Source organism: Limosilactobacillus sp. C0001E2 (genome assembly GCF_056590915.1).
The window spans coordinates 1-115,343 of the sequence record NZ_JBWPXC010000005.1; the positions used below are offsets into that span (position 1 = coordinate 1).

A 115,343-nucleotide genomic window follows, 5' to 3' on the forward strand; every position below is an offset into this window, starting at 1 on the left:
AGTGCTGTTTGTGGGTACGAAGCCTTGTGTTGTTTTTTCCAGTTTAAGACTTTCAGCTTAAAATCGCCATCATAATCCGGTGAACCAATCCCAGATAAATACATCTGAACTGCTTTCAGTTTAATTTCTAAACTAAACTTAGTCATAGTAAAACCCCCATAGTTGGAACTCCTTGTCCAACTATGGGGGTTCACTTCACTTAGCATTTTTTTAATGATCTCTTAGTCTCATTAAGCCACTCAATTTGGCCCTTTGTTCGTGAAATTGCCCGGGTCAAAATCAGGTAGTGACCATAGTGATTCTTTATTGCCAGTTGGTTTGGAAAGACTTCTTTTTCGCGTTGTGTCAGATACTTCAATTCTTTATTTAACAATTCTAATTGACGATTTATTAACTCCGGTATTCGCTGATCACCCATATCCTTAATGAAGAATAATTTTAACGAAAAAAGGTCTTCATGAACTGGTAATTCAGTGACTAATTGGTTTAACCACTCGTCTAAAACTGTTTTACCAGCTGATGTTATTTCATAATATTTTTCTTTGGCATTTTCTTGACTAGTTGAAACTGTGATCCATTCATCATCCACCATGCGCTTTAATTCAGGGTAGATTTGGCTATGTGACGCACGCCAAAAGTCACCAATCTCAGTGCTAAATTCAGCAGTTATCTTTCGTCCTGTTATTCTAGGCTCACTATTAATGATTCCTAAAATAATAAAAGGAAGAACTCGTTTTTTTGGCATTATTAGTCCTCCAAACATTAATTCTTCCTTTATTATACTTAATTATTTATTAATTCGCCGATAATCTTCATCAAAGTAGCGTCCCTTACGAATATCATCAGTAATCCCTTCGTAAGGCGCCTCGGAAATTACATCCTCATTGTTTTGACCCGCATCACCCATGTAGGTAATATGAGCAAATTCAGGAACAACCATCTTAGGATAAGTATCATACTTTTCCCGTGCTTCGTGCATTCGGTCGATATGTTCATTTTGGAACGTTACTGTAATTTCAGGATGTTGCTTTACCCATGCTGGAAAGAAAATCGTCCCGTTTAATTTCTTTTCATTTGGGACAAAGTCTAGTGCAACGTCTGTTCCCGTTGGTTCAGTCCACGCAACCTTGTAAATTCCTTCAGTCAACATTACGATATTCGCCTCTTGGTCTTTAACCCAGCGACCCGCAACCATTCCACCATGAATTCGGTAGTCAACAGTATGGTCATTTTTGGCATACCATTCATATTCCCAGCCATTATCATAAGTGTAGATAAAGTGGGTTCCTAAAAAGTCATCAAGTGTTTTAAATTTCTTTTCTGCCATTACAATCATCCTTTCATCTTTTATCGATGGTTCTATTTTATGTCGTTATCGACATAAAGTCAATAAAAATCGGCTACTAACTGAAATCTTTCCAAATCAGTAGCCATCTTCTTATTATTTAAAATTTAAGTTATCCACCCATGCATCAATTTGTCCAGCATTATTTAACACCGCTCCTTGATTAACATGTGTATCATAATTATTTTCTTTGACCGTTCGTTCAATAAAGTTCTGTGAACGATCATAATTGGTACCACCAGAAGTAGCAAACATTGCCAAATTCTTACCATTTAAGTCTAACTTATCAACTAAATCAGCAATCATCCGTGGCGGGATCGCCCACCAGATTGGGTGACCAATCACGATATTATCATAAGCCGTGATATCAGGAAGATCATCTTTAACAGCAACTCGACTATTGTGCTGGTGCTGTTCGATTGATGTCCGGCTAGTCGAATCATGCCAATCTAAATCAGCCGCTGTATATGGCTGAGCAGCATGAATTTCTACAATATCTGCGTTCAGTTTTTGAGCAACTTTTTTTGCAATTTCCTTGGTCGTATTGATCGCAGAATAATATAAAACCAGTGTCTTTGCCATTTGATTCACTCCTTTAAAAATTAATCTAACCTAATTTTATCATTAGATTCGGTTCAAAAATTCAACGATCTTTTGACTGACATCAACTTGCGTCTGTCCACCATAAATGCCATGACCGGCTTTAACCGTTACCAACTCACAATTAGGATAGAGTTTTGCCGCTCTTTTTGCATAACTAATCGGAACAATTCGGTCTAATGAGCCATGGATTAGTAAGACTGGTGTTTGATCATTTTTAATTTTTTGAAATGGATCAATTGATACTGCGTCAGTTAGATATTGATGTCCTAAAGTCATCCCCATCAATTGGAAAGTTGGTGCAGAACCATATTGTTTCAAAAGTTCTTTCGCACTATCCTGAATCAGGAATGCCGGATAAAGTAGTACTAACCCAGCAATGTCATTCCGTTGGGCCGAAACCATTGCGGCAACATAGCCACCCTGGCTTTCACCACCAATAATTATTTTTTGTTGAGGATTTTTGCCATAAAAGTGGTCAATAACATCATTTAATTCGGCGATTTCGGTCTTAACAGTCATTTCTTTCATTGAGCCACCACTTAAACTAAAGTCTGACCCACCAATAAAATCAAAGGTAAATACATTGTAATTATTATTGCTTAAGTCGACACCATAGTTACTTAATAAACTGGCACTGCTCCCTAATCCGTGACATAAAATCACCAACGGATTATTGTTCTCTGCTGAATAAAAGGTTCCGACCACTTCACCATTGCGAGTTGGAATTGCTAAAGTTGTAGTCATAATAATATGCCTCCTTCACTACTTAGTCTAAACATCAAGCCATCACCATGTAAAATACCTATTATTACTAATCATTGATACTTAAAATGAATAAAAATGATATGAATTAAGCCAACCACCTGACGTTGGTAGTCGGCCTTTTTATTATCGGTGAATAGTCAAAATATCATCTAAATCCATTCGGTTTGATTTAATTGTGTTAACCAACGCACTATCATCAGAATAGCCTAGGCCAATGCCGATAATAATCTCTTCATCGTCAGCAATATTTAGTTCTTTACGTAACATCTCTGGATAATTAATGAATTGGTAAGCTGTCATTGAAGCCAGTCCCTGGTTAGTTGCTGCTAGCACAATGCTATTACCAAATGAGCCTAAATCATATAGTGACCAGAGTGAATACCCCTTAGGCAATGTTAAATACAAGATTGCTTGAGCATTATAGAGCTTAGCGGACGCAGGACCCATTTCTTTACCTGCGGCACCAAGATCATTCGTCCACTCAGCCATGTTTGCCTGCGCCTGAGTTGGCCAATCTTTTCGTGACATCATCGGTAAATCAGGATTCCCCTTAGCACCGCTATTATCAAACTTTTCTTGTTGTGCGCGAACCTTTTCTAGAGAATCTCCCACTGCTAAATGGACATGATAAGGTTGGGAGTTAACCCACGAAGGTGCTAACTGCGCTTCTTGTAAAACTTTCTTAATTGTCTCAAGCGCTATATTTTGATCAGTAAATTGACGGGTTGATCTGCGATTTTTAATTACTTGTGCAAAATCCATTGCTAATTGCCTCCTAGTAATTACGTTCAATTAACATTGTGCTTGGCCAACAACCTGCTTGTCTGCGGTCTTCACTTCGAATATCAGCAATGTCTTGATCGCTTAGCTCAAAATCAAAAATATCTAAATTAGCTTTCAAGTGTTCTGGATTAGTAGACTTTGGAATTGCCAGGATATTTTCTTGCACATAGAAGCGGAGCATTACTTGTGCAGGTGACTTACCATACTGATGTCCAATTCGCACTAATGTTGGATTACTCAAAATATGTCCAGTTCCTTCACCAAGTGGTGCCCATGATTCATGAAGAATGCCATGTTCTTGCAAGTATTCGTGCATCCCCCATTGTTGCCAAAGGAGGTGAGTTTCAATCTGATCAACCGCCGGAACAACTTCACTATTGTCAATAATCTCTTGTACTTGCTGATGGTTGAAGTTACTCAAACCGATTGCCCGCAATTTTCCTTCATGATATGCGTCTTCAAGGGCCCGGTAAGTGTCAAGGTCATTACCATTTGGCCAGTGAATAATCATCAAGTCAAAGTAATCAAGGCCTGCTGCTTTGAGTGAAGTATCAATTCCCGCTTTAGTACTACGATAGCCACTCGTCTGGGTCTTGGAGGTAACAAAGATCTCTTCACGATTGATACCACTATTTCGAACAGCTGCACCAACTTCACGCTCATTGCCATAGTTTTGTGCGGTATCAATTAAGCGGTAACCAACTTTTAATGCTTGTGCAACTTCCTGCTCTGTTACGCGTGGTGAAGTAAGGTAAGTTCCATAGCCAATTGCTGGAATCTTAACATCGTTGTTTAAAGTATAGTATTTCATTTTTCTTCCCTCCATCTTTACTTATTGATAATTAACTTCCCAAACATTCCGTTCTTGCGCTAACTCAACAAACTTTTCTGCAATTAAATCTGGTGCAAAATGAGTATCTGGCTTAATCACTCCACCAACAGTGATAGTACCTGCAAATATTCCACTATTTTTCAAAGTAGTATTTAATAGTTGAAACATATTACGCAAACCTGCCTTGGCAGCACTGAGTCCCATAAACCCTGGGAATGGCGTAACTCCAGCAATCCCACCAGTAAATAGTGCAAAACCTTTTGTCGCTACTAGGTTATCGTGTAAAGCTACTACTGTTTGATAAGCACCAGCAACATCCGCTTGAAAATGCTTTTCTAAATCGTCACGGGTGAAATTATCATTATCCGGCGCCGTAATCCCAACATTGTAAATAAAACCAGAAATTTCTTCTTGCTGAATAGTAGTTAAAACACGTGCATAGTCTGCTTCATCAGTTACATCCGCCGTATACGTTTGGATGTCTACTCCAGTATTATTAGTTACTTCGGTGGCAATTTTCTCAAGATTTTTCTTTTGCCGTGCAATCAGAATTAAGTCATTTCCTTTTTGCGCAAACTTAGTAGCAAGGCTTTTACCTAATCCACTACCAACACCGATAATAACAACTTTTTTTCTCATAATAATCACCTCTAAATACTAAGTTTTTTCAAGGCCTCTAGGTCATCGCTTTCAATTTAAAAGTCTATTTGTTGGTTTTCAACCATATGATCAGCATTAGTTGTTTGCCGCCAAACTACCAATCCCTGTTGAACAACATACCGCATACACAATTGGTTAACTGACACCTGATATTTTCTAGCAAGTTGTTCCACTATTGGTGCCCGTAACAGTAAGCCATGCATTACCGGAGAATATGCTTCAACCGTTATATTATGTTCTTTGCAAAAGTTTAATAATGAAGATGGTGTATCACCGATTCTTACAACATACTGATCAATCATTGGTATTTCATCGATCGAATTCGGTAATTTCTGTAATGCATTTTGATTGAAATCATCAACCCCAATTGCTCGAGCTTGCCCCTTTTGTGAAACTTGAATCATTTTCTGCCATGCTTCGACATTTTTACCTGCTGACCCCAGATCTCTCATTAACAAAGCATCCACATATGATGTTCCAAGACTATTCAAAAGTCTGTCAATTGCTTCCTTGATTCCATAATGTTCAACCACTTCTCTACTAAGTTTACTGGTTATGAATACTTGCTCACGATCTAAACCAGCCATATGCAACGCTGAATTAACTCCTGAAAATCCTGTAAAAGACTGATCTACATCAACATGTCGATACCCGATTTGAAATGCTGTTACGATTGATTGCCTAACAACTTCAGGATCTTCAAGAAATGCAGTTCCAATTGCTAACTGTGGCATCAAACAGCCATTCCGTAGTTTAATATTTAATGTCATTTTTAATCACCAAAATCCAGCAATTGATTTAAGCTTTGTTCTAGATGTTCTGGATTATCTGAAATTCCAGCATCAATGCATAGCCCCTTCCGATATTTAGCATCAGCTGGCAGTAATGACTTAAAGTCAACTTCATAGTTGTAATCGGTATTCACACATGTCCAATAAGCGTAGACATCCTTCCCAGCTAAGTTGGCAGAAGTTAAGAAGGTCATAATCGGGTCCGCCATTGTCCAACCCCAAACTGGCCCACCGATGATTATCCGCCGATAGCCAGCTAAATCAGGCAACGATCCTTTAAGCTGTGGTGCCTTGCTAATATCTGGTAGTGGCTGCCCGTGCTTGGGGATAGAACCAACGCCACGCCACTTTCGCACAATGTCCCAACATGGATACATGGCTTTCGGGTAGTCAAAATCTGGTTCCAACTTTACTACATCAGCGCCAGTTTTCTGTCGAACCCGATCTGCAATTACTTCATTCAAACCAGTTAAAGAATAATAAATTAGTACTGTGTCTGCCATTATTTAACCTCCTCATCAACTTGTTTATTTTATTATAGGAGGCAGTGACAATTGACAGAAGATAGTGTTTAGTTAAGCCAGCTTTAACTTTAAGTTAATCCTAATTAGCTTGTTGGTTTAAATACTCCTGGCCGACTAAGCTGATAAATTCCTTTACTTGCGAATTGGCATGGCTTGACGATAAAATTCCGTAACTAATTGAATAGTCCCAATCCATCGGGATGCTAATCATTGAGGGATGAACATCATGCCACTGTTCGAGGGCTTCCATTAAATAATTATGGTGAACACAATAATTAAACGTATCAATATCATAAAAATAATCAGTGTTAACAATGGTAATGTCTGGATGGTGTTGGACAATTTCATCCCTTAATTCATCAATTTTAGGTGATAAACCTGGCCGAATTAATAAAATTTTTTGCCCTGCTAGATCCGCCCAGGTTAATTTTTCCTTACTTGCGAGCTTGTTTTGCCGTGAAACCATAATATTGCAGTGTTGATCGCCGAGATTAAAGAAATCAAACTCATTATCCATTAAATAATTAGCATTTGTTGGGCCTACCAGTAAGTCAACCGTCTTACCAAGTTGATTGGTAATCCGCCGTAATGAGGCCGCATCATCATTAAAAGGGATAATTTGCAGTTGGTAATCTTTTTGTTGCTTCCCCATCCGCTCCCAGACGTCCATTAATGGCCGCGCTGACCGCAACATTGATGTCGCAATCCGAATGGTTGTCTGACCTTTCTCAGCGATCGCTTGAGCAGCACTAATTGCCTCTCGCGAATCACGAATAATCTGTTGAGCTGACTCATATAATGCTTTCCCTGCTGGGGTTAGTCTAATTCCCCGCGGTGAACGATTAAAAATTTTGAACCCTAATTCACTTTCAAAATTATTCATCTGTTTCATGACAGAAACTGCCGACATGAAGAGACTACTAGCTGCTTTAGAAAAGCTTCCTTCACGAACAACCGCAATAAACGTATCTAACACTTGATCATACATTTTCAAACCACCTTTAACTAATTGTTAACTCTCAAATCTATTATATAATATTAAAGATAACATCACTAAAGGGAGTGTCTTCTAATGTCAATCCTCATTTCTACAGTAATTATTCTTTTGGCAGTGATTCTAAGTATTGTAGCCAGTCGCTGGATATTTACTAAGATTTCTGTCAACTATGTTTATATCTTAATGGGAATGATCGTTGCTGTGATCCCGTTTCTTAACCAAAGCATCGTTAGATTTAATGCTGACTTTTTTATGGGAATTATCGTTGCCCCCTTACTATTCTTTGAGGGGCAGAATACACGAATGAATTTGGTGTTACGCAACATTAAAACTATCCTTAGCTTAACAGTGATGATGGTCCTTTTAACTACTATCCTTGTCGGTTTCTCAACGTCCGTGATTTTAGGAGTAAGCTTACCACTCGCTTTCATTTTAGCGGCAATTAGTACCCCAACCGATGCAACAGCTACTGAGTCAGTTACTAATGGTTTAATCATGCCTGACCAACAAAGTACCAATTTAAAGCTCGAATCTCTTTTTAATGATGCTTCTGGAATTGTCCTTCTAAATATGGCAATCCTGTGGTACGTTAACGGGACGATTAAATATGGTGCGACTCTTGGTAATTTTGTCTATTCAGCAGTGGGTGGTGTCATCACTGGAGTCGTAATTGCAGGAATCCTTGTATCAATCAGGCAAGCAATGCTTCATTCCAAAGTTAACTTTATCGGTAATACTTACAATACTGGGATCCCATTAAAATTAATCTACCTTTTAACTCCCTACTTAATTTATTATCTTGCAGAAACGATTGAAGTCTCTGGAATTATTGCAGTAGTCTTTGCTGGCTTGGTTCATAATGCCGAAAGTCAACGAAGTGAATTGAGTAATCCAAGGCTGGCCTATGATACCGCTCATTTAACAACCTTACTCAATAGCGCCTTAAACGGAATTGTTTTTGTAACGTTGGGAATCATGGTTGTTCGTGTAATTAAACAACAAGTAATCGGTGTTCATGATTCTTATAATTGGCTTGTCATTGGGATAGTTCTCTACTTGGGTAACTTACTTGTTAGGTATCTTTATGTTCGAGTCGTCAACCATCAGAATAATAAAAATGCCTGGTTATTTTCACTGGGTGGTATCCATGGGGCAGTAACGTTTGCATTAGCGGTTACTGTTGCTGAAACAGCTGTTAAGGCACAAGATTTTCGGACAATTGTTCTAGCTGAAAGTACCTTAATCCTTCTCAGTATGATCATCCCTACAATTCTTTTTCGCTTTTTGCTACCAGCCAAACATACGGATAATAAACGCCAACAAAAAATTGCTAATATGCGGCAAGGAATGGTCAACAATGCAATTAACGTAATTCACCATAGTAAAAGCCCTGCAGAAATTAAAGCAGCAGTGATTTTCGATCTCCGTAGTCAAAACGGTAATATTAAAATGAAAGAATTTTGGCAAGCGTGGACCGCCGTTATTCGACATAGTGAACTATCTGACGACCGAAAGAAAATAATTCTGCGTACCTACCGAACTGCTTTTGAAGCTGAACGAGCCTACTTAAAGGCCAATTACAATAATGTTAAGTTAACGGAAAATGATTTTAACCTTCTCTATCAGGAAACGATGAATGCAGAACTAGTAATTCTTGATCAATACACCAACTAAAAAAGTCGAGCAGACATGAATCTTAAATGATTCACCGCTCGACTTTTTAATTACCTGTTCCCTTTGTTATCGATGTTAAGTTGCCATTATCATCTCGTTTTAAGTGAGTAGTATACTTTGGATTTTGAATAGTTGATTTCTGTTGAAAAAGCCACTTCTGAATTTGTCTTCCTAATTTATCAACCATGACAAAAGAGTCATCAATTTGTTGCTTTGTTATTCCGTCTATGTGGACTCCTGCATTAATTACTAAATTACCAAATGCATTATCTTCGAGAGTCTTGGCTAACCGTTCGGCTAATAAAATATCTTGATGCTTGCGACCATCATGTGAGCTGAAGTGAATACTATTTTCCTGACCCAGTTGGTAATCAAATGTTACAATGCCACCCACATGGGGAATCTCACCACCAGTTACATTAACTAACAAATCGCGATTTAATAAGATACACTCGGCAAATAGCGTAAAACTAGTAGTAACTTGAAAAGTCTTTCTCATTGATCTTCACCATCCCACCGATTAGCAAAATTAGTTTCAATTTCTAAACTATCTAAGACTTTCATTGATTGGTGATCAATTATATCTTGTATCGATTGTGGATGGTTATAGAAAGCAGGCATTGGCGGAATAATATGAACACCTAAACGAGCTAATTTAGTCAAATTTTCAAGATGAATCACTGATAATGGTGTCTCACGAGGAACAATAATTAATTTTCGTTGTTCCTTAAGTGCCACACTCGCACTACGCATAATAAGATCTTCATCAAATCCAATTGCAATTCCAGCTACTGTCTTCATACTAGCTGGAACAATCACCATCTCATCAGTACGAAACGAACCACTTGATATTTTGGCCCCTAAATTATGGTTACTATAATAATGATCCGCCATTTTTTTAACTTCATTAAGAGAATAATTGGTTTCCAGTTCAATATTTTTCTTAGCCCACTCACTTATTATTAAGTGCGTCTCTATTCCATCAATTGCCTGCAATTTTTTCAAAAGATCGATTCCATAAATTGAGCCAGATGCGCCAGAAATTGCAATTATAATTCTCTTCATAAAACCCATCTCCAATCTACTTCAAATATTTCTGCCAATCAGCTATTTTCTTAAATTTAGCGCGCTGAAATTGATCTTTCATATCATAAGGAACAGTCCCATCAATTACTGTTTTACTAGACATTCCTTTAAAGCGAATCGTCGGATCGTATTGTGGCTGTTCACTTGGGTCTAATGGATGATTACGCATTCCAGGCAAAACTAGAATATCTTGATCCCCCTGAAAACGGGTGTTCATTGTCCAAACAACATCGTTCATATCAAAAATATCAACATCATCATCTACCAACCAAACCGTTTTTAATTCTTTAAAGGCTGAAAATGCTAATAGTGCAGCTTGTCGTTGGATTCCCTCATCAACTTCACTCGACTTGTGAATTTGCATAATGGACATGAGCTTCCCACCGCCTGCTGGAGGATTATAAACATTTACTACCTTATTGGGAATTGCTCGGTCAACCAAATCAAGGATTGAAGCCTCAGTTGGAATTCCAGCCATTGAAACATGTTCTTCAGATGGGCCGATGACTGACTGCATTATTGGATTATCTTTTCGATGAGTTACCGCCGTAATTTTAACAAGGTTAACTGCCGGGTTTGCTAGACCAGCATATCCGGGAAATTCCGGCATGGCAAAACCAGTATGAGTATTAAGATCCTCTTGAATAGTTTGGTTAGGCATAATGTATCCTTCAAGAACATACTCACTCCTGGCGATTGCTTGTTCATTAACAGTTAATGCACTAACCACATCAACTGGTTCCTGACGAATAGAGCCAGCAATGTCCAATTCATTGTAACCAAGAGGCGTTGTCGGTGGCTCAAAAGTTGCACCAATTAAAATTGCCGGATCTAATCCAATATTAATAGTAATTGGCATTGGCTTATTATGTTGACTATATTCTGCAAAAAATCGTCCAAGGTGGCGTCCACCAGGCATAATATACATTCCCAGCGTATCGCGGCCCTCGATACACATCCGATGAATAGTCACATCAGTCATTTGCTTATTCATACTACTGCCCTTTACTAAACCACATGTAATATACGGACCAGCATCATATTCTGTATTTGTTGGTGCTGGAATTAACTTTCGTAAATCAAAATCACTTTCAGATGCAAGGTGTACAACTTCCTGGACTGGTGATTGTTCCTTGTTAACGACTACAGGATGAATTGGTGAATTCACTGCATCCTTTAAAAAGCGTCCAAGAGTTCGATAATCATGATGAAGGATTCGCCCTACTCGCTTACGAGATGCCATTAATCCAGTTAATACACGGGTATTAGGAAAACCTTTCAAATTATTAAACATCATTGCTGGCCCTTCTTTTGTTGGCCGTTGAACCGTTCCTCCCGCACCAATGTACCGATAGACACCCGATAGTTCTGCATCTGGATCAATTTCTATATTTGTTTCATGATAGTCAGCAGCCTTATCTTTTATTTCACTTATAACTCTTCTTAAATCCCATTTATTTGTTTGTTGATTCATAATAAAAACACTTCCTTACTTCGAGTGATTGTGCTCTATTGTAAAGAAGTGTTTTTTCATCAACAATTCAAAATTAACGACTACTTATTCACTTTTGGAATTAATCAATTTTTCTAAGTCTCGCCAGAAATCAACAAGCTGTGTTTTTTTATTATCTTTTTGCCGTATAAAGTAAAGAGATGAAGTTAATGTCGGAGTAATAGGAATAAACTTCACTCCAGAATATTTTTCACCTGGATCCATTAAAATTGAGATTCCTTGATGATGCTTTACCATCTCAACAATTGATGTAATTCGTTCACTAGTAAAGATAATGTTAGGATTAAAGTTTGCATGGGTACATAAATCCAATACTGGTTGATATAACTGTGAACTCTTATCGAGCATAATAAATGGGCGATTACTTACTTCTTCAAGATTAACCTTTTCCTTTTGTATAAGCGGATCATCATCTGCAACACATAATTTGAATTGCGCTTTTCTAGTTAATAATGAGGTAAATTGCTCATGATCTTCATTTTTCTCCAAGCAACGATAAAAAACTATGTCCACTTTTTGATCTTCAAGCATGGTTAAAATTTTATTACTTTCTACTTCAAGTATTTAAGGTTAACTTGAGGATGTTGGTCCATATATTCGGTTATTTTTTTGAATAATGGCGAAGATGAGAATGTGGGAATAACAGCCATTTTTATTAACGATTTATTATGCTGACGATAGCGTTCCAAAGTTAGCCATAGTTTCTCTTCCTGGACCAACATTCCTTTTACATTATCTAAAATTGCCTTTCCGGTTTCTGACAACTTTACATGTCTATTATCACGAATAAATAACGTTGTATCTAATTCTTGTTCTAATGACTTTATTTGTTTCGAAATACTGCTCTGGGTTGTATATAAATTTTCTGCCGTTTCCGAAAAACTCAATGTATCAGCTAAATCGAGAAATGTGCGGAGTTTGTTTGTTTCCATAATTTATTTACTCCCCTCTTTTTATTCCATAACGGAATGATAAACCATTATTTCGGAATTGTACAACAAAATAAGTGTGATTAAAATGACAACAACTCAATTTAATTCTTTTATCAAAAATTTGAAATGAGGCGATGTTGTGAAACTTACTCAATTTCCAATTAAATTTTTAACCAGGTACGGCTGATAATTTTGTTTCTAATGAGGTAATTGCTAGTGACTCAACAACTGGGATAGTTATTAGGAGGTAATTATAATGGCAGAACAAACATGGATGATTACAGGTACATCAAGTGGCTTTGGTAAGGCTTTAGCTACTAAACTGGCACAAGATAAAAATGTACAATTAATTGCTACGGCTCGAAAAATGAGTGATTTGAATTATTTAGATCAGTATGACCATGGCCAAATTAAAAAGATCATTGTAGACCTTTCTAAACCAAATGACATTAAAGAAGCAGCTCATGAAGCATTAGCATTCATCCCAGTAATTAATGTCTTAGTAAATAATGCCGGACTAGGCTACTTTGCAACAGTAGAAGAGAGTAGCATGGAAGACGTTCGTTATATATTTGAAGTAAATGTTTTTGGCCTGGCAGAAATGACAAGAGCACTTTTACCTCAATTTCGTAAACAATGTGGCGGAACCATCGTTAATATTTCTTCAGCTTTAGCGCTAACCACTTTACCTACAATGGGTTTTTATTCTGCAACAAAATATGCTGTTGAAGGATTAGGAGATACCCTAAGGAAAGAATTAGCACCATTAGAAATTAATGTTTTAAATGTTGAGCCAAGTGGGGCTCGAACTAATTGGTCAGGTGCTTCTTCAAAAAAGATAGTTCCGCAAATTGACAATTATTCTTCACTTAAAGAAATGGTAAACACAACTGATGAAGGAGTGCAAAATTCACCTGGTGATCCGCAATTGATTGCCCAAGCGATTATTGATGCGGTTAATAGCAACCAAGTACCCCATCATTTGCCATTAGGAGAATTTGCCTATAATGGTGGATTAGATAATCTTAATTCGCTAACTAATGAGATTAAAGCTAACCGTGACATCTCACTTTCCACCGACAATCAAAATTAAAATAACTCCACCAACTAAAAAAGTCGAGCAGACATGAATCTTAAATGATTCACCGCTCGACTTTTTAATTACAGTAATTCAGTAAAGACAACCCCAACAATTAAGACAAATAATCCAATAATCTGAACACGTTCTGCTGGGCGTTTTGGCCACCGAGCAATCCAAAGGTATCAACCAATAAGCTAATTGCAATTTGACCAAGAATCCCCAAGGTAATTGCAGAGCCATTACCGATTTGAGGTACTAGTAAGGCAGCTAAATAGATTGAAAAGCCACCAATAATACCACTTAAGAAGCCCCACCATGGAGTATGATTTTTCCTAATTAATGCTAAACGGGTAATATTTCCGCGAACTGTAACAAAGCCTAGTAAAAGAATTGTTGAAATAAGGAAAGTTAAGAATGCCGCGTGGATTGGTGAATGAAGTACCTTGCCAACATGCCCGTTAATCGCAATTTCTGAAGCATAAATCATCCCAGAAATAATTCCACCAATTTCCCAGAAAAGTTTACTACCGCTCCGCTTGGTCGTAGTAGTTTGGTGGCGTAATGATGGGACAACAACAATTAAGATAATCCCTAACAATACAAGAACTGCCCCGATAATCTTCATCGCTGTCAATGGGATTACCTGTGTACCAAACCAGCCAAGAGAATCAATTAAAATTCCAAAAATAATTTGACCAACCATTGGCAAAACGATTGCTAATACACTACCTAATTCGCCAAACATGAAAATATTAGCGGTTAAACAAATCGTAGCTAGAACACCACCAAGATAGCCCCACCATGGTAACTGACCTAGCTCACTAAAACTAATAAATGGTGAACCAGTAAATAAACCAAAAATAATTAAGAATAAAGTTCCAACTAAGAACGAAATTCCCGAAGCAAGGAATGGCTCATTAACATCTTGTCTTAATCGTGAGTTAACACTAGTTTGGACTGGTACCAAGCCACCTGCAATTAGTCCTAATGCAATTAAAAATACCATTTTTTATCATCTTCCTTTATTTGATTTCAGGTCCGCTAATAATAAAATTCAAAATCAATAGTAAAAGTGCAATTCCAATTACTTGATGAATCATATTAGCCACTTCCTTTGTGATAATTTCTGATTATTATCTTAAAGGTACTGCCAACATTTCAGAAGATGGTAAAAAGCTAAAGTAGTTTTAATTATAGGTTAATACTAAATAAAAAAAGCAGGCACTGCCGCCCGCTCATTCCTAGTTAATCATTTGTATGAACATCGTACTTACTCAGCATTTCTTCAACACCCGGTGCATCTGGATCATGTTGACCCTTGCCCTTATCAAGAGCACGCATTTGGTCCATTTCAGCAGAGTTCAATTCGAAGTCAAAGATGTCTTTGTTACTCTTAATCCGCGCTTCATGAACTGACTTAGGAAAGACAATTACACCTTCTTGATGTTCAAAGCGTAGGATAATTTGTCCAGCATCCTTACCGTACTTTTCTGCCATCTTAGTAATCACCGGTTCCTTAAATAAATCAGCATTACCTTGGCCAAGCGGTGCCCACGCTTCAAGTGCCACCCCATTTTCAGCCATGATCTTCCGGAGTTCCTTTTGTTGGAAGTATGGGTTGAACTCAACTTGGTTAACTGCTGGCATCACATCAAAGTCAGGAACAAACTTATTCCAAATCTTTGGAGTCATGTTAGAAACACCAATTGAACGAATCTTTCCTGCCTTTTGGGCTTCTTCCATTGCCTTCCAGGCTTCATCAACCTTGCCGTATGGTTGGTGGATTAAGTAAAGATCAACATAGTCTAAACCAAGCTTCTTCAATGAAAGATCAATTGCCTTCTTAGCGTCTTCATAAGCATAGTCCTGTAACCAAAGCTTTGAAGTTACCCAAACTTGGTCACGAGGAATTCCGCTATCCTTAATCGCCTTACCAACTTCTTGTTCGTTGAAGTAAGCAACCGCAGTATCGATATGCCGGTAACCAGCAGCTAGTGCATCCTTAACTGCTTTATAAGTTGAACCATCTGCTGGAATTTGGAAAGTTCCGAAACCAAATGAAGGAATTTCATTACCGTCGTTGAGTTTAAATGTTGGAATATTAGCCATCATCAATTACCTCCTAATTATTTTTCACTATCTTTTACTTGTTGCAAACTGGAGCCAAAAATTTGTTCAATTGTGACCGGATCACGATGGTCAAAGAACTGACTTTCGTTTTTATCCAAACTTGCCATCCTATTCATATCATCATCAGTCAATTCAAAGTCAAAAACATCGATATTTTCTGCCATCCGTTTTTGGTGAACGGACTTTGGAATAACCGTAATCCCGCGTTGGAGTAACCAGCGAAGAATGACTTGACCATTGCTCTTACCGTATTTAGCAGCAATTTCCGCAATCGTTTCATTCTTGAAAATATCATGCTTACCTTCCGCAAATGGTGCCCAGGCTTCCACCCGAACATCTTGGCTTTGGGCAAACTTCACTTCAGCATCTTGTTGGTACCACGGGTTAACTTCAATTTGGTTTAAAGCTGGTTTGACTGGCATCGTAAGCATTAAATCTTGAAGTTGATCAGCGTAAAAGTTAGAAACACCAATCGCGCGAATCTTACCTTCCTTTTGCGCTTCTTCTAATGCTCGCCAGGCACCCATCGTATCACCGTATGGTTGGTGAAGTAGGTACAAGTCCATGTAGTCAAGGCCTAGCTTTTGCAGTGAAGTATCAATTCCCTTTTTAGCGCGTTCGTAATTAAAATCAGAGACCCAGAGCTTTGAAGTAACAAAGATGTCGTCACGGTTAACAGAACTATTCTTGATTGCCTTGCCGACCGCTTCTTCATTTTGGTATGCGGCTGCCGTATCAATCAAGCGGTAACCAGTGTCAATTGCTTCAGTAACAGCCTTTTCTGCTTCATTAAGATCTGGTACTTGGAAAACACCAAAACCTAGCGTTGGCATTTCGACACCATTATTGAGTTTTACTGTTGGAATATTATTTGACATTGAATGAACTTCCTTTCGCTTTGTGATTGTCTATATCATAACCGCATTCTTCTTCATTGAAAATTACTTTAGCCCTATGCTAGTATACAGGTAACGTATGCTAGAAGTGAGGAACCATTATGATTGATAATTACTTACTAAAAGAATTAGTCACCTTTGCCGAAACCAAGGTCCTCGCCAAAACGGCACAAAAATTGATGGTCACTCAACCAACCGTTACCCGGGGGATGCAAAAGCTTGAAGATGAATTAGGGGTTAAATTGTTTGATCGTCAACCGAATAAGATTTCATTGACTAAGGCGGGAGAGCTAGCTGCTAAAAAGGCCCAGCTAGTCCTAGATACCAATCGACAATTTGTCAACGAAATTCGCAATTTTGCCCAAAGTCAACATGTCATCAAAATTGCTAGTGTTGCTCCGGGACCGCAAATTGTAATTGACGATAACAAACCTCAATTAGAAACTAATATTGACTTAGATCAGAAACTCTTTAATAGCAATAAAATTGAACCAGCACTACAAAGTCACCAGTATTCACTTATTATCACTAATCGGGAAATCCAAACTGACCTGATCGAATCCCGCTATCTTGGTCAGGAACATCTCTTTGTCAACCTTGACCAATTCATGTACCTAGCTAACCAGCAACAGGTTACCTTCAAGGAACTAGCTGGGCTAAGTTTTGTCGTCTTAAATGAAATTGGCCCATGGAAACAGGTCATTCAAGATAACATCCCCAACGCCAAGTTTCTCTACCAAGCTGAGTATGATTCGATGCGGGAACTGACAAAATATACAAACTTTCCCTTTTTCACCACGAACATCACCGATAACGATAACACTACCTATGATACAAGCGACAGTGTCAGAATCCCCATTACTGATGATGCTGCCACGATGACCTTCTATGCGGCATACTTAAAAAGCCAGCAGAAGACAATTACTCCACTGGCTAAAAAGTTAGTTGAGATTTGGCCTAAATAGTAAATTAGGCTAGATCACTAACTTAACAAAGTTAGCCTCCCATATCAGGACAATATTGAAACTCGTTATGTGTTGAAATACTTATCTAATCTTATTCAAGGTTACGTTTTTCACTAAAAATAATATGTTGTTCACGATCACTGATCAGCCATTGATTATCTTGCTTTACTAATTGGTCAACGTAACGAATATAGCTGACATTTAATACTTTTTGACCATCTTCTTCATTCATAATCGAAGCCTGACAATAGTGGGTATCGACTGCTTCTGTATCGCTTTTAAGTTCAACCACCTGCTGCCCATTCATGTGATATGAAGAAAGTGCACCAGCCATTGCAGCACCAAACTTTTGTTGCATTTCATCACGACTGTTGATTTCCATCATTTTTTGGTCACCATTGTAAATAGTGATGTGTAAATCTGGGATAAAAAGGTTTGTTTGTGCTGAAACATCAATCTCTAAGTTAGCAAAACGGTCAATCACTTCTTTAATTGCTATTTTATTTTCCAATTCTGTTAAACTCATTCTATTTTCCTCCTTTTAGCTTAGTGTTCCTGTGGCCGGTTAATACCAAAACTTTCTCGATTACCAAACTCGGGGTTCTTTACCATCTTAATTACTAAATCAGCAATTGCATACCGTGAGACATCATGGCCACCAAACGGTTCACCCTTTTTCGTCAATTCATAATCTGCCGGTCCGTTATCTAACCAACCGGGACGAATAATCGTATAGTCTAAATCGCTATCTTCAATCGTATCAGCTGCCTTTCGGTATGGCCGTAAAATTAGATTATGATATGGATTTGGTGATTCGCCCAACCAGGAAGGAATTTCTTGGTAGATTCCCATGGTTGTGATAAAGGCCAATCGTTTAACACCGACCTGGTCCATCACTTTTACCAAATGTTTAGCAAAAGAATTCATCCTTCCTGAAAGTGCAGCAAAAACAAAATCAATCCCATCTAAGGCCGTAGCTAATTCTTGATCATTGGTTACATCTAAATTAATTGCTGTTTCTCGCGATACATCGCTGAGAATTGTGGGACTGATGTGCCGAGCAGCTAATACTAACTCAGCATCTGTATTTTTAAGTAATTCCGTTGAAACAACGCGACCGATTGAATCAGTTGCACCGATTATTAATACTTTCATTAGTTTCACTCTCCTTTTAATTTACTATCATCATTATCAAATATTGTCCTCATCTAAAAAATGGGCAATGTTTCTCACTTAATGACATAAGTAACGGTTTGCGATAAATCGTTGCTTATTTTTTACCTAGGCTGCTTAATTACCTGTGGACGACGCCAGTTAAGGACTAGCGCTAGAATGACTAGAATTAAACCAATTATCATAATCACGTGAATGCCATTAAACAAGATGGTTGTTAGCTGTGGAAGTAATTCTTGCGGCACGTTTTTTGCCGTACTAGCATCTGATAACTGATTAACCATCCGGTTCGTAATTGGTGCTTTAATTTGGCTAGCAGTTGTTAGACTTAGAACTGCACCAAAAATCGCTGACATAAAAGTCTGACCAAGAGTTCTTACTAGTAATCCCCAAGTTGTCGAGATACTAATTAAGTTTTCTTCCACGCCGTCTTGAATTGATACTTGCATTGGCGTGAACGATAACCCAACCCCTAAGCCTTCAAAACCACCACTGACAATTAACCACCAGTATGGCGCATTCTTAGTTGCCAATACTAGGGTGAATGCTGAGATTAAAACACTGGTGCTACCAACCATGATGATGCGTCGGTACGGGATGTTAATCATTAGATGAGCTGTCCACCGGGTGCCGATTAGCAACAGAATTGATGAAGCAATTTGGGTCAGTCCACCCCAAGTTGCGTTAGTGCCTAGCAAACCTTGGGCCCACATTGGCGCATAAATACTGTAACCAATAAAGAAACCATTTAATAAGAACATGATGATGTTTTGTGATTGGATTGACCAGTTTTTTAGTAGGTTAGTTGGGATCATTGCACTCATCCCTTTACGTTTTTCAATTTGGTAAAAGAGAACTGCACAAGCAAGACCAATGACTAATAAGATAACCGTTCTCAATAAGCTTGCAGCAAGTGCATCACTGGCAAAAAGCAAAATTGTTAAAGTAATAATTAACATTAGGGCACCGTGATAATCAAATGAAGTTAATGCCTTTTCAAAATCTTCATGGTAAGAATTCTGCAACATCAAAATTGTTAGAATCCCGATTGGTAAATTAATCAGCAATACCCAATGCCAAGAAAAAGCATCAACTAACCAACCACCAATTAGTGGTCCAACAACCGTCGAAAGCGTATATGATGCTGTAACCCAACCAAGCGCTCGCGCACGTTGAGCAGGATTAGGATAAATATGGGCATAAATAACAAACGGTATCGAAATCATTCCTCCGGCACCAATTCCCATAAATGCCCGCGCAATAATTAGCATCACCATGCTCGTCGAAAGCCCGCCAACAAAGGAACTAATAATAAAGATGAACATTGCAATCTGAAAAGTTCGCTTATTACCAATAATTTCTCCTAAGCGTCCCCACAGAATAGTAGTCACAGCAGTGCCAAGTAAAAAGATTGAACTAATCCAGCCAATCAGGCGAATTCCATTTAGAGAACTAGTAATAGCTGGTAACGCGGTATTAACTATTGTCGCATCCAATCCACCCATGAAATTTGCTAGTAGTAACGCAATTGTCGAAACTATAAGTTGTCGTTTTGTCATCTTCGCCCTCCTCAATACATTGATGCTTCAGACCTAGTAATTAGCCACTGATCATTTCTTTTCTGTAGTTCAACCCGTGACTGAAGTTGCCAGACATTCCGAAAACCATAAATTCGCGCATCCAATTCATTACGCATAATTACCAGTGCTCTATCTCCTTCAACACTTGCCTGAAAAAGGATCTCGTTACTATCGTAATAATGCATCCGGCCACGTTTGATTTGTTCAAGCCATTCATCACGGCTCTGCACTTTTCCAGTAATATGAACAAACTGCGCATCCGGAGCAATCACCTGTCTGAGCAGTTCTTGGTCATCATTGATCATTCCTTGAACCTGTTGGCGAACTACTTTAGCAACCTGCTGTTCTGCATTTAGTTGTTTCACCTTCATAATGTTCCCTCCCTTAAGATGTTGTTTATATTATTAGGGAGAATCAAAACTAAAAAAATGGGCAATCTTTTTCGTTCAGTAACTTATGCCACACTTTGAAAAAAAGAGTAGCAAAAAACCGCCAAGAAGCTAAACATTCTTGACGGCTAATTTTAATTAAGTTGGAGGTAAGCATTAACGCCACCTTCCATTAAGGCAACTGCTTCATTAATGACATCTTCAAGCGGCTCTTTTTTACCATTCTTAACCCACTGAATATAAACTTGTAGTCCAGTATTTTGAATAAAATTAAACAATATGCGTTTTTGCCAGTCATTCAAGCGGGTTAAAGGCTGGCGAGGTTCCCCAGGTCTTATTCATCACCTGGTTAATCATCTGCTGACGAATTCCAGCATATGCTGAATCAGCAGAGCTAATTGTAATCCGTTCATATGCCCTATCCTGAGCCGCCGAATAAGTGAAAAACGCCCGCACACTTTTAGCAAGATCACGCGGATACTGGAAATTTTCAATCTGCTGGAGGTATTCCTGAGAATAATGGGCCTGGATTTCAGCTAAAAGATCATCCAGCGTCGGATAATATCGGTAAAACGTCTTTTTATTGATCATGGCAAGTTTAGCTAACTCGGTAACTGTGATTTTTTCGTAGTCCTTCTCCACAATCAATTCTTCAAATGCTTCATAAATTGATTTAATGGTTCGCTGCACGCGTAAATCTTCATATCCTGAAATCTTCATCGACCTTACACCTCGTAACTACATATTTATCTCCGCCGCATCCGTAATATCGGATACGGATTCCCCTGATCATCAATTGGTGACCGGGAAACAACTTTAAACCCCATATGTTCATAAAAGCCTCAAGCAGCCGGATTTTGTTCATTCACCGCTAATTCATTAACATGATACTTATCAACTCCTAAGCTAAGTAATTTGGTTCCAATCCCATGACCACGTTCGCTATTGTCAATAAACAGCATTTCAAGTTTATTTCCGTTAATGCCCATCAGTCCCTTAATTTGATTATCCTGAATGGCAACTAGTAGATGTTCAACTTCACGAAAAGCTTGGGGAACATATTGTTTAATCGTTTGAATTCCCTCTTTAGTTAGAAAATAGTGAGTTGCAGTAACGGCACTTTCCCAAACGTTAACTAACTGGTCCATTTCTTGATCGGTGATGGTGGATAGTCCTTTGATTTGCATCAACTGTCTCCCTACAGAATTGTTTTGATAAATTTAGATTATCTTACCACAGCTAAAAAGCCAGCAGAACGCCTATGCTCCACTGGCTTTATGATTATCCATTAATTACTTCTTTAACAGCTTTAGGAAATGGTGTTAAAGCGGTTGATGAACCATCTTAATATGCGGTGTTGATTTGTAGATAAATGGTTCTCCATCGCTAACAAAATCAGCCCGTTCATAAAAGCCCTGCACTTGTTTCTGTGCCTCGATCTCAATTAATTTACCAGGAAAATTTTCCCGAATAACTTCCATAATTTTAGTAAGAAGCTGGCCACCGACACCTTGACCACGTACCTTATTACTAGTAACTACCCGACCAAAAGTAACGGTCTGCGCATCAATCAAAAATACTCGAGCATAGGCAACAATTTATCCATCTTGATCCTGCTTAAAAATATGGATCGCCTGTTGATCCCGGTTATCTGGATCCTGATAGATTCGTTTTTGATCGACCACAAAAACTTTGGCTCGCAATACCATGATTTGATAAAGTTCAGAAACCGTTAATTTGTTAAATGTTTTTGACGTCCACATCATTATTCATATCCTTTCTTAAAATACAGCTCCCACTTTGCCATCAACAAAGTAGGAGCAATTTTTATAAAACAAGACAAATATTTTATTTCCATTATTCTAACACGATAACTTTTCCCAAACCATGCTAGCTTTCTAAACATTCAATAACCCGACCGACCCATTAGAAGTATACTTAAACGTTTTATGTGCAACTGCAGTTAAATCTAGATATTGTTTCATCTCCGCCGATAAGAAATGGTTATACATTGGGTTAATAAAAACATACTTATCGTCATTGATAAGCTCAGATATTTTATGGCACGAATTAGCCAAATTACCTACCGTTTTCTGATTGTAAGCGATATAATATCATCGCAAATAATTTAGATAGCGAGGTTTCATAATGGCTACCCAGAATAAGCAAAATTCAAAACAACTTTTCCGGCAACAACCACATTATGGTTTACGGAAACTATCAATTGGTGTTGCTTCGGTCCTCCTAAGTACTTCCTTTTATTTAGGAGTAACCGCTCATGCTGCCACTTCTGATAATGGACTAACGAACCCGGTTACAAAAAAATCTCAATCAGAATCACCTTCTGACGCAAACGCCAGTTCAGTGGTTCTTTCTGACCCGACACCTGATGACTCATCAACTCCAACCCAAAAGGTCGTTAGTAAGCAAATTGTATTTAAATACAATAATCCAGATACCGGGAAAACCGATACAGTAGCAACTCAACAAGTCAACAGTCACTCTGGTGAAATCAAGATGGTGACTGACACAGGCGCAGATGAGTCGATCAAGTTGGCCATCCCGACGAATTGGGAATTAAGTGGCGAATATAATGGACGTTTTGCCGATCAGTTAAACTTTTCAAATAACGATCCCCTCGAAGTTTTCCTGAAGCACCAGACTAAAGACACACTGCTGAGTTCAACCAAAAATTTGACGATTACCGTTAATGGTTTACCTGACCATTACCAAAATAGCGTTTATAATTGGGACTTTTCTAACAATCAACAATCACTGGTTGGTAGTGGTCACCAATTAGTGTTGCCAATTGAAATAGAAGTTACGAAATCGATTGACCTAGTTACTAACGAAATTTATTATAGCTCACCTGCATACATTATCGACGGTTATAAACTTCTTTATAGTGCTGGATCACCCGGACTAACAGGACTTCCGGTGGAAATTCCGTGGGGATATGTGGCAACCATCAGCACTTCCTCCAGCGATGTTACCCATAATTATTCTGATGCAGGATTATTTGCGATTAAAGGAACTCTAGTTACACTCGTAAACGTTGGTCAATATGACTTTTTAGACTATCAATTCGATTCTCAAAAATTAACTGATTATGCGAAAGCGATGAATAGTTTTCTTAACGGGGGCCTTGATAATGAGCCTAAATCAAACGTTATTTTTATTGGCTTACAAGGTTACCAAGATGGTAACTCGGTAAACCCGCTTGATCAGTTTGTTGATGAAAATCTGACCATTAACGTTAAACCGATTGAATTAACTAAAGATTACTACTTTGTTGATCAAGATGGAAAACCAGTCGGTAATAGCACACCACAATCATTTAAAGGAACAATGGATTCAACGGTTACCGTACACCCTAAGCTTCCTGCTGGCTGGGAATTAGTGGATCCAGCACAAGCTAATTTGGATTATTCATTTAGTTTTCCATATGAATTGTCTAATAAAAAAGATGATTCCACTGGACTCAAACTTCATAAGACGGTTTTAAATTCTGAGCCGCTTTTGATTCAAATTCGTCACAAGATTACGCAAAGCACTGAGGTGGCAACAATAACGCGGCCGATTACTGTTCATTCGCCAAATGGAACAATCATTGATGCAACCCAAACTCTGACCCTCTCTCGACCAGTCAATATTGACGAAGTTATTAATAAGCCGACTTCCAAAGGATCTTGGTCCACAGGTAGTTTTACTCAATATGATGCTCCGGTTATTCCTGGCTACACTGCAACTCGGAATGCTCCTGCAACTAGTGTCAATATTAATAGTAATTTCAATCCGATTGAAATTTCATACTTACCTAATACGCAGGCCGGGAAAATTTCTTACATTGATAACGGTCAGGAAGTTGGATCAACACCCCTCTTCGGTAAAACAGATGAACTTGTTTCAATTAATCCTGTGATTCCAGATGGTTACACCATTCTTCCTGGCCAAACTATACCAACCAGTATTCAAGCGACTGCTTCTGGTATCCCGACAGTGGTGATCCAGGTTCAACACCCTACTCCTGCTGCAACCGACCACTTAGCAGCAGATTCTAAAGTGCCGGAAACCACATCAGTTGTTATTAACCCAACGACTTCAAATGCCACTCAACCTACTATGCAAAACGATAAAAATGCCGTTGCTACTAAGTTAACAACGGCACCATCAAATCGTCATCAATCGCAATTACCTCAAACCGGTACGAATGATCATCAGGTTGTCATTGGTCTTGCACTTGCTGGTTTAGCTAGTGTTCTCGGCCTAACTGGTATCCTGAGAAGAAAAGATAATTAGCAACAATATGTAACTAAACAAATTAACAGAGTTAGATCAAACTTTTGCTTGATTCTAACTCTGTTTTAATTTTTGTGGTAAAAATGTGGTAAAAAATAGTGAAATGAATAAAACGGGGTTTATGCGCATATTGCATAACCCCCATTTTATCAACGTTTACTTATCGTCAACTTCTTCATCCGTCTTCAAAACGGCCATGAAGGCCTCTTGTGGAATATCCACTTTACCTACAGCCTTCATCCGCTTTTTACCACGTTTTTGCTTGTCCAATAGCTTGGCGCGCCGATCCGGATCACCAGTGTGAATCCGTGCGGTAACATCCTTCCGATAGGCTTTAATGTTTGTCCGCGCAATAATCTTAGAACCAATGGCAGCCTGAATTGGAATTTCAAAGTTTTGTCGCGGAATGATATTCTTTAGTTTGGATGCAATCTCTCGACCACGTTCCGCTGCAAAATCACGGTGTGTAATGAAGCTCAGCGCATCCACCTTGTCGCCATTCAAAAGAATATCGATCTTTACCAAATCAGAAACGCGATAATCATCAATCTCATAATCAAGTGAGGCGTAACCACGAGTGCTAGATTTGAGCTTATCAAAGAAATCAAAGATAATTTCTGCTAACGGAATATGGTAGATCACATTTACTCGAGTATCACTCAAGTATTCCATCGTATCAAACTGCCCCCGCTTACGTTGACACAATTCCATTACCGCACCAACATAATCATTTGGTACCATGATAGATGCCTTCACAAATGGTTCTTTAATATCCTTGATTTCCGTTACATCCGGCATGTCCGCTGGATTTTCAACTTCCTTCATTGAACCATCATGCATATCGACATGATAAGTTACCGATGGCGCCGTAGTAATCAGATCAAGATCAAATTCCCGTTCCAAACGTTCTTGAATGACATCCATGTGCAATAAACCAAGGAAGCCGCACCGGAATCCAAACCCTAACGCTTGTGAAGATTCGGGTTCAAAAGTTAAGGCGGCATCGTTCAATTGTAGTTTTTCAAGTGCATCACGCAAATCGTTAAACTTCGCATTGTCAGTTGGGTATAAACCGGCGTAAACCATTGGCGTCATTTGCCGATAACCGGATAACGGTTTCTCGGTTGGATTCGTAGCACTCGTTACCGTATCACCAACTCGCGTATCCTTGATGTCCTTGATGGCCGCAGTAATGTAGCCAACATCACCAGCCATTAAAACATCTCGTTCCAGTGGTTTAGGCGAGTTAATCCCGACTTCAGCCACTTCGTATTCAGTACCACTATTCATTAAACGAATGCGGTCACCCTTCTTGACCGTTCCTTCAAATACCCGAACACTGAGAACAACCCCACGGTAATCATCATACTTAGAATCAAAAATCAAGGCCTTCAGTGGAGCTGTTAAATCTCCTGTCGGTGCAGGAACATCTTTAACAATCTTTTCGAGTACTTCGTCAACACCAAGCCCCGTCTTAGCACTAATGTCAACAGCATCATCTGTATCTAAACCGATCTCGTCTTCTATTTGTTGTTTGGTGCCTGCGGCATCCGCTGATGGTAGATCAATCTTATTAATGACCGGCAAAATTGCTAAGTCGTTATCAAGAGCCAGGTAAACATTCGCCAACGTTTGCGCTTCGACCCCTTGGGTTGCATCAACAACCAAAACCGCACCTTCACAAGCCGCTAATGAACGCGAAACTTCGTATGAAAAGTCCACGTGACCAGGAGTATCAATTAAATGGAAAATATAGTCCTGACCATCCTTAGCATGGTAGGTTAACGCCACAGCGTTCAGCTTGATCGTAATCCCCCGTTCGCGTTCAAGTGGCATATCGTCCAGAATTTGGTTCTTCATTTCCCGCTTAGAAATTGAATCCGTCATTTCCAAAATGCGGTCAGCTAACGTTGATTTCCCATGATCAATGTGGGCAACAATGGAGAAATTTCGAATTCGCTTTTGCCGTTCCTTCATTTCATCTAAGTTCATTTTGTCACTACTCGCTTTCTACATGCATACTATCAATAATTATAGCAAAAATCCCGTTGAACACAAAGAAGACCCGGGTTTCACCACTCGGGTCTTCTTAATCAGAATTCACTATTTTTCATCAAAGGCATCTTTAAGTTTATCAAAGAAACCATTCTTTACACCTTTCACATCTTCACCAGAAGCAGCAGCAAAAGCCATCATTGCTTCTCGTTGACGCTTATTCAGGTTCTTCGGCGTCTTAACGTGAATCCGGACGTGTTCATCACCATTACCTTTACCGTTCAGGTGCGGAACCCCCTGACCTCGTAATCTGAAGTTGGTTTCAGATTGCGTCCCAGCTGGGATCTTCAGATCAACATTACCATGAACCGTCTTCACTTTAATCTTGTCACCCAAGGCAGCTTGGGAGAACGAAATATCGCGGTCAACAAAGATGTTTGAACCATCACGTTTGAATTCTCGACTCGGCGTGACCCGGAAAACAATGTATAAGTCACCATATGGTCCACCGTTAGTTCCCGCTTCACCTTGACCTTGCAAGCGCATTTGTTGACCATCATCAACCCCTGCAGGAACCTTAACTTTCAATGCATGCCGTTCAGCAACGTGACCAGTTCCATGACACTTTGTACATTGATCTTCCGGCTTGATTTCCTTGCCTGTACCGTGACAAACTGGACAAGTTTCTTGGGATTGCATCATTCCCATCATGGTTTGCCGTTGCCGAAGAATGTATCCCCGACCCTGACACTCATGACAGGTGACTGGTGACTTGCCAGGCTTAGCTCCGGAACCATGACAAACGTCACATTGAGCCTCACGATGATACTTAATTTCGGTTTCCTTACCATTAATTGCGTCCATAAATTCAAGGGTCATGGTATATTGTAAATCGCGTCCTTGCTGAGGTGCAGTTGGGTCACGCCGTGCACGACCACCACCGAAAATGTCACCAAAGATATCACTAAAGTCGCCAAAGCCTTGTGCACCGCCGAATCCCTGGCCGCCAAAGCCACCAAAACCTTGACCACCAGCAGCATTGGGCCCAGCAGATCCAAATTGATCATATTGTGCCCGCTTTTGCGGATCCGTCAATACTTCGTGGGCTTCATTGATCTTCTTGAACTTTTCTTCAGCTCCCGGTGCATGGTTAACGTCCGGGTGGTACTTTGCAGCTAATTTACGGTATGCACGATTGATCTCTTGTTCCGAGGCGTCTTTTTTTACCCCTAAAATATCGTAATAACTTTCTTCAGCCATCAATCTTCCCTCATTCTTTAATAATTGTGGTTAGTATACCATAAGTAAAAGCCAAAGTCCGGTCACCCGGCCTTTGGCTTTTTCATGGCCGACAATTACTTCTTGTCGTCAGGATCAACTTCTTGGAAGTCGCCATCAACGGTGTTGCCATCGTTGCCCTTCTTATCGTCATTATTTGAAGCACCGCTAGTTGGGTTACCTTGTGCACCACCGTTTTGTTGTTGTGCTTGTTGGTAAAGCTTAACGGTTAAGTCTTGAACGATCTTATTCAAATCATCCTTCTTGGACTTCATTTCTTCAATGTTGTTATCGTCCTTTGCCTTTTGCAAAGCAGACCTAGCATCTTCAGCCTTCTTGATTTCGTCTTCAGAAACCTTACCCTTAAGTTCCTTCAGCGTCTTATCAGTTTGGAAGAGCAATTGATCAGTTTCATTCCGTACATCGGCTTCTTCCTTCTTCTTCTTATCGGCATCTGCATGCTCTTCGGCATCCTTCTTCATCCGTTCGATTTCTTCATCTGAAAGACCTGAACTGGACTTGATCGTAATTTTTTGCTTCTTGTGGGTTCCTTGATCTTCAGCAGAAACATTTACAATCCCGTTCTTATCAATATCAAAGGTAACCTTGATTTGAGGAACCCCACGTGGTGCAGGCGGAATGTCCGTTAGTTGGAAGTTACCAAGCGTCTTGTTATCGGCGGCCATTGGACGTTCACCTTGGAGTACGTGAATATCAACAGCTGGTTGGTTATCTGCTGCGGTTGAGAAGACTTGACTCTTGGAAGTTGGAATCGTCGTGTTCCGATCAATCAACTTCGTGAAGACGCCACCCATGGTTTCAATCCCTAAGGAAAGTGGGGTAACATCCAAAAGAACAACGTCCTTAACGTCACCAGTTAAAACCCCACCTTGAATAGCGGCACCCAAAGCAACGGCTTCGTCAGGGTTAATTGAGTGGTTTGGTTCCTTACCAGTTAATTCCTTAACCATTTCTTGGACAGCAGGAATCCGGGTGGAACCACCGTTTAAGATAACTTGGTCAATATCACTAAATGATAATCCAGCATCTTTCAAGGCATTCATAACTGGTTGCTTAGTCTTTTCAACTAAGTCATTAGTTAATTGATTGAATTGTGCTCGGGTCAGAGTCTTTTCCAAGTGCAGTGGACCATTTTCACCAGAAGTGATGAATGGTAAGCTAATTTGGGCTTCTTGAACACCAGAAAGATCCTTCTTAGCCTTTTCGGCAGCATCCTTCAATCGTTGGAGTGCCATCTTGTCTTGTGAAAGGTCAATTCCATGTTCTTGTTTGAAACCATCGATTAACCAGTCCATGATCTTTTGGTCAAAGTCGTCACCACCAAGGTGAGTATCACCATTTGTGGAGAGAACTTGGAAGACCCCATCACCTAATTCAAGAATGGAAACATCGAAGGTCCCACCACCAAGGTCATAAACCAGAATCTTTTCATCCTTGTCTTCTTTGTCTAGACCATAAGCTAATGATGAAGCAGTTGGTTCGTTAATAATCCGCTTAACATCTAAACCAGCAATCTTACCAGCATCCTTCGTAGCTTGCCGTTGGGCGTCATTGAAGTAAGCTGGAACAGTGATGACCGCCTTATCAACTGTATCACCAATATAGTCTTCAGCGTACTTCTTCAAATATTGAAGAATCATTGCTGAAATTTCTTGTGGAGTATACTTTTTACCTTCAATATCAACTGTGTAGTCCTTTTCACCCATGTGGCTCTTAATTGACTTCACAGTATTTGGATTTGTAATTGCTTGTCGCTTAGCCACTTCTCCGACTTGGGTTTCACCATTCTTAAATGAAACAACTGATGGAGTAGTCCGGCCACCTTCAGGGTTAGTAATAATCTTTGGTTGATTACCTTCCATAACGGCAACCGCGGAGTTGGTAGTCCCTAAGTCGATACCAATAATCTTGTTACTTGCCATAATTATCCCTCTTTTTTATTAACTAATTTCCATTATTGAGCTACAACAACCATTGCTGGGCGTAAAACCCGGTCCTTCAGAACATAACCAGCCTGGAGAACTTGAACAACGGTGTCAGCTTTTTGATCACCACTTGCTGCGACCGTTTGGACCGCCTGCTGAGTGTTCGGATCAAACTGCTTTCCTAATGCATCAACTTCTTTGATGTCATGATCAGCTAACGCTTTCTCTAAATGATCATGGACCATTTGGATACCCTTCTTCAACTGCTGACCATTTTCATCAGAAACGTCAATGGCTAATGCTCGCTTTAAGTTGTCGAGCACTGGTAAAATACTGGTTGCCAAATCTTGTCCATCGTATTTTGCCATTTGACTTCGTTCTTTTTCAAAACGTTTGGTCATATTCTGGATTTCAGCTTCAGCCCGTAAAAATTGATTGTCCTTTTCTTCAAGCTGGTTTTTAAGATCAGCAACCTGTTTCTTTAATTCATCAGTAGCTGAAGGAGTTTGATTCTTTTTTACTGATGAAGCTTTTTGAGTTTGCTCAGCAGTCTTTTTTTCTTTCGCTGAACTACGTTCGTTTGCCTTTTCTTGCTTGGCCATTTAATCCCTCCTAAGAACCATAATAATGATGATAATAGTTAAGCAACCGCTTAGCTAGTTCCTTTCGAAATGCATCCACGATTCCAATCGTTCGTGAATATGGCATGGCGGTTGGCCCCAATACAGCAATCATTCCTTCACCGTATTGATCAACATTATACTTAGCAGTAATTAACGAGTAGTTATTTAAAACATCACTATTCGCAATCTCATTACCAATTTTGACAGTAATCCCAGATCCCTCACTATCCGAATCAATAATGCGTGAAATCCGGTCATTTGTGTCTAACAGTTCATACAATGCCTTCATTTCACTAGGGCTTTGCTTACCAGCAATTCCCATTAAATTAAGTCGACCACCAACAAAGAAGCGTTCACGTTCCGCCTGGGAAATAATGTTGTCGAAAATATCCAAAAAGCCTTCCGGACTTTCTAAATAGTGATGAACCTGAATCGGCAAGTCAGTCTGCAGTCGTCGAACAACTTCAACTAAAGTCTTGCCGGTCAGTTGATCATTAATCATCCGGACAACTGCCTCTAGTGCATCGGTATCCATATCCCGTGGAATACGGAAAGTTTGGTTTTCAACGTCACCAGTATCTGTGATCAAGATTCCCATAACCTTTTGATTACCTAATGGCACCAAACGAAACCCACTCAAACGGGCATCCTTTGGTTCCGGCTTAATTGTAAATGCAGTTAATGAAGTCAACTGTGATAAAATATCAGCAGAGTGCGAAATGATCTCGTCAAGTTTGGCAAAGTTCGTACCTAGCGAATTCTGAATAACTACTAAATCGTTATCAGAAACACTATCTGGATCAAGTAAATGGTCGACATAATATCGATAGCCCTTTTTTGAAGGAATCCGGCCCGAAGAAGAATGTTCTTTCGTAACCATTCCCTCATGCTCCAAATAAGCCATTTCATTACGAATCGTTGCTGAACTGACTTTCATTGGTAATTGACCAACGAGCACTTTGGAGCCTACAGGCTGCCCAGTGTCCGTATACTGTCGAACAATTGCTTTTAAGATTGCTTCTTGACGCTGTGTTAGCATTTTGATCACTTCCTTTTAGCACTCTTCATGGCTGAGTGCTAGACACACTTTATAATATACCAACCATCTTTCTAAAAGTCAAGAATAGTCAAACATTTTCTAGGAGAAGTAAAGTCAGAACGTCATAACTATATTCAACCAAAAAATACCCATGAAGCAATGGTATTAATTCAAAAATTATTTAATGAGTATCGTCACGCCCCATTAACCGATGTTTTGCTAAACTACCACAATGATTTTGTCCACCGGTTACGATCCGATATTCACGATGCCGCAGTTCGAGAAGGTGACCGTGAACAACTCCATAGCTTAGAGCAAATGATTCACGCGATGGAAACCTGGACAAGAATTCGGCTTAGCAACCAACCCTTTAATGGTAAAATGAAAAACTTTCACCTGGTTGTCAGTCAACATCCGCACTTTAAACGCCGCGTTCACAAAATTAATGGTTCAAGCAGTCACCGTGCTAGCCGCCATTAATTTTCAAATTCGTACAGGGAGAATACCATGACAACTATTTTTATCGTTGAAGATCATCAGCCACTAATCCAACAAATTAAAAACGCATTGCAGAGATGGCAATACCAAGTAAACACTGTTCATAATTGGCAAAACGTCGCCAATGAAATTCATGACACTAAACCGGATCTAATTCTTTTTGATATAACTTTGCCAACTTTTGATGGTTATTACTGGATTCACGAAGTCCGTAAACAAACCAACGCTCCAATCATTGTCATTTCAGCAGGAGATATCGACCAAAATATTATGCATTCGATTGCAACGGGTGCCGATGACTACATTATGAAGCCCTTTTCAATGGCAGTCTTATTAGCAAAAATTCAAGCGCAATTACGCCGATTCAAAGACAATAATGCTCTTAGTGAAAACTTAACTTGGGAAGAAAACCAATTTAATCCACTTACTAATGTGTTAAGTAATCCGTCAGGACAGATTAAATTATCACCTACCGAGGGAGCCATGATGACAGTTCTTATTAACCATCTAGGGCAGACAGTTAGTAAAGATCAATTACTGGAGTGGCTGTGGCAAGGCGGTAAATTCTTAAATCAAAATACATTAAGCGTCAATATCAGCCGTCTTCGAGCCAAGTTAACAACCATTGATCTGGCAGATACATTACGAACTGATCGCGGCCTCGGCTATCGTTTGGTGAAAGTCAATGAAAAATAACTATTTCATTAGGCAAATTCTGCCAACCGTAATTGTTTATCTCATCGTAATCAGCTTAGCCTTTCTATTAAGTTTGCTATACCACCTCAGATTCAGCTTAGCAATTGATTTGGTACGATTTTCTTGTCCGTTCTTAATCATTTATCTAATCAGTAGTTTTACTTATACTCGACACCGAGTACAGCTTCTCCAACAAAACCAACCGTTTTCGCCGAAAACACCAGTTGAATATCAACTAACGGTTAACTACCAAACACTAAACAAGGCAACTCAACTTCAAATCCATCAATTACGTCATGATGAGCAAGAACAATTAGACCATCTTGAACTCTACGCCCATGAAATGAAAAATTCGCTTGCAGCCTTGCAATCACAAGCAGAAGATCACAATCAACTAGATCGTGCTTTTGTTTTGTCGACAGTCCATGAAACAAACTATTACTTAGATTTAATCTTAAATGAAGATCGCCTATCAATGGGAAACAACGATTTTAAATTTGAATGGATTAATTTATTTAAGTTGGTTAATGAGACCTTGAAACAGAACGCTAGTATCTTTATCAACCACCAATTGACCCCAGAAACTCGCAACCTAGAAAACGTCCAAGTGTTAACTGACCGGAAATGGTTACGTTTCTGTCTCAGACAGCTCTTTTCAAACGCCATCAAATACTCCACTCCTGGTCAAAAAATTGAAATTGTGTGGCAAAAAAATGCCATTCTGATTAAAGATTTTGGATCAGGTATTGCCAAACATGATCTACCAAGGATCTATGAAAATGGTTTTACCGGAGAAAACGGTCATCGAACTAGTCACTCGACCGGCATGGGACTCTATCTAGTCAAAGAAGTTACCAAAAAATTAAATTTTTCAGTTCAAATTGCCTCCCAACCGGATCAGGGAACCACCGCACAACTCATTTTTTCTCCCAATTACATTAATGTCTACCATCATTAAAAAGACATCTTGATTAAAGCATTTTTACTTTAATCAAGATGCCTTTTTCTTACAAAACTGTAAGGTTGATTAATAGACTGTAAGTATTAATTATACAACTTTCTTTCTATAATTAAGATAATCAAATGAATGAAAGGACCATCGTTATGACACTCTTACAACTCCATCATGTTCAACGAACTTATCAACCAAATTCATCCCATCCGGTTCAGGCACTCAAAGATATTAGCTTTGACGTTCAGCTAGGTGAGTATATCGCAATTATGGGAGAATCTGGAGCGGGGAAAAGTACTTTACTTAATATTATTGCTACTCTAGAAAAGGCCTCTAGCGGTGAAGTAATTTTAAATCAGCAAAACCTAAGTCAGTTAACGGCTGATGAAGCCGCACATTTTCGCAGAGAGCACCTTGGCTTTATCTTCCAACATTTTAATTTATTAGACAGTTTATCTAATCGCGATAATATATACCTTCCCTTGGTATTAGCATCCCAGCCATTAAAACTAATGCAAGAACGAATCGTTCCGTTAATTCAATCATTACATATTAAGGAAATTATCGATCGTTATCCAAATGATATTTCCGGTGGTCAGCAACAACGAATTGCCATTGCAAGAGCATTAATTACTCACCCTAATCTGATTTTAGCTGATGAGCCTACTGGCGCACTTGACTCGAATACTAGTCAGGAAATTTTAGCATTATTTGATCATATCAATAAAAAAGGACAAACCATTCTCATGGTCACGCATAGTGCCGCTGCAGCAAGTCATGCTAAACGAACTATTTTTATTAAGGACGGACGGATCTACCACGAACTTTACCGTGGTAGTGATTCTTATTCTGCCTATCAACAAAAAATTAGTAATACCATGATGGTCATGACAAATGGTGGTGAATAAACATGTTGTTTATAAAATTAATTAATTCCAGCATGAAGCGTAATCGGCAAATCTACGCACCATATCTAACGGCCTCCAGTATACTCGTATCCATTAACTATATCTTTTTAGCTATTGCTGCCAACAATAGTTTAAAACATCTAAACACTGGTGCGGCCACCACCGCACTACTAAAACTAGGAGCCGAATTTATTCTTTTTGTCACGATCGCATTTTTAATCTACGTTAATCGATTCTTATGGCAGCAACGGCATCAAGAAATGGGACTCTACAGTATGCTCGGCATGACAAAGAGTAATCTGCAACGATTAATCATAATTGAAAAAGGTTACTTATTGGCAGGTAGTTTATTAACTGGCCTCATCATTGGTATCATTTTTGAAAAACTAGCCTTTCTGAGTTTGAGTTACCTACTGCAAATTGACCATCTTACACAGCCCTGGGTAGTACCAAGTGCCATCTGGCAAACAATGCTTATTTTTTGTGGTTATTTCGCCATTTTAGTACTAATTGACTTAATCAAAGTTAAGCACTTCACACCAACAAAATTGTGGCAAGAAACCACTGATCTAAGCAAACACCAAGGCCGAATGTTTGAAATCGGTGGTATGATTGGCTTTTTATGCTTGGGTTATGCTTATTATTTAACCGTCACAATCAAGCCCAAAATTTCCGCAATTTCAACTTTCATGCTCGCTGTACTGTTTTTAGTAATTGGTTCTTATCTCGTCTTTATTGCTGGCAGTATAATCCTCCTCCGTTGCTTACAAAATCGACGGCATTTTTACTATCAACCACGTCACTTTATTGCAATTTCAGGGATGTTACAACGTATGAAGCAAAATGGTGCTAGTTTGGCAACCATTTGTCTCCTATGTTCATCAATACTAGTAATTCTTTTTACCTCAGTGACGCTCTACGCTGGCATTAGTAGTACGGTCAAATCATATGCTCCTCGAGATATCGTGATGACTACCACCCAACCACTCAATCACCAACAGCAATTAATCATCAAGAAAACTGCTCAACATCACCACGCGGAAATAAAAAAACCATTATCATTTCAAATGACAATCCCGCAATACGGCTATTGGAAAAATCGCCACTTTTACAGTCAGGGAAACATTGATCGCATGACTTCACAAACCACAAGTTCTGTAATTTTCATTAATACCAAAACTTATAACAAAATCACGGGACAGCACATTCTGCTCAATAATCGCCAAGCCTTGACCTATGCTTCAGCAACCAAGCATCAAGGAAAAATTAAGCTGTATGGACAATCATATCAAGCTGAACGATTAAAGTCTTTCTCATCATACTTCAATCCAGACCGTTCAATTTATTTACCAACATTTATTGTGGTTAACAAGCTTCCCACAAAATTACCAAAAACCACTGTAACTAGTTTTAATTATGAAATCGCTAAATCAAAAAAGGACCATCTAAAATTTGAAACAGCATTACAAAACCAACTCAACTTGCAAAATAGTAATTTCACTGGACAACAGACCATCAAATCGTTAATCACGAGTCTCTATGGCGGCTTAGTATTTATTGGAATTCTAATTAGTCTTGCTTTAGCAATTACCACCACCGTTGTAATCTATTTCAAACAAATTTCTGAAGGCTATGCTGATCATGACCGCTTCAGAACAATGCAACAAGTGGGGTTAACCGAACACGAAACTGTGAAAAGTATTCATAGTCAAGTGTTAATGGTTTTCTTATTGCCTGTCATTGGTGCCCTAATCAATTTTGCTTTTGCAATTCCGGCTATTCACCAAATTATGATCCAATTAAATTTCTATAATTCTTCCTTGATGGTGGTTATTGGTATCATGATTTCCGTTATTCTACTAAGCTTTTATTTAATTATATATGGGTTAACAACTCGGGTCTATCGATCTATTGTTGGACAATAACTCTTCAAAAAAGGGTCGTGAGCAAATGCTCACGACCCTTAATAATATTAATGTGAATGCCGATTCTTTAAAGCCTTTTCGGCTTCTTCATAATCATCAAAATGATGTTTAGTTTTACCAATAATTTGGTAATCTTCATGTCCTTTCCCCGCAATGATAATGGCATCACCAGGCTTAGCATGGTTCACTGCATACTGAATAGCTTCACGACGGTTAAAAATAACCGTTGCTTGGTCAGAATCAATCCCAGCTAACATATCATCCATAATCTTGTGCGGATCTTCAGTTCGTGGATTATCCTCAGTCAGGATGGCATGAGTACTATTATCAACCGCAATTTTTGCCATCTGTGGACGCTTCTGTGCATCTCGGTCACCACCGCAACCGACAATACAATACGTATCCTGTTCCGCAAAATCATTGAGTGTTTCTAAGACATTCAATAAACCATCAGGAGTATGGGCATAATCGACAATTACACTCACCCCAGTATCCGATGGCACTAATTGGAATCGACCTTTAACACCCTTAACACGACTTAATGAATCAACAATTTCGTCAACACTTGCGCCAGCTGCATAAGCAGCACCTACAGCTGCCAAACTATTATAAACATTGAATTCACCAATTAAATGAGTCTTAACATGTTTGACTTCATCAAAAACATGTAAATCAAATTCGGTCCCATGAATTGTAATCTTAATACGATCAGCATAGATATCCGCTTGATGTTTGATTCCGTACGTCAAAATATTGCTTGTTGTGTAATCAATAAATTCTCGACCCACTGGATCATCAATATTCATCACTGCAGTTTTACCAGTAAACGTGTTGCCCATTTGAGCAAATAACAAGCTCTTAGCTAACTTGTATTGACTCATCGTCTTATGGTATGCCAAGTGATCTTCTGTAAAGTTAGTGAACACACAGATATCGTAATTAATTCCCCAGACACGCCCCTGAACTAATGCAATTGACGAAACCTCCATTGAAACAGTTTTAACATTAGCATCACGCATTTCTGCCAGAGTTTTCTGGTTTGTCAAAACATCAGGAGTCGTATTGGTCGTTGGATAGACTTGATCGTTGACCTTGCGATACAGGGTCCCAATTAATCCAGTCCCTTCACCTAAGTCATGAAAGACTTCTTCAATTAAATGTGTCACCGTGGTCTTACCATTAGTCCCGGTTACCCCAATCATATTCATTGATTGACTCGGTGATCCATAAAATTTGTCCGCTAAAAAGGCCATTGCCCGATGCGTATCCTTAACGTAAACCACCGGAACAGTTGTCTCAACCGGCTCTTGAGCAATGATCATTTGGGCACCTTTGGCAATTGCCTGCGGAATAAATTGATGACCGTCAACATTGGCCCCGACAATGGCAATAAACACGGCCCCCGGAACAACTTGACGCGTATCTTGGGTTACCGTGGTAACCTTAAAGTCAGTAAATTCACTTTGAGATAATCGTTTATATTTAATTGCTTGAATTAAATCACTTGCTAACACAGCTGCTCTTCCTTCCTCAATGGGTTATTTAATTAATCTAGAGCTGCCAATAATTGTACAACCCTGTTCTGTAACTCGGTAGGTCGACCGAACACGGAATGGAATCTCCGCGTTCATTGCAATTTTGACTGCTCGTGGATGAACAACCTTCGCCCCATTTTCCGCCATTCGGACCATTTCAGTGTACGTCAAAAAGGGAATTACCTGTGCACTGGGATCTTGCTTGGGATCTTTGTTCATTACCCCATTAACATCCGTAAAAATATCAACAAAACAAGCATTCAAGGCTGCCCCAATGGCCGTTGCTGATGTGTCTGAACCACCACGGCCTAACGTGGTAACATGCCCATCGGTCGTGACTCCTTGAAAACCAGCCACAATTACAACATCCACCGTTTGAAAAGCCGTGAGAATGGCCGTTGGATCAACATGATCAACTCGCGCGCTTTGGTAATCATAATTGGTTATGACCCCTGCTTGCGCTCCGGTCAAACCAACAACCTTCATTTTTCTTTGACGAGCTTGATTAACCATAACCGACATTGAGATCAATTCACCAGTTGCCATTAGCTGGTCCAACTCTTGGGCGGTTAGTTGGGTTTGATGATTTTGACTAACTAAATTCAATAGCGAATCAGTCGCATATGGATCACCCTTACGACCCATTGCCGAAACAACCATCACAACTTGATATCCTTGATCAACAGCAGCCTGAACATGGTCCAGTGCTAAATCTCGCACAGAATGGTTTTGCACAGAGGTTCCACCAAACTTTTGCACAATAATTTTTCCCATTTTCCGTCCTCAATTTAATCCATTCAAATTAGAATGGAAACTTAAAACTAGAATCTGCATTGACAATGTATTGTTGATACCAGGTCATAAACGTCAAAATCGTCCAAATCTTCCGTGAATTATCACGAACTCCCTTGCGGTGATCTTCCAATAATTGTAAGAAGTATTGCTTATTAAAGAACTTGTCCGTTGGCGAATCAATAATTGTTTGACGTGCCCAATCATACATCTCATCCTTTAACCAGAACCGAATTGGCACTGGGAAGCCCAGCTTCTTCCGGTGGAGCACGTGACCAGGAATAACATCTTCCACTGCTTTACGCAAGATCTGCTTAGTGGTTCCATCCTTGATCCGTAAATGACTTGGAATTTGTGAAGCCACCGCAAAGACTTCTTTATCTAGAAATGGCGTCCGTAATTCAAGACTATGCGCCAAGGAAGTTCGATCGGCATTCCGAAGCAAATCACCATTTAACCAGGCATGAATATCAATGAATTGCATCTTTGTAATTGGATCATACTGTTGAGCTTCTGCATACCAAGGCGCCATTGTCTTTGCATATGAATGCTCATCATTATAATCTTTAAAGAAGCGCTTCTTTTCTGCTTCATTGAAGATAAAGGCGTTTCCAACATACCGTTTTTCTAATGGAACGGTTCCCCGCATCAAGAAGGATTTACCCTTCATTCCTTCTGGCATTAGTTTACTAATTGCGTGTAGCGCCCCATTCAGTGGCTTAGTGTACTTGAATGGGCGTAGTGAAATCGGTTCGTGGTAAATAGTATAACCACCAAATAATTCGTCAGCTCCTTCACCAGTCAACGCCACTTTAACTTGTTCCCGAGCAGTCTTAGTTAGGAAAAACTGTGGAACTGCTGCCGGGTCAGCCAGTGGATCGTCCATTGCCCACACAAAGTATGGAAAAGCCTTCATAAATTCTTGCGGTGTAATCACATGGCTATAATTTTCTACCCCAAGAACATCCGCGGTCTCTTGTGCAACGTCTAATTCACTGTACCCTTCACGTTGGAAACCAACTGAGAAGGTCTTTAAATTATCATTAAACTGCTTCGCAATCGAAACCACAATGGTGGAATCAATACCACCAGATAAGAAAGCCCCAACTGGTACATCTGAACGCATGTGGATCTTAACGGAATCAAAAAGAACATCCCGGACTTCCTTAGCATACTCTTCTTCTGTTTTTTCAACTGGATGAAAAGTCGTGTCATAGTATCGTTGCAACTTCAATGGTTGACCGACCTTTTTGATTAACGACATCCCAGGTAGTAACGCTTTAATATTTTTGGATAACGTTTCAGGTTCTGGAACGTATTGAAACGTCATGTAATCCTGTAATGCGTCATGATTGAATTCTTGTTCACGCAAAACCGGATACAGAGCTTTTTCTTCTGAACCATAGAACAATTGGTCACCAACTTCTGCATAGTAGAATGGCTTAATACCAAATTGGTCACGTGCCGCAAACATCGTTTTTTCTTGACTATCCCAGATTACAAATGCAAACATTCCGCGGAAATGTTTTGGCGCATCCACACCCCACTTATCATAGCCGGCGAGGATCACCTCAGAATCAGAATCGCTATTGAAAGTGTAACCATCCGCTTTTAGTTGGTTACGTAATTCAATATAGTTATAAATTTCACCATTGAACGTTAACATGTACCGTTCATTATCATAGGGCATCGGTTGGTGACCAGCCGCAGTTAGATCAATGATACTCAACCGCCGAAAACCCATTGTAATATTATCGTCCTGGAAATAACCAGCATCATCCGGTCCCCGGTGAATAATCATATTATTCATTGTATGAACAGCATCGTTCATTCGTGCCGCAGAAGCGAGCTTTTTATCAGATAATGCACCTGCAAAACCACACACAGGAAATCCACTCCTTAATCTCTTTTTCTCGTTAGTATTAATTTTCGTTTTTTAGACCAGTCTTAATAGTAGCAAAAACCGTGTAAAAATCAATCATTCAGTTTGGATCTTACAATTTATTTTAATGGTTGCTGATTTAAAATTCGGCAACTTGCCACCTGATCTTTTTTCAGTTGTTCAACTAGATCATCAACACTAGCAAACTTAACTTCGTCTCGTAAGTGTTGTACCCATTGTACTTGGACATGCTCACCATAAATATGGCGTTGAAAATCAAAGATGTTGACTTCAATTGTCTTATTCGTTTGTTTACCAAAAGTAACATTATAGCCCACACTAGCCATCCCGTTAAACCATTGGTTTTGCACTTTTAAGCGGACCGCATAGACACCAACTGCGGGAGTTCGTTCATTTTCCGGCCATTGAACATTGGCAGTCGGAAAACCAATCGTCCGTCCCCGGGCAAATCCATGAACAATGATTCCAGAAGTCGTATATTGATATCCAAGTAATTGATTAGCATTGGTCACCGCTCCCCGATCAATTAACTGACGAATTGCTGTTGAGCTGACCTTAGTCTCATCGTTGTCATTAGTTAACTTGCTAACCGTCTTAATAGCAAAGCGGCCTTGAGCATACTCTGGTAACTTAGCCATATTTGCAATCTCTTTGGGGCCGTATGTATGATCGAAACCAGCAACGACCGTGCTTGGTTGAAACTTCATAATTACTTCATCAACAAACGTTTGGGGAGCTAATTCACCAACCGTTGATGTGAAATCCATGACATAGGCAACATCAACCCCAAATTCTGCCAATAAATGTAACTTTCTATTTAATGGCGTCAGGTACCGAACTGGCTGGTCCAGCTGTTTAAAGACGATTGCTGGTAATTTATCATAAGTTAAGACCGCTAATGGTTGATTCTGTTGTTCAGCGATTCTCTTTGCCATCGCAAGAACTTGTTGATGACCACGATGAACACCATCGAAGAACCCCATGGCTAAAACTACCGGTCCCTGCACAATCTTCGCTTCATCTACTGGATACTTCAACCGAATCTCTTTCATGTCGTCACCTACTTCACTGAAATCATGGTTGCCGGTTTATAATTGACGCCCACTTTTTGATAAACTGCTTTTGCTTGCCCATCGTACAGCAAAACAATTTCCCTTTCAGAATGGTGTAAGTCTTGTGCCTTCAGCCAACCACCATTTTGTACTAACCGCCACTGTTGCGCGGTTAACGTAATCTGTGGGTAAGCCTGGAGGACAAAACGCGGAGGATAAATGTAATTTTCAATTGTATTGTTATTCACTTCATCTTCCACGTCCGCTAAACTCAACGTTTGATCTAATTCAAAGCCGCCACTTTGTAACCGGGTTAACGAGGCCATCGTCCCTGGGTATCCCAACTGTTTTGCCAAATCAACCGCTAAAGTTCTCACATATGTCCCCTTTGAACAGTGTACCTCAAAACGAATTCGTTGTTGTTGCTGCTCTGAATCATAATTGGACGCCAATAGCTTAAATTCTTTAATGGTGATGATTCGCTGTGGACGCTCAACCGTTTTATCAGCTCGGGCATATTCATAGAGTCGTTTGCCATTAACCTTCACTGCAGAATACATGGGTGGCGTCTGCGTAATTTCACCAGTCAAATGCCGCATTGCATCCTTAATCCGTTGATCATCGATTGGCTTCAACACGGCTTGGCGGTCAACAACTTCACCATCTAAATCTTCAGTTGTGGTAGCTTGACCGATCAACACTTCTCCAGCATAAACTTTCCCTGAAGCCATCAAGTACGGCACTAATTTTGTTGCTGTACCAATACAAATCGGTAGAACCCCACTCACATTTGGATCAAGAGTACCAGAATGACCGATCTTTTTAGTATGCAAAAGTTGGCGAAGACGCCGAATGCAATCAAAGCTGGTCATTCCACGTTCTTTATAAAGTGGTAGTACGCCATTCATCGCTATTTCTCCCTTCTGCAAATCATAAAAAAGCTCCAAAGCCCGGCGAGCCGAACTCTGGTGCCTTATTTAAATTATAGTTGATCTTCTCGATGTAGTTTCCTTAGCAATTCATCAATCCGGTTTCCATAAGCAATCGATGGATCCCGTTCAAATTTAATTGCTGGAGTTTTAAAAATATTGAGCCGTGCACCCAGTTCCTTACGGATTAAACCAGTTGCCTTATCCAATCCTGCTTGCGCTTTTTCACCATCAGAGGCTTTATCAGATAAAAGACTGTAGTAAATGGTTGCTTGTTGCAAGTCACCAGTAACATCCACTCCGGTTACCGTAATGTCTTGTACGCGAGGATCACGAACTCGTTTCAGAAGAATATCATCCACTTCTCGTTGAATTTCTTGAGCTAATCGTTCTGGTCGATAACGTTTATTCGGCATTGTGCGCCTCCTTACTTAACAGGAATTTCCTTCATTTGGTAAGCTTCAATGACATCGTTTTCTTTAATGTCATTGTAGTTTTGAATCGTCAAGCCACATTCAAAACCAGCCTTAACTTCCTTAGCATCGTCTTTAAACCGCTTCAGACTACCTAATTCACCATCATAAATAACAACACCGTCACGAATCAAGCGTACTTTAGAATCTCGGGTAATTTTTCCAGTGGTGACCATTCCACCAGCAATTGTCCCGACCTTGGAAGCCTTGTAGATCTGCTTAACTTCCACTTCACCAATAGTTTCTTCCTTGTATTCTGGTTCAAGCATCCCCTTCATGGCGTCCTCAACTTCTTCGATCGCCTTGTAGATAACTTGGTGTAGTCGAATATCAATGTTATTTGAATCGGCCATAGATTTAGCTAGTGGCGTTGGCCGAACATTAAAGCCAATGATAACCGCGTTTGAAGCTTCGGCTAACGTGACATCTGATTCACTAATGGCACCAACAGCCTTGTGAATAATATCTACTCGAACTCCATCAACATCAATCTTTTGCAAGCTCTGTGCCAAGGCCTCAACTGATCCTTGAACGTCAGCTTTGATGATAATTGGTAAGGTCTTCATTTGACCCTTCTTCATCGTATCAAAGAGATTATCTAGAGTAACGTGTGAAGTCCGTGCTCGTTCTTCTTCTTGAGCCCGCTTAGCCCGTTCTTCACCGGCTGACCGCGCAGTCTTTTCGTCTTCAAAGACAACGAACCGATCACCGGCTTGTGGAACATCATTTAATCCGGTAATTTCAACTGGCGTTGATGGTGTTGCTTTCTTAATCTTACGTCCATTTTCGTTATTCATGGTCCGAACTCGACCGAAGGTGTTTCCAACAACGATTGGATCTCCAACGTGCATCGTCCCTTGTTGAACCAGCAAAGTAGCAACTGGGCCTCGACCTTGATCTAACCGAGCTTCAACTACAGAACCTGCAGCACGTTGCTCAGGGTTAGCCTTTAGTTCCATCATTTCTGCTTGCAAAAGAATCATATCCAGCAATTCATCAATATTCTTATCGAACTTCGCAGAAATCTTAACAAAGATGGTGTCACCACCCCAGTCTTCTGGAACCAGACCATACTCTGTTAATTGTTCCGTAACGTGATCTGGGTTGGCACCTGGCTTATCGATCTTATTAACCGCGACAATAATTGGCGTCTTAGCTGCCTTCGCGTGATTAATTGCTTCGATCGTTTGAGGCATTACACCATCATCAGCCGCAACTACAAGGACAGTAATATCAGTAATGTTAGCACCACGAGCCCGCATTTCGGAGAAGGCCGCGTGACCTGGGGTGTCCAAGAAAGTAATTAATTGATCATTGTAACGAACTTGGTAAGCCCCAATCGCCTGAGTAATTCCTCCTGCTTCATGCGCAGTAACGTGCGAATGACGAATCTTATCCAGCAACGTGGTCTTACCATGGTCAACGTGTCCCATTACTGTGACAACTGGTGGCCGCGGAACCATGTGTTCTTGATTCTTTTGTTCATCATCAAAGAACTTATCCAAGTCGGCAATATCTTCTTGAATCTTTTCCTTAGCTTCAATTCCGTAGTCAGCCGCTAAGATTTCAATTGTATCCTTATCAAGAGATTGGTTTTGGTTAACCATTACCCCAAGCATGAATAACTTCTTAACAATTTCTGCTGCAGAACGGTGCAGAATCTTTGCTAAGTCTTGCGCATTCATTCCTTCAGTGTATTCTAAGACATCAGGCAATGGACGATCTTTCCGTTGAGTTGGTTGCTTTGGCGCAACATTCTTCATCCGTTGATTATTACGGTTCTTCTTATTACGCTTCTTATTCTTTTTACCATTACCAAACCAATGGGCACGGTTCTGGTTGTTTCCGCCACGTTGATTATTATCATGACGATTATTCCGTTGTTGTTGATTATTCTTCTTAACAGAATGTTGATTGGTATTCGCGGTTGGCTGCTGACCTTGCGCATGCTTCTTGTTTGAATCACCATGATGATCATTGTTAGCTACCTTTGGTCGCTGTTGCGACTTTTGCTTAGGTTGACTATCCTTCTTTTGTGGAGCATGGTTCTGGGTAACATCACGATGTTGCTTTACCGCACTACCATTCGATTTTTTCGCTTTTTGGTTGTTACCACCCTTAGCAGCTTGCCGCAATTTGGCAGCTTGATCGGGCGTAACGGAGGACATGTGACTCTTAATGCTCATTCCTTGATCGTTAGCAAGCTTTACTAACTGTTTACTTGGCATCTTGAGCTCTTTAGCTAATTCATAAATTCGTTCTTTGGCCATATGCTCACTCTCCTTCGTTTATTTGCTTGGTTAATTGTTGGAATTTCTTGGCGAATCCGCTGTTATTGATTGCCACAACTGAACGGGCTTGACCGATTGCCTGACTAATTTCCTGTCGACTAAAGACATCACAGGATGGAATCTTATAGAAAGTACACTTATCGGTAAACTTTTTCTTTGTACTAACCCCTGCATCACTAGCAATAAAAACAAACTGCGCTGTCTGATGACGAATTTGATTTAATACTAATCCTTCTCCAGTGGTCAGTTGGCTAGCCCGGCGGACTAATCCTAATAACTGTAAAATTTGGTGCTTAATCATTGCCAAATAACTTTTGCCGCGCTTGAGCATGATCAGCATATTTGATTAATTCATCATAGAATTCATCATCAAGAGTCACATTAAAGGCCTTATCAAAGGTTCGCTCTTTTTTGGCTTGTTCAGCAATTTTCACATCAACTGCAACATATGCACCACGACCCGGCTTCTTACCAGTTGGGTCTAGTGACACTTCATTTTCTTTATTGCGAACTACACGAATTAACTGTCGTTTAGGCATCATTTTGCCAGTCACAATATCTTTACGCATCGGTATTTTTCTCTTTTTCATTTTTTCACCCCGTTGCCTATTATTCGTCAGTCTCTAAAGAACTGTCTTCATCAAAGTCATCAGTATCAACTTCAGAAAGTGGCTTGATATCAATCTTATAACCAGTTAATTGAGCTGCCAGTCGAACATTTTGACCCCGTTTACCAATAGCTAATGATAATTGGTTATCTGGCACTATAACATTACACCCCCGGTGAACCCGTGGTTCACTTTCCTCACCATCAACTTTTGGTTGGTTTTCTTCAATTTCACCATTATTTTCATCAAAGATAACAGCCTTAACTTCGGCTGGGTTAAGTGCATTACGAATAAAGTCTTCTGGCTCTTCCTCGAACTTAACAATATCGATATTTTCACCGCCAAGTTGGTTCACAATTGTCTGTACTCGAGCCCCTCGTGGGCCAACACAGGTACCAACAGCGTCAACATTACTATCTCGAGAGAAAACTGCAACTTTAGCCCGATCCCCAGCTTCACGGACAATTCCCTTAATTTCAACAATTCCTTGACTGATTTCAGGAACTTCCTTTTCGAATAAACGCTTAAGTAAGTCGGGAGCGGTCCGGCTAACAAAGACCTGTGGTCCTTTGGTATCTTTTAATACCCGTGTAACGTAAACTTGAACATGGTCATGAGTACGGTAATGCTCATTTGGCATTTGGTCATGTTTATTCATGGCCGCTTCAACCCCACCAGTTAAATTAATGTAAATAAACCGGCTATCTTCACGCGCAACTTCACCATTAACCAGGTCATCCTTTAATTTATTGTACTTTTCGTACACGATTCGGCGTTCTTCTTCACGTAATTGTTGAAGAACCACACTTTTTGCAGTTTGAGCAGCAATCCGTCCAAAGTCATTTGGGGTAACTTCTTCTTTAAAGTCATCGCCAATTTCATATCCATGACTCACGTGCATTGCGTCACGTAAACTAATTTGTTCAATTGGGTTGGTAACCTCATCGACAACCTTTTTGGTTGCAAAAACTTTGAAATCACCAGTCTGTTCATCAATTTTTACTTCAACGTTAGCATTATTATCATCATAATTCTTTTGGTAAGCATTCGCTAAAGCATCCGTTAAAGCATTGACAATTACGTCTTTTTTGATGCCTTTTTCCCTTTCCAAGACATCCATTGCCCCTAACAATTCAGCTTTTTGTTTTTTTGTGCTCATAATTTATTTTGGCTCCTTTTTAAATTTTCACAGCTAAGCGAGCTTTTGCAACTAATTTTCGTGGAATCGTCAATGTTTTATGCCGAGTTTTATCAAGATAATCGATCGTTAATTCATCTGTCGTAACGGTCTTTAAATCACCTTCATAAACTTTTTTTCCTTCTAGAGCTTGATACAAAGAAAGGTGAACATATTCACCAATTGCCCGTTGATAGTCTTCTTCCTTCTTTAAAGGACGTTCTGCTCCTGGTGAGGAAACTTCCAGAAAGTAAGCTTGGGGAATCGGATCAGGGTCACAATTGTCCAGTGCTTCACTCAATTGATCACTAACGTTAACACAATCTTCCAATGTGATTCCGCCAGTTTTATCAATATAAACGCGTAAGTACCAACTATGGCCTTCCTTCACAAATTCAGTATCAAAAAGATAAAAATCATATTGATCCAAGATGGGTTGAACCAACTCATTAACGGTTTTAATTACATCCTTTGTACTCAAATTGTCACCTCCAATTAATTGCAATAAAAAGAGCGAGCATTGCTGCTCACCCCTTTCCGAAGTCATTTACCGTTATTAATAATAACATTAACCACGATAAAACACAAATTTTATAATTGATCAAATAAACTAAGTTGGTTTTGGTCAGGCAGGCCTTCGAGAACGTTATTAGCATCCATAAACTCAATAATGGTTTGAGAAACCTTCCCCCGTTCAGCCAGATCCTCCTTAGATAAGAATGGCTTTTCCTCCCGGGCAGCCACGATCTGTTTTGCAACGTTCATTCCTAATCCTGGAATAGCACGGAATGGTGCAATTAATGTCTTACCATCTATCAACCAGTTTGAAGCGTCTGACCGATCTAAATCAACCATCTTAAACTTGTATCCCCGTTCCAACATTTCATTGGCTAATTCAAGAATGGTCAACAAGCTCTTTTCCTTTGCCGAGGCATCATTACCCTTATCAGTAATTTCTTTCATTGCGGCTTTAACTGCGTTCTTACCACGCGACATCGCTACAACATCAAAATCATCTGCACGAACAGAGAAGAATGCACAATAATAAGTTAATGGGAAATAAACCTTGAAGTAGGCAATTCGCAACGCCATTAAAACATAGGCAGCAGCGTGGGCCCGCGGAAACATGTACTTAATTTTTAAACATGAGTCAATATACCACTGTGGAACATTGGCCTCGTGCATTTTAGCCTGCCACTCATCAGGAATTCCACGACCGTGTCGAACAGATTCCATCACCTGGAAAGAAGTTTCTGAATCCAGGCCGTAGTGAATTAAGTCAGTCATAATGTTATCACGACACCCAATCACGTTTGCAATCGTTGCAACACCATCCTTAATTAATTCTTGAGCATTATCCAACCACACTCCAGTTCCGTGTGACAACCCAGAAATTTGGAGTAATTGTGAATAGTTCTTCGGATGGGTATCTTCCAGCATTCCGCGGACGAATCGAGTTCCGAACTCTGGCAGCCCTAAAGTTCCCGTTTTAGAATTAATCTGTTCTTCAGTCACCCCTAAGGCCTTCGGACTAGAAAAGAGACTCATCACACCAGGGTCATCCATCGGAATAGTTTGCGGATTGATTCCGGATAAATCTTGCAAAGCACGAATCATTGTCGGGTCATCGTGGCCCAGAATATCCATTTTTAGAATATTGTCGTGAATCGAATGGAAATCAAAGTGGGTAGTTTCCCAAGCCGCATTTTGATCATCCGCCGGATACTGGACTGGAGTAAAATCATAAATATCCATATCATCTGGAATAATAATGATCCCGGCTGGGTGCTGACCAGTCGTTCGCTTCACACCAGTAGCCCCTTTAGCAAGTCGGTCTTCTTCAGCACCTCGAAATTCCTGGTCAGTATCTCGTTCGTAAGCTTTGACGTATCCATACGCCGTCTTATCGGCGACGGTACCTATTGTTCCGGCACGGAACACATTTTTCTCACCGAATAAAACCTTCATGTAATTATGGGCGATTGGTTGATAGTCACCTGAGAAGTTCAAATCAATATCAGGAACCTTATTTCCCTTGAACCCTAAGAAGGTTTGGAAAGGAATATCATGACCATCTTTGATCATTAACGTCCCGCACTTGGGACACTTCTTATCCGGCAAATCATAACCAGAACTGTACTCACCTTTGGTATAGAAGTGATTATATTGGCAATGTGGGCAACGGTAATGCGGAGGCAGAGGATTAACTTCAGTGATCCCTGAAAGAGTTGCCACCACACTGGAACCAACTGATCCCCGGGAACCAACTAAGTACCCATCCTTATTGGACTTGGCTACTAATCGTTGGGCAATTAGATAAATTACCGAGAACCCATTTTTGACAATACTATCAAGTTCCAATTTTACTCGATCGTAAACTAACTTAGGTAACGGATCGCCATACCACTTTTTAGCGGTAGCCCATGTCCGATCTTGGATTTCCTGTTCAGCCCCCTTCATGTGCGGAGTATACAGCTTATCCTCAACTGGGCTGATTTCTTGGTCGACTTCATCCGCAATTTTGTGCGTATTTTCAACCACAATTTGGTGGGCCAAGTCGGACCCCAGAAAATCAAATTCTTGTAACATTTCGTCTGTTGTTCTGAAATGTACATCCGGTCGTTTAGTTTTATTTAACGGATTGGCACCACCTTGCGAGTTAATCAAAATCTTGCGGTAAATTGCGTCCTCTGGATTAAGGTAATGGGCATCACCAGTCGCCACAACCGTTTTCCCTAATTCACCACCAAGCTTGATCATATTTTTTATGATTGATTCTAGATGCTGTTCACTTGAAATTACTTTTTGTTCTAATAATGGTGCATAATTTGGTTTCGGCTGAACTTCAAGATAGTCATAAAAAGCTGCTTTCTGCTTTGCTTCTGCGTATCCCTTCTGCATCATTGCTGTAAAAACTTCCCCATTCGAACAAGCAGACCCGATTAACAGGCCCTCGCGATACCGTGCCAATACACTTCGGGGAATCCGAGGAACCCGATAATAGTATTTAACGTTTGCTAACGAAACCAGTTTATACATATTTTTTAAACCAGCTTGGTTTTTAGCTAATAACGTCACATGGAATGGTCGCGCATGCCGATAAGCGCCATTGTCAGTCATATGTTTATTTAAATCGTCAACGTAAACCACTTGATACCGTTTTTCTGCATCTTTTAAAAAGATATGTAGCAAGTGTCCAGTAGCTTCAGCATCATAGTTTGCCCGGTGGTGATGTTCCAGTGATACTTTAAATTTCTTGCTTAACGTATTCAACCGATAACCACGTAAATCAGGATAAAGAAATCTGGCTAGTGGCAAGGTATCAATTACTGGCTGCGTAATTTCTGGAAGATGGTAGCGTCGATAACCGGTATTCATGAAGCCCATATCAAAGGAAACATTATGTCCGGCAATAATACTACCTGCACAGAAATCTTGGAACATCTTAAAGACTTCTTCTTCTGATTTTGATCCCTGAACCATATCATCAGTGATGCTGGTCAATTCAGTGGTCTGTTCGGATAACGGAAATCCGGGATCGATAAACTCATCGAAACGGTCTAACACTTTACCATCTTTCATTTTGGTTGCCGATAATTCAATAACTTTATCATAAATGGCAGATAATCCCGTTGTTTCAACGTCGAAAATAACGTAAGTACTATTTAGTAAATGCTCATGATTTTCGTTATAGACTAATGGAATGCCATCATCAACGACATTCGCCTCCAGCCCATAAATCATTTTAATATTATATTTCTGATGTTTACCGTCATAGGCAGCTTTATAGGCCTCCGGGAACCCTTGTACACCTGCATGATCAGTAATCGCAATTGCTGGTTGGCCCCATTTGATGGCCTGTTTAACATAGTCACTAATGGAATTGGTTGCATCCATTGTCGACATATTAGTGTGTAAATGTAATTCAATCCGCTTCTCATTTTCAGGAGCATTGTCTTGACGAACGGGGTGCGATACCACATTAATATCATACGCATTCATGGTCAGGTCCCGCATAAAGCTATCTTCCTGGACTGAACCACGAACTTTTACCCATTGACCTTCACTAATTGCTCCAAATTGTGCTTCATCTTTTTTATCGCGGGAAAACTTCTTAACAGCAAATGAAGAGGTATAATCCGTAATTTCTAAGATCATCAACTGACGGCCAGAGCGCAATTCCTTAACCTCTTTGGAGAAGACGTAACCTTCGACAATCACGTTTCGTTCCTCTTCGGTAATTTCGACCATTTGGGTGACATCAGCCTGTGGATTAATCTCTTTACCAATCCGAGCTGGTCCATCTACTTTCAAACTACTTGCTTCCTGTTTTTGTCGGTTTGCCTGATCTGATTTGATTTTTGCCAGTGCCTTTTTAACCAATGCTGCATCTGCTGCCTGCTGTTTTTCTTTTAACTCTTTAACCGTTGCAGCTGAAGCTGTTTGATCAACCACTGCATGGATCCTAAACGGAGCAAAACCTGCCTGCTGATAGGCCTGTTCGATCTTACCAAGAAACTTGTTAGCAACAAAATCTTTAACTTGGTCATTTTCCAAGGCTAATTCAATTCTGCCATTATGCTCTTCAGGCATTGTTTGTTCCGCAATTTCAAAGCCCATTCCCCGGTCACCAACTTCTTGTTGAGCCAGAAAGCGCCAATAATCACCAATTAATTTGGCATCATTGGTTTTGTCAGCTGTTTGAATTACTAACTGAACCCGGGCATTAGCCAGGCTTTGAAAACTCATCTGCAAACTGTGTAATAATCCGCGGTAGGTATCTGCCGGAACAACATGAGGAAGTTGTAAATGAATTTCCCACACACGTGATTTTTGATGAACAATCACCGTTTTAACCTGTCCATCAGTTAATGAATCATCCTGGTAGTTAATTTGCTCAAGTAATTTCTGAAATTTTTCTTGTGCGTTTAAGGCCACTGAATTTCCTCCTCAAAATTAAAAAATGTGGTTAATTTTGATTATTCATCTTAACCACATTTAAAATCTACTTATTCGAATAATTACTCTTGGTGATCACCGTTTAATTGTTTTAACAGAATTTGAACCGTATTAGCGACTTCTGCGATCTTCACTTCAACCGTTTCGCCAGTCTTCCGGATCTTGATTTCAACAATTCCTTCACTCGCCTTTTTACCGACCGTAACCCGTAATGGAATTCCAATCAAGTCTGAGTCCGCAAATTTTACACCAGCTCGTTCTTTTCGATCATCTACTAAGACTTCGAGACCTGCCTTTTCAAGTTGTTCACTAATCTCATTAGCCATTTTCATTTGATCAGCTTTTTTAGCGTTGACTGGAATTACGTGAACATCAAACGGCGCAATACTGTCTGGCCATACCAAACCATACTCATCAGCATTTTGCTCAGCCACCGCTGAAAGCAAACGAGTAACTCCGATCCCATAACATCCCATAATCATATCAACAAGCCGACCATTTTGGTCTAAGACCTGTGCACCTAGTTTTTCTGAATAACCAGTTCCAAGTTTGAAAATATGACCAATCTCAATTCCGTTAGTAAATTTGATTGGGTTACCATCTGGAGCGATTTCCCCTTCTTGAACAGATCGGAAGTCGCCAAATTGATCAACTCGGAAATCACGGTCAATATTCGCATTAACATAGTGATACCCATCATCGTTGGCCCCGCACGCCATGTTAACTAAAACTTTAACGTAGTTGTCAGCTAAAATTTTCACTTCTTCACCAACACCAACTGGTCCTAATGAACCTGGATGAGCACCAAGGTACTTTTGTGCCTGTTGCTCAGTTGCCAACGTCAACTCTTCACAATCAACTGCGTTTGTAACTTTCGTTTCATTAACTTCATCGTTACCACGCATTAAAACCATAACTGGTTGATACTCGTCTTCACCCATTTTAGCCATATATAACATCGATTTGATGATTTGATTAGCATCCATTTCCAAGGCCGCTGCCGCTTCATCAACAGAGTGGGCACCTGGAGTTGGCTTTTTCGCTAATTTAGCTGGTTCAGCAGTTTGTTGTACACCAGTAAACTTACCTGTAGCTTTTTCAAGGTTAGCAGCATAGTCACCATCAGTATAAACAATCGTATCTTCACCAACTTTAGCCGGCGCAGAAAATTCTTGTGAGTTATCCCCACCAATCGTGCCTGAATCAGCAAGAATGATTTTATAGTCTAAACCAACACGATCAAAAATGTTTCGATAAGCTTGTGCCTGTTGATTATAGGCCTCATCTAGCCCCGCCTGATCAGCAGCAAATGAGTAACCATCCAGCATGGAAAACTCCTTACCCCGTAATACACCAAATCGTGGCCGGGGTTCATCACGGAACTTATCGGTAATTTGGTAAACGGTTAACGGTAGCTTTTTATATGACTTAATGCTATCTCGCAGAATTTCAGTCATCACTTCTTCATCAGTTGGGCCTAAAATATGTTCCCGATCATTACGGTCCTTAAATTTAAATAGGGTATCACCATAAGCTTCATACCGACCTGTTTGTTGCCATAAATCTGCTGGCAGCATTGAAGGAGTTTCCATTTCAAATGCATCGGCTCTTTCCATTTCTTCACGAATAATCGCCTTAACTTTACGAATTACTCGGTAAGCTAATGGGAGATATGACCAAACTCCCGACGAAACTTGGTAAATATACCCAGCCCGAATCATCATTTTATGGCTAAGCGCTTCAGCATCACTTGGTGCTTCTTTTTTAGTTGGAATTAAAATTTTTGATTGTTTCATCAATCTATCCTCCACTTATTTAATAAAATACCGTTGAATATCGTTCCACGTAACCAGAATCATTAATAGCATTAAAAAGCCGAAACCAATTAACGTCACGATTCCCTCCGCCTTTTCTGGAATTGGGCGACGAATAATCCCTTCAATAATATTTAATACTAACTTACCGCCGTCTAGGGCGGGGATTGGTAGCAGGTTAACGATTCCTAAGTTAATAGAAAGCATTGCTAAAAATGCTAACACGCCATTAACTCCTAATGAAGTGGCCTGCGAAGTCCCTGCGTAGATAGCAACTGGACCACCCAAGTCGTTTAAACTAAAGCCATGCGTAAACATGTGGCCTAAAACATTAAATATTAACGTACCAGACAAAATAAATTGGTGCCAGCCATATTGAACCCGAGATGAAAAGTCTTTCTTTTGTTGTTCCATGACACCAATTTGACCGACCATTTGCTTTCCACGCCGGACCTTTTTCGGGGTCAGCTTGGTTGTATAATCGTGACCTGCTCGCTCATAATTAATTGTTAACCGTTGACCTGGCTTGCTGGAAATTGCTGCTGTCATCGACTGCCAATTAGGAGTTGAGTGCCCGTTAACTTTGATAACTCGATCACCGGCCTTCAGACCTGCTTTAGCAGCAACTGAAGACGATTGAACTTTTCCAAGTTGATTACTATTGGTTGGAATGCCAGGTAAAGTAAAACCTAAAATGATAAAAACCACTAGCGCTAAAATAAAGTTGTTCATTGGACCAGCAAAATTAGTCATCATCCGATGTGGTAAGCTAGCTGAATTAATTTGTACATCTCGCGGAGCAATCCGCAATTCAGTCCCATCGCGTTCGATTACATTAGCATCATGATCGACACTGAACTTTTTGACAACACTTTCGTCACCATTAACGTAACCACTAATCCACAAGTCATCAACCAAATCTTTGTCAACAATCTGTAATGGTAGTCCCTGAAACAAAGTTGTCTTTTCACTAGCATTAATCGTTGTCACTTCATTTTGATCATTTAGTTGAATGGTAACTGGCGTCCCAGGACGCAGTATTTCATCATCATCTTCGTCAGCTCCCGCAAGACGAACATATCCACCGAGCGGTAATAACCGAACTGTATACGTAGTACCATTATGACGACTCCACCAAATCTTTGGGCCCATTCCAATCGAAAATTCGCGAACTAGAATACCAGCTCGTTTAGCAAAATAATAGTGACCAAATTCATGAACTAAAACAAGAATTCCAAAAACAATTATAAAAGTTATAATTGTGATTAACAAAGAATCACCTCATTAAACAATCCCTAGTAAGTATAGGGCTGGCATGACCATTAACATACTATCAAATCGATCCAAGATACCACCATGACCAGGTAAAATCTTACCTGAATCTTTGACACCATAGTAACGTTTAAGTGCTGATTCAATCAAATCACCAAATTGACCAAAGATGGACAACAAGAGGGTTGCTAAAACCATCATATAGTAATTGTCATAACCAACATGGAAGAACAACAGGTAAATCGCTAATATTACTGTGGCAAAAATCGTTCCTAATACCGAACCTTCAATCGTCTTGTTTGGGCTAACTTTAGGGGCCAATTTATGCTTACCAAATTGGCGGCCAAAAATATACGCCCCACTATCTGTCAACCACACAATTAACATTCCATATAGTAAAGTTACAAAATTGACTGCCCGAGCTTGGATAAAAGCATTAAATCCCATCCCAATATAGAGCATTCCAAGAATTAAGACTCCGGCATCATCAAAACTAAAACGTCCCTTATGAACAACAGTATGTAACAGAATTAAAATCACAATTAAGTAAAACGTGGTTAATCGATTAAAGTGGTCTGGTAACCACGCCAGCCACGATTGAGGAACCGTCACAATCGCAACTCCTAAATATGACATAATTGCTGCAAACGACGTTAAAAACATCTTTTTCATAATTAAAATTTCACTCATTGCAACGATTGCTAAGGCTATTGCCGCGATGGTTAAAGGTAAGTGACCAATTAAAATTAATGGAATAAAAATCGCCAGAGCAACGATTGCAGTTATTACTCTTGTCTTCAAAATTAACACCCGTCCTCTTTACTTATTTTTGAGACCACCGAAACGCCGATGTCGATGTTGAAAAATACTAATGGCCTTTTTCAAAGATTCACCGTCAAAATCTGGCCAATGTTCGTCCATAAATACAAACTCACTATATGCAACTTGCCAAAGCATGAAATTGCTTAAACGCTGTTCACCACTCGTACGAATTAATAATTCTGGATCTTCATAAGGAGTTAGTGGTGCAGTCATCAAATATTTACCCATAGTCTTTTCATTTATGTCCATTGAAGAAAGTTTGCCATTCTGAACATCCTTAATCATATCAGTAGTTGCACGAACAATCTCATCTCGGCCACCATAATTAAGGGCAAAGTTCAGAACCATTCCTGTACATTGCTCAGTATCATGAATTGCATTCCGAACAGCAATTTGGGTTTTCTCAGGTAACTTTGTAATATCACCCATTACAGTTACTCGAACATTATGTTTAACTAAATCAGGAACAAACTTTGTGAAAAATTTAATCGGCAAATTCATTAAAAAACTAACTTCACTTTGTGGACGTTTCCAATTTTCCGTGGAAAAGGCATAGAGTGACAATACTTTCACACCAAGCTTACTAGCTGCAATCGTAACCTTTTTAACAGTTTCCATTCCCTGCTGATGGCCTGCAACCCGTGGTAAGTGACGCGCTTGTGCCCATCGTCCATTACCATCCATAATTATTGCAATGTGGTGCGGAATTTTTGCTAAATCAATCTGGGATGAATTTGCATCCGTCTCTTTTTTTTGGGAAAACAACTTAATCCTCCAATGACATTATTTACAATCTTTCTTATTCTACCAGATCTACCACAATTTCTCTACAATCGTTACTTATAAAAAAAGGTGAAGCACCACAGTACTTCACCTGAGATTAATGGAAACTACTATTACTTGCCCATTAATTCGTCTTCTTTATCCTTCGCAATTGCTTCCAAATTCTTGATTCCAGCATCGGTTTCTTTTTGAACTTGGTCTTCTAGATTATGAAACTCGTCATCATTAAAATCGCCATCTTTATTCCCCTTCTTAAGGTCATCCATGGCCTCGCGACGAACGTTTCGAACAGCAACTTTAGCGTTTTCCAGTTCTGCTTTAACGTCCTTCACTAATTCTTTCCGCCGTTCTTCGGTGAGTTGCGGAATCATGATGCGGATTGCTTCACCATCATTTTGAGGAGTTAAACCTAAATCTGCTTCATAGATTGCTCGTTCAATATCCTTTAACGTACTCTTATCATATGGGGACACAAGTAATTGCCGTGCTTCAGGAACCGTAATGGAAGCCATTTGATTAAGTGGTGTTGGTGCACCATAATAATCAACCTTAACCGGATTTAAAATACTGGCATTTGCTCGTCCCGCACGAATATCAGCTAAGGTCCGCTTTAACGCTTCACCTGATTTAGCCATTTTTTCTTTTGCATTTGCTAAAATTTGCTTACCATCCATTTTAACTATTCTCCTTCGATTGTTGTCCCAATTTTTTCACCCCGTACAACCTTCATAATGTTGCCCGGTGTATTCAAGTTAAAGACTACCAATGGAATATCATTGTCCATTGACATAGAACTAGCTGTCGAATCCATAACGTGGAGATGTTTATCAAGAATATCCATGTGAGTTAGATGATCAAATTTAACTGCTGATGAATCTTTATTTGGATCTGCTGAGTAGACACCATCCACTCCGTTCTTAGCCATTAAAATAGCATCCGCATTCATTTCAGCCGCCCGTAATGCTGCGGTTGTATCTGTTGAGAAGTACGGACTTCCTGTACCACCGGCAAAAATCACTACCCGGCCCTTTTCCAGATGCCGAATTGCTTTCCGTCGAATATATGGTTCAGCAATTTGCCGCATTTCGATGGACGTTTGAACCCGGGTTTGCACACCTAATCCTTCTAAAGCATCTTGAAGAGACAAGGCGTTCATAATGGTTGCCAACATTCCAATGTAGTCAGCTTGAGCACGTTCCATCCCCAGTTTTTCACCTGTAACTCCACGCCACATGTTACCGCCACCTACGACGATACAAACTTGGACTCCTAAATCATGAACCTCTTTTAGTTCTTTTGCTACTGTTTTTAGTTCTGGTGGATTAATTCCAAAACCCTGATCTCCAGCCAAAGCTTCGCCACTTAATTTCAAAACAACCCGGTTGTACTTAACACCATTTGCCATTCGTTGAACCTCCTCAGGTTAAGTTGTTTACAAACTATTAAAAAGACGTACTAACTACCATAGTACGTCCCAAACTAAAAGCAAATTAACGGTTCAGTTCTTGTTGAACTTCATCAGCAATGTTACTTTGCTTCTTTTCGATTCCTTCACCAACTTCGTAGCGAATGAATGACTTCAACTTACCACCCTTAGAAGCAACGTATTCAGCAACTGTCTTGTCACTGTCCTTAACAAAGGCTTGGTCTGCTAAACAGATTTCTGATAAGAACTTGTTAAGACGACCTTCAACAATCTTATCAACAATCTTAGCTGGCTTGCCTTCGTTTAATGTTTCTTCCTTAAAAATCTTCCGTTCATGATCCAGACGTTCAGCAGAAACGTCATCACGCGTCATAAATTCTGGGTTAACTGCTGCAACATGCATAGCAACATCCTTAGCAGTAGCTTCATCAGCACCTTCCAAGACAACTAAGGCAGCAATCCGGCCACCTTGGTGAAGATAAGCACCAAAGTTATCGCCATCAGCCTTATCAACAACAGCAAACCGCCGTAGACTAACTTTTTCCCCAGTTTGCCGAGTGGTTTCAGTTAAGTTTTCACCAAGCGTACCGTTATCAGTCTTGATTTCTAAGGCAGCATCGACATCAGCCGGCTTGTTTTCAACAATCTTCTTAGCAACATCATTCAAAGCAGCTTTGAATGGATCAGAAGCAGCTACGAAGTCAGTTTCTGAGTTTAATTCCACAATTGCAGCTGTATTCCCATCAACCACAATGTCAGTTAAACCTTCAGCGGCAATTCGATCGCTCTTCTTAGCCGCTTTAGCAATTCCCTTTTCACGAAGGTAATCCATTGCCTTGTCCATGTCACCATCAGTTTCAACTAATGCCTTCTTAGCATCCATGATGCCGGCACCGGACTTCTTCCGTAATTCCATAACTTGTGAAGCTTTGATAGCCATAATTTGATCTCTCCTTAGTTTAAATGTTTTTAAATAAAAAAGCTGTTTCGCACTCAGGCCACCACGGTCCAACTGCAAAACAGCCTAAGTATTAACTATTTTAATTATTTGCTTTCAACGTTTTTCTTTAAATCTTGTAAAGAATCTTCAGAAACTTCAGCGTTGTCAGCAACATCATCGTCTGATGCTTGTTGTTGGTCATCTTGACCTTGCTTACCTTCAATAACAGCGTCAGCCATCTTAGAAGTGATTAAGCGAACGGCACGAATAGCATCATCATTTGATGGAATGATAACGTCAATGTCATCAGGATCCGTGTTGGTATCAACCATTGCAACGATTGGAATGTGAAGCTTGTGTGCTTCACGAACTGCAATTTGTTCCTTGTGAGGATCAACAATGTAAATTACATCTGGGATCCGTGGCATATCTTCAATTCCACCTAAGAAACGTTCGAGCTTTTCACGTTGCTTAGTTAAAACGGAAACTTCCTTCTTTGGAAGAACATCAAAAGTTCCATCTTCTGACATCTTCTTTAGTTCCTTCAAACGGTTAATCCGTGATTGAATGGTCTTCCAGTTAGTCAAAGTACCACCTAACCAACGATGGTTAACGTAGTATTGACCTGCACGAGTAGCTTCTTCTTCAATTGAATCTTGAGCTTGCTTCTTCGTACCAACAAAAAGAACTACACCACCGTCAGCAGCAACGTTCTTAACGTAATCGTAGGCGGAATCGATCATCTTGACCGTCTTTTGTAGGTCAATAATGTAGATACCGTTCCGTTCAGTAAAGATGTATGGTTCCATCTTTGGGTTCCAACGACGAGTTTGGTGACCAAAGTGGACACCGGCTTCAAGTAATTGTTTCATACTTACAACAGACATGAAATAATACCTCCAAAATAGTTTTTTCCTCCCCACCGGTCCTCTGGTCCGAACACCTAGCGGCACCATTCGAACCATTGCGGTGAGTGTGAATTGTGCAAATAGCACCAACAAGTATTGTACATAAAAACTACTGTGATCGCAAGCAGAAAATTATAATTTCTGAATGTTGACCCCATGCTGTTTTAAATATGCTAACTTACGTTTACGAGTTTGATGCTTAAAGTGATATTCGGCACTTAATGCACTGCTCTTATCCTTAAACCGTTCTTGATAAATTAATTTTAGCGGATGGCGACTTTTAACCCGCGTATATTTTGCACCACGATATGTCTGGTGAGTCCTAAATCTCCGTTCAACATTATCTGTAAATCCACAATACAGTGTTTGATCGGCACACAATAATACGTAAATATAGTATGGTTTAGTTTGCATGGAGCATAGCCTCAACTTGTGGCGTATAGTTACCTTCTTGATCACCTACTACTAAGGGCGGTTCAATAATTGTGCCCCCTGGACGACCGTCCTTAATGGTTTCTATTAGGACCATATTCGCGTCTTTACCTGGTTTGGGGTAAACAAAGCGAATCCGCTTAACCATTAGTCGATGTTCATTTAAAACTTGTAAAATTTCTGTTAGCCGGTCTGGTCGATGTACTAAGTAGCCCTTACCATTCATTTTTAATAACCCGGACATTTTTTCAGCAACTGTTGGTAAATCAATAGTTAGTTCATGACGAGCAATCGCCAAGTAACGATTAGGGTTCTTTTTACTCGTCGGCAGAGATTTAAAATATGGCGGATTACAAGTTACGATATCATATGCATCTTTGCGAACATAATCAAAAATATTTTTGACATCCGCATTGATGACTTGATAGCGATCCATCAAATCATTTAGAAAAATACTTCGCTTAGCCATATCGGCCAAGCGCGGTTGCAATTCTACTTCAGTAAATTGTCCCCCTAATTTACGGTTTAAAAACAAACCAATGGCCCCATTACCTGCACATATATCAATCGTTTGGAGCCGCTGGCGGTGATTGGACCGTACAAAATCAGCTAATAGCACTGCATCTAGTGAAAAAGCAAAAACTTCACTGCTCTGAATAATTTTAATCCCTTGACTGCTAAGTTGATCGATACGTTCATGCGGTTTTAAAATTGATTTATCCATGCTTACTCCTTTAATCAAACTGAAGATTCAACTTGCATGTTCAGTTTTTCTTGCTCATAATAACCATATTATACAAAAATAATTTGAGGTAAATAAAACATGTATGACTTCCTTGTTCATTTAGTAAAGCCGTTTTTGAGTGTAATTAACGGACGGCCAATCATTAAAAACAAAGAGAACTTACCAGCTGCTAACTATATTATTGTTGCTCCGCATCGAACATGGATGGATCCGGTCCTCCTCGCCTTAGCTATTTATCCTAAAAAATTCAGTTTTATGGCTAAAGAGGAGCTCTTCGAAAATAAATTTGCAAACTGGTTTTTAAGAAAATTAAACGCTTATCCTGTCAATCGAGTTCACCCCGGTCCGTCAGCAATTAAGGTCCCTGTAAAAGAACTTCGTCAATCCGAACTTTCGACCATTATCTTTCCATCTGGATCACGGTATTCTTCAGAACTAAAGGGTGGAGCTTTAATGATTGCAAAATTAGCAAACGTCCCTTTGGTACCCGCTGTTTACCAAGGGCCATTATCATTTAGTGCCCTTTTTTTAAGAAAGAAACGGAAGATTGCGTTTGGGACCCCCATTTATATTGACCGTAAACAGCGCTTAACCGATGAGGTTCAAAAAAAATATGAAAAGCAAATGCAAGCTGCTTTTGATAAATTAGACCAGCAGTTAGACCCTAGTTTTCACTATGATATGCCGGAAAAGCCAGCTGATGACCATTTTTAATGTAAATAAAAGAAGTCGACTTTTGTCGACTTCTTTTATTTACGATTTGCTTTCTTAGCTTGATTCTTCATCGTCTGCATCATCATATGCAGTTTCCGATCCGATGGTTTTTGTCCCATTTGAAGCATCATGGTCCGCATCATATCTTCAGAAATTGGTGGATTATTCCGTAAGTAGTTTTCCATATACTTTCGGGCACCGAAGAAACCAATTACTAACCCAACTAACAAGGCTAGAATCATTAATAAGATAACACCAAGAGTACTCAACTTTTTGCCCTCCTTTTTGATTCAATACTAATAATATTACAAAACTATTTAGTCATTGTAAATTTTTTATTGAAATTAATCGTCACGTAACCCTTTTTTACGTTGAATTTCCTTAACCTTTTCTGGAGTAACTTCCTTGCCGCTCTTATCAAAAATTTGCGTCATTTCAATTTTACTGCGGAAAGCTTCGCGGAAATTTTTTAAATATTCGTCACGAAGTTTTTTTCGTTCAGCTTTTTCTTCTTCGGTCAGCCCTTCCGCCTTATTTTTATGGGCCAATTCGTTAATTCTTTTCAATAATTTATCTTGTTCATTTTCTTCAGCCATAATTATCCTCCTTCTAATCGCAACCTTAAGTCTAAACAAGTCTGACGCTGATTGCAACATCTTAGAAAGATAGCGAACGTACGTTTACAGAGAACCGTTGCTATGCTAAAATAAATTGTAACTAATAAATGAGGTGGAATTATGCCAAGAAATGCATTAGACAAACAAACAGCTGTTTTAAACTACATCCATAAGCAAGTGGCTGCACAAGGATATCCACCAACAGTCCGCGAAATTTGTGCGGCAGTTGGTCTTTCGTCAACATCGACAGTCCATGGTCATATTAACCGTTTAATAAAAAAGGGGTATTTAAAGAAAGACCCTGCTAAACCACGGGCACTAGAAATTACTCCAGAAGGTTTATCATTTCTTGGCATTGAAACTAAACAAAACCAAATCCCGCTTCTCGGAATCGTGGCCGCTGGTGAACCAATTCTTGCAGAACAAGACGCAACCGACTTCTTCCCGATTCCGCCAACCATCAATGATCATGATGACTTATTCATGCTTCAAATTCAAGGAACAAGTATGATTAACATGGGTATTTTGGATGGTGATAAGGTTATTGTTCGTCGCCAAAATACGGCAAATAACGGTGATGTAGTTATTGCAATGACTAGTGATAATGAGGCAACCTGTAAACGATTCTTTAAAGAAGAAAGCTACTATCGCTTACAACCAGAAAATGATACGATGGATCCAATCATCTTGGACCACGTTACCATTTTAGGAAAAGTGGTTGGCCTTTTCCGTGATAACATCTTTTAAACAAAGAATGGGTTTCAAAGTTTGGTAAGACCAAGCTTTGAAACCCTTTTTTAATTTTATTTAACTATCCTGAATTTGATAGATTCGTTGAGCATTCCTTTGGCCGGCTAAAACATACTCACTAGGATCACTGCTAATATTAAATTCAACATCGGCGCTCGACATTCCTAACTGTTGATTAAATAAATGCTCGTACTGATCAATTGTAAGCTGTTGTCGATTTTGCAATTCTTCCTTAAGATGCTTATCAATATGTTCTTGATAACCAGATTGCAAAATGCCAGAGTAAAATTCACCTTCTGCACCTGATCCATAGCTAAATAATCCAATCCGCTCTCCAGGCTGAACATCTCCATTTTGCAACAAGGACATTAAGCCCAAATATAATGAGCCCGTATACAGATTACCCACCTGTCGAGAAAATTGCTGTTCGGCAGTTAAATTCTTCCGGAGTCGCTGTGCAACTAAACTTTGATCATTGTTAAGCAGACCTTCTAGTCCCTTTTTTCCCATCTTTGTGTATGGTAAATGAAAGGCTATTGCAGAAAAGTCTGCTAAAGTTCGTCCAGTAATCTGGATGTAACGCTGATATGTCTTTAAAAAGAAGTTGACATAAACTTGGTTAGAATACTTGCCATCTACGTGGGCTTCGGCAGCAAACAATGGACGCCAAAAGTCCATAATATCCTGAGTATATGAAGCACTCACAGGCTCAATTGTTAGAACATGGGGATTCTTGGTTACGAGCATGGCAACGGCACCCGCTCCCTGAGTTACCTCACCAGGTGTTTTTAAGCCATATCGAGCGATATCTGAAGCAATTACTAAAACAGTCTCTTCCGGGTTAAGTGCCACTAATCCTCGTGCAAACTGCAACGCCGCAGTAGCAGAATAACAAGCTTCCTTAGTTTCAACAACCCGAATATAATCATTTAACTTTAACAATCGTTTAATATAAATCCCACTTGCTTTTGAATTATCAATTCCCGATTCAGTAGCAGTAATTAAGGTTGTCACTCGTCGTAACGCACTTTTCGGCAACTTTTTTGCTGCTGCTGCACCAAGCGTGACCATATCCTGAGTGGGTGGAACAACAGCTTGCCGGTCTTGTCCAATACCAATTTTAAATTTATTTGGATCCACTCCTCGGGCAGCTGCCAGATCTGATAATTCAATGTAATAAGGCGTTGTTGCAAACGCCATTTCATCAATCCCGATTTTCATGACTTCTCCCTACCTCGCTTAATAATTAATAAAAGCACCCGTGAATGATCCGTTCTTCATCCACGGGTGTCTTTTCAAACACTCAAATCTTGCTTGAGTTTTAAGGAGAGTACAGGATTTGAACCTGCGCGCCCATTCAACATGGGTTCGCCGGATTTCGAGTCCGGTGCATTACCACTCTGCCAACTCTCCATAACGTTTCACATTATATCAAGTTCGCTAGCAATGAGCAAGCACTTTATGAGCACGTCTCCTGAATCATTTAACTGCAGTATAGGTTTGTTGACCATCTTTAGCAGTGAAAACAGCTGCATTACTATCATCTGGATTCATCAAGCTAACAGAGTAACCACTCCCGAGAACCTTTTTCAACTGTTTAGATGTACTTACCAATGACTTAGTTAAATTTGGCCATCCTGCTTGATCAGCTTGGCTAGGGTTCTGAATCACATAGGTAATAGCCTTACTTTCATCACCATCTTTTGGCTGAATCTTAAACGTTTTTGAATCACTATCAAAAGATACACTTCCCATTTTAGTGTAAGCCTTTTGCATTTGTCTTAGAACAGCCATTTCCTTGTTTTCTTGAGTTTGGCCGTTCTGGGACTGTAATCCATTATTAGAAAAAGAAGAAAAACTACTGCGATCAGCATTTTTAGTTTGCTGACTTGTCTGCTGACTTTGTGAATGGTGATGCCAATAAGGTAAATTGATTGCTCCATAAACGGTGGCAGCCAGACTCACTAAAACAATAAAGGTTGCCCATTTCCATTCACGATACTGCTGCCAAGAGTTGACTAAGTAGAACAACCCTAAGATCAACATTAAACCACCAAAAACTACTAATAAAATCATTTTCTACACCCGATTAATATTCCATTAATGCTTTGCAATCATAGTCAGCAATTTTTTGCCGTCCGTTTAAATCTTTTAATTCAATAATAAATGCAGTGCCAACCACGACACCACCCATTCTTTCGACCATATCAATGGTGGCAGAAATCGTTCCACCAGTTGCTAGTAAGTCGTCGACAACTAACACCCGCTGCCCAGGCTTAATTGAATCATTTTCCATTTGCAAGGTTGCTTCCCCATACTCTAAATCATAAGATGACGAAATTGCTGGCCGCGGCAACTTTCCCTTCTTTCGTGCTGGAGCAAAACCAACCCCTAGTTCATAGGCAACTGGGCAACCCACGATAAAGCCCCGCGCTTCAGGGCCAACAACCATGTCAACATGCTTGTTTTTAGCATAATCAACAATCTCATCCGTTGCCTGCTTAAAGGCCTTGCCATCTGCCATCAGTGGTAAAATATCCCGAAAAATAATGCCTTTCTCCGGATAATCTGGGACACTAACTACGTACTTATGTAAGTCTAACGACATAAAAGTCTCTCCTTTAATTAAGATGCAGCTCTTTTTGCACCCATCCTGTTAACTCTTTAGTTGAACTTTTTAATAAAATTTTTTGCACTTGCCAACGGGCTGCATATTCCTGATAAACCCGTGTCTTCTCTAAATTACCCTTTTGTGGATTTGCTGAGATTTTTAACAAGCCATTTTTAATTGTAACAAATCTGAGTTCCAAAAACACTTTAATCATCAAAATTAATTGATCTCCAGTAATCCGCAAATGCTGGCATAGTGCCTCTGCTTGCTGATTAAGATCGATTTGTCGGTGTTGGCGAATTATTTGATATAAATTCACGAATATTGGACGATGTGGAATGGCTACGGCCGCGGATTGACTAGCATTAAAAAGATAAAGTTTAACTTCCCTTACTGCTTGACTATTTTGGAGCACTCGATCCATCTGTGCTATCGCTTGAGGAACATCAACGAAAACTAATTTATCATAATTTCCAAGCTCCGGATGTTTCACATCAATAATCCGTCCATTAACATGCCCAGCAATATTTTCCCGGATTACTGGATTAAAAACAACATAGGCAGCATTTTCCGTAAACATGGTTGGTTGGAGTTGCTTAACTCGTGCATCAATTACCACTGATCCCTCAATTTCTTGATCTTCCAAAAGTAATTGAGGTGTCGTTCGGCCTTGCCAATGATTAACCGCAACCTTGCCAACTAATTTCAGCTGTACATCGGGACTAAAGAAATCCGCACTAGAACCTTTGCCAAATGCTAAGACATCCAACGACTGCCGAGCACCTTTTAAAGTAAATTTGAGGTGTTCGTTATTTTTTCCCATTTGACGTTTGCTAGTGATAATTGGATCAGTAATTTCAAAAATGGGTTCTTCATTATCTGGACCAAAGGGTGCCAATTGTTGAATTTGCTGATATAACTTCTCGGTAATTTCGTCAGGCTGCAAAGTTCCCGCAATCATTAAGCGCGGTTTTTGATTAGCATCCAAATGTTGTTCTTGAGCTGCTTGTTCGAGCACTTTAGCAATTGCTGGAACTTGGGTAATCATAAACGACATTCCACAAGCCATTACATGTCCACCAAAAGCAGTAAGTAATTTACGATGGGGATCAAGCGCTGCAAACAGATCATATCCATCGACACTTCGACCAGATCCTTTCGCCACCAGTTCACCATGATTAACACTAGCCACGATTGTCGGCTTACCTGTTTTTTCAACTAATCGACTAGCAACGATCCCCAAAACGCCCTGATGCCAATCGTGACCAACAATTAGTAACGTCCGTCGCCTAAGATTGTCAGGAGCTTGTGCTTTTTGTAGCGCCTCCTGGGTAATCTGTTCAACCAACTCCTGACGTTGACGATTACATTGATCAACATCCTTGGCTAGTTGTTCAGCTGTATCCTCATCAACCGTCGTTAACAACTTGACACCATCATTACCATTAGCAATCCGACCTAAAGCATTGAGCCGTGGGGCTAATTTAAAACTAACATCCTGACTGGTCAAGGATTGTTCTTGAATACCCGCAATCTTTAGTAATGCTTTAATCCCTGGTCGAAGTCCCGCTTGTAATTGTTGAATGCCAAACTTAACTAAAACGTGATTTTCTTTGGCCATTGAAACGAGATCAGCAATCTCTCCAATGGCCACTAAATCTAGTAATTCCGTTGGAAATTCGCCCAAGAGGGCCCAAGCCACTTTAAAGGCTACCCCCACTCCAGATAAATCACCATATTGATACTGATCTCCGGGGTACTGGGGATGAACAATCGCCACGGCATCGGGAAGTTCTACCGGTAAACTGTGGTGATCAGTAATAACTACATCCACCCCTTGATCATGGGCAAATGCAACTTCTTTTTTACCGGTCACCCCATTATCAACAGTTACCAACAGTTGAGTGCCATCCGTAATTAATCGTTGATAAGCATCCAGATTCGGTCCGTAACCATCCTTGAAGCGATCCGGAATATAATAATTAACCTTGGCTCCTAACGACTCTAGTGTTTCAAACATCACCGCAGTCGCTGTCATGCCATCAGCGTCATAATCACCATAAACCGTGATTTGCTCACCTTGTTTAATCGCCTGAGTGATTCTTGCGACCGCTTTATCCATATCATGAAATTTCTCCGGCGGCTGAATTTGTTGAAGTTGTGGTTTTAAAAAAAGTTGTACTTCATGGACTGATTGAAAGCCTCGGGCAACCAGTAAATTCGCTAATGCTGCACTAATTTGGCACTGTTCTTTAATGTTATTAACGAGATCCGCATCTTGATTGGCAACCCTTTGCCACTCATATTTAGTTTCTAGCATTGTAATTCTCCTAAAAGTAATGAAGGAGCGTGGCCGATGTCTTTTGGACGTCGTTTTCACGCTCCTGATGAACCATTATTAAATGATTTACAAACCGCACCTAATAATGCATTCGATTTTTTATAAAAGATCCTTGTTTTGTTGAAAATCAAAAAACTTTTTAATTGCCCAATCACCAATTCCCGGCATCACTTGGTAAAGCCAACCAATTGCTGAAGTATATCCTGGCACGTTGATTTCACGTGTTTTATATCCGACATTATTCCACACAGTCTTGGCTAGTGAGTCAGGCTCAATAATCATCCAGGATGGTACATGTGATAAGTAACTACCATCAGGATCTGCAGCTGCAAAGAAATGAGTAGCAACCGGGCCTGGATTTACTGTCAACACTTGTACCCCATAGTCCGCAACTTCCATCCGTAAAATATTATCAAATTGAATGACTCCCGCCTTAGTAGCTGAATAAACCGCACTGTTTGGCGTTGGTAACTTCCCTGCTAATGAAGCCACATTAATAATCGCCCCATAGCCTTGATCCATCATTTGCTTAGCAACACACCGGCTAAGATACATGGTTGCTAATAAATTGACGTTCACCATCTTCGCCATAGATTTGCGATTTTGGTTAACGACCGGTACCATTTCACCTAAACCAGCTGCATTTACCAATACGTCAATTTCGCCGACTTCATGGCGCACCTGATCCAACACTTGATCAGTCTGGTCAGGGTCAGTAACGTCCAATTCATATGCAAAAGAAGGCCGACCCGATAAAATTAAACATTTATGGGCTACTTCTTCCAATTTTTCCTTATTACGAGCACATACAACAACAATTGCTCCCCGATGAGCGGCCTCCAATGCCAATTGAGCACCAATTCCACTGGAACCACCGGTAATCAACACAATCTTATTTTTTAATAGTCGTAGTGACTGTAATCTGCGCATCATTTAGGTTGACCTCCTTTAAATGGAATATCATAAACATCAAAGTCATTTACTACTCGGGTATTAGGGAAAATATCCCGAACTTGATATGCAAGACCATAAGCAGCCTTACCTACATACCTTGCAGAAATGTGATTTAGCAATAACATTTTGGCATGAGCTTGCTTAGCAATTTGTGCAGCTTGTGCACTTGTTGAATGGTAATAATTATGTGCTAATTTCGATTCACCTTTGCCAAAGGTACTTTCATGGACTAAAACATCCGCATCTTTTGCAAGCGCAATAGCATTTTTAGTCTTCCGTGTATCACCTAAGATGGCCACTATCCGGCCCTTTTGTGGTGCACCAATAAAATCTTGGCCATTTAAGATGGTTCCATCACTTAATTGAATTTCTTTTCCCTGTTTCAATTCACCATACAACGGCCCTGATGGAATTCCTAATTTCTTCAATTTAGCAACTTGTAATTCGCCCGGATGATCGTGTTCAACTACTCGGTAGCCAAAACAAGCAATCTTATGGTCAAGCTTTTTGGCATAAACTGTGAATGTTTGGTCACTAAAAAGTTGCCCATCATCAGTAATTTCTACAAACTTGATCGGGTAACTCAACCGTGATTCACTAACCCGGAGTGTCGTTTGGACAAACTCTTTAATCCCAACTGGTCCATAAATGGTTAATGGTTCATTCCCTCCCTGAAATGATCGCGAGCTTAATAAACCTGGCAAGCCAAAAATATGGTCCCCGTGGAGGTGGGTTATAAAAATTTTTTCAATTTTTCGCGGACGAATTGTGGTATTTAAAATTTGATGCTGAGTTGCTTCACCAACATCGAAAAGCCAGATTGCATTACGCTCTTCTAATAAGCGTAATGCCAAACTAGACACATTCCGCTGTTTACTTGGCGAACCGGCACCCGTACCCAAAAATTCAATTTGCATCCTTATACCAACTTTCTAATTCTACTGAAGAAATTCAAAAACAAAGTCATCAATCCGGACTTGATCACCATCTTGGATTCCCTTAGCACGGAGAGCCTCGTCAACTCCCATATGCCGTAATTGGCGAGCAAAACGTAATTGACTTTCTTCATGACCCATATTTGTCATGGCAAATAGTTTTTCTAACTTAGCACCTGAGAGTACCCAAGTACCGTCACCATCACGAGAAATATTAAACTCAGGTTCATCCTGGTCAACTTTCTTTAAGCCATAGTGAGTAATTGACTGTTTATCGTGACTTTCGCTATCGAATTCTGGGGCAGCATCCAGAACTGCAGCTGTCTTTTTCATTAAATCATTAATTCCAGAGTGGGTGACAGCAGAAATTGGGAATACTTCAGGAACTTCTGGTAACGTCTGATCATCAGCTAGCATCTTTTTAAACTTCTCCAAATTTTCCACCGAATTTGGTAAATCCATCTTTGTTGCCACAATTAATTGCGGTCGTTTTAATAATTCAGGATCATAGCTTGCTAATTCATGATTGATTGACCGAAAACGCTCCATCGCTTGCTCAGGATCTTCATTGCCCATATCTACCAAATGTAAGAGGACCCGTGTTCGTTCAATATGACGTAAAAACTGTAGACCTAAACCAACACCCTTAGAGGCGCCCTCAATCAAGCCCGGCATGTCCGCCATCGCAAAGTCACGACCATCTGGGAGCATTACCATCCCAAGATTAGGAACTAAGGTAGTAAATTCATAAGCTGCCACCTTCGGCTTAGCGCCTGTGACTACTGATAACAAGGTTGACTTACCGACTGAAGGATACCCAATTAGTCCAACATCCGCTAGCATTTTGAGTTCCAGCTCTAAGTAGTGGTCTTCACCTGGTTCACCATTTTCGGCAATTTCAGGGGCTGGATTTTTAGCGGAAGCAAATCGCATATTGCCCCGACCGCCACGGCCACCTTTGGCAATTACTAATTCATCACCATTTTTTACAAGATCTCCCACAATTTCACCTGTATCAAGATCTCGAACCGTCGTGCCCTGTGGGACTGGAATGACCGTATCCTTGGCATCTGCCCCGGTCATCTGTTTACTCATTCCGTTTCCACCATTCTTTGCTTTAAAAATTCGGTGATAACGAAAATCCATTAAAGTGCGAAGCCCTTCATCAACTTTCAAAATGATGCTACCACCACGGCCACCATCACCACCAGCAGGGCCACCATTTGGCACATATTTTTCCCGACGGAAAGCAACCATTCCGTTCCCGCCTTTTCCAGCATGAGCTTCAATTTTAACTTGATCGACAAATGTTGACATGTTATTTCTCCGTTCTATTTACTTATTAATCTAGTATATTGGATAAATCAAAACGCGTCAAAGTTAATCATGACTGCTTCCCTTGGCAACTTCAGCGTTCTTTTGTAAAGAAACTTTGATGAGCTGCGCAGTCGGCCGATTAATTCCTAGATCATGAATATCATCAACGGAAGCTGCCGCAATTTTGCTCAACGACCCAAAATTCTTCATTAATTTATTCCTGGTTCGAGGGCCGACTCCCTTAATTTCGTCCAATCGTGAACTAAGTGAATGCTTCGTATGAACTTTATGGTGAAAGGTAATTGCAAAACGGTGAACTTCATCCTGAATTCTTTGGACCAAATAAAAAGCCTGACTCCGTGGATTCAGATCCACATGTTCATTGTGTTCACCAAATAAAAGGTCGGCAGTCTGGTGCTTATCATTTTTAACCATTCCCACAACTGGAATCGCTAAGTTTAACTCATTTTCCAAAACATCCTTCACCGCATTCATTTGAATTTCCCCACCATCCATAAAAATCATATCCGGCATCGGTTGATTTTCTTTTAAAAGACGGCTGTAACGGCGACGAATAACTTCTTTAGTACTTGCAGTTTCATCAGCATGATTAATCACCGTTTTTAATTTATATTTACGATAAAGTTTTCTGGCCGGCTCTCCATCAATAAACACTACCATTGCAGAAACAGGGTCCGCTCCTTGAATATGGGAATGATCGAATGCTTCAATCTTATGACCAGGTGGTAAACCAAGCGCATCCGTAATTTCTTTCATTGCCCCCGTAGTTTTACTTTTATCCAGTTCAAGAAGGCGGAATTTTTCACTCAGCGATAATTGAGCATTTTCTTTAGCCATCGACATCAGATCGGCTTTTTCACCACGTTGTGGAGTGCGCACTGGAACACCTAAAATTTCACTAATTTCTTTGTTTGGCAATCCAGCCGGTAACAAAATTTCTCGCGGTAAAATATTATTCCGGCGGTGATAGAATTGCAAAATAAAACTTGTCATTTCTTCAACAGCGGTGTCAACAATTGGAAATAATCGTTTCTCACGTTTCATTAAACGAGCTTGACGAATAAAGAAAACTTGGATTGAGAGCCACCCTTTATCCATATAATAATTAAATAAATCACGAGGAGTTTCGTCACTCGAGATAATCTTTTGCTTTTCAACAGTCACTTCAATGTAATGAATTTGATCGCGAATTTCAGCTGCGCGTTCATACTTCATTTTAGCGGCAGCTGCTTCCATTTGTTTGGTAAGATGGCGTTTCACTTGACCAGTATTACCATTTAAAAATGACTTAATCCGTTTGATTTGCCGCTCATACTTCTCTTCGGGAACGGTTTTAAAACAGGCTCCTAAACATTGACCAAGATGATAATAAAGACAAGGTCGTCCTTGATAACCATTGCAACGCCGCAACGGAAAGACTTTTTGAATAAAATGGACCGTTTCTTCAGCTGCATACACGTTAGGATATGGTCCAAAATAATAAGCACCATCCTTTTTAATTTGCCCAGTGATCATAATTTGGGGATCACGCTCATTTGTAATTTTAATATACGGATAACCTGTCCCCTGTTTTAGTTTAATATTAAAGTAAGGTTGATGCTTTTGGATTAAGGTAATTTCAAGGAGAAACGACTCTTTATTGGTTGAGGTAATAATCGTCTCAAAATCGGCAACTTCCGCAACCATTGCTGCCACTTTCCCTGTATGACTGCTTTTAAAATAAGAGCGAACCCGATTCTTGAGATTTTTGGCTTTACCCACATAAATGATCTGACCATTAATATTCTTCATAATATAGCATCCCGGTTTATCGGGAAGCAATGCTAATTTGTGCTCTAAATATTCAGTCGCCATCATATTCCCCTTTCTAAAATGTTCCTATATATTTTATAACAGCCGAACATATGAACGCAAAAAATATTAAAAAAACTGGTTGCCTCACCAGCAAACCAGTTTAGATTAACACTTTAAGCATCTAAAATTTTCTGTAAAAACTCTTTGGCCCGGGCCGTTTGCGGATGAGCAAAGAAGTCTTCTGGTGATGCCTTCTCCTGAATTCCAGCATCTGCCATAAACCAAATTTGATCCGCCACATTTTTGGCAAAGCCCATTTCGTGGGTAACAACTACCATTGTCATTCCATCATTAGCTAATTGTTGCATTACCTTCAGTACTTCACCAACCATTTCTGGATCCAATGCACTTGTTGGTTCATCAAATAACATTACGTCGGGGCGCATTGCTAACGCTCTAGCAATCGCAACCCGTTGTTGTTGTCCACCTGACAAACTTGCAGGATAAGCATCAGCCTTTTCACCCATACCAACTTCAGCTAATAACTGCTGAGCAATGGCTGTCGCATCCTCATCACTAGTCTTCTTAACCTTTTTAGGTGCTAATTTAACGTTTTCAAGTACAGTTTTATTTGGAAAAAGGTTGAAACTTTGAAAAACCATTCCCATCTTTTCGCGAACCTTTTGCACACCCTTTTCATTCAGGTTCGTAAGTTCTGTCCCTTCGACTTCAACAGAACCACTGGTTGGCTTTTCTAATTGATTTAAGCACCGCAAGAAAGTTGATTTTCCGGCACCGGAAGGACCAATGATACAAATCACCTGTCCTTTTTTAACTTCACCATTGATATTATTTAAAATAGTATTGTTACCAAATTTTTTGGTAAGATTCTTGATATTAATCATTACTTCATCTGTCATGATAATTCCCCCGTCACCTAATATTTATGGTGGTATTATACCGAGTTTTTCATGATTATGCAACATTTTTGAATATATTTTCGTTATTTACGTTTTATATTCAAACAATATACAATCTAACTATGGTATACTGACATTATTAACAAAAGGAAGTGATACGATGGGATTAGTAACCCGACGCAGTGATCAACTAGATAAGTTATTCGAAAACTTTGCAATTGATCCAAAAAAGGCTAAAAAGCCAGATCAAAAAACATCAAAGAATCAAAAGGACCAGAAAAAACAACCAAAGAAATAAGGATTGGCAAAACTGCCAATCCTTATTTTAGTTTTCAATAGTAAAACCGTGGGGATACCGCTTATTTAGGGTTTCAATATTTGTTTTAGCAACTTCATCAAATGGAATATCTGCCCATTCTGCCACTTGTGACAGGTACCAGAGTACATCCCCCATTTCGTGAATCAGTTCATCACGATTTAGTGATTTACCTTTAAATGTATAGTTCTTAACTAGGTCCACTACCTGACCAGTTTCACCAGCCAGTCCCAGTGCACAATTAGTTAGAACTTGCTCATTACCATATAAAGTCCGTTTTGCTGCCTCTTGATATTCATTAAATTCCATTAACTTACCCCCGTTTGTTCTTTAATCCAACGCCAAACATCTTCCTTGCCACGTTTCGACATTGCCGAAAAAAGAACCAGTGGTTGTTTTCCTTGAAACTCAAGTTTATCTTTAACCAACTTTTGGACTTTCGTAAATTGGCTTGGTTTAACTTTGTCAATTTTAGTTGCAACTACTAAAATTGGCAGCTTATAATAAGCCAACCATTGGTACATCTGCAGATCATCAGCTGTCGGCGCATGTCGGCCATCAACTAACATAATTACTCCACGCAACTGATCCCGTTGCGTTAAGTAATTTTCAATCATTTGTCCAAATTCTTCACGTTGTTTTTTTGAAACCTTGGCATAACCATATCCTGGAACATCAACAAAATACAGTTTGTCCTCGACATTATAAAAATTCAATGTTTGGGTTTTGCCAGGCTGACTAGATGTGTGCGCAAAATTTTTTCGATTAATCAAAGTATTAGTTAATGATGATTTACCAACATTGGACCGACCAACCAATGCGATTTCTGGATAATCAGTACTTGGGTATTGGTCAGGATGTACCGCGCTGATGGTTAAGTCAACATGATTTACATTCATTATCGAACCTCACCTTTTCTATGACGCTTGATCATCTTTTAAAACATATCGTGGCTCAGTATGGTGCTCAACACAGTTCTTATCGATGACTACTTCGCTAACATCTTGGCGACTAGGTAAGTCAAACATAACATCCCGCATTACCCCTTCAATAATGGAACGCAGGCCACGAGCTCCTGTATTACGGGCAATTGCCAACTTAGCCATTTCTCGTAGTGCACCATCTGTAAAGCGTAGCTTACTACCATCTAGCCGTATTAATTCTTGATATTGTTTTACTAAAGCATTCTTTGGCTCCGTTAAAATCCGTACCAAATCATCTTCGTCTAACTTCTCAAGAGCTGTCATTACTGGTAATCGACCAATAAATTCTGGGATTAGCCCAAATTTAAGTAAATCTTCAGGAATGACATGTTGCAAAATATTCTTTTCGTTGACTTGATCAGCTTCTTTGGAATCCGTACCAAAGCCAATGGTCTTGTCACCAAGCCGTTCTTTAACAATCGACTCGATCCCATCGAAAGCGCCACCCACAATAAATAGAATATTCTTGGTATCAACTTGTATGAATTCTTGTTGGGGATGTTTACGACCACCCTGCGGCGGAACATTAGCAATCGTCCCCTCAAGAATCTTCAGTAACGCTTGCTGAACCCCTTCACCAGAAACGTCGCGAGTAATTGAGACATTTTCACTTTTCTTTGCAATTTTATCAATTTCATCAATATAAATAATCCCTTTTTCAGCACGCTCAACGTCATAGTCAGCAGCCTGGAGTAACTTTAAAATGATGTTTTCAACGTCTTCACCAACATATCCAGCTTCTGTTAAGGTTGTGGCGTCAGCAATCGCAAATGGTACATTTAAAATTCGCGCTAATGATTGTGCTAAGTAAGTCTTCCCAGATCCAGTCGGACCAATCACCGCGATGTTGGACTTTTGAAGTTCCGTATCATTGTTGTCACCAGTTACCATTGCATTAACCCGCTTATAGTGATTATATACTGCAACTGACAAGGTCTTCTTAGCTTCCCCCTGTCCAATTACATAATCATCCAGTTGTTCCATGATTTCTGCGGGAGTTGGTACCTTAAACGTACCATTATTAACTTTGTCTTCTGCTAACTCCTGTTTAATAATCTCAGAACATAGCTCCACACATTCATTACAAATGTATACACCAGGTCCAGCCACAATCTTCTTCACTTCATCCTGAGATTTGCCGCAAAATGAACAATGGATATTTTGTTCTGTCGTATCTTCGAACATTCGCTAACCTCCAAATTGATCTTACTTCATACATAAAAAAGGGGTGTAACAATAATTACTGTTACAACTCCCTTCTTTAATCAGATTACAGTGATGAATGATTATTTTTCTTCATCCTTATCTGGTAAATCTTGCTTAGCAGAATCGGCAACTAAGTCCACTGCCTTCTTAATTTCAATATCATGAGCTAACATGTCTTTAGTTAAGCTCTTTTCTACGGCATCTTCTTCCATGCCAAATTGCTTAGCCAAATCGCTGATTTCTTTCTTGATGTCATCGTCAGAAGCTTTCAAATCAGCATCCTTAACAATCGCTTCAAGAACCAAGTTTGTCTTAACCCGCTTATCAGCATCATTTGCAAATTGCTTCTTCAAATCATCTTGAGAAGTCCCAGTGATTTGGAAGTACATTTGTGGGTTAATTCCTTGTTGTTGCATACCGGCAAGATATTGTTGAACTTGACGATCGGTATCTTGATCAAGCATTGCTTGAGGAATATCTTCAATCTCAGCGTTCTTAACCGCTACTTCAATTGCGGCATCTTCAATTGCTGATTTAGCAGCTTCTTCCTTTTGTTCTTGAAGTTGCTTCTTTGTCTTATCCTTCAATGCATCAAGAGTGTCAACATCTTCATCGACATCCTTAGCGAATTCATCATCAAGTTCAGGAAGTTGCTTTTCCTTAACTTCGTGAATTTTAACATTGAAGACTGCTTCTTTACCCGCTAAGTTCTTAGCATGGTAATCTTCAGGGAAGGTAACTTTAACATCAACATCTTCATCAGCCTTGTGACCAACTAATTGATCTTCAAATCCAGGAATAAATGAACCTGAACCAAGTTCTAATGAATAGTTATCAGCAGAACCGCCATCAAACTTTTCACCATCAACAGTTCCAACATAGTCAATCACGACTGTATCACCATTTGCAGCTGGTTCGTCTTCCTTCAATACTAATTCAGCTTGCTGTTGACGTTTGTTTTCCAGTTCAGCATCAACATCAGCATCAGAAACTTCAGTATCTTGCTTTGGAACTGACATGCCCTTGTAATCGCCAAGCTTTACTTCTGGCTTAACGGCAACTTCGGCCTTAATTGTCCAAGGTTCACCCTTTTCCATACTTTCAATGCTGATTTCTGGTTGATCAACTGGTTCGATTTCCGTTTCCTTAATTGCTGCTTCATATGCATCTGGCAAAACATCATTTAAAGCATCTTGGTATAATGATTCTTCACCATACATTTGGTTAAAGATTGCCCGAGGTACATGCCCCTTCCGGAATCCAGGAACAGTAATCCGCTTCTGTGTCTTCTTAAAAGCATCATCAATTCCCTTTTGAATGGTTTCTACATCAATATCGAACGTTAATGTCCCTTTGCTGGCTTCGCTATCGCGTTCCCATTTTGCTGACATTTCATTTCCTCCAATAACATCTTAATTAAGCTAATCTCAATGGTTAGCAAATATCATACTTTCTAATTTTACCGTAGAAGAGCAGTAATTTCAACCACAACCGGAAAACTCTCAGCGGTGGATCTCATGATGCAATCCGGGCATTAATTTATGGACTAAATCACTGGTACTTATTCGGAAAGGCGCACGATTCTCATTTGGCTCAAAGCGAAAGGACTTTGTAGCTAAAACATCACCTTAAAAACAAACTCCTACCAGTGCTACTTGATCATACATTAGCTCGGCAATACTAATCGTTTCAGGATGACTATTCAAAACTAAATGTTAATATCTAATGTGCCCAGTGTTCCTGTAATTAACCCTTCATCGAATTCAGTTGTGAAATAGAAATATCGTCAGCCCGTTAATATTTTATTTGTCTAGTAAATTTGAACAATCCCGTTCTTGATCAGTTTTAATCTTCACAAGTCAGGAAAATTTTAAATTTCACTATTATAATTTCTCGCTTTAAAAGCAAAGAAAAAGGACCTAGTAAAACTAGATCCTTTTTAATTTGTCTTGAATTAGTCAAGCACTTCTGATACCACACCGGCACCAACAGTGTGTCCACCTTCACGGATAGTGAACTTAAGACCCTTTTCAAGAGCAACTGGCTTTTGTAATTCAACAGTGAATGTTACGTTATCACCAGGCATAACCATTTCTACACCATCTGGTAATTCGATCTTACCAGTAACATCAGTAGTGTGGAAGTAGAATTGTGGTTGGTAGTCAGAGAAGAATGGCGTGTGACGGCCCCCTTCTTCCTTGGTCATAACATAAACTTCACCCTTGAACTTCTTGTGAGTTTGGATTGAACCAGGAGCAGCCAATACTTGACCACGTTCAACTTGATCGTGTGAAATACCACGAAGAAGTACACCAACGTTGTCCCCAGCTTCACCAAGATCAAGAGTCTTGTGGAACATTTCAACACCAGTAACAGTTGACTTCAGAACATCATCCTTAAGTCCAACGATTTCAACTTCGTCACCGATCTTAACAGTACCACGGTCAATACGACCAGAAGCAACAGTACCACGACCAGTAATGGTGAAGACGTCTTCAACAGGCATCATGAATGGCTTGTCAGTAGGACGCTTTGGAGTTGGGATGTAGTCATCAATAACATCCATCAAGTGAAGGATAACCTTTTCTTGTTCTGGGTCACCTTGAAGAGCCTTCAAAGCAGAACCACGAACAACTGGAATATCATCACCAGGGAAGTCATATTCAGACAACAGGTCACGAACTTCCATTTCAACCAAGTCGATTAATTCGTCATCATCAACAAGGTCACACTTGTTAAGGAATACAACAATGTATTCAACACCAACTTGACGTGCAAGAAGAATGTGTTCACGAGTTTGTGGCATAGGACCATCATCCGCAGCAACAACCAAGATCGCACCATCCATTTGTGCAGCCCCAGTGATCATGTTCTTAACGTAGTCAGCGTGTCCTGGCGCATCAATGTGAGCGTAGTGACGCTTTTCAGTTTCGTATTCAACGTGGGCTGTGTTGATAGTGATACCACGTTCCTTTTCTTCTGGCGCAGCATCAATATCTTCAAACTTTTCTTGCTTAGCCAGACCCTTTTCAGCCAATACCTTAGTGATAGCGGCCGTTAAAGTAGTCTTCCCATGGTCAACGTGGCCAATAGTACCAATGTTAACATGGGGTTTAGTACGTTCATAATGTTCTTTTTCTGCCATTAATGAAACCCTCCTGAAATAATATACAAGTATCATGCCGGAGTAACTCCGACACACCCTTGCTACAATTGTACTACTTCTAGGATTTTATTTAAAGCATTAAATTACGCCCTAGAAGAATTCTTAATCATAATATCAGCTCATTTTTAATTTGTAAACGTCTTTACCGCTTTTTTTCTAAATTAATGGAGATTAATCAAACTTTTTTGGATTATCTGTTGCCACCTATTTGCCTTTTGCCAGGCTACCTGGCTTTCATAATCGTGATTACCAATTAGCACAGCCACCCAAGCTGCGGGATCAGTTATTACTTCTTCAGTCATCGGATATAGACAGAACACTTGTAAATGAAACTGTTGTAAAAAGTTCTTCTGATCAATCGGATTATCTTTAAAGTAATCGCAAATTAACTGATCGACTTCATCAATTATTTTCTGGTAGCTGCTTGTTTCTATTTTTGCAGGTACAGTACCATGATCCTTCCCATCGACGCCAATGTAAGTGACTGATTGAGAATATCGAAGGGCCGCTAGTGTTTTTAAAATAGTATTGCGAATAACTATCCCAACAAAAGGATCCCTTAATATGAATTTTGCTCCCTGGACATACTTATTTAATGGTAAGTGATCAGCATCATGAATAATTTCTTGTTGTTTCCAATCCGGCTGATCTCCCAAATGATAAAAATTCTTAAAACGTTTTTGGAGTGTATGAGCTTGCTCTATTTCAAAAATTTTTTCCGCGTTCACGATTTGGGTCAAAAAAGGTTCCTTTGCATCCTTTATAGTAAGTGTAATTCTCGCTGGAATAAATAACTGATTAGCTAACAATAGTTTTATCCAAAAAACAAATCCTTTTGTTAAATAATCCTCTTCATACGGTAATGCTTCTTGATAAGCCCGAACAGCTTGTCCATTCCGATACAAAGCTCTAACATACAGTAAATTGACTTCCCATGGTGCCTTTTCCTGACAGATTGATGCTAATCTATCAATCACTTCATCGTCTTTTTGTTCTTTAAATAACTTTTCAGCTTCCAGAATTATTTTTCTATTATCATGTTTCATATCTTATTCCTCAAAATAGTGCGTGACAGAATTCTGTGAAATACAACCCCAATAAGTACAAACAAGGGTCCCAGAGTTCGACTTACCGAACACTGAAACCCATTGTATGCTGCGATGATCGCATTTTAGTCAAAATGCCTTTTTTGCTTACTTTGTTTGACGATCATTTTTACGTCCTCGGCCTCGACCAGACCGTTGCTTTGGCTTAGTCTTTTCTGTATTTTCATCCTTCTTCTTTGAATGATTCTTCTTTTTCGGATGTTGATTAATCTCCATAATAACCGGTAAAATCACTGGATGACGTTTAGTCTGATTAAATAAGAATCGGTTAAGTTTATCCCGAACGTTCTGCTTTAAATGACTCCAATCAAATTCCTTTTGGTCGAGATCTTCTTGAATAACCTTCTCTACTAAATCCGCACTCTGCTTCATTAGTTCACGGTTAGTTTTCACAAAAACAAATCCACGTGACGTAATTTGTGGCCGAGTTACAATTTTTTTATTCTTGCGATCAATGGTTGCTACAACGACAAAAATTCCATCTTCAGATAGGATTCGCCGATCACGTAAAACAATATTTCCAATATCACCGATACCAGTACCATCAATCATAGTATTACCAACTTCAACGTGATCACCAAGGTAAAGTTCGCCACCTTTTAGGGATAATACATCTCCCTTATTGACAATAAATACGTTTTCACGTGGAATCCCCACTTCCTCAGCCAGGAGTGCATGTTGGTCCAGCAAACGATATTCACCTTGGATTGGCATTAAATACTTAGGACGCATGAAATTAAGCATTAATTGTTCATCATTTTGGTTAGCATGTCCTGATGGATTAAGGTCTTGTGAGATGAACTTAACATCTGCGCCAGCGCGATATAACGCATCCGTAACCTTTTGTTCCATCGTTTCCATTGCATAAGACGGGGTTGTTGTGATAAACGCAAGATCATTTTCACCAAGTTGCACATCAGGATCATCACCGTTAGCAATATCATTCAGCGCTTTAAGGGGTTCACCCATCCGTCCGGTTACAAGAATCACAACTTCATTGGGTTCTAGTTCAGTAGCTTCATCCATTGAAATTAAAGTATTATCCGGCACTTGAATCTCGCCGAGCTTCATCGCCGTATCAATAATTTGTTCAATGTCACTTCCAGAAAGAACTACTTTCCTACCAGTTTTTTCAGCGGCATCCAAGATTTGCTGAACCCGCATAATATTTGAAGCCACACTTCCCACAACAATCCGGCCTGCGTAATTATCAAAGGTATCTCGAATATATTCAGCAATGTCTTTTTCCTTCGTACTTGCTCCAGTAATGCCAGCACCTGCTGAATCACTCATTAGAAGTAGTACTCCCTCATCGCCAATTTTAGCTAGTTGAGAAAGATCAGTCCGGTAATCACCACGGGCAGTTTGATCAAATTTAAAGTCTCCTGTGTAAACAATATTCCCTTCATCAGTATGTAAAACAATGCCCAACGTTTGAGGGATGGTATGCGTTGTGCTGAAGAATGTAACAACAACTCCATCAAAATCAATCTCTGTATCGGGATCGACCACATGGAAATCATTAAATTTTTTAACTTGCTTGTTATTTTTCACCGCCAACTTGGCAAGTTCAATTGTTAACTCACTACCAAAAACCGGTACACGAAAATCCATCAAAAAGTATGGTAGCGCTCCAATTGAGTCGGCATGCCCTTGTGTCAAGAAGACACCCGCAATTTGATCCTTATGATCCAACAAATATGACCAATCAGGAATTACAAAATCAATCCCCATTAATTCATTTTCTGGATATTTTAAACCGCAATCTAGAATAAAGATTTGCTCGTTAATTTCTACTGCATACATATTTTTTCCATTTTCGCGAACGCCACCAAATGGAATTACACTAATATTACTCAATTTAAACTCCTTCATTTTCATATTTAGAATATTCAATTTTTATGGCAGTTAACCGGATGTTAACCGCTAAATATTCAACTCTTAATCTATTAAATTTAATGATAACATAATTTATCGCAAAGGTGAAAAATAACACAATAAATAAAAAAGAACGAACACTAATGTCCGTTCTAGAAAATAAATTAACGACGAAGGCCTAAGCTCTTGATTAGTTCACGGTAAGCTGGCAAATCAGTCCGACGTAAGTAGCCAAGCAGATTACGACGGTGACCAATTTTCTTCATTAACCCACGTTGGGAACTGTAATCATGCTTGTGTTCCTTCAAGTGTACGTTTAATTCGTTAATTTCCGCAGTCAAAACAGCAACTTGCACTTGAGTAGAACCAGTGTCCCCTTCATGAGTTGCGTATTGCTTAATGAGTGCATCCTTCTTTTCTTTTGAAATAGCCATTGCTATTTTCCCACCTTTCATAAATAAATTGCCCGTCTCTAAGTAAAACGTCGGTGAGGATCGTTAAACTGAGAAAGGGTTTGGCAAACTCGCCTTAGTCAATATAACTGAAATTTGATCTAAACGCAAGGTAACCTAATGAATTTCTTGGAGCTTTTCCTGAAGAAAGTTGCAATGCACCGGATGATTCTGTATAATGACAAATGTTGAAAATTCAGGTCAACTAATACCTAAAGGTGGACGGAGGTGAAATTCATGCCAATTATCAAGTCAGCCATTGAACGTGTACGTGTAAATGAAAAGGCTGCTGCCCGTAACGCTTCACAAATGAGCGCAATGCGGACTGCAATCAAGAAGTTTGATAAGGCTAAGTTAGCTGGTGAAGGTGACCTTGACAAGCTTTACAAGGATGCTATTTCAGCTATTGACCACGCTCACGCTAAAGGATTAATCAAGGCAAACAAGGCAGCTCGTGACAAGTCACGTCTTTCTGCACGTTACGCTAAATAATTAATCTCATAACGATCAAATAAAAGAACCGGGTAAGAATATTCTTACCCGGTTCTTTTATTATTTCCTTACCTGCTGAGAATACTGGAGCATGAATAAATGGAATAATAATTCTGGTGAACGACTCGTCGTCTTTAACGCTCGCTCGCAGCGAATCAGTCCTAGATACGCATTCATTAAATCCGTTAATGAAAATTTCCGAACCATTTGTAACCCTAATTTGACGCGGTACGGATGAACGTTTAACCGCTTTGCTAAAGTGCCTTGGCTAAGGCCACGGGCACTTAAAATCTTCAACTGTAATAACAACCGGAATTGACTAACCAAAACTGCATTAATTTGCAGCGGTTGTTGCTCACTATCTAGCAATTGACGGTATAAATCTAGCGACTGCGTTTGCTGATGATTTAAAACCGCCGTTACCAAATCAAAAACATTGCTATCTAATGACTGTGGAACTAACTTCTTAACCGATGCCATCGTGATTTCTTGATCATGGTAGTTAAGAATCATTAACTTTTTCAAATTAGCAACCATCAAGCTGTAATCGGCATTAGTTCTTTTTACCAATTCGTCTAAGGCCCCTGGTGCAAACTGAAAACCAGCAGCTGAAACCTGTGTTTTAATATTTTCGCGTGCTAATTGTTCGTTTAGTGGCTGAACTTCAACGGTGACTGCTTCTTTCTTTAATTCTTTAACAACTCCTTTGCGTCCATCAAGTTTCTCATATGGTGCCATAATGACCAAGATTGTCGACAATTGAGGATGAGTTAAATAGTTTTTTAATAATTCAGGGTTTTGTTTCACCTTTCCCTTTTCTCCACCAGTGGTTAAAAAAGCTGGCTTGTTTAAAAAAACTAATCGTCTTTCACCAAAAAAGGGTGCTGACATTGCGTCATCCAAAGCTGTGGAAAGCGATTCTTCTTCCAAATCATAAGAGCCCACATTCATCACACGTTCTTCCTTGGGAACTAAATTTAAAAACGCTTTTTTAGCCTTTGCCATCATTACAGATTGCGTACCTAATACAAGGTAAACAGGGGCTGCTGCAGCAGTTTTTAGTTGTTTTTTAAGGGTCAATGCATCCAAGCAAATTCATCTCCTTTTAATGTCGTTTGAAATTTTCCTTTTTGATGACAATAACTATATTTTATCATTCCATAATCTTGCGTGGACCAAAATGGAATTTTCAGCTGATTCAACGTCGTAATCGTTTCTGGATTAGGATGCCCATAGCGGTTTCGTCGGCCTGCAGAAATAATCGCTAACTTTGGATCCAATTGCCGCAAATAGTATTCATCACTAGAAGTTTTACTCCCATGATGGCCAAGCTTAACGACATCTGCTTTGATTTTTGGATACTCTTTAACAATTTGACGTTCGCCTGCTTTACCTAAATCACCACTAAAAATAAATGTCCGGCCGCCGAATCGTCCATATAAGACTAATGAGTCTTCATTTTTACCCTCGCCCACTCCAAATGGATGGAGAATTTGGAGTTTTGTATTAACTAATTCGAACTGATTAGTCATAGGCAAAATTTTAATATCAGCTGGAATTTGATTTGTTAGTTTCGGTAACTTTTCCATTCCGGCTGGTACCACAATTTTTTTGACCGTTAATTCCCGACAAATTGTCGCGACATTGCCAATATGATCATCATCACGATGACTTAAGAAAAGTAGATCCAAACGATGGATGCCCCTACTTTTCAAATAATTAACACTAATCCGTTGGGCATCGTTATCCTGATAGTGAGCTTGTTTCCAGTGGGGAACCTTAAACTGTGGTCGACCTCCAGTATCAATCATCACAATCCGCCGATTAAACGGTTCACGAATTAAAATTGAGTCACCTTGTCCGATATCAAAAAAGGTAACTTCACCCGTTAAAGGGTAACGATACCAGATCAAGGTGATAGCATACGTCAGGATAATGATCCATCTTAACAACTTCTGTCGCTTTACCCCCGCAATTGCAAGAATACTGGAAACTACTAACCAAAATGTCAGTACAGTATTCAACTTACCAAATACCAATGTTCCAGGCAGATTGGCTAACCATTGAATAACACGTTGAAAATATAGCAATCCCCCATTTCCCAGTAAAACTACAAGAGGACACACCTTACCCATTAAGGCGCAGATCAACACCAATGGAATAATAACCAATGAAAATAATGGAATCATCAACCAATTAATCACAATTGTTAGCAAATGAACTTGATAAGTTGCATTTAAAATAACTGGTAAGCTAACAATGGTCAGCCCAATGGTTTGATGCAATTTGCTCTGCCACTTAATCCGCTGAAGTGTAAACGATAGCAAATAGCTTAATCGTCCACCTAAATTCAATAATATCCCGGGAGCGATTACAAGCTGAATTATTAAACTGAGTGACCAACTATCTAAATGGCGTAGTTTAGGAAATAATTGAGCAAATAATCCCAATTCCATCATTAACACGGCCCGCGTTAAACTAATTGAACTACCACCTATAATCCAATAAATTGGAAGAATTATTATCTGGCAACCTGTTATCCATTCTTTGGCGATATTTAATGTGTTCAAAAAGCGCCGAACTAAATTGCATAAAACGGTAACATGCAATCCCGATAAACAAAATAAATGGATAATCCCCAGAACTTTAACTTGACGAAGCATTTCGCCAAATTCTTCATCATTAATTCCCAGTAATAGGCGATTACAGAACAACCCTAACGGCTGGGGAAATGACCTGAAATAATGTAATAAACAACACCGCCAGTAATGTAAATAATCTATCTTCCTCATTGGGAGAATCTTGATGCTCACACAGTCTCCCCGCAAACTTTTCACAACTGCTTGCGAGTAGTAAAAACGTTGCGGATTAAATTGATTTTCATTTGTCGCTGGTTTGAGTGGTTCGACAGTGCCACGGATCTTTAATTGAATAGGCGTACTGGCAGATTTTAAACAATCTAGTTGATGACGAGACGAAAATACCACTGTTACAATATATCGCTGACCATCATCTGCTCTGCTAACTACCCGCATTCGATTACCATTAACTCTTATTCGGTCTGGTAAAACTTTAATAATCCGTTCGGTTTCAAATGCTGATTGCACCCTTTGGTGATTAGCAATCTTTATTATTCGCGCGCAATTTCCACCAACCATCAGCAAAACAATTACCGTTAAACAGAACGTTTTCCAAGCGCGTCGGTACAAAATTCCAAATAATAAAATTAATAGTAGTGCAATGCACCACCACAATTGTGCCAATAAGATTGCACTGAATAGGCTTCCAGCAATCGCTGCATAGAATATAGAATTCCTGATTAGTTTCGGTCATCCGGATAAATATACTGATCCAGATTAACTTCCTCAAGAATATTTGAATCTAACCTAATTTGGTGTAATTTAACATTTTTAAGACGAATGAGTTTCATTGCGTATTCATCATTATGATAATTACGTAAATAATTAATTTGCTTAATACCAGCTTGGAGAAGACTTTTTGTACATTGCAAACAAGGAAAATCTGTAACATACAAAACGGCCCCATCTGTTGGGGTCCCAAACTTAGCACATTGTAATAATGCATTCATTTCTGCATGAATGGTACGGACGCAGTGACCATCTCGCATGTAACAACCAACATCAATACAATGATCATCACCTGCGACGGCCCCATTATAACCACTACCAATAATTCGCTTATCGCGCACCAAGATTGCCCCTACCGACAGCCGACGACAAGTTCCTCGTGACGCAACAAGACCAGCTTGAACCATGAAGTATTGATCCCAATCAATTCGCTTTTTCATTCTCCATCCCCCTTTTTGTTGTTAAGTATACCAAATTCTTGATTATCCATCAGATTAGACTGCTAATTGATCTTTTAATTTTGCAACGGTTTTCTCACCAAATCCAGTAATATTCTTTAAATCATCTGGTGTTTTAAAGCCACCATGTTCATTTCGATATTCTAAAATCTTATCTGCTTTCTTATCACCAACCCCATCAATTTTAGTTAGTTCTTCTTTAGTGGCGGTATTTAAATTAACTTTCGTGGATGAAGATAAATTATTATCACTCCCTAGTGGGTCACCCAACGGAAGCACTTGTTCACCGAAACGTGGAATTTGAATTACCTGTTGGTCTAATAATTCCTTAGCTAAATTAACCTGATTTAAGTCAGCCTGACTTGTACTACCACCAGCTGCGGCAATCGCCTCTTCCACACGTGAGCCTTTCAATAAATGATAAACACCTGGGCGGTTAACAGCGCCTTTAATGTCAATACACACCTTGCTGCCCTTTTTCGCTTGGGTACTGGCCACCGCCTTTTTCTTTGCCAGCTCTGGTTGAACTGGTAACCGATCGGTTGGCTGTTTCGTGAAACCGGCAGAATGCGTCAACATAAGTAAAATTAAAGTTACCACTAATCCGCCAACGATTAACAGTCGCCAATGTAACCAACAAAATTCTTTTATTTTTTCTATTTTAATCACCCCCCTATAATATAGAGACGAAAAAAAGTTTTTTCCATTAAAAAAAGTGATGAATTATAAATTCATCACTTAGTATGATTTTCAAGATAATTGACAGCATCTTTAAAACTCGTTACTGGAATAACTTTCATCCCCGGAGCATATTTTTTGGCTGTTGCTTTGGCCATTTGATAATTCGTTTGGTGCCCCTCTTCATACTTCAGCAATAGCTTGGAAGGCTTAACATAAGGAGCAAAGAAAATCTTCGCACCAGCGCGGTGAGCAGCCACAACCTTTTTATCAATTCCACCAATTTCACCAACCGTACCATCACGATTAATTGTCCCAGTACCTGCTATTTTCTGGCCATGTCGTAAGTCACGTCCACTAATTTGCTGATAGATTTGTAAAGCAAACATCAATCCACCAGATGGACCACCAAGCCTTCCCGGATCAACATTTACCTTTGGCCTAGTATGGACCTTTGTATTATCAGTTAAGATAATGCCAATTCCCACGCGTGAATTAGTAATCTTCACCAATGGTGCCGTTGCTGTCCGTTGCTTATTATTGTGCAAATAAGTGACCGTTAATGAGCTGCCGAGCTTTTGTTTACCAATATATTTTTGATAACCATGGGCCGTATCAAAATGATGACCATTAACTTTGGTAATCGTATCCCCAACTTTAATTTTACCCTTAAATTTAGAATCCTTTTGCACTTGCAGAACATAAATTCCTAAATAATCAGTTTTGACTGGACGATGATCCGCTTTAAAAGCGACCGCAATGGCTTGATTAACTGCACTTTGCATATAAAAATCTTGAACCCGGTCAAATGTTTTGCCACTTTGTCCGCCAGTGACATCTTGGGCATTCTCAATCGTTGTGTTAGGGGTTAGTTTAGCCCACAAATACGTTACCGGCCGCGCCTGTTGTAAATAGACGGAAGTAATCATAAAACTTCCCTTCCGCTTATCTGGATGCCCCGGAATTGTGACATACGATTTTAGATTGTCAGCACTACCAGGACTTTCAATATATTTATTTAGCGGCCAAAAAACAAACCATCCCAAGAAGAGTACGACGGCGACCGCCGCGAAAACTCGACGTAATATTCGTTTATCTTCTTTTTTCATTATGTTTCTTCACCTGTCTCATTTGTCGCTCATCGAGTCGCTTCTCAAGAGCGGCATTAATGTTTGCGGGAAGATAGGCCGAAATATCGCCTCCCGCCATTGTGACCTCTTTAAGTAAACTACTTGAAAGGTGTTGATACTTAGGATCAGCTAAGAAAAAGACTGTTTCAACCTGATCATCCAAAAACTGGTTCATTGTTGCTATATCTCGTTCGTATTCAAAGTCTTTCGAATTACGTAGTCCGCGCATCAAATAGTCAGCACCAATCTTATTCATTAAATCAACCGTGAGTCCTTGACTTGTGATTACCGAGACATTATCTAGGCCGGCAACCGCTTCTTTAACCTGTTTTAGCCGTTCATCAAGTGTAAATAATGGGTGCTTACTTTCATTAGCCATCACTGCAACCGCCAACTGATCAAATAACGCACTTCCCCGCTTGATCAGGTCAAGGTGACCAAGGGTTAATGGATCAAAACTTCCCGGAAAAACTGCAACTTTCATTATTCACGTGCCCCCTGATATTGGTAAATTGTCAGAACTGTAATTCCATATTCATGTTGACGAAAGAGTTGGAACCCAGTCAAATCGGTTGGTAAACCAGCCTCCTGATTTGTCTCACATACCACTAGAGCGTTCGGCCTCAATAGCTCCTGATCAACCATCTTTTGAATATCCTTAATGATCTGCTGCTTCGCATATGGCGGATCTAAAAAAACAAGATCAAACTGCTTCCCTTGTTCAGCAAATATATGGAGTGCTTTATGCGCATCCTGTTTTAATACAGTAAATTGTTGTTCACAATGTGTAAATGCAACATTCTGCTTAATTGTTTTAATCGCCGCGTATTGACGATCAACAATGTCAGCATGCTCAATGCCTCTTGAAACGGCTTCAATACTAAGTCCGCCACTGCCACCATATAAATCTAAGCTTTGACCACCATCAAAGCATGGTCCGATAATATTAAACAATGATTCTTTAACCTTATCAGTCGTCGGCCGCGTCGCCATCCCCGGAACCGCATTGAGCCGTCGACCACGAAATTTACCTGAAACTACCCGCATTCCTAATCATCCTCATCGTTCTTTTTGTACACGCCGGTATTTGCCAAACGAAAAACAGTTGGATCAATATTTGGCCACTCTGAGAGTTCCACTCCCGTCACATTGTGGAGAGCTAAAATTTTTTCTTCACTTCTTCAATCTTGAATTGATCAACATATAAAATTACGTAATGTAATCGTCTAGAATAATACATTATATGACCATAACGGCGAAGACGACGGAGAACGTGTGCATTATTAATATAGATAACCAACCCTTGACGATCTGTAATCTTGAATAATTTTTTCGTTTCCATCTTTTACTCCCTAGTTATGTTGACGATACAGCCGGCTTACATTGAGAACTAAACCAATCGCCGCACTCAACACTAACATACTCGAACCACCATAAGAAATAAATGGTAACGTCACCCCAGTAATCGGTAACAGTCCTGAAACACCACCAATATTGAAGAAGGTTTCCACAGCAATAAAAGTGGCAACACCATAACACAGTAGTGCCTGATATAACGAATTAACCCGTACACCTAATTGAATCGTTCGACAAACGATAATCATCATTAAAATTAAAATTGCGGCAACCATCAGCCAACCCATCTCTTCACTAATGATCGCTAAAATAAAGTCAGTATTGGGTTCTGGAAGGTACCCCATCTTCTGAATACTATTACCCAAGCCAACACCAGTTAATCCACCATTCGAAATCGCATAGTAGGAGTTAACCAGTTGATTGCCAACCCCACTATTATTACCAAATGGATTAATATAGGCAACAAAACGGTTTACTTGGTAACCATGAAAGTGATTAACAATAAAGCGTGCAAAAAGTGGTAAGCCAATCACAATGGCAGCCAAAAATGCTAGCAAAAGTTGCACCCCTTTGCGCCAATTAATTTCACTACCAAGAAACATCACAATCACAATAGCACTATTGATCGCAAAACCACCAAAATCTGGTTGAATCAAAATTAAAATTAAGAGCAACGCCGTAATAATTAATGGGTAGCGTGTACTCCAAATATTGTAAACACCAGCCTGTTCATTATAGTGTGCAAACTGATTTGCTAAATAAACAATCAAAAACAATTTAGCAATTTCTGCTGGTTGAATACTGAAGAAACCAAGGTTAATCCATCCCTGAGCCCCGTTCACAGCTGCCCCAAATATTTTTACATATAATAACATTACTAAGAGCACAGCAAAAAAAATCATTAATAACCGCGAGTGGCGGAGAATCGCCAATCGCATCATTGCTACCACCATAGCAATCGTAATCCCCATGACTACAAAAATGGCCTGACGAATTAAGTACCCAGTTGGTGACCCCCCGTTTTGCATTTCAATACCAGCACTCGCTGAATACACCATAATAATACCGATAATACATAACCCTAAATAGGGAAACGCAATCCAGGGATCAAGTTGTTTGATTTTTCTTAACACTTTTTGCATTGTAGTCCTCACTCACAAAGAAATTAACAAAAAATATTATACACCACTTATTTCTTCAAAGTTGCTTTCTAAAATAAATGAGGCTGAGCAAATCCCAGCCTCATTAAAATAGTTTACTTTCGTGATGCTGCTTTACGACGTTTAGCAGCCTTTTCACGTGCATTCGTATTCAAAATGTGCTTCCGCAAACGAATATTTTCTGGAGTGACTTCGCAGTACTCATCTTCATTCAAGAATTCCAGTGACTCTTCCAAAGTGAAGTGAGTTGGCGTCTTAATCCGTGCCATTTCATCAGAACCAGCGGCCCGCACGTTCGTTAAGTTCTTACCCTTTGTGATGTTGACAGTGATATCGTTTTCACGACTGTTTTCACCGACAATCATTCCTTCGTAGACTTCCGTACCTGGATCAATTAACAAAGTCCCACGGCTTTCAATTCCCATCATTGCATAAGTGGTTGCCTTACCGGCATTCATGGAAACCAGGGTTCCCTTTTGTCGACCAGGGTTCCAGTTCTTAATTACCGGAGCATATTTTTCAAAAGTATGACTCATAATTCCGTATCCACGCGTAATTGACATGAACTCAGTTGAGTACCCAATTAACCCCCGTGAAGGAACGAGGTAAGTCAGACGGGTTTGACCATTATTGTCAGGTTCCATGTTCTTCATTTCACCCTTACGCTTATTTAAGCTATCAATAATTGATCCGGTGTATTCATCAGGCGTATCAACAATAACTTCTTCAAATGGTTCACACATTACACCGTCAATTTCACGATAGATAACTTCTGGACGAGATACTGATAATTCGTAACCTTCCCGACGTAAAGTTTCAATCAGAATAGAGAGGTGCAATTCACCACGTCCAGATACTGTCCATGCTCCAGGATCATCCGTGTTTTCAACCTTCAGCGAAACATCAGTTTGCATTTCACGCTTCAAACGATCTTCCAATTGACGAGCAGTCACGAACTTACCTTCGCGACCCGCAAATGGTGAATCATTAGTCCGGAAAGTCATCCGCAATGTTGGCGGATCAATCCGTAATGGAGTAATTGCTTCCGGATGGTTAGGATCAGTAACCGTTTCACCAACGTTGATGTCTTCCATTCCCGAAACGGCAATTAAGTCTCCAGCTTCAGCTTCTTGAATTTCTTCACGCTTCAAACCGAAGAACCCAAATAATTTAGTAACTCGGAAATTCTTTTTAGATCCATCAAGCTTCATCAGTGTAACATTATCACCGATCTTGATCTTACCACGGAAAACCCGGCCAATCCCAATCCGACCAACAAAGTCATTGTAATCAAGAATTGCCACTTGAAACTGAAGTGGTTCATCTGAATTATCAACTGGAGCGGGAATTGTCTTGACAATGGTATCAAATAATGGCTTCATGGTGTGTTCTTGAGTAGAAACATCGGAATCGTAACTAGATGTCCCATTCATTGCAGAAGTGTAAATAACAGGGAAATCAAGTTGGTCTTCATCTGCCCCTAGTTCAATAAAGAGGTCAAGAACTTCATCAACTACTTCTTCTGGACGAGCACCCTTCCGGTCAACTTTGTTAATCACAACGATTGGTGTCAAGTGTTGTTCCAAAGCCTTCTTTAAAACAAACCGCGTTTGAGGCATTGTCCCTTCAAAAGCATCAACGACCAAAAGAACTCCGTCAACCATCTTCATAACCCGTTCAACTTCACCACCGAAGTCGGCGTGACCTGGAGTATCCAAGATGTTAAATTGATATTTACCATACTTCACTGCGGTATTCTTTGAAAGAATCGTAATTCCCCGTTCACGTTCAATGGCGTTAGTATCCATTGCCCGATCTTGAATATCAAAGTGTTCTGGTAAAGTATCAGATTGCTTCAGCATTTCATTTAGCAAAGTGGTCTTACCGTGGTCAACGTGTGCAATGATCGCAATATTACGAATATCATCACGTGATTTCATGCTTAATCTTCCTTTCGAAACTTAGTAATTTAATATGATTTCATAAAAAAACTGTGACCTTCGTCACAGTATCAACGGCTAATTCACAAGTTCCAAAACATCATCTGTAACCTGCTTTGTCGCTACCAATACAAGGTTAGATGATAGCACATCGACGCTCTGCTCGTCAATTCCTTTCACAACTAATCCTAGTTCTTTTGCTAGAACCATTCCAGCTGCTAAATCCCACGGCTTTAAGTATGAAAGGTAACCGCCAATTCGTCCAGTTACCACGTAAATCATCTCAATGCCGGCACTTCCATACATTCGTAAACCACGCGCTTGGCGTTCAACTTCACGAACATTATGACCACCATCAATAGTCAATCCTGCATTGACAACCATTAAGCTATCATGAAGATTATTATTAGCTGGAGCATTAATTTTCTGATCGTTAACAAATACTCCCGCACCATTACCGCCATGATACAATTCGCCATTCATAACATCCATAATGTAGCCATAGGTTGGCTTACCATCGACATAAAGTGCCACCATAATGGCAAAATTACGGTGTTGCATAACGAAATTCATTGTTCCATCAATCGGATCGACGATAAAAACATGCCCATTCAGTGATTTAACTTGGTCGCCATACCCCTCTTCACTAATAATCTGGGCTGTCGAATCAATTTTTCGTAACTGTTGATTTAAATACTGTTCATTCTCCTTATCAACAGTTGTCACCAAATCTTTATAGCTTGTTTTCAGATCAACATCATAGGATTCTTTCATCCGCTGTAGAGTACGTTTTTGAATATCCCACATTAAATCTTGAACTCGTTGGTCAATTTCTGATAGCATCATCCTACCCCCGTGCTAGCTTAATAATATTTTGCTTGCTATTTTGTGCAGCTTTGATTACATCATACAATTGATAACCACTTACCGCATAAAAATTTCGCCCCAATTGCTTTTCCTCTGATTTGGCTGGCACGATTTTTTTAAATTCACGGTATGATTTTAGAAGAGTTGAACGTGCTACTCCGCTTTCATAGGCAGCTTCAACATTATTTAATAAACCAATCACCGTCTCCAGCTCTGTAGTTGTCCAGCTTGGGTCAATTGGATACGAATAATTACCATTTACCATATTATCCACCTCTATTTTTTATTATTTTACCATTCTTCTTTTGAAATGACGTCTTAGTTTTAATGCAACCATGAAATATTTTGTGATAGACTTATATATTAAAGAAGTTTGGAGGTAAAAGAATTGTTTTTAATGAAAGATATTGTGCGTGATGGCGACCCTGTGCTTCGCCAACGTGCCGCTAAAGTTTCATTTCCCTTAACCGACGAGGAACGAGAATTTGCTCATCAGCTAATGGAATATCTTGAAGTTAGTCAAGATCCTGAACTATGTAAAAAATACGGGCTCCGTGCTGGTGTTGGCTTAGCCGCACCACAAGTTGGGGTCTCAAAACAAATGGCTTCAGTCCTTGTTCCGGCAGATGAGGAAGGCGGTAAACCACAATTTAAGGATGTCATCATTAATCCAGTCATCGTTAGTGAATCTGTACAATATGGTGCACTAACCGAAGGTGAAGGATGCCTTTCCGTGGATAAAGATATTCCTGGTTACGTGCCGCGTCATGATCGAATTACGCTGAAATATCAAGACGTGGATGGTGAAACACATAAAATCCGTTTAAAGCACTATCCAGCGATTGTTTGTCAGCATGAAATCGATCATCTCCGCGGGGTTCTTTTCTATGACCATATTAACAAAGAACATCCATTTGAAGCGCCAAAAGATACGGTGCTATTTGGCTAAAAGGGATTGGCGAATGCCAATCCCTTTTATGATTCCTGCAACTTGCGCAGGTCATGAACATATTCATAGGATGCTTCATTTATTAAATAAGTTACATCCATATGAAACTGCTTTTTTCCTTGCCACCAATCCGTAATTTTAAAAGCCTGTTGAGCTTGCGAATAATATTCAATGGCACGTTGGTGGGCAACTTCATTTATTCGTCGTTCCAATCCGTCACGGGAAATTATTTTATCCCCCAGTTGTTTTTCTGATGTCAAATTAACGTTATACTCAAAGGAAAAGACCCCTTTCCCCCAAATATCTGAAACTAATTTAGACGTACGATCACAATAATCCAAACCAACTTCTTCGTCCAACACCTTAAATACCACCGCATCAGTAATCTTCTGTGCTCGCTGCCGAACAATCAGGGTCGCTCGTCGAATCAAAAAGCGATGAACCACTTCATAAAGTACACCAACAATGATTACAGCAATAATAATGATCCACACTAAAGACATCCAAATTCTCCCTCAATTAATTATTTATTATCAGGATACCACACTCGGGCGACAGCTCTTAGATTTTGTGCTAAAATAAATTGGTATTTAAACGTTATTCAAATAACTTAAAGGAGACTTATACATTTATGACTTTCAAAGTTTATTTCCAGCCTAGCCAAAAGACTACTCCACGTCGGGAAAACACTCGTTCCCTATATTTAGAAGCGGCATCTGAGGCGGAAGCTCGGCAATTAGTTGAAAATAATACTGAATACAATATTGAATATATAGAATTATTAGATGAAAAATCGCTAGAATATGAAAAGCAAAACGCCGATTTTAAGATCACCAAATTCTAGTAAGATCTTTTTCTGGATAACCGGGACGTTTTACTCGCCCCGGTTTTTCATTTTTGAAGGGAAGATAAGCAATGCAGTATTCATTCATTATTAATCCGCATGCCCATAGCGGACAGGCTCAGGCAACCTGGTCCCAATTAAAAAATTATCTCGATACCAACAATATTGAATACCATAGTGATTTCACTCGTTACCCTGGTCACGCTACCGAGATTGCTAGCCAATTTGCCAATCAACCAACTCAAGATATGGTGATAATAGCAGTCGGTGGTGATGGTACCGTTGATGAAGTCATTAATGGTTTATACAATCATGAGCGACCAAAAATTATTAATCAAATTCCCGTCGCTATTATCCCAGCTGGCTGGCAAAACCAATTTGCAAAAGCACTGGGTATTCAGTCTCAACCAGTGGATGCATTTCAGCAAATTCGCGTTACAAGTGAACCCACGACCATCAATATTGGTCATTATCATGAAAGCATTAAAGATGAGGATGGCTACTTCATTAATACTTGGGGGTTAGGATTCGATGCGGCACTCCTCAGTCATCGGAATGGTTTGAAAAAAGGTCAACGTAAAATGGGCCCCCTATCATTCATGCGTAATGCGGGATCAATTCTCTACAATCAGCAACCATATTCATTAATGGTTCAGGAAAAGCAGCGACATTTACTTTTCGCTAACAACTTCATTTCAACCTGCTTTAATTTCTTACCAGAAGGTTCCCGTCAACAACGCTATCAGTCATTATTGAAGCCAGAACTCGCTTTGCTAATCATCGAACAACGAAATTGGCTCCTTACCTTTTGGACACTTTGTCTTCTCATAACAGGCCACATCACAAAATCCAGATGGGCTCATTTTATAACCGCTAAACAGTTCCACTACACGACTTCTTCGCTTGAATTTGTTCAAAAAGACGGTATTGAATTAGGAAACCGCTTTGTAGACGTCACAGTGGAGAGCGTTCCTTGTCATATTTGGCAAACTAATTCTGCAAATACCAAATCAATTGATAAAAATAATTAAGGTCCTTAATAAAAACTTAAACTCAAGTTCGATTACCTTAATTTCTGAATGAGGGCAAAACTTCAGTAGTCATAAAGCTTATGATGGCAACGTTTCTAACTAATTACGGAGCAGTGATATTCACTGCTCCGTTTCATTTTTGTTTTGATGACCAAAACCTCTTTATAAACTTTTATTAAACAATCACCGTAATGATCGTTTAATAGATAAATATTGGTAAAATGATTATAAATGATTTAGTAATCGAGGTGTAAGTATTGGTATATCTTTATTTTCATACAAATGATCCTTCGAAAAGAAAAGCGATTCGGTGGTTCCGTGATCATAAAATTCCAGTAATGGAGAGAAATATTGAAAAACAACCACTGACTGCTGACGAAGTTCTCCATTTACTTAGCATCTCGTTAAACGGCACTGAAGATTTAATTTCCCTTCGTTCACGGGATACGAAAGCTCTGAAAATGGATCGCCCTAGCGTAACCATCAATGAATTCACAGCAGCTGTTCAAACCAGTCCACGAATCTTAAAAAACCCAATTATTTTTGACACTAACAAGCTCATAACAGGATTTGATCAGGAGAAAATGGGCATTTTTATTCCGCAAAGTGAACGACGTTTAGAGCTCTCCGAATTGCTTGCCAAGTTTACCCATCCGCAAGGGCATATTAAACTAGCCTAAAACAACCTTCAGACTTCAAAAGTCTGAAGGTTGTTTTTTTCTCTAGATTTAATGAAATAGTGTTTGCAATGATTGTTGATTGTGAACCCGCGCAATCGCTTCTTTAATCAAATCAGAAACTGTTAATTCAACAATCTTTGACGAACGCTTTGCCTGCGGAATCAAGATAGAATCAGTCACCAGCATTTGCTTGATTGGCGATTGTTCAATTCGCTCCACAGCACCAGCTGAGAGGACAGGATGTGTTGCAACACCATAAATTTCTTGTGCACCCTCATGCTTTAACAACTCCGCAGAATTAGCAATCCGGGTACCGGTATCAACAATATCATCTACAATAATGGCAACTTTACCTTTCACATCACCAATTAGCGCCTCTGGCATTCGTTCGGCTGTATGCAAACGGTTTGAATTATCACGTTTATCAACGATGGCAATTGGTACTCCACCCATATGCTCAGCAAAACGCCGCACTAAAGAAACTCCAGCATGGTCTGGCGCAACAATGACAACATTTTCGTTCAAATGATGTGCTTTTAAGTAATCAACAAACGTCATCGCAGCACGTAAGTGATCTACCGGAATATCAAAGAAACCTTGCACTTGCGGTGCATGTAAGTCGATTGTGATCAACCGATCAATTTTATCATCTTGTAATAAATTAGCAACCAATTTGGCTGTAATGGGTTCCCGAGAACGAGCTTTACGGTCCTGACGAGCATAACCATAGTAAGGCATGACCACGTTAATCTTCTTGGCACTAGCCCGACGAAGTGCATCAACCATAATGAGTAATTCCATCAGGTTCGTGTTAACAGGATCCGAAACGGATTGAATTACATATACCTCTTGTCCACGGACACTTTCGTTGACCACCACCGAGATTTCACCATCTTCAAAATGACTCACGGTACATTTACTTAATGGAATTCCTAACTTCTGTGAAATTTTTTCCGCTAACGGCTGATTGGAATTTAAAGCAAATAATTTAACGTCTTTTGCATTCTTTATTTCTGTCATTTTTCAATCCTTCCGCCAAAATCGTGGTTAATATATAACGTTTCATTCTTATTATTGCAGGGTCTGTCTAACATTTCAATATGAATTAAAAATCACTAGGTTTAACTCCAGCCATACCAATCATTGGATCAATGAGCTTTTCTTCAATCGCCTGTGGAGTTAGCTTAGCAACAACTGGTTGCTCATTCTCATCAACCTGGTCTGTCTGTTTACGGGACTCCTCTTTTTCATTCGAAGTGTCTACGGTAATTTCATTTTTCAATACCATGTTGATCCGTTTAGTTAATGTTGTTTGCCGGTACTTAGTTGGTGATTCCGCACAGTTAACGAAGGCTTGTGGACTACCAACCATTAGTAACGCTTGGGAAGAACGGGTAACAGCAGTATATAGCAGATTTCTGTGCATAATAGTTGGGATTCCTGGCCGTCTTGGAAAATAATCATCGGTCATGATAATAATCACCACCGGCGCCTGACTTCCCTGTGCTTTATGAATCGTCATACAATAGGCCAATTGGAGAGCATTAATTTCATTCAGTCGTAAATACTCTACTTCTACACCATCAAAATCAACCACAACTTTCTGCTTAGCAACAGCTTTTTGCGCACCATGAATGACATTTTGTCCTTCAATTGTTTTGATAATTCCCAAATCACCATTAAAAACATTTTTATCCGGATCATTAACCGTCTGCATGACTTTATCGCCCACTCGTAAAATACGGCTACCAAGTTGAATCGCAGGCTTTGTTGGCTTATCTGGATTTAAAGTTGCCTGTAAAACACGATTAATATTAACCGTCCCGGCAACCCCACCGTGGATAGGGGCTAAAATTTGAATATCCATAATTGGAACGTTATGTTTATCATGATAAAGCTTTACTGCTTGCGTAATTAACTGCGGAATATTGTTTAAACCCGCGTAAATAAATTGACGATGCGCATACTGATTGACCTGTTCAGGAGCAAACAGTTCCTGAGTTACGGTTCCCTCATTAATCCGGTGTGCCAATGGAATAATTGAAGAATGGCTGGATTGTCGATAAATGTGTTTAAGCCGTCGTTGGGGAATCTCTTCAGCGGCTAATAAATCATAGAAAACTTGGCCTGGACCAACAGATGGTAACTGATCACAATCCCCCACTAACACAAGATGGGTTCCAGGATTAACTGCAGATATTAGGGCCGTAAATAACGCTAAACTGGTCATTGACATTTCATCGACGATTAATAATTTGGCATCTAGCGGATCAAAGTCCATTTGCATTAGCTGGTCATCATTGATATCAGCAGTTAATCCCAGTAAACGGTGAATGGTACTTGCTTCAATCCCCGTTACCGAATTGATTTGCTTGGCCGCCCGTCCTGTTGGCGCCACCAACATGATATCTTCTTCACTTAATTTCGGATGTAATTTCAAGTAAGTTTCAACCAGTCCGTTAACAATTGTTGTCTTACCCGTGCCTGGACCTCCAGTGAGTAGCATGACTGGTGATTCTAAGGCCTCTTTAATGGCAGACGTTTGGACCTGATCGTACTGATAACCTTTGTCCGCTTCAATTTCACTAATCGCCTGTTGAAAGTACTGTTGATCGACTGGATGATCATCAAAAACGTGCATTAGTTCTGCAAGTTTTTGGGCAATTTTCCATTCAGCATTATAAAATGCCGTCTCATAAATATACTGAGAATCCTCGATTTGAATTTGATCTTGGTCAACCAATTTGTTTAACTGTTGGTTAAAATTTGCTTGGTCAAGTTGATAATTTAAACATCGATTAGTGGCAGTAAACAAATCAGTCTGCGAGGCATAGTTTCCCCCTTGTCGATATATAAGCTCCTTTAATGAGTATAGAATTGCTCCTTGCAAACGCCTGGAATCACCTGGGGTAATCGAGTAAAAGCGCCGAGCAATTTGATCCACGTTCTGAAAAGTAATACCATCGGTAAACAAATCAATTGCGATCCGATAAGGATCTTGACCTATTTTGGTTAAGGTTTGAACACCATATTGATCAAAAATCAAATTAACCTGTCGCTCGTTAAAACCAAATTGTTGTAGTTTTTTAATGATTTGACCAGTTGAGTTTCCAAAATCTAATTTAGTAAAAAATTCTATTAACTTCTGACGATCATTTTCACTAATTTCAGGAATTTCAGCTAAGCATTCAGGCTTATCAAGAACAATATTCATTGCTTGACCACCTAAGGCATCAAAGACAAGACGACTACTCTTTCTTGGGTGTGCTAGATGAACATTATGGTACTTTAAGTATGTTACTAGCTGACCACTTGACTGTGGCATCACAACGTGACACCCGGTACTAGCAAACTGCAGCCCATAACGTTGATCATCCACGACCCGGCCCTCAAACTCATACCGGTCGCCTTCCACAATTTCTCCCAACTGTCCCTTAACCGTAATACTTTCTTGATCCCATTCAAAATTAGCATCTTCTACAGATACTGATAAAATCCGAAAAAGACCACGTTCAAAAATCAGGACCTTAACCGTGCCGATAAATGAAGTTGGCCCAGTTGTGGTCACCCCATCAAGATGCTGAACTGGCTGATAATATTCTGCCATTTAAATCTCTCCTCCTGATTTTTGCTTTAAAAATAGAAAAAAGTCATTAACAAAGGATGTGCCTCCACCAATGACTTCTCATCATCTATTTAGATTGTGGTTTGTTGATCTTTTGCAAAGCGCGTTGAATGTCCACAATCTTTTGCTTGCTTTTTTGGTAGTAATCTAAATCAAGCTGTTGTGCCTGATCAAAGTACTTTTCAAATGGTTCATCTAATGCCATTGCTACTAGTCCACGGTTGAACTGTGTATCTGCTCGTCCTGGATGGTGCAGTAAGATTTGATCATAATACTGCTTGGCCTTGGTAAATTCACCTAACGCCAACATGGAATCACCTAACGCTTGGTTAATTTCTGGATCATCCGCAGACAAATCATACGCAGTTAAACCATACGCAACTGCTTGCTTATACTGTTTCTTCTTCATGTAACTTTGCGCCAGCATCAGGTAAGCATCCGCTTTTAATTTATCATCATTAATCTTATTATATAGCTTGATTGCTTCATCAATTTTGCCAACGGTGTAATACAAATTACCTAACCCATATTGCAAAAAGTTAATAGCCCGTTCATCACCGCGTTGCTCAAAAATTCCTAAAGCCTTCTGGAATAATTCTTCCGCTTGGATATAATCATTTAAGCGCGTTAATAACGAACCTAGATCATAATAATTATTAAACTTATTTGGCTCTTCATCAATGGCTTTAACCAGCCGATGTACTAATTGCTCACTTTGCTGTTTTTGTTCTTCTTGTCGTTCATTGGCCATTTTAATCACCTCATCAAATTGTATCGGTCGGATCAACACTGGTCTTATGAAGATAAGAAGTGTCATTCCATTTTTCAAGCTGATAATCTTTGCCATCAGTTGTTTGCAAAATCGTGGTCGATGTATTACTCAATCCGCCCCGATCTTTTAAATGATTCATCGGAACTTTTAACAACCCATTAATCGCCGCATTGAGTGCCGCACCGTGAGATACCACTACAATATTGCCATTGGGAAATTGTTGCACATAATCATGCACTGCTGCACCAACCCGGTTAATGACTGATTCAAAGCTCTCACTCTTAACCACTTCAGGATCATACTTATCCGGATGATGACGGAAATTATCCAAGACTTCTGGCCACCGATCAGCAACTGCGGAAAATTTCATTCCCTCCATTAAACCTAAATTAAATTCTGCTAAACGCGAATCAATGGTTAATGGAATTGGCCGATCCAAAGCTTCAATTAATTTTTTAGCAGTAGTTTTTGCACGGGGAAGCGGACTCGAAAAAACATGGGCGATGTTAACCGCTGCTAAAGAATGGGCTAACAACTTAATCTCATGATAACTTTCTGGCAACAGTGGTGAATCCCCATGGGCGCCTTGATACTTAGCAGCAAGGTTCCACTGTGTCTTTCCATGTCTAATAAAAAATATTCTCGTCATTTTCTCACCATGCAATTACGAAATTTTACTTAGTCTTATCATAACAAAAAAAACGGGCTGATGACGACTTTTTATCTAATTTATTTAGTAAAAAAGAGACCAGCCATAAATCCAGTCTCCCAATTATTAAATATACTGCAATTGCCGTTCATGACTGAATGCCCGATCAATGATCGCACTTCCTAGACATTCCTGACCATCATAAAAGACCACTGCTTGACCTGGAGTAATTGCACGTGCCGGATCATCAAACGTCACCGTCACCTTAGTTTCATCATCACTTATATCAACGGTAACTCCTTCGTCAACCTGACGATAGCGGAACTTAGCAGTACAGTGGAAATGGTGACCATAGCGACTTACCACATCGTCGACCCAGTGAATATCGCTCGCTTCAAGGTGAGTGGCGTACAGGTGCGGATTACTATAACCTTGACCAACAATAAGGACATTGCGCTTAATATCCTTACCAATTACGAACCATGGCTCATTGCTCTCTTTATTACCACCAAGACCTAATCCACGTCGCTGACCAATCGTATAATACATTAAACCTGCATGTTCGCCAACAACCTTTCCATCAATGGTTTCCATCTTACCAGGTTGTGCAGGAAGATATTGACTAAGGAATTCACGAAAATGACCATCCTCACCAATAAAGCAAATCCCTACCGAGTCTTTCTTATCCGCAACTGCTAAACCAGCTTCCTTCGCAATTTGACGAATCTCCGGCTTAGTGTAATTTACTAATGGAAACATCACATGATCCAATTGTTCATGATCTAACTGACTTAAAAAGTAGGTTTGATCCTTATGTTGATCCTTAGCTCGCATCAGATGCATATTGCCATCCGCATCACGCTTTAAGTCTGCGTAATGACCAGTTGCGACGTAATCAGCCCCTAACTGGTTGGCATATTCAATAAAAGCCTTAAATTTTATTTCCTTATTGCAAATAACGTCCGGGTTTGGTGTCCGCCCCTTTTTATATTCAGCAATAAAGTACTTAAAAACGCGATCCCAGTATTCCTTTTCAAAATTAACCGAGTAATATGGGATCCCAATTTGGGTTGCCACCTTGGCAACATCCTTATAATCCTCGGTCGCGGTACAAACGCCATTTTCATCAGTGTCATCCCAATTTTTCATGAAAACACCCACGACGTCGTATCCTTGCCGCTTCAATAGCAGTGCAGTAACAGATGAGTCAACTCCACCACTCATTCCGACAACTACTCGTGTATGACTATTATCAGCCATGCAAATCACCATCATTTCTAAATAGATTCTGGATCCATCTACGATTGAAGGTCGCATGTCCAGTATTTTTTATTATAACAAACGTTCCATTGATGGTCACTGGTTTTACTTACTTTTTGTCAAAGATACCGCGCTCAACCATTTCATTTAAAATAAAATGGAGTTGAGTAACGAATTCATCCTTTCGAGCTTGCGTAAAAATATTAACGTTACTGAGTCCGTTCGTACTTACCGTTGACATCTTAAACCCAGTTAAATCATCGTTGACCGTGATCTGTAATCGCGCAAATGGTTTAAAAGGTGATTGCCGATCAAGAGAACCTAAATAACGATAATTTTCCCGCTTGGTTCGCTCAAAACCTAGATCAATTAACGTATACTCCCTAATACGATCGCTTATTTGATAGGCATCTGAGTCACCAGCTAATTGGACTGTTCTTTGAAATTCCATTATGCTGCCTTCTTTAATTCATCAAATAATTCTAATAGCATCTTTGCGGATCGCTGACCAGCTTGAATAATAAATTCATCAAAACTAACTCCCGCATCTTCGTCACCAGTATCGGACATGGCCCGAACTACTACGTAAGGGACACCATGATCACTGGCAACTTGACCAACTGCTGCGCCTTCCATCTCAGCTGACAAAGCATCTGGGAAATAATGTTTAATTTTCGCAATAGCGTCCTTGCTAGCAACGAACTGGTCTCCAGAAACGATTAATCCCTTTTCAATCTTTAAGCCGGTCTTTTCACCAGCCTTTGCCAGTGCATCCCCCCACTTTTGGGAAGCGGCAAAGCGAGCCGGTTTACCTGGTAACTGACCATAAACATAATCAAAAGCCCGGGCATCTGCGTCATGATATGCCGTTTCAGTTGAAATCACAATATCACCAACATGCTGGTGCTCACCAATTCCACCAGCCGACCCAGAATTAATGACAACATCGGCACCAAAATCAGTAATTAAATGTTCTGTCGTAATTCCTGCCTCTACCTTGCCAATTCCTGATTCAACCAGCACAACTGATTGATCGCTGATCGTTCCTTCAAAGTATTTCTTACCACCAATTTCATTAATTTTCTCGTTTTCTAGATGGCTTAACAACTCTTTTAATTCCTCTGGCATCGCACAAATAATTCCAAATTTCATTTTATTTCTCCTATCCCACAAAAAATAATACTAAATACACCAAGATGATTGCGATTACTAATCCAATCATGATGTGATTCAATTTTTTTCGCAACCGATTGGTTTTTTCCTCAGTGATGGTGGCTTGTTGCGCCGCCAAACTCTCTTCGCGGCTTAAGTAAGGTGATTCTTGTTTTGTCGAATCCTTATGAATTAATGGTCGATCATCTAAATTAGCTTGGTCTTGACTATCTGAATGTTGCAGCGGTTGTTGTAGGCGATGTTCCTGCTGTTCACGGTATTCCCGCCTCGTCATTTGATATTCCTCAGTCATTAACCATCCTCCTGACTCAGCCAATAATAAATTGCCATTACGGTTTTCTGATCATCAATTTCACCATTTTCAACCATTTGACGTGCTTGGTCACGACTAACTCTTAAAATCTGCAGATTTTCATCTTGTTCCTGCGGTAATTGATCGTTAACTGAGCTAATCCCAGTTGCCAAAAATAACGTAATTTGTTCATCCGTAAATCCAGGTGAACTATACGTAGTGGCAACCTTGGTTAAATTAGCCGCCTGCAAACGAGTTTCTTCATTCATTTCTCGGCGTGCAGCATGAAATAGATCATCATGGTCCCGTTCATCCACCTTTCCGGCCGGAATTTCTAACGTCACCTTTTGCACAGGTGCACGCCATTGCTTTACTAAAATCATTTCCTGCTCTGGAGTAATGATCAACAGTGCAATGGCAGCGGCATGACGAATAATTTCGCGACTTGCTGCTTGCCCTCGTGGGGTGGTTACTTGTTGTTTTTCTAAACGTAAAATATGACCATCATAAATTGTTTGTGATGATTTAACTCGTTCTCGAAAATTCATCCCTTTAACCTGCCTTTAAACCACTTTAACGTGCGCGGCTTGAAATCCCTTCACGCTCGGGATAATTACAAAGCCAACTTTCGTACCCACCTGAATGAGATGACGCGAACTTTTTTCAATTCCTTTAGTATGCATAAAAATTTCACCATCATGAGGTGAGTTAATAAAACCCCAGCCCTTGGTTGGTTCGTAACTTTTTACCGTTCCAATAATCATTAACGGAATTCCTCCAAATAAAAAATGAATCATAGCGAATTGCTATGATTCATTCTACACCACTGCCTTTAGCTTGTCATGAACCAAACCGCAGCTTGATCTTTTCTTATTTTTCTAAGCCTTCAGTTACAGTTTCGGGAAAATGCTCACGTACAATACGTGCACAGCGAGCGCATAATTGTGGATATGCTGGATCACTACCCACATCCTCTTTTGTCATCCGACACCGAGCACAAACTTCACCAGCTGCTTTTTGAACACGAACAGCGGCCCCATCATTAAAGTGTTCAGCTTCTGACGGCGCTTCATCTACAGCATGAATTTCCAGATCAGAAACCCCTAATAGCAAAGCTACATCATAGTTTAACGCGTCTAAAACTGCCTTTTGACTTGGCTTGACATAAAGGTCTGCCCGTGCTTCCAATGAACGTCCAATCAATTTATCATTCCGCGCATCTTCAAGCACCTTGAGAACGTGTGAACGTAATTCCATAAATTGATTCCACTGTTCTAACAATTGTTCTTCATTAGTAAAGTGACGTGCTTCTGGAATTTCAGTTAGTTGAACAAATTCTTCCGGTTCATTCATGTAACCCCAAACTTCTTCGGTGGTGTGTGGCAAAATTGGCGTTAGCAATTTAACCAAACCAACTAAAATTTGATAGAAGACCGTTTGCATAGACCGCCGTTCTAATGAATCAGCTGGTTGAATGTACAAAACATCCTTGGCAACATTCATATAGAAAGCAGATAGATCATTATTAACAAAGTTAATCAATAGTTTGTAACCATCAAGGAAGTCATAGGCATCAAATTCCTCCCGCATTTTGGCTAAGAAATGATTAAATTTCACTAACATATACTGATCAACACTGGTTAACTTCTCGTATGAAACCGTATTTTCATTAGCATCAAAATCGCTTGTATTAGCTAATAGGAACCGGAAAGTGTTCCGAAGTTTTCGATATGCCTCAGAAATTTGTTGGAAAGTCCCCATTGATACTCGGACATCAGCAGATGTATCAGCGCTCATTACCCAAAGACGAATAATTTCGGCCCCCATCTGTTGAACAACCTTGGCAGGATCAATGACATTCCCTAATGACTTTGACATCTTCTTACCCTTTTTATCAAGGGTAAATCCTTGGGAGAGTACACTCTTATACGGAGCATGACCTGAGACGACCACACTTGTGATCATACTAGAATTAAACCAGCCACGGTATTGATCAGAACCTTCGAGGTAAAGGTCTGCAGGATATGTCAGGTAACTACGTTCATTTAAAACCCCTTGGTGTGAAGAACCAGAATCAAACCAAACATCCATGATGTCCGTTTCCTTGATAAACTCGCCATTTGGTGAATGGGAACTAGTAAAGCCATCTGGTAATAAGTCTTTAGCTTCCCGTTCAAACCAAACATTTGATCCATATTCCCCGAAAAGATCCGCAACGTGGTTAATGGTTCCCTCAGTCATAATTGGAGTTCCATCCTCTGCATAGAAAATTGGCAGTGGTACGCCCCAAACCCGTTGCCGGGAAATGACCCAATCGCCACGATCTTTCAACATGTTGCGTAAGCGAACCTTTCCCCATTCAGGGAAGTACTTAACCTCATCAACGGCCTTTAAAATTTCATCACGCATCTTATCGATGGAAACAAACCATTGATCCGTTGCCCGGAAGACAATTGGCTGCTTTGTCCGCCAGTCAAATGGATAACTGTGCTTTAATGGTTCTTCGAGTAGCAGGGCATTCTTTTCATCTAGTAATTTCAAGGAAACATCGTCCGCTTTTTGATAGAAGACGCCATCAAATTCAGGACCATTTTCGGCAGTCAAAACCCCTTGGTCATTCATTGGCGCAAGAATTGGTAAATCATATTTCTTACCAAACCAGTAGTCATCATCCCCATACCCAGGTGCTGTGTGAACAAGACCAGTCCCAGTATCGTCAGTGACGTAATCACCTAAACCAACCAGAAGCTCACGATCAAGGTATGGGTGTTGCGTTGTGACGTATTCGAGCTCTTGACCCTTTACCGTCTTAACGACTTCGTATGATCCCCAATCAAGTTTGTCTGCAATTTCAGCTAATCGGCTGCTTGCCACAACAAACTTACGGTTATCATTAGCCGGTTTAACGACTGCATACTCAAAATCAGGATTGATTGCCACCGCTTCGGAAGCAGGCACCGTCCATGGTGTAGTGGTCCATACTACTAAGTAGGTATCATTATCCAGCACACCTTTGCCATCCTTAACTTGTTCAGCAAAGAATGCGGTTTTAGCTACAACATCGTGGTATTCCACTTCGGCTTCCGCAAGTGCTGATTCGGAAGACCATGACCAGTAAACTGGTTTTTTAGCCTGGTACAGGAGGCCCTTCTTAGCAAAGTCACCAAATACCTTAATCTGTGCTGCTTCAAATTCCTTGTCTAAAGTTAAGTATGGATGATCCCAATCACCACTGACCCCAAGGCGCTTAAAACCAGTCATTTGTTTTTGTACTTGTTCTAGCGCATATTTACGACAAAGGTCACGGAATTCGGCCGTCGACATCTTTTTTCGATCATAACCAGACTTAGTTAATTGATGTTCAATTGGTAACCCATGGGTATCCCAACCAGGAACATATGGTGCTCGATAACCAGTCATTGACTTGTAGCGAACAATAAAGTCCTTGCTAATCTTGTTCATGGCATGGCCAATATGAATATTCCCATTCGCATATGGAGGTCCATCATGTAAAACAAAGGTTGGCTTCCCTTCATTTAACTTTTGTCGTTGTTCGTAGACTTTATTTTCTTCCCAGAGCTTCTCACGTTGCCCTTCAGTTTCTGGCAAGTGACCCCGCATTGGGAATTTGGTTTTACCCAAGTTAAGCGTATCTTTAACTCGCATCTTACTTCCCCCTTAGTTGATTATTAATTCTAAAATAAAAAAACAGCTCCATCCGCAAGGGACGAAGCTGTTCGTGGTACCACCCTATTTTAAAGTAATTATTACTTCCTTAGGCATTGCATAACGGGAATGACCCGGCAGTTTCTACAACTTTCAAAACTGCACTCCGAGCTGATGGGGACACTCATAAGTCATCGATTTTCACCAACCATCGACTCTCTGCGACATCCTAGTATCCTCGTGGTCTCGTCAATATTTTAGAATTATTAGTGATCAGACTTATCACTGTCCGGGAAAATCACAACTGTTTTCCCCTCATCATTAGCGACTGGTTGATCAGCAGTCGCTGATGAATTTGTGTTTTCATCTGGTGTTGTGTCAGAGTTTACACTGCTTTGTTGAGCATTGTCAACCTTGTTGCCCAGAATCTTTTGAATTTCTGTAAAATCACTCATGTCAGTGTTAGCAAGTAATTCATCCCAATCGTTACTCTTAACAACTTCTAATTGTGATTCTAACATTACTTGCAGACGTTGCCGGAAAATCCGCGTTTGCTTCTTTAAATCGTTCGTTTCCGTTGTCAGTTTACGAGTGGAATTTGTACATTCCTCAATTACCGCATTAGCTTTTTCATTGGCTTCTGAAACAATATCGGTTGCCTGCTTTTGGGCTTCACGCACCATAATTTCGGCTTCTTTTTTCGCGTTATTTTTGACTTTATCAGCCGCTTCTTGGGCGACCAAGATGGACTGATTTAACGAATCCTTTAAATCAGTAAAGTATTTCAGCTTTTCTTCGTTTGCCTTAACCATTTCCGAGAGTTCTCGGTTTTTTTCGTTTAACTCTTGAACGGTTTGGGCAACCTCATTTAAGTAATCCCGGACTTCACTTTGGTTAAAGCCCCGCATTTTAGTATCAAATGTTTTATTAGTAATGTCCTCTGCACTTACTGTCATGATCATTCCTCCAAAATATTATGCCTTAATTAACTGTATCTCTAGTCGAAGATTATTTTTCCGGTTTTTTCCACCAGTTTGCAATAGTTTAATTCTGCCACCATGTCGAACAGAAATTAGATCATGAATTGCCAGCTGATAATCTGGACGATCAATTTCTTCCCAATTAACCCTTACTAAACCATGTTCAATAGCCGACTTAGCACGATTTCGTGAATAGTTAAAGGTATTAGCAATCACTGCATCCAAGCGCAGTGAAGGTACCGTAATTGATACTTTCTCCCAATCATCATCCGGCAAAACTAATTCATCTGGACTAATTCTTTCAAACTGGACATTGATTCGGCCAATTCGTTCCAACTCTTGGTCAACAAATTGGCTAACTTCACGGCTGACAGCTATTTGCCACACCAAATCATTATTCAAAATATCACCAAAACTCCCCCTGGTTAACCCACTTCCAAGAAGTGTTCCCAAAATTTGTCGATGGTGTAACTCAACAAACTTTGTGGGATAGTTAATCTGGTAATAATTAATCTGAAAATCCTCACGATTAGGTTGATAATAATCAGGATAAATTAAAAACCGTTGCATTTCTGCATCGGGATAACCACCCCAACTTTGAAATCGTAAATCTTCCTCACGATTAACAAGCGTTTCGGCAATAAAGATCTGTCGCGGATTCAAAAAATTGGTCAATACTGGGCGGTACTCACCTTCAGCAGTGGCAATTTGATCCAAAACTTGATTAAGAAAATCCCGTTCGTCCGGTCGAAAATGTTGACTAATGTTTAAATCAACCAAATTATTCACCTTACTAACAAGGAAAGCATTTGAACTCCCCGTTGGGCAAACCACAATACCAACACCGCTACAATTGGTGCAAAACTAACCCCACCAAGTGGTGGTATGATTCGCTCAAACACAGCCAAGTATGGATAAACTAGTTGGTTCAAGAAGCGTCCTAAAGAACTTTGACTCGCTCCAGGGAACCAAGATAATAAACACCAAATAACAATTAGAAATACATACAGGTTAATCAGGCTATTCACTGCCCATACAATAAATCCAATCACAATCTCTTCTCCAACTTCGTTTAGTCATCAAACGATGGATGACTGTTTTCAATGTCCGACATTGTCTTACCAGTCACTTCAAAGTTCTTCGGTGTACACAAGAAAATTTGCTCACCAATCCGTTGAATTTCGCCATCCATTGCAAAGACAGCACCATTTAGAAAGTCTACTGTTTTGATAGCAACTTTGGCATCCATCTGCCGAAAGTTAATAATAGCAGCTTGACCATTTAATAATTGCTCCGCAATATCGCGAGCATCACCATAGATCCGTGGTTCGAATAATGCAATTTTGCCATTCTCATGTAATGATTGCACACTTTTAAGTGAAACAACTTTCCGATTGTTGGTTGTCTGTTGTGTTGGTTGATCATCATAGTAATTAGCTGCTGCGGCATCATCATTCATCCCAAAAAAGTTATTTAAAAATTTACCAGCCATGTCAATCTCCCCTTTCTGATTTCAATTAGATAAACAAAAGGAGGAACACAACGTTCCACCCTCGATTTATTAACGACGATTCTTAAAGAATGCAGGTGTAGAAAGATCTTCTCCTCCATCATCAACATTCGTTAAATCATCATCTTGAACACTAAAATCAGGTTTTTTCACATCATCAAAGTTACTTTCCCGATTATTTGGGCGGTTAACTTCTTCACCCGGATCATTCCAACCACTAAATGGGTCTTGATGATCATCTTGATTTTGGTCAGCAGGAGCAGCATTCCGTGGTTGATTTTGACTAACATTTAATGGAGCTGTTCGATCATCTGCAGACGTCGATCGTTGAGCAGCATTATTTTGTTGCTTCCCTTTGTCAATTCCCGTAGCAATTACGGTGACTCGAACTTCATCATTGAGATTATCATCTACAGACATCCCAAAGGTGATATCCACATTTGTATTAGCTGCTTCACGGATTACACTCGAGGCTTCTTGGGCTTCAAACATTGATAAATCCTTGCCGCCAGTAACGTTTACTAGGACGTGTTCTGCCCCGTCAATTGATACTTCCAGTAATGGTGACGAAATTGCTTTCTTGGTTGCTTCAGCAGCACGGTTCTCGCCCGTCGAGGAACCGATCCCCATCAATGCTGAACCTTGATTGGTCATTGTATGACGAATATCAGCAAAATCCAAGTTGATGTATCCAGGGTTAGTGATTAGATCAGAAATACCTTCAACCCCTTGACGTAAAACATCATCAGCCTCTTTAAAGGCTTCCATCATTGGCGTCTTCTTATCAATCATTTCAAGGAGTTGGTTATTAGCAACAATGATTAACGTATCAACATTCTTCTTCAGATTTGCTAATCCTTGAGCAGCAAGTTTAGCTCGACGAGTCCCCTCAAAGCTAAATGGTCGAGTAACAACCCCAACCGTTAAAGCACCTGAATCCTTGGCAATTTTAGCAATCACTGGAGCGGCACCGGTCCCAGTACCGCCACCCATACCGGCGGTTACAAATACCATGTCGGCACCTTCAAGGATCTTAGTGATTTCTGATTCACTTTCTTGAGCTGCCTTAGCACCAACCTCTGGATTAGAGCCAGCGCCTAATCCACGCGTCAACTTAGGTCCCAATTGAATCTTAGTTTTAGCAGCTGAACCATCCAGTGCTTGTAAATCAGTATTGGCAACAATAAAGTCAACACCTTTAACTTTTTCATTGATCATTTGGTTAACGGCGTTGCCACCACCGCCACCAACACCAATAACCTTAATGCGGGCGCCTTCCATCTCCATTTGATCGTTTGCGTTCGTTGGATTGTCCATAAAATTTCCCTCCGTGATTACTTAATTAGTCAAAAAAGTTGCTAAAGAAACTCTTAATTTTACTTTCTCCTTCAGATTTTTTGCTTTCCCGTTCTTGATTTTGTTCATGAGCAGGGGCTGAATTCTTCGGGTTAGAATGGCGAATTTTGCGTTGGCGTTTTGGCTTGCTCTGGTTGACCACCATATTTTCATTTTGCTGACCTTGATGAGGACTAGCAATCAGATTGCCATCATGAACAGTTTCCTTAATCAAGCGGTCAACATCCGTCAGACTACTTTCGTACAAACAAAGTGAGAGTGCGGTCGCATAACTTGGCTGTCGAATTCCCATTTCGTTAGGAACGAATACTCGGACATTCCCTGTAAAATATTCAGCAGCAATTTCCTTGATGCCCGGTAACGCAGCAACACCACCATAAAGTACCAATCCGCCTGGCAATTCTGGAGCATTAATTGAATCAAGTTTGTCCTTTGCGCGGCGGAAAATTTGACGAATTCGCGCTTCAATTACCTCAGATAAATACTTTTCAGTATAATTAACTGGTTGGGCTTTTCCAACTACATCTACGGCCAACTGAACATCTTCAGCCGCCTGCCGACTATCTGCATAACCATGGTCACGTTTTAATTGTTCAGCGTTCTTTTGCGAAGTATTCAGAACAGCTGAAATATCCTTGGTAATATAGTTACCACCCTCAGGATCAACATAGGCAAATTTAAGCTGGTGATCATGAATAATGCTGGTAGTAGTTTGACCAGCACCAAGATCCATGATGACAGTACCAAAATCTTGTTCACCATCACTTAACACATTTGAACCGGTAGCAATAGAATCGACAACCATGTCTTCAATCTTTAAACCAGCTTGTTCAACCGATTTCCGTGTATTATAAACAATGGTCTTCGGTCCGCTATAAAGAGTTGCCCATAATTCCAAACGAATTCCAGACATGCCACGCGGATCTTTTATTCCACGAAATTGATCAACCGCAAAGCCACGTGGTACTAGATCAATCACTTCACGTTCTGGCGGCAACCCTTGAGAAAGCGTTGAGTGTGCGACATCAATCACATCTTGATTTACAATTTCTCGCGGTTGTCCTTGGTCTGATAGATTGATCATCCCATGAACCTGATTCATCTGTAAATAATTAGCGGGCAACCCAATCACCGCTTTGCTAATTTTGACACCAGACTTTTCAGTTGCTTGAGCCACCGCCTGTTTAATAGCATTAGCCGTCCGATCAATGTCGATAATTACTCCACGATTCAGGCCACCAGATGGTTGTTTGCCAACACCGATCAATTTCAGCTTGCCCTTAACGT

At 39.9% G+C, this 115,343-nt stretch carries 117 protein-coding genes, 1 tRNA gene, 3 pseudogenes and 1 other annotated feature (1 of these 122 running past the window's edge); of the genes and pseudogenes, 17 read left to right on the plus strand and 104 right to left on the minus strand.

Annotated features, from left to right (window positions below; all coding sequences use genetic code 11):
• Nucleotides 1–199: 199 nt before the first annotated feature.
• The 10 genes from AC1EKL_RS06240 to AC1EKL_RS06285 all read right to left on the minus strand — a co-directional run bounded on the left by AC1EKL_RS06240 (nt 200) and on the right by AC1EKL_RS06285 (nt 7,291).
• Nucleotides 200–745, minus strand: coding sequence for a PadR family transcriptional regulator (locus AC1EKL_RS06240; protein WP_480189443.1), 546 nt, complete (start codon nt 743–745; stop codon nt 200–202).
• A 42-nt stretch (nt 746–787) separates the two neighbouring features.
• Entirely contained in the window at nt 788–1,327 is a 540-nt protein-coding gene (locus tag AC1EKL_RS06245) for a phenolic acid decarboxylase (RefSeq protein ID WP_480189442.1), read from the minus strand.
• A 114-nt stretch (nt 1,328–1,441) separates the two neighbouring features.
• A complete protein-coding gene (locus AC1EKL_RS06250) occupies nt 1,442–1,927 on the minus strand; it encodes a flavodoxin (RefSeq protein ID WP_480189441.1) in 486 nt (161 codons plus the stop codon).
• A gap of 42 nt (nt 1,928–1,969) precedes the next feature.
• On the minus strand, nt 1,970–2,692 hold the full coding sequence (locus AC1EKL_RS06255; protein WP_480189440.1) for an alpha/beta hydrolase: 723 nt from the start codon (nt 2,690–2,692) through the stop codon (nt 1,970–1,972).
• A 144-nt stretch (nt 2,693–2,836) separates the two neighbouring features.
• Nucleotides 2,837–3,475 carry a nitroreductase gene (locus AC1EKL_RS06260; RefSeq protein ID WP_480189439.1) on the minus strand — a complete coding sequence of 213 codons (639 nt, stop codon included), beginning with the start codon at nt 3,473–3,475 and terminating at the stop codon, nt 2,837–2,839.
• A 13-nt stretch (nt 3,476–3,488) separates the two neighbouring features.
• A complete protein-coding gene (locus tag AC1EKL_RS06265; RefSeq protein ID WP_480189438.1) occupies nt 3,489–4,307 on the minus strand; it encodes an aldo/keto reductase in 819 nt (272 codons plus the stop codon).
• A gap of 21 nt (nt 4,308–4,328) precedes the next feature.
• Nucleotides 4,329–4,967 carry an SDR family NAD(P)-dependent oxidoreductase gene (locus AC1EKL_RS06270; protein WP_480190247.1) on the minus strand — a complete coding sequence of 213 codons (639 nt, stop codon included), beginning with the start codon at nt 4,965–4,967 and terminating at the stop codon, nt 4,329–4,331.
• A gap of 56 nt (nt 4,968–5,023) precedes the next feature.
• Entirely contained in the window at nt 5,024–5,758 is a 735-nt protein-coding gene (locus tag AC1EKL_RS06275; RefSeq protein WP_480189436.1) for an aldo/keto reductase family protein, read from the minus strand.
• 2 nt (nt 5,759–5,760) lie between these two features.
• Nucleotides 5,761–6,282 carry a flavodoxin family protein gene (locus AC1EKL_RS06280; RefSeq protein ID WP_480189435.1) on the minus strand — a complete coding sequence of 174 codons (522 nt, stop codon included), beginning with the start codon at nt 6,280–6,282 and terminating at the stop codon, nt 5,761–5,763.
• A gap of 100 nt (nt 6,283–6,382) precedes the next feature.
• Entirely contained in the window at nt 6,383–7,291 is a 909-nt protein-coding gene (locus AC1EKL_RS06285) for a LysR family transcriptional regulator (protein WP_480189434.1), read from the minus strand.
• An 84-nt stretch (nt 7,292–7,375) separates the two neighbouring features.
• On the opposite strand from AC1EKL_RS06285, the gene AC1EKL_RS06290 reads away from it, so the two are divergent.
• Nucleotides 7,376–8,974, plus strand: a complete 1,599-nt coding sequence (locus tag AC1EKL_RS06290; RefSeq protein ID WP_480189985.1) for a cation:proton antiporter — start codon at nt 7,376–7,378, stop codon at nt 8,972–8,974.
• 46 nt (nt 8,975–9,020) lie between these two features.
• On the opposite strand, the gene lpdD is transcribed toward AC1EKL_RS06290, so the two are convergent.
• From lpdD to AC1EKL_RS06315, 5 genes are all read right to left on the minus strand, one after another.
• Complete coding sequence (lpdD, locus tag AC1EKL_RS06295) at nt 9,021–9,473, minus strand: prenylated flavin chaperone LpdD (protein ID WP_480189432.1); 453 nt, start codon at nt 9,471–9,473, stop codon at nt 9,021–9,023.
• A complete protein-coding gene (locus AC1EKL_RS06300) occupies nt 9,470–10,039 on the minus strand; it encodes a UbiX family flavin prenyltransferase (protein ID WP_480189431.1) in 570 nt (189 codons plus the stop codon). The genes lpdD and AC1EKL_RS06300 overlap by 4 nt, the downstream gene beginning before the upstream one ends.
• Before the next feature lie 16 nt (nt 10,040–10,055).
• Nucleotides 10,056–11,534 carry a UbiD family decarboxylase gene (locus AC1EKL_RS06305; protein ID WP_480189430.1) on the minus strand — a complete coding sequence of 493 codons (1,479 nt, stop codon included), beginning with the start codon at nt 11,532–11,534 and terminating at the stop codon, nt 10,056–10,058.
• A gap of 84 nt (nt 11,535–11,618) precedes the next feature.
• Nucleotides 11,619–12,104: a LysR family transcriptional regulator substrate-binding protein gene (locus AC1EKL_RS06310; RefSeq protein WP_480190248.1), complete on the minus strand. Its 486-nt coding sequence runs from the start codon at nt 12,102–12,104 to the stop codon at nt 11,619–11,621.
• Between the two features lie 20 nt (nt 12,105–12,124).
• Nucleotides 12,125–12,505 carry a LysR family transcriptional regulator gene (locus AC1EKL_RS06315; protein ID WP_480190249.1) on the minus strand — a complete coding sequence of 127 codons (381 nt, stop codon included), beginning with the start codon at nt 12,503–12,505 and terminating at the stop codon, nt 12,125–12,127.
• A 256-nt stretch (nt 12,506–12,761) separates the two neighbouring features.
• Here AC1EKL_RS06315 and AC1EKL_RS06320 point away from each other — a divergent pair, with 256 nt between their 5' ends.
• On the plus strand, nt 12,762–13,598 hold the full coding sequence (locus tag AC1EKL_RS06320; protein WP_480189428.1) for an SDR family oxidoreductase: 837 nt from the start codon (nt 12,762–12,764) through the stop codon (nt 13,596–13,598).
• Between the two features lie 100 nt (nt 13,599–13,698).
• Here the strand turns inward: AC1EKL_RS06320 and AC1EKL_RS06325 are convergent, their stop codons facing one another.
• The 3 genes from AC1EKL_RS06325 to AC1EKL_RS06335 all read right to left on the minus strand — a co-directional run bounded on the left by AC1EKL_RS06325 (nt 13,699) and on the right by AC1EKL_RS06335 (nt 16,594).
• Nucleotides 13,699–14,592, minus strand: coding sequence for a DMT family transporter (locus AC1EKL_RS06325; protein ID WP_480190250.1), 894 nt, complete (start codon nt 14,590–14,592; stop codon nt 13,699–13,701).
• Between the two features lie 239 nt (nt 14,593–14,831).
• Complete coding sequence (locus AC1EKL_RS06330) at nt 14,832–15,695, minus strand: aldo/keto reductase (RefSeq protein WP_480189446.1); 864 nt, start codon at nt 15,693–15,695, stop codon at nt 14,832–14,834.
• Between the two features lie 17 nt (nt 15,696–15,712).
• Entirely contained in the window at nt 15,713–16,594 is an 882-nt protein-coding gene (locus tag AC1EKL_RS06335) for an aldo/keto reductase (RefSeq protein WP_480189426.1), read from the minus strand.
• A gap of 119 nt (nt 16,595–16,713) precedes the next feature.
• Between AC1EKL_RS06335 and AC1EKL_RS06340 the strand changes: the two genes are divergently transcribed.
• Nucleotides 16,714–17,577 (plus strand): LysR family transcriptional regulator, encoded by an 864-nt coding sequence (locus AC1EKL_RS06340; protein WP_480189425.1) that lies wholly within the window; start codon nt 16,714–16,716, stop codon nt 17,575–17,577.
• Nucleotides 17,578–17,668: 91 nt separating this feature from the next.
• On the opposite strand, the gene AC1EKL_RS06345 is transcribed toward AC1EKL_RS06340, so the two are convergent.
• From AC1EKL_RS06345 to AC1EKL_RS06385, 9 genes and pseudogenes are all read right to left on the minus strand, one after another.
• On the minus strand, nt 17,669–18,103 hold the full coding sequence (locus AC1EKL_RS06345) for a nuclear transport factor 2 family protein (protein WP_480189424.1): 435 nt from the start codon (nt 18,101–18,103) through the stop codon (nt 17,669–17,671).
• 20 nt (nt 18,104–18,123) lie between these two features.
• Nucleotides 18,124–18,732, minus strand: a complete 609-nt coding sequence (locus tag AC1EKL_RS06350; RefSeq protein ID WP_480189423.1) for an NAD(P)H-binding protein — start codon at nt 18,730–18,732, stop codon at nt 18,124–18,126.
• A gap of 122 nt (nt 18,733–18,854) precedes the next feature.
• Nucleotides 18,855–20,309 carry an MFS transporter gene (locus AC1EKL_RS06355; protein WP_480190251.1) on the minus strand — a complete coding sequence of 485 codons (1,455 nt, stop codon included), beginning with the start codon at nt 20,307–20,309 and terminating at the stop codon, nt 18,855–18,857.
• A gap of 11 nt (nt 20,310–20,320) precedes the next feature.
• Nucleotides 20,321–20,701 carry a nuclear transport factor 2 family protein gene (locus AC1EKL_RS06360; protein ID WP_480189421.1) on the minus strand — a complete coding sequence of 127 codons (381 nt, stop codon included), beginning with the start codon at nt 20,699–20,701 and terminating at the stop codon, nt 20,321–20,323.
• Between the two features lie 152 nt (nt 20,702–20,853).
• On the minus strand, nt 20,854–20,997 hold the full coding sequence (locus tag AC1EKL_RS06365; RefSeq protein WP_480189420.1) for a hypothetical protein: 144 nt from the start codon (nt 20,995–20,997) through the stop codon (nt 20,854–20,856).
• A 16-nt stretch (nt 20,998–21,013) separates the two neighbouring features.
• A complete protein-coding gene (locus tag AC1EKL_RS06370) occupies nt 21,014–21,439 on the minus strand; it encodes a TetR/AcrR family transcriptional regulator (protein WP_480189419.1) in 426 nt (141 codons plus the stop codon).
• Between the two features lie 26 nt (nt 21,440–21,465).
• Nucleotides 21,466–21,906 (minus strand): annotated as a pseudogene (locus AC1EKL_RS06375) (GNAT family N-acetyltransferase).
• Nucleotides 21,907–22,041: 135 nt separating this feature from the next.
• Nucleotides 22,042–22,482, minus strand: a pseudogene (locus AC1EKL_RS06380) (GNAT family N-acetyltransferase).
• Between the two features lie 144 nt (nt 22,483–22,626).
• Nucleotides 22,627–22,797 (minus strand): annotated as a pseudogene (locus tag AC1EKL_RS06385) (NAD(P)H-dependent oxidoreductase); the annotation flags it as partial.
• Between the two features lie 70 nt (nt 22,798–22,867).
• Here AC1EKL_RS06385 and AC1EKL_RS06390 point away from each other — a divergent pair.
• A complete protein-coding gene (locus AC1EKL_RS06390) occupies nt 22,868–25,018 on the plus strand; it encodes a mucin-binding protein (RefSeq protein ID WP_480189418.1) in 2,151 nt (716 codons plus the stop codon).
• A gap of 156 nt (nt 25,019–25,174) precedes the next feature.
• Here the strand turns inward: AC1EKL_RS06390 and lepA are convergent, their stop codons facing one another.
• From lepA to hrcA, 5 genes are all read right to left on the minus strand, one after another.
• Nucleotides 25,175–27,010 (minus strand): translation elongation factor 4, encoded by a 1,836-nt coding sequence (gene lepA / locus AC1EKL_RS06395; RefSeq protein WP_480189417.1) that lies wholly within the window; start codon nt 27,008–27,010, stop codon nt 25,175–25,177.
• 111 nt (nt 27,011–27,121) lie between these two features.
• A complete protein-coding gene (dnaJ, locus tag AC1EKL_RS06400; RefSeq protein WP_480189416.1) occupies nt 27,122–28,273 on the minus strand; it encodes a molecular chaperone DnaJ in 1,152 nt (383 codons plus the stop codon).
• A gap of 95 nt (nt 28,274–28,368) precedes the next feature.
• Nucleotides 28,369–30,234, minus strand: coding sequence for a molecular chaperone DnaK (gene dnaK / locus AC1EKL_RS06405; protein ID WP_480189415.1), 1,866 nt, complete (start codon nt 30,232–30,234; stop codon nt 28,369–28,371).
• Between the two features lie 32 nt (nt 30,235–30,266).
• Complete coding sequence (gene grpE, locus AC1EKL_RS06410) at nt 30,267–30,839, minus strand: nucleotide exchange factor GrpE (RefSeq protein WP_480189414.1); 573 nt, start codon at nt 30,837–30,839, stop codon at nt 30,267–30,269.
• A 10-nt stretch (nt 30,840–30,849) separates the two neighbouring features.
• Complete coding sequence (gene hrcA, locus AC1EKL_RS06415) at nt 30,850–31,899, minus strand: heat-inducible transcriptional repressor HrcA (RefSeq protein ID WP_480189987.1); 1,050 nt, start codon at nt 31,897–31,899, stop codon at nt 30,850–30,852.
• Nucleotides 31,900–32,058: 159 nt separating this feature from the next.
• Here hrcA and AC1EKL_RS06420 point away from each other — a divergent pair, with 159 nt between their 5' ends.
• The 5 genes from AC1EKL_RS06420 to AC1EKL_RS06440 all read left to right on the plus strand — a co-directional run bounded on the left by AC1EKL_RS06420 (nt 32,059) and on the right by AC1EKL_RS06440 (nt 36,878).
• Nucleotides 32,059–32,379, plus strand: coding sequence for a hypothetical protein (locus AC1EKL_RS06420; protein ID WP_480189412.1), 321 nt, complete (start codon nt 32,059–32,061; stop codon nt 32,377–32,379).
• Nucleotides 32,380–32,406: 27 nt separating this feature from the next.
• Nucleotides 32,407–33,093, plus strand: coding sequence for a response regulator transcription factor (locus AC1EKL_RS06425; protein ID WP_480189411.1), 687 nt, complete (start codon nt 32,407–32,409; stop codon nt 33,091–33,093).
• Complete coding sequence (locus AC1EKL_RS06430; protein ID WP_480189410.1) at nt 33,083–34,051, plus strand: sensor histidine kinase; 969 nt, start codon at nt 33,083–33,085, stop codon at nt 34,049–34,051. The genes AC1EKL_RS06425 and AC1EKL_RS06430 overlap by 11 nt, the downstream gene beginning before the upstream one ends.
• A 146-nt stretch (nt 34,052–34,197) precedes the next feature.
• On the plus strand, nt 34,198–34,953 hold the full coding sequence (locus AC1EKL_RS06435; RefSeq protein ID WP_480189409.1) for an ABC transporter ATP-binding protein: 756 nt from the start codon (nt 34,198–34,200) through the stop codon (nt 34,951–34,953).
• 2 nt (nt 34,954–34,955) lie between these two features.
• Nucleotides 34,956–36,878, plus strand: coding sequence for an ABC transporter permease (locus tag AC1EKL_RS06440; protein ID WP_480190252.1), 1,923 nt, complete (start codon nt 34,956–34,958; stop codon nt 36,876–36,878).
• Nucleotides 36,879–36,925: 47 nt separating this feature from the next.
• Here the strand turns inward: AC1EKL_RS06440 and AC1EKL_RS06445 are convergent, their stop codons facing one another.
• The 22 genes from AC1EKL_RS06445 to AC1EKL_RS06550 all read right to left on the minus strand — a co-directional run bounded on the left by AC1EKL_RS06445 (nt 36,926) and on the right by AC1EKL_RS06550 (nt 61,718).
• Complete coding sequence (locus AC1EKL_RS06445) at nt 36,926–38,392, minus strand: UDP-N-acetylmuramoyl-L-alanyl-D-glutamate--2,6-diaminopimelate ligase (protein ID WP_480189407.1); 1,467 nt, start codon at nt 38,390–38,392, stop codon at nt 36,926–36,928.
• 24 nt (nt 38,393–38,416) lie between these two features.
• Entirely contained in the window at nt 38,417–39,187 is a 771-nt protein-coding gene (locus tag AC1EKL_RS06450; protein WP_480189406.1) for an amino acid kinase family protein, read from the minus strand.
• Nucleotides 39,188–39,215: 28 nt separating this feature from the next.
• A complete protein-coding gene (asnB, locus tag AC1EKL_RS06455) occupies nt 39,216–41,090 on the minus strand; it encodes an asparagine synthase (glutamine-hydrolyzing) (RefSeq protein ID WP_480189405.1) in 1,875 nt (624 codons plus the stop codon).
• 116 nt (nt 41,091–41,206) lie between these two features.
• A complete protein-coding gene (gene ribF / locus AC1EKL_RS06460) occupies nt 41,207–42,160 on the minus strand; it encodes a riboflavin biosynthesis protein RibF (RefSeq protein ID WP_480189404.1) in 954 nt (317 codons plus the stop codon).
• Nucleotides 42,161–42,168: 8 nt separating this feature from the next.
• Nucleotides 42,169–43,068, minus strand: a complete 900-nt coding sequence (gene truB / locus AC1EKL_RS06465; RefSeq protein WP_480189403.1) for a tRNA pseudouridine(55) synthase TruB — start codon at nt 43,066–43,068, stop codon at nt 42,169–42,171.
• A 74-nt stretch (nt 43,069–43,142) separates the two neighbouring features.
• Complete coding sequence (gene rbfA / locus AC1EKL_RS06470) at nt 43,143–43,505, minus strand: 30S ribosome-binding factor RbfA (protein ID WP_006915833.1); 363 nt, start codon at nt 43,503–43,505, stop codon at nt 43,143–43,145.
• An 11-nt stretch (nt 43,506–43,516) separates the two neighbouring features.
• Nucleotides 43,517–45,832, minus strand: a complete 2,316-nt coding sequence (gene infB, locus AC1EKL_RS06475) for a translation initiation factor IF-2 (protein ID WP_480189402.1) — start codon at nt 45,830–45,832, stop codon at nt 43,517–43,519.
• A 4-nt stretch (nt 45,833–45,836) separates the two neighbouring features.
• Nucleotides 45,837–46,154: a L7Ae/L30e/S12e/Gadd45 family ribosomal protein gene (locus tag AC1EKL_RS06480; RefSeq protein ID WP_480189401.1), complete on the minus strand. Its 318-nt coding sequence runs from the start codon at nt 46,152–46,154 to the stop codon at nt 45,837–45,839.
• Nucleotides 46,147–46,443 (minus strand): RNase P modulator RnpM, encoded by a 297-nt coding sequence (rnpM, locus tag AC1EKL_RS06485; RefSeq protein WP_480189400.1) that lies wholly within the window; start codon nt 46,441–46,443, stop codon nt 46,147–46,149. Before rnpM ends, AC1EKL_RS06480 begins: the two co-directional genes overlap by 8 nt.
• Nucleotides 46,444–46,462: 19 nt before the next feature.
• A complete protein-coding gene (nusA, locus tag AC1EKL_RS06490; protein WP_480190253.1) occupies nt 46,463–47,620 on the minus strand; it encodes a transcription termination factor NusA in 1,158 nt (385 codons plus the stop codon).
• 19 nt (nt 47,621–47,639) lie between these two features.
• Complete coding sequence (gene rimP, locus AC1EKL_RS06495) at nt 47,640–48,119, minus strand: ribosome maturation factor RimP (RefSeq protein WP_480189398.1); 480 nt, start codon at nt 48,117–48,119, stop codon at nt 47,640–47,642.
• A 110-nt stretch (nt 48,120–48,229) separates the two neighbouring features.
• Nucleotides 48,230–52,576, minus strand: a complete 4,347-nt coding sequence (locus AC1EKL_RS06500) for a PolC-type DNA polymerase III (protein ID WP_480190254.1) — start codon at nt 52,574–52,576, stop codon at nt 48,230–48,232.
• Nucleotides 52,577–52,659: 83 nt separating this feature from the next.
• A complete protein-coding gene (locus tag AC1EKL_RS06505) occupies nt 52,660–54,393 on the minus strand; it encodes a proline--tRNA ligase (protein WP_480189396.1) in 1,734 nt (577 codons plus the stop codon).
• Between the two features lie 15 nt (nt 54,394–54,408).
• The gene (rseP, locus tag AC1EKL_RS06510; protein WP_480189395.1) at nt 54,409–55,683 is read right to left on the minus strand and encodes an RIP metalloprotease RseP; all 1,275 of its coding nucleotides are present in this window, start codon (nt 55,681–55,683) and stop codon (nt 54,409–54,411) included.
• A 12-nt stretch (nt 55,684–55,695) separates the two neighbouring features.
• The gene (locus tag AC1EKL_RS06515; protein ID WP_480189394.1) at nt 55,696–56,484 is read right to left on the minus strand and encodes a phosphatidate cytidylyltransferase; all 789 of its coding nucleotides are present in this window, start codon (nt 56,482–56,484) and stop codon (nt 55,696–55,698) included.
• A gap of 18 nt (nt 56,485–56,502) precedes the next feature.
• On the minus strand, nt 56,503–57,270 hold the full coding sequence (locus AC1EKL_RS06520) for an isoprenyl transferase (RefSeq protein ID WP_480189393.1): 768 nt from the start codon (nt 57,268–57,270) through the stop codon (nt 56,503–56,505).
• Nucleotides 57,271–57,401: 131 nt separating this feature from the next.
• Nucleotides 57,402–57,962, minus strand: coding sequence for a ribosome recycling factor (frr, locus tag AC1EKL_RS06525; RefSeq protein WP_480171967.1), 561 nt, complete (start codon nt 57,960–57,962; stop codon nt 57,402–57,404).
• A 5-nt stretch (nt 57,963–57,967) separates the two neighbouring features.
• Nucleotides 57,968–58,693 carry a UMP kinase gene (gene pyrH / locus AC1EKL_RS06530; protein WP_006915821.1) on the minus strand — a complete coding sequence of 242 codons (726 nt, stop codon included), beginning with the start codon at nt 58,691–58,693 and terminating at the stop codon, nt 57,968–57,970.
• An 85-nt stretch (nt 58,694–58,778) separates the two neighbouring features.
• Nucleotides 58,779–59,654: a translation elongation factor Ts gene (gene tsf, locus AC1EKL_RS06535; RefSeq protein WP_480189392.1), complete on the minus strand. Its 876-nt coding sequence runs from the start codon at nt 59,652–59,654 to the stop codon at nt 58,779–58,781.
• A gap of 104 nt (nt 59,655–59,758) precedes the next feature.
• Complete coding sequence (gene rpsB, locus AC1EKL_RS06540) at nt 59,759–60,541, minus strand: 30S ribosomal protein S2 (protein WP_006915819.1); 783 nt, start codon at nt 60,539–60,541, stop codon at nt 59,759–59,761.
• 153 nt (nt 60,542–60,694) lie between these two features.
• Nucleotides 60,695–60,976: a GIY-YIG nuclease family protein gene (locus AC1EKL_RS06545; RefSeq protein WP_480189391.1), complete on the minus strand. Its 282-nt coding sequence runs from the start codon at nt 60,974–60,976 to the stop codon at nt 60,695–60,697.
• The gene (locus AC1EKL_RS06550; RefSeq protein WP_480189390.1) at nt 60,966–61,718 is read right to left on the minus strand and encodes a tRNA1(Val) (adenine(37)-N6)-methyltransferase; all 753 of its coding nucleotides are present in this window, start codon (nt 61,716–61,718) and stop codon (nt 60,966–60,968) included. Before AC1EKL_RS06550 ends, AC1EKL_RS06545 begins: the two co-directional genes overlap by 11 nt.
• Nucleotides 61,719–61,817: 99 nt before the next feature.
• Here AC1EKL_RS06550 and AC1EKL_RS06555 point away from each other — a divergent pair, with 99 nt between their 5' ends.
• A complete protein-coding gene (locus AC1EKL_RS06555; protein ID WP_480189389.1) occupies nt 61,818–62,453 on the plus strand; it encodes a lysophospholipid acyltransferase family protein in 636 nt (211 codons plus the stop codon).
• Between the two features lie 35 nt (nt 62,454–62,488).
• Here the strand turns inward: AC1EKL_RS06555 and AC1EKL_RS06560 are convergent, their stop codons facing one another.
• Together AC1EKL_RS06560 and AC1EKL_RS06565 are read right to left on the minus strand one after the other, a co-directional pair.
• Complete coding sequence (locus tag AC1EKL_RS06560; protein WP_040455710.1) at nt 62,489–62,695, minus strand: YneF family protein; 207 nt, start codon at nt 62,693–62,695, stop codon at nt 62,489–62,491.
• Nucleotides 62,696–62,797: 102 nt separating this feature from the next.
• On the minus strand, nt 62,798–63,049 hold the full coding sequence (locus tag AC1EKL_RS06565; protein ID WP_006915814.1) for a DUF896 domain-containing protein: 252 nt from the start codon (nt 63,047–63,049) through the stop codon (nt 62,798–62,800).
• A gap of 141 nt (nt 63,050–63,190) precedes the next feature.
• On the opposite strand from AC1EKL_RS06565, the gene lexA reads away from it, so the two are divergent.
• Complete coding sequence (gene lexA / locus AC1EKL_RS06570; RefSeq protein ID WP_480189388.1) at nt 63,191–63,817, plus strand: transcriptional repressor LexA; 627 nt, start codon at nt 63,191–63,193, stop codon at nt 63,815–63,817.
• Between the two features lie 60 nt (nt 63,818–63,877).
• On the opposite strand, the gene AC1EKL_RS06575 is transcribed toward lexA, so the two are convergent.
• The 10 genes from AC1EKL_RS06575 to AC1EKL_RS06620 form a co-directional block, all read right to left on the minus strand.
• Entirely contained in the window at nt 63,878–65,041 is a 1,164-nt protein-coding gene (locus AC1EKL_RS06575; protein WP_480189387.1) for a hydroxymethylglutaryl-CoA synthase, read from the minus strand.
• A 103-nt stretch (nt 65,042–65,144) separates the two neighbouring features.
• Nucleotides 65,145–65,233: transfer RNA gene (locus tag AC1EKL_RS06580), tRNA-Ser, on the minus strand.
• A gap of 66 nt (nt 65,234–65,299) precedes the next feature.
• Nucleotides 65,300–65,896, minus strand: a complete 597-nt coding sequence (locus AC1EKL_RS06585) for a DUF308 domain-containing protein (RefSeq protein ID WP_480189386.1) — start codon at nt 65,894–65,896, stop codon at nt 65,300–65,302.
• A gap of 13 nt (nt 65,897–65,909) precedes the next feature.
• Entirely contained in the window at nt 65,910–66,428 is a 519-nt protein-coding gene (locus AC1EKL_RS06590) for an adenine phosphoribosyltransferase (RefSeq protein ID WP_006915809.1), read from the minus strand.
• Between the two features lie 13 nt (nt 66,429–66,441).
• Nucleotides 66,442–68,751, minus strand: a complete 2,310-nt coding sequence (recJ, locus tag AC1EKL_RS06595) for a single-stranded-DNA-specific exonuclease RecJ (RefSeq protein ID WP_480189385.1) — start codon at nt 68,749–68,751, stop codon at nt 66,442–66,444.
• A gap of 120 nt (nt 68,752–68,871) precedes the next feature.
• Nucleotides 68,872–69,705, minus strand: coding sequence for an SDR family NAD(P)-dependent oxidoreductase (locus AC1EKL_RS06600; RefSeq protein WP_480189384.1), 834 nt, complete (start codon nt 69,703–69,705; stop codon nt 68,872–68,874).
• Complete coding sequence (gene rnz, locus AC1EKL_RS06605) at nt 69,702–70,643, minus strand: ribonuclease Z (protein ID WP_480189383.1); 942 nt, start codon at nt 70,641–70,643, stop codon at nt 69,702–69,704. Before rnz ends, AC1EKL_RS06600 begins: the two co-directional genes overlap by 4 nt.
• A gap of 21 nt (nt 70,644–70,664) precedes the next feature.
• The gene (gene obgE, locus AC1EKL_RS06610; RefSeq protein WP_480189990.1) at nt 70,665–71,978 is read right to left on the minus strand and encodes a GTPase ObgE; all 1,314 of its coding nucleotides are present in this window, start codon (nt 71,976–71,978) and stop codon (nt 70,665–70,667) included.
• A gap of 63 nt (nt 71,979–72,041) precedes the next feature.
• Nucleotides 72,042–73,853: an excinuclease ABC subunit UvrC gene (gene uvrC, locus AC1EKL_RS06615; protein ID WP_480189445.1), complete on the minus strand. Its 1,812-nt coding sequence runs from the start codon at nt 73,851–73,853 to the stop codon at nt 72,042–72,044.
• A gap of 113 nt (nt 73,854–73,966) precedes the next feature.
• Entirely contained in the window at nt 73,967–74,713 is a 747-nt protein-coding gene (locus AC1EKL_RS06620) for an amino acid ABC transporter ATP-binding protein (protein WP_480189381.1), read from the minus strand.
• A 160-nt stretch (nt 74,714–74,873) separates the two neighbouring features.
• Here AC1EKL_RS06620 and AC1EKL_RS06625 point away from each other — a divergent pair, with 160 nt between their 5' ends.
• Nucleotides 74,874–75,011, plus strand: a complete 138-nt coding sequence (locus tag AC1EKL_RS06625) for an SPJ_0845 family protein (RefSeq protein ID WP_480189380.1) — start codon at nt 74,874–74,876, stop codon at nt 75,009–75,011.
• A gap of 27 nt (nt 75,012–75,038) precedes the next feature.
• Here the strand turns inward: AC1EKL_RS06625 and AC1EKL_RS06630 are convergent, their stop codons facing one another.
• The 8 genes from AC1EKL_RS06630 to rpsO form a co-directional block, all read right to left on the minus strand.
• A complete protein-coding gene (locus tag AC1EKL_RS06630) occupies nt 75,039–75,338 on the minus strand; it encodes a nucleoside triphosphate pyrophosphohydrolase family protein (protein ID WP_480171952.1) in 300 nt (99 codons plus the stop codon).
• Nucleotides 75,338–75,928 carry a ribosome biogenesis GTP-binding protein YihA/YsxC gene (yihA, locus tag AC1EKL_RS06635; protein WP_480189379.1) on the minus strand — a complete coding sequence of 197 codons (591 nt, stop codon included), beginning with the start codon at nt 75,926–75,928 and terminating at the stop codon, nt 75,338–75,340. The genes AC1EKL_RS06630 and yihA overlap by 1 nt, the downstream gene beginning before the upstream one ends.
• An 18-nt stretch (nt 75,929–75,946) precedes the next feature.
• The gene (gene clpX, locus AC1EKL_RS06640) at nt 75,947–77,197 is read right to left on the minus strand and encodes an ATP-dependent Clp protease ATP-binding subunit ClpX (RefSeq protein ID WP_480189378.1); all 1,251 of its coding nucleotides are present in this window, start codon (nt 77,195–77,197) and stop codon (nt 75,947–75,949) included.
• Between the two features lie 101 nt (nt 77,198–77,298).
• The gene (gene tig, locus AC1EKL_RS06645; RefSeq protein ID WP_480189377.1) at nt 77,299–78,609 is read right to left on the minus strand and encodes a trigger factor; all 1,311 of its coding nucleotides are present in this window, start codon (nt 78,607–78,609) and stop codon (nt 77,299–77,301) included.
• A 563-nt stretch (nt 78,610–79,172) separates the two neighbouring features.
• Nucleotides 79,173–80,363 (minus strand): elongation factor Tu, encoded by a 1,191-nt coding sequence (tuf, locus tag AC1EKL_RS06650; RefSeq protein WP_006915794.1) that lies wholly within the window; start codon nt 80,361–80,363, stop codon nt 79,173–79,175.
• 182 nt (nt 80,364–80,545) lie between these two features.
• Complete coding sequence (locus tag AC1EKL_RS06655; protein ID WP_480189547.1) at nt 80,546–81,430, minus strand: hypothetical protein; 885 nt, start codon at nt 81,428–81,430, stop codon at nt 80,546–80,548.
• Nucleotides 81,431–81,577: 147 nt separating this feature from the next.
• On the minus strand, nt 81,578–83,350 hold the full coding sequence (locus AC1EKL_RS06660; protein ID WP_480189546.1) for a ribonuclease J: 1,773 nt from the start codon (nt 83,348–83,350) through the stop codon (nt 81,578–81,580).
• 182 nt (nt 83,351–83,532) lie between these two features.
• On the minus strand, nt 83,533–83,802 hold the full coding sequence (gene rpsO / locus AC1EKL_RS06665) for a 30S ribosomal protein S15 (protein WP_480189991.1): 270 nt from the start codon (nt 83,800–83,802) through the stop codon (nt 83,533–83,535).
• A gap of 255 nt (nt 83,803–84,057) precedes the next feature.
• Here rpsO and rpsT point away from each other — a divergent pair, with 255 nt between their 5' ends.
• On the plus strand, nt 84,058–84,312 hold the full coding sequence (gene rpsT / locus AC1EKL_RS06670; protein ID WP_006915789.1) for a 30S ribosomal protein S20: 255 nt from the start codon (nt 84,058–84,060) through the stop codon (nt 84,310–84,312).
• 60 nt (nt 84,313–84,372) lie between these two features.
• Here the strand turns inward: rpsT and holA are convergent, their stop codons facing one another.
• The 12 genes from holA to AC1EKL_RS06730 form a co-directional block, all read right to left on the minus strand.
• Nucleotides 84,373–85,401: a DNA polymerase III subunit delta gene (holA, locus tag AC1EKL_RS06675; protein WP_480190255.1), complete on the minus strand. Its 1,029-nt coding sequence runs from the start codon at nt 85,399–85,401 to the stop codon at nt 84,373–84,375.
• Nucleotides 85,389–87,575 carry a DNA internalization-related competence protein ComEC/Rec2 gene (locus tag AC1EKL_RS06680; protein WP_480190256.1) on the minus strand — a complete coding sequence of 729 codons (2,187 nt, stop codon included), beginning with the start codon at nt 87,573–87,575 and terminating at the stop codon, nt 85,389–85,391. The genes holA and AC1EKL_RS06680 overlap by 13 nt, the downstream gene beginning before the upstream one ends.
• Nucleotides 87,576–87,631: 56 nt before the next feature.
• Nucleotides 87,632–88,120 (minus strand): ComE operon protein 2, encoded by a 489-nt coding sequence (locus AC1EKL_RS06685; RefSeq protein ID WP_480189542.1) that lies wholly within the window; start codon nt 88,118–88,120, stop codon nt 87,632–87,634.
• 54 nt (nt 88,121–88,174) lie between these two features.
• Entirely contained in the window at nt 88,175–88,807 is a 633-nt protein-coding gene (locus AC1EKL_RS06690; protein ID WP_480189541.1) for a helix-hairpin-helix domain-containing protein, read from the minus strand.
• A gap of 65 nt (nt 88,808–88,872) precedes the next feature.
• Nucleotides 88,873–89,925, minus strand: coding sequence for a SepM family pheromone-processing serine protease (locus AC1EKL_RS06695; protein WP_480189540.1), 1,053 nt, complete (start codon nt 89,923–89,925; stop codon nt 88,873–88,875).
• Nucleotides 89,909–90,430 carry a pantetheine-phosphate adenylyltransferase gene (coaD, locus tag AC1EKL_RS06700; protein ID WP_464465425.1) on the minus strand — a complete coding sequence of 174 codons (522 nt, stop codon included), beginning with the start codon at nt 90,428–90,430 and terminating at the stop codon, nt 89,909–89,911. Before coaD ends, AC1EKL_RS06695 begins: the two co-directional genes overlap by 17 nt.
• A complete protein-coding gene (rsmD, locus tag AC1EKL_RS06705) occupies nt 90,430–90,993 on the minus strand; it encodes a 16S rRNA (guanine(966)-N(2))-methyltransferase RsmD (protein WP_480189539.1) in 564 nt (187 codons plus the stop codon). The genes coaD and rsmD overlap by 1 nt, the downstream gene beginning before the upstream one ends.
• 112 nt (nt 90,994–91,105) lie before the next feature.
• Nucleotides 91,106–91,288, minus strand: coding sequence for a DUF2129 domain-containing protein (locus AC1EKL_RS06710; RefSeq protein ID WP_480189538.1), 183 nt, complete (start codon nt 91,286–91,288; stop codon nt 91,106–91,108).
• A gap of 10 nt (nt 91,289–91,298) precedes the next feature.
• Nucleotides 91,299–92,444 carry an FtsW/RodA/SpoVE family cell cycle protein gene (locus AC1EKL_RS06715; protein ID WP_480189537.1) on the minus strand — a complete coding sequence of 382 codons (1,146 nt, stop codon included), beginning with the start codon at nt 92,442–92,444 and terminating at the stop codon, nt 91,299–91,301.
• 113 nt (nt 92,445–92,557) lie between these two features.
• Nucleotides 92,558–94,402: a translational GTPase TypA gene (typA, locus tag AC1EKL_RS06720; RefSeq protein WP_480189536.1), complete on the minus strand. Its 1,845-nt coding sequence runs from the start codon at nt 94,400–94,402 to the stop codon at nt 92,558–92,560.
• 78 nt (nt 94,403–94,480) lie between these two features.
• Nucleotides 94,481–95,245, minus strand: coding sequence for an inositol monophosphatase family protein (locus AC1EKL_RS06725; RefSeq protein WP_480189535.1), 765 nt, complete (start codon nt 95,243–95,245; stop codon nt 94,481–94,483).
• Nucleotides 95,246–95,249: 4 nt separating this feature from the next.
• Complete coding sequence (locus AC1EKL_RS06730; RefSeq protein WP_480189534.1) at nt 95,250–95,534, minus strand: UPF0223 family protein; 285 nt, start codon at nt 95,532–95,534, stop codon at nt 95,250–95,252.
• A gap of 123 nt (nt 95,535–95,657) precedes the next feature.
• On the opposite strand from AC1EKL_RS06730, the gene def reads away from it, so the two are divergent.
• A complete protein-coding gene (def, locus tag AC1EKL_RS06735; RefSeq protein ID WP_480189533.1) occupies nt 95,658–96,218 on the plus strand; it encodes a peptide deformylase in 561 nt (186 codons plus the stop codon).
• Between the two features lie 26 nt (nt 96,219–96,244).
• On the opposite strand, the gene AC1EKL_RS06740 is transcribed toward def, so the two are convergent.
• The gene (locus AC1EKL_RS06740) at nt 96,245–96,721 is read right to left on the minus strand and encodes a hypothetical protein (RefSeq protein ID WP_480189532.1); all 477 of its coding nucleotides are present in this window, start codon (nt 96,719–96,721) and stop codon (nt 96,245–96,247) included.
• A gap of 128 nt (nt 96,722–96,849) precedes the next feature.
• Between AC1EKL_RS06740 and AC1EKL_RS06745 the strand changes: the two genes are divergently transcribed.
• From AC1EKL_RS06745 to AC1EKL_RS06755, 3 genes are all read left to right on the plus strand, one after another.
• A complete protein-coding gene (locus AC1EKL_RS06745; protein ID WP_006915774.1) occupies nt 96,850–97,062 on the plus strand; it encodes a DNA-directed RNA polymerase subunit epsilon in 213 nt (70 codons plus the stop codon).
• Nucleotides 97,063–97,133: 71 nt separating this feature from the next.
• Nucleotides 97,134–98,093, plus strand: a complete 960-nt coding sequence (locus tag AC1EKL_RS06750; RefSeq protein ID WP_480189531.1) for a diacylglycerol/lipid kinase family protein — start codon at nt 97,134–97,136, stop codon at nt 98,091–98,093.
• A gap of 257 nt (nt 98,094–98,350) precedes the next feature.
• Nucleotides 98,351–98,773 carry an ArsC/Spx/MgsR family protein gene (locus tag AC1EKL_RS06755; protein ID WP_464465428.1) on the plus strand — a complete coding sequence of 141 codons (423 nt, stop codon included), beginning with the start codon at nt 98,351–98,353 and terminating at the stop codon, nt 98,771–98,773.
• Between the two features lie 48 nt (nt 98,774–98,821).
• On the opposite strand, the gene AC1EKL_RS06760 is transcribed toward AC1EKL_RS06755, so the two are convergent.
• From AC1EKL_RS06760 to ftsA, 17 genes are all read right to left on the minus strand, one after another.
• Complete coding sequence (locus AC1EKL_RS06760) at nt 98,822–99,793, minus strand: ribose-phosphate diphosphokinase (protein ID WP_480189530.1); 972 nt, start codon at nt 99,791–99,793, stop codon at nt 98,822–98,824.
• 85 nt (nt 99,794–99,878) lie between these two features.
• On the minus strand, nt 99,879–102,380 hold the full coding sequence (recD2, locus tag AC1EKL_RS06765) for an SF1B family DNA helicase RecD2 (protein ID WP_480189529.1): 2,502 nt from the start codon (nt 102,378–102,380) through the stop codon (nt 99,879–99,881).
• A gap of 85 nt (nt 102,381–102,465) precedes the next feature.
• The gene (locus AC1EKL_RS06770; RefSeq protein ID WP_480189528.1) at nt 102,466–103,149 is read right to left on the minus strand and encodes a tetratricopeptide repeat protein; all 684 of its coding nucleotides are present in this window, start codon (nt 103,147–103,149) and stop codon (nt 102,466–102,468) included.
• A 13-nt stretch (nt 103,150–103,162) separates the two neighbouring features.
• Nucleotides 103,163–103,819, minus strand: coding sequence for a histidine phosphatase family protein (locus AC1EKL_RS06775; RefSeq protein ID WP_480189527.1), 657 nt, complete (start codon nt 103,817–103,819; stop codon nt 103,163–103,165).
• 126 nt (nt 103,820–103,945) lie between these two features.
• Nucleotides 103,946–105,079: a tRNA 2-thiouridine(34) synthase MnmA gene (mnmA, locus tag AC1EKL_RS06780; RefSeq protein WP_480190257.1), complete on the minus strand. Its 1,134-nt coding sequence runs from the start codon at nt 105,077–105,079 to the stop codon at nt 103,946–103,948.
• A 109-nt stretch (nt 105,080–105,188) separates the two neighbouring features.
• Nucleotides 105,189–105,530 carry a cysteine desulfurase gene (locus AC1EKL_RS06785; protein WP_480189526.1) on the minus strand — a complete coding sequence of 114 codons (342 nt, stop codon included), beginning with the start codon at nt 105,528–105,530 and terminating at the stop codon, nt 105,189–105,191.
• On the minus strand, nt 105,530–106,231 hold the full coding sequence (locus tag AC1EKL_RS06790; RefSeq protein ID WP_480189525.1) for a 5'-methylthioadenosine/adenosylhomocysteine nucleosidase: 702 nt from the start codon (nt 106,229–106,231) through the stop codon (nt 105,530–105,532). Before AC1EKL_RS06790 ends, AC1EKL_RS06785 begins: the two co-directional genes overlap by 1 nt.
• Nucleotides 106,232–106,241: 10 nt before the next feature.
• Complete coding sequence (locus AC1EKL_RS06795; protein ID WP_480189524.1) at nt 106,242–106,544, minus strand: hypothetical protein; 303 nt, start codon at nt 106,542–106,544, stop codon at nt 106,242–106,244.
• Complete coding sequence (locus tag AC1EKL_RS06800; protein ID WP_480189523.1) at nt 106,544–107,092, minus strand: NUDIX hydrolase; 549 nt, start codon at nt 107,090–107,092, stop codon at nt 106,544–106,546. Before AC1EKL_RS06800 ends, AC1EKL_RS06795 begins: the two co-directional genes overlap by 1 nt.
• Nucleotides 107,093–107,107: 15 nt before the next feature.
• Complete coding sequence (locus AC1EKL_RS06805) at nt 107,108–107,308, minus strand: cold-shock protein (RefSeq protein WP_480189522.1); 201 nt, start codon at nt 107,306–107,308, stop codon at nt 107,108–107,110.
• Nucleotides 107,309–107,414: 106 nt separating this feature from the next.
• The gene (gene ileS, locus AC1EKL_RS06810) at nt 107,415–110,210 is read right to left on the minus strand and encodes an isoleucine--tRNA ligase (protein WP_480190258.1); all 2,796 of its coding nucleotides are present in this window, start codon (nt 110,208–110,210) and stop codon (nt 107,415–107,417) included.
• A gap of 54 nt (nt 110,211–110,264) precedes the next feature.
• Nucleotides 110,265–110,472, minus strand: a binding site (T-box leader).
• Nucleotides 110,473–110,476: 4 nt separating this feature from the next.
• A complete protein-coding gene (locus tag AC1EKL_RS06815; RefSeq protein WP_480189520.1) occupies nt 110,477–111,166 on the minus strand; it encodes a DivIVA domain-containing protein in 690 nt (229 codons plus the stop codon).
• A gap of 18 nt (nt 111,167–111,184) precedes the next feature.
• Nucleotides 111,185–111,970 carry a YlmH family RNA-binding protein gene (locus tag AC1EKL_RS06820; protein ID WP_480189519.1) on the minus strand — a complete coding sequence of 262 codons (786 nt, stop codon included), beginning with the start codon at nt 111,968–111,970 and terminating at the stop codon, nt 111,185–111,187.
• Between the two features lie 5 nt (nt 111,971–111,975).
• Nucleotides 111,976–112,245 (minus strand): YggT family protein, encoded by a 270-nt coding sequence (locus AC1EKL_RS06825; RefSeq protein WP_480189549.1) that lies wholly within the window; start codon nt 112,243–112,245, stop codon nt 111,976–111,978.
• Between the two features lie 17 nt (nt 112,246–112,262).
• Nucleotides 112,263–112,682 (minus strand): cell division protein SepF, encoded by a 420-nt coding sequence (locus AC1EKL_RS06830; RefSeq protein WP_480189518.1) that lies wholly within the window; start codon nt 112,680–112,682, stop codon nt 112,263–112,265.
• A 69-nt stretch (nt 112,683–112,751) separates the two neighbouring features.
• On the minus strand, nt 112,752–114,017 hold the full coding sequence (gene ftsZ, locus AC1EKL_RS06835; RefSeq protein WP_480189517.1) for a cell division protein FtsZ: 1,266 nt from the start codon (nt 114,015–114,017) through the stop codon (nt 112,752–112,754).
• A 25-nt stretch (nt 114,018–114,042) separates the two neighbouring features.
• Nucleotides 114,043–115,343: the 3' portion of a cell division protein FtsA gene (gene ftsA / locus AC1EKL_RS06840; protein WP_480190259.1), read on the minus strand. The gene runs 70 nt beyond the window's last position; only the last 1,301 of its 1,371 coding nucleotides appear in the window; the start codon falls outside the window, past its right edge; it ends in the stop codon at nt 114,043–114,045.

What these genes read in the sequence shown, in the direction of transcription:
- AC1EKL_RS06240 (WP_480189443.1), bottom strand. Translation starts at nt 745, where the DNA reads ATGCCAAAAAAACGAGTTCTTCCTTTTATTATTTTAGGAATCATTAAT.
- AC1EKL_RS06245 (WP_480189442.1), bottom strand. Translation starts at nt 1,327, where the DNA reads ATGGCAGAAAAGAAATTTAAAACACTTGATGACTTTTTAGGAACCCAC.
- AC1EKL_RS06250 (WP_480189441.1), bottom strand. Translation starts at nt 1,927, where the DNA reads ATGGCAAAGACACTGGTTTTATATTATTCTGCGATCAATACGACCAAG.
- AC1EKL_RS06255 (WP_480189440.1), bottom strand. Translation starts at nt 2,692, where the DNA reads ATGACTACAACTTTAGCAATTCCAACTCGCAATGGTGAAGTGGTCGGA.
- AC1EKL_RS06260 (WP_480189439.1), bottom strand. Translation starts at nt 3,475, where the DNA reads ATGGATTTTGCACAAGTAATTAAAAATCGCAGATCAACCCGTCAATTT.
- AC1EKL_RS06265 (WP_480189438.1), bottom strand. Translation starts at nt 4,307, where the DNA reads ATGAAATACTATACTTTAAACAACGATGTTAAGATTCCAGCAATTGGC.
- AC1EKL_RS06270 (WP_480190247.1), bottom strand. Translation starts at nt 4,967, where the DNA reads ATGAGAAAAAAAGTTGTTATTATCGGTGTTGGTAGTGGATTAGGTAAA.
- AC1EKL_RS06275 (WP_480189436.1), bottom strand. Translation starts at nt 5,758, where the DNA reads ATGACATTAAATATTAAACTACGGAATGGCTGTTTGATGCCACAGTTA.
- AC1EKL_RS06280 (WP_480189435.1), bottom strand. Translation starts at nt 6,282, where the DNA reads ATGGCAGACACAGTACTAATTTATTATTCTTTAACTGGTTTGAATGAA.
- AC1EKL_RS06285 (WP_480189434.1), bottom strand. Translation starts at nt 7,291, where the DNA reads ATGTATGATCAAGTGTTAGATACGTTTATTGCGGTTGTTCGTGAAGGA.
- AC1EKL_RS06290 (WP_480189985.1), top strand. Translation starts at nt 7,376, where the DNA reads ATGTCAATCCTCATTTCTACAGTAATTATTCTTTTGGCAGTGATTCTA.
- lpdD (WP_480189432.1), bottom strand. Translation starts at nt 9,473, where the DNA reads ATGAGAAAGACTTTTCAAGTTACTACTAGTTTTACGCTATTTGCCGAG.
- AC1EKL_RS06300 (WP_480189431.1), bottom strand. Translation starts at nt 10,039, where the DNA reads ATGAAGAGAATTATAATTGCAATTTCTGGCGCATCTGGCTCAATTTAT.
- AC1EKL_RS06305 (WP_480189430.1), bottom strand. Translation starts at nt 11,534, where the DNA reads ATGAATCAACAAACAAATAAATGGGATTTAAGAAGAGTTATAAGTGAA.
- AC1EKL_RS06310 (WP_480190248.1), bottom strand. Translation starts at nt 12,104, where the DNA reads ATGCTTGAAGATCAAAAAGTGGACATAGTTTTTTATCGTTGCTTGGAG.
- AC1EKL_RS06315 (WP_480190249.1), bottom strand. Translation starts at nt 12,505, where the DNA reads ATGGAAACAAACAAACTCCGCACATTTCTCGATTTAGCTGATACATTG.
- AC1EKL_RS06320 (WP_480189428.1), top strand. Translation starts at nt 12,762, where the DNA reads ATGGCAGAACAAACATGGATGATTACAGGTACATCAAGTGGCTTTGGT.
- AC1EKL_RS06325 (WP_480190250.1), bottom strand. Translation starts at nt 14,592, where the DNA reads ATGGTATTTTTAATTGCATTAGGACTAATTGCAGGTGGCTTGGTACCA.
- AC1EKL_RS06330 (WP_480189446.1), bottom strand. Translation starts at nt 15,695, where the DNA reads ATGGCTAATATTCCAACATTTAAACTCAACGACGGTAATGAAATTCCT.
- AC1EKL_RS06335 (WP_480189426.1), bottom strand. Translation starts at nt 16,594, where the DNA reads ATGTCAAATAATATTCCAACAGTAAAACTCAATAATGGTGTCGAAATG.
- AC1EKL_RS06340 (WP_480189425.1), top strand. Translation starts at nt 16,714, where the DNA reads ATGATTGATAATTACTTACTAAAAGAATTAGTCACCTTTGCCGAAACC.
- AC1EKL_RS06345 (WP_480189424.1), bottom strand. Translation starts at nt 18,103, where the DNA reads ATGAGTTTAACAGAATTGGAAAATAAAATAGCAATTAAAGAAGTGATT.
- AC1EKL_RS06350 (WP_480189423.1), bottom strand. Translation starts at nt 18,732, where the DNA reads ATGAAAGTATTAATAATCGGTGCAACTGATTCAATCGGTCGCGTTGTT.
- AC1EKL_RS06355 (WP_480190251.1), bottom strand. Translation starts at nt 20,309, where the DNA reads ATGACAAAACGACAACTTATAGTTTCGACAATTGCGTTACTACTAGCA.
- AC1EKL_RS06360 (WP_480189421.1), bottom strand. Translation starts at nt 20,701, where the DNA reads ATGAAGGTGAAACAACTAAATGCAGAACAGCAGGTTGCTAAAGTAGTT.
- AC1EKL_RS06370 (WP_480189419.1), bottom strand. Translation starts at nt 21,439, where the DNA reads ATGAAGATTTCAGGATATGAAGATTTACGCGTGCAGCGAACCATTAAA.
- AC1EKL_RS06390 (WP_480189418.1), top strand. Translation starts at nt 22,868, where the DNA reads ATGGCTACCCAGAATAAGCAAAATTCAAAACAACTTTTCCGGCAACAA.
- lepA (WP_480189417.1), bottom strand. Translation starts at nt 27,010, where the DNA reads ATGAACTTAGATGAAATGAAGGAACGGCAAAAGCGAATTCGAAATTTC.
- dnaJ (WP_480189416.1), bottom strand. Translation starts at nt 28,273, where the DNA reads ATGGCTGAAGAAAGTTATTACGATATTTTAGGGGTAAAAAAAGACGCC.
- dnaK (WP_480189415.1), bottom strand. Translation starts at nt 30,234, where the DNA reads ATGGCAAGTAACAAGATTATTGGTATCGACTTAGGGACTACCAACTCC.
- grpE (WP_480189414.1), bottom strand. Translation starts at nt 30,839, where the DNA reads ATGGCCAAGCAAGAAAAGGCAAACGAACGTAGTTCAGCGAAAGAAAAA.
- hrcA (WP_480189987.1), bottom strand. Translation starts at nt 31,899, where the DNA reads ATGCTAACACAGCGTCAAGAAGCAATCTTAAAAGCAATTGTTCGACAG.
- AC1EKL_RS06420 (WP_480189412.1), top strand. Translation starts at nt 32,059, where the DNA reads ATGGTATTAATTCAAAAATTATTTAATGAGTATCGTCACGCCCCATTA.
- AC1EKL_RS06425 (WP_480189411.1), top strand. Translation starts at nt 32,407, where the DNA reads ATGACAACTATTTTTATCGTTGAAGATCATCAGCCACTAATCCAACAA.
- AC1EKL_RS06430 (WP_480189410.1), top strand. Translation starts at nt 33,083, where the DNA reads ATGAAAAATAACTATTTCATTAGGCAAATTCTGCCAACCGTAATTGTT.
- AC1EKL_RS06435 (WP_480189409.1), top strand. Translation starts at nt 34,198, where the DNA reads ATGACACTCTTACAACTCCATCATGTTCAACGAACTTATCAACCAAAT.
- AC1EKL_RS06440 (WP_480190252.1), top strand. Translation starts at nt 34,956, where the DNA reads ATGTTGTTTATAAAATTAATTAATTCCAGCATGAAGCGTAATCGGCAA.
- AC1EKL_RS06450 (WP_480189406.1), bottom strand. Translation starts at nt 39,187, where the DNA reads ATGGGAAAAATTATTGTGCAAAAGTTTGGTGGAACCTCTGTGCAAAAC.
- ribF (WP_480189404.1), bottom strand. Translation starts at nt 42,160, where the DNA reads ATGAAAGAGATTCGGTTGAAGTATCCAGTAGATGAAGCGAAGATTGTG.
- truB (WP_480189403.1), bottom strand. Translation starts at nt 43,068, where the DNA reads ATGAATGGCGTACTACCACTTTATAAAGAACGTGGAATGACCAGCTTT.
- rbfA (WP_006915833.1), bottom strand. Translation starts at nt 43,505, where the DNA reads ATGCCGAATAAACGTTATCGACCAGAACGATTAGCTCAAGAAATTCAA.
- infB (WP_480189402.1), bottom strand. Translation starts at nt 45,832, where the DNA reads ATGGCCAAAGAACGAATTTATGAATTAGCTAAAGAGCTCAAGATGCCA.
- AC1EKL_RS06480 (WP_480189401.1), bottom strand. Translation starts at nt 46,154, where the DNA reads ATGATTAAGCACCAAATTTTACAGTTATTAGGATTAGTCCGCCGGGCT.
- rnpM (WP_480189400.1), bottom strand. Translation starts at nt 46,443, where the DNA reads ATGAAAAAGAGAAAAATACCGATGCGTAAAGATATTGTGACTGGCAAA.
- nusA (WP_480190253.1), bottom strand. Translation starts at nt 47,620, where the DNA reads ATGAGCACAAAAAAACAAAAAGCTGAATTGTTAGGGGCAATGGATGTC.
- AC1EKL_RS06505 (WP_480189396.1), bottom strand. Translation starts at nt 54,393, where the DNA reads ATGAAACAATCAAAAATTTTAATTCCAACTAAAAAAGAAGCACCAAGT.
- frr (WP_480171967.1), bottom strand. Translation starts at nt 57,962, where the DNA reads ATGGATGGTAAGCAAATTTTAGCAAATGCAAAAGAAAAAATGGCTAAA.
- pyrH (WP_006915821.1), bottom strand. Translation starts at nt 58,693, where the DNA reads ATGGCAAATGGTGTTAAGTACAACCGGGTTGTTTTGAAATTAAGTGGC.
- tsf (WP_480189392.1), bottom strand. Translation starts at nt 59,654, where the DNA reads ATGGCTATCAAAGCTTCACAAGTTATGGAATTACGGAAGAAGTCCGGT.
- rpsB (WP_006915819.1), bottom strand. Translation starts at nt 60,541, where the DNA reads ATGTCTGTTGTAAGTATGAAACAATTACTTGAAGCCGGTGTCCACTTT.
- AC1EKL_RS06545 (WP_480189391.1), bottom strand. Translation starts at nt 60,976, where the DNA reads ATGCAAACTAAACCATACTATATTTACGTATTATTGTGTGCCGATCAA.
- AC1EKL_RS06550 (WP_480189390.1), bottom strand. Translation starts at nt 61,718, where the DNA reads ATGGATAAATCAATTTTAAAACCGCATGAACGTATCGATCAACTTAGC.
- AC1EKL_RS06555 (WP_480189389.1), top strand. Translation starts at nt 61,818, where the DNA reads ATGTATGACTTCCTTGTTCATTTAGTAAAGCCGTTTTTGAGTGTAATT.
- AC1EKL_RS06560 (WP_040455710.1), bottom strand. Translation starts at nt 62,695, where the DNA reads ATGATTCTAGCCTTGTTAGTTGGGTTAGTAATTGGTTTCTTCGGTGCC.
- AC1EKL_RS06565 (WP_006915814.1), bottom strand. Translation starts at nt 63,049, where the DNA reads ATGGCTGAAGAAAATGAACAAGATAAATTATTGAAAAGAATTAACGAA.
- lexA (WP_480189388.1), top strand. Translation starts at nt 63,191, where the DNA reads ATGCCAAGAAATGCATTAGACAAACAAACAGCTGTTTTAAACTACATC.
- AC1EKL_RS06575 (WP_480189387.1), bottom strand. Translation starts at nt 65,041, where the DNA reads ATGAAAATCGGGATTGATGAAATGGCGTTTGCAACAACGCCTTATTAC.
- AC1EKL_RS06585 (WP_480189386.1), bottom strand. Translation starts at nt 65,896, where the DNA reads ATGATTTTATTAGTAGTTTTTGGTGGTTTAATGTTGATCTTAGGGTTG.
- AC1EKL_RS06590 (WP_006915809.1), bottom strand. Translation starts at nt 66,428, where the DNA reads ATGTCGTTAGACTTACATAAGTACGTAGTTAGTGTCCCAGATTATCCG.
- recJ (WP_480189385.1), bottom strand. Translation starts at nt 68,751, where the DNA reads ATGCTAGAAACTAAATATGAGTGGCAAAGGGTTGCCAATCAAGATGCG.
- AC1EKL_RS06600 (WP_480189384.1), bottom strand. Translation starts at nt 69,705, where the DNA reads ATGATGCGCAGATTACAGTCACTACGACTATTAAAAAATAAGATTGTG.
- rnz (WP_480189383.1), bottom strand. Translation starts at nt 70,643, where the DNA reads ATGCAAATTGAATTTTTGGGTACGGGTGCCGGTTCGCCAAGTAAACAG.
- obgE (WP_480189990.1), bottom strand. Translation starts at nt 71,978, where the DNA reads ATGTCAACATTTGTCGATCAAGTTAAAATTGAAGCTCATGCTGGAAAA.
- uvrC (WP_480189445.1), bottom strand. Translation starts at nt 73,853, where the DNA reads ATGGCGACTGAATATTTAGAGCACAAATTAGCATTGCTTCCCGATAAA.
- AC1EKL_RS06620 (WP_480189381.1), bottom strand. Translation starts at nt 74,713, where the DNA reads ATGACAGATGAAGTAATGATTAATATCAAGAATCTTACCAAAAAATTT.
- AC1EKL_RS06625 (WP_480189380.1), top strand. Translation starts at nt 74,874, where the DNA reads ATGGGATTAGTAACCCGACGCAGTGATCAACTAGATAAGTTATTCGAA.
- AC1EKL_RS06630 (WP_480171952.1), bottom strand. Translation starts at nt 75,338, where the DNA reads ATGGAATTTAATGAATATCAAGAGGCAGCAAAACGGACTTTATATGGT.
- yihA (WP_480189379.1), bottom strand. Translation starts at nt 75,928, where the DNA reads ATGAATGTAAATCATGTTGACTTAACCATCAGCGCGGTACATCCTGAC.
- clpX (WP_480189378.1), bottom strand. Translation starts at nt 77,197, where the DNA reads ATGTTCGAAGATACGACAGAACAAAATATCCATTGTTCATTTTGCGGC.
- tig (WP_480189377.1), bottom strand. Translation starts at nt 78,609, where the DNA reads ATGTCAGCAAAATGGGAACGCGATAGCGAAGCCAGCAAAGGGACATTA.
- tuf (WP_006915794.1), bottom strand. Translation starts at nt 80,363, where the DNA reads ATGGCAGAAAAAGAACATTATGAACGTACTAAACCCCATGTTAACATT.
- AC1EKL_RS06655 (WP_480189547.1), bottom strand. Translation starts at nt 81,430, where the DNA reads ATGAAACATGATAATAGAAAAATAATTCTGGAAGCTGAAAAGTTATTT.
- rpsO (WP_480189991.1), bottom strand. Translation starts at nt 83,802, where the DNA reads ATGGCTATTTCAAAAGAAAAGAAGGATGCACTCATTAAGCAATACGCA.
- rpsT (WP_006915789.1), top strand. Translation starts at nt 84,058, where the DNA reads ATGCCAATTATCAAGTCAGCCATTGAACGTGTACGTGTAAATGAAAAG.
- AC1EKL_RS06685 (WP_480189542.1), bottom strand. Translation starts at nt 88,120, where the DNA reads ATGAAAAAGCGAATTGATTGGGATCAATACTTCATGGTTCAAGCTGGT.
- AC1EKL_RS06695 (WP_480189540.1), bottom strand. Translation starts at nt 89,925, where the DNA reads ATGAAAAAAGAAGATAAACGAATATTACGTCGAGTTTTCGCGGCGGTC.
- coaD (WP_464465425.1), bottom strand. Translation starts at nt 90,430, where the DNA reads ATGAAAGTTGCAGTTTTTCCGGGAAGTTTTGATCCATTAACCCTTGGT.
- rsmD (WP_480189539.1), bottom strand. Translation starts at nt 90,993, where the DNA reads ATGCGGGTAGTTTCAGGTAAATTTCGTGGTCGACGGCTCAATGCGGTT.
- AC1EKL_RS06710 (WP_480189538.1), bottom strand. Translation starts at nt 91,288, where the DNA reads ATGGAAACGAAAAAATTATTCAAGATTACAGATCGTCAAGGGTTGGTT.
- AC1EKL_RS06715 (WP_480189537.1), bottom strand. Translation starts at nt 92,444, where the DNA reads ATGCAAAAAGTGTTAAGAAAAATCAAACAACTTGATCCCTGGATTGCG.
- typA (WP_480189536.1), bottom strand. Translation starts at nt 94,402, where the DNA reads ATGAAATCACGTGATGATATTCGTAATATTGCGATCATTGCACACGTT.
- AC1EKL_RS06725 (WP_480189535.1), bottom strand. Translation starts at nt 95,245, where the DNA reads ATGCTATCAGAAATTGACCAACGAGTTCAAGATTTAATGTGGGATATT.
- AC1EKL_RS06730 (WP_480189534.1), bottom strand. Translation starts at nt 95,534, where the DNA reads ATGGTAAATGGTAATTATTCGTATCCAATTGACCCAAGCTGGACAACT.
- AC1EKL_RS06740 (WP_480189532.1), bottom strand. Translation starts at nt 96,721, where the DNA reads ATGTCTTTAGTGTGGATCATTATTATTGCTGTAATCATTGTTGGTGTA.
- AC1EKL_RS06745 (WP_006915774.1), top strand. Translation starts at nt 96,850, where the DNA reads ATGACTTTCAAAGTTTATTTCCAGCCTAGCCAAAAGACTACTCCACGT.
- AC1EKL_RS06750 (WP_480189531.1), top strand. Translation starts at nt 97,134, where the DNA reads ATGCAGTATTCATTCATTATTAATCCGCATGCCCATAGCGGACAGGCT.
- AC1EKL_RS06760 (WP_480189530.1), bottom strand. Translation starts at nt 99,793, where the DNA reads ATGACAGAAATAAAGAATGCAAAAGACGTTAAATTATTTGCTTTAAAT.
- recD2 (WP_480189529.1), bottom strand. Translation starts at nt 102,380, where the DNA reads ATGGCAGAATATTATCAGCCAGTTCAGCATCTTGATGGGGTGACCACA.
- AC1EKL_RS06770 (WP_480189528.1), bottom strand. Translation starts at nt 103,149, where the DNA reads ATGGCCAATGAACGACAAGAAGAACAAAAACAGCAAAGTGAGCAATTA.
- AC1EKL_RS06775 (WP_480189527.1), bottom strand. Translation starts at nt 103,819, where the DNA reads ATGACGAGAATATTTTTTATTAGACATGGAAAGACACAGTGGAACCTT.
- mnmA (WP_480190257.1), bottom strand. Translation starts at nt 105,079, where the DNA reads ATGGCTGATAATAGTCATACACGAGTAGTTGTCGGAATGAGTGGTGGA.
- AC1EKL_RS06785 (WP_480189526.1), bottom strand. Translation starts at nt 105,530, where the DNA reads ATGGAATTTCAAAGAACAGTCCAATTAGCTGGTGACTCAGATGCCTAT.
- AC1EKL_RS06790 (WP_480189525.1), bottom strand. Translation starts at nt 106,231, where the DNA reads ATGAAATTTGGAATTATTTGTGCGATGCCAGAGGAATTAAAAGAGTTG.
- AC1EKL_RS06795 (WP_480189524.1), bottom strand. Translation starts at nt 106,544, where the DNA reads ATGACTGAGGAATATCAAATGACGAGGCGGGAATACCGTGAACAGCAG.
- AC1EKL_RS06800 (WP_480189523.1), bottom strand. Translation starts at nt 107,092, where the DNA reads ATGAATTTTCGAGAACGAGTTAAATCATCACAAACAATTTATGATGGT.
- AC1EKL_RS06805 (WP_480189522.1), bottom strand. Translation starts at nt 107,308, where the DNA reads ATGATTATTGGAACGGTAAAAAGTTACGAACCAACCAAGGGCTGGGGT.
- ileS (WP_480190258.1), bottom strand. Translation starts at nt 110,210, where the DNA reads ATGCGAGTTAAAGATACGCTTAACTTGGGTAAAACCAAATTCCCAATG.
- AC1EKL_RS06815 (WP_480189520.1), bottom strand. Translation starts at nt 111,166, where the DNA reads ATGACAGTAAGTGCAGAGGACATTACTAATAAAACATTTGATACTAAA.
- AC1EKL_RS06830 (WP_480189518.1), bottom strand. Translation starts at nt 112,682, where the DNA reads ATGGCTGGTAAATTTTTAAATAACTTTTTTGGGATGAATGATGATGCC.
- ftsZ (WP_480189517.1), bottom strand. Translation starts at nt 114,017, where the DNA reads ATGGACAATCCAACGAACGCAAACGATCAAATGGAGATGGAAGGCGCC.